This window comes from Azospira inquinata, assembly GCF_018905915.1.
Lineage (GTDB): Bacteria > Pseudomonadota > Gammaproteobacteria > Burkholderiales > Rhodocyclaceae > Azospira > Azospira inquinata.
Window position 1 is genome coordinate 2,953,004 of record NZ_CP064782.1, and the last position, 115,343, is coordinate 3,068,346.

Annotated in this window: 81 protein-coding genes and 1 tRNA gene (2 of these 82 running past the window's edge); 45 read left to right on the top strand and 37 right to left on the bottom strand. The window is 62.4% G+C overall.

Annotated elements, in window-relative coordinates:
- Positions 1 to 219, bottom strand: the 5' portion of a protein-coding gene (locus Azoinq_RS13425) for a response regulator (RefSeq protein WP_216128397.1). Its footprint begins 417 nt before the window's first position; 219 of the gene's 636 nt are visible here — the first part of the coding sequence; its start codon is at positions 217 to 219; the stop codon falls past the left edge of the window.
- Positions 216 to 2,780, bottom strand: a complete 2,565-nt coding sequence (locus Azoinq_RS13430) for a PAS domain S-box protein (RefSeq protein ID WP_216128396.1) — start codon at positions 2,778 to 2,780, stop codon at positions 216 to 218. Before Azoinq_RS13430 ends, Azoinq_RS13425 begins: the two co-directional genes overlap by 4 nt.
- Before the next feature lie 440 nt (positions 2,781 to 3,220).
- Between Azoinq_RS13430 and Azoinq_RS13435 the strand changes: the two genes are divergently transcribed.
- Positions 3,221 to 3,448, top strand: a complete 228-nt coding sequence (locus Azoinq_RS13435; protein ID WP_216128395.1) for a helix-turn-helix domain-containing protein — start codon at positions 3,221 to 3,223, stop codon at positions 3,446 to 3,448.
- Positions 3,449 to 3,494: 46 nt separating this feature from the next.
- Here Azoinq_RS13435 and Azoinq_RS13440 read toward each other — a convergent pair whose 3' ends face one another.
- A complete protein-coding gene (locus Azoinq_RS13440; RefSeq protein WP_216128394.1) occupies positions 3,495 to 3,701 on the bottom strand; it encodes a hypothetical protein in 207 nt (68 codons plus the stop codon).
- 352 nt (positions 3,702 to 4,053) lie between these two features.
- Positions 4,054 to 4,141, bottom strand: a tRNA-Ser gene (locus tag Azoinq_RS13445).
- Positions 4,142 to 4,326: 185 nt separating this feature from the next.
- Here Azoinq_RS13445 and Azoinq_RS13450 point away from each other — a divergent pair.
- Complete coding sequence (locus Azoinq_RS13450) at positions 4,327 to 5,019, top strand: Bax inhibitor-1/YccA family protein (protein ID WP_216128393.1); 693 nt, start codon at positions 4,327 to 4,329, stop codon at positions 5,017 to 5,019.
- 188 nt (positions 5,020 to 5,207) lie between these two features.
- Here the strand turns inward: Azoinq_RS13450 and ppk1 are convergent, their stop codons facing one another.
- Positions 5,208 to 7,310, bottom strand: coding sequence for a polyphosphate kinase 1 (gene ppk1, locus Azoinq_RS13455; protein ID WP_216128392.1), 2,103 nt, complete (start codon positions 7,308 to 7,310; stop codon positions 5,208 to 5,210).
- A gap of 227 nt (positions 7,311 to 7,537) precedes the next feature.
- Here ppk1 and ppx point away from each other — a divergent pair, with 227 nt between their 5' ends.
- Genes ppx through Azoinq_RS13485 form a run of 6 tightly spaced genes read left to right on the top strand, consistent with a single transcriptional unit; the run spans position 7,538 to position 14,194 of the window.
- Complete coding sequence (ppx, locus tag Azoinq_RS13460; RefSeq protein ID WP_216128391.1) at positions 7,538 to 9,079, top strand: exopolyphosphatase; 1,542 nt, start codon at positions 7,538 to 7,540, stop codon at positions 9,077 to 9,079.
- 4 nt (positions 9,080 to 9,083) lie between these two features.
- Positions 9,084 to 10,199 carry an MlaE family ABC transporter permease gene (locus Azoinq_RS13465; RefSeq protein WP_216128390.1) on the top strand — a complete coding sequence of 372 codons (1,116 nt, stop codon included), beginning with the start codon at positions 9,084 to 9,086 and terminating at the stop codon, positions 10,197 to 10,199.
- A complete protein-coding gene (locus Azoinq_RS13470; protein WP_216128389.1) occupies positions 10,196 to 10,957 on the top strand; it encodes an ABC transporter ATP-binding protein in 762 nt (253 codons plus the stop codon). Before Azoinq_RS13465 ends, Azoinq_RS13470 begins: the two co-directional genes overlap by 4 nt.
- Before the next feature lie 13 nt (positions 10,958 to 10,970).
- Positions 10,971 to 11,900 (top strand): MlaD family protein, encoded by a 930-nt coding sequence (locus Azoinq_RS13475; RefSeq protein ID WP_216128388.1) that lies wholly within the window; start codon positions 10,971 to 10,973, stop codon positions 11,898 to 11,900.
- Positions 11,897 to 12,517 (top strand): ABC-type transport auxiliary lipoprotein family protein, encoded by a 621-nt coding sequence (locus tag Azoinq_RS13480; RefSeq protein ID WP_216128387.1) that lies wholly within the window; start codon positions 11,897 to 11,899, stop codon positions 12,515 to 12,517. Before Azoinq_RS13475 ends, Azoinq_RS13480 begins: the two co-directional genes overlap by 4 nt.
- A gap of 27 nt (positions 12,518 to 12,544) precedes the next feature.
- Positions 12,545 to 14,194 carry an acyl-CoA synthetase gene (locus Azoinq_RS13485; protein ID WP_216128386.1) on the top strand — a complete coding sequence of 550 codons (1,650 nt, stop codon included), beginning with the start codon at positions 12,545 to 12,547 and terminating at the stop codon, positions 14,192 to 14,194.
- A 67-nt stretch (positions 14,195 to 14,261) separates the two neighbouring features.
- Here Azoinq_RS13485 and Azoinq_RS13490 read toward each other — a convergent pair whose 3' ends face one another.
- Positions 14,262 to 14,498 (bottom strand): FmdB family zinc ribbon protein, encoded by a 237-nt coding sequence (locus tag Azoinq_RS13490; RefSeq protein ID WP_216128385.1) that lies wholly within the window; start codon positions 14,496 to 14,498, stop codon positions 14,262 to 14,264.
- Positions 14,499 to 14,743: 245 nt separating this feature from the next.
- On the bottom strand, positions 14,744 to 15,547 hold the full coding sequence (locus Azoinq_RS13495; protein ID WP_216128384.1) for an enoyl-ACP reductase FabI: 804 nt from the start codon (positions 15,545 to 15,547) through the stop codon (positions 14,744 to 14,746).
- Between the two features lie 111 nt (positions 15,548 to 15,658).
- Here Azoinq_RS13495 and Azoinq_RS13500 point away from each other — a divergent pair, with 111 nt between their 5' ends.
- From Azoinq_RS13500 to Azoinq_RS13510, 3 genes are all read left to right on the top strand, one after another.
- Positions 15,659 to 17,827 carry an ABC transporter substrate-binding protein gene (locus Azoinq_RS13500; RefSeq protein WP_216128383.1) on the top strand — a complete coding sequence of 723 codons (2,169 nt, stop codon included), beginning with the start codon at positions 15,659 to 15,661 and terminating at the stop codon, positions 17,825 to 17,827.
- 245 nt (positions 17,828 to 18,072) lie between these two features.
- Positions 18,073 to 20,670 carry a bifunctional aconitate hydratase 2/2-methylisocitrate dehydratase gene (gene acnB / locus Azoinq_RS13505; RefSeq protein ID WP_216128382.1) on the top strand — a complete coding sequence of 866 codons (2,598 nt, stop codon included), beginning with the start codon at positions 18,073 to 18,075 and terminating at the stop codon, positions 20,668 to 20,670.
- A gap of 280 nt (positions 20,671 to 20,950) precedes the next feature.
- A complete protein-coding gene (locus Azoinq_RS13510; RefSeq protein ID WP_216128381.1) occupies positions 20,951 to 22,522 on the top strand; it encodes a glycosyltransferase family 39 protein in 1,572 nt (523 codons plus the stop codon).
- Positions 22,523 to 23,027: 505 nt separating this feature from the next.
- On the opposite strand, the gene Azoinq_RS13515 is transcribed toward Azoinq_RS13510, so the two are convergent.
- Positions 23,028 to 24,023, bottom strand: coding sequence for an HpcH/HpaI aldolase/citrate lyase family protein (locus Azoinq_RS13515; RefSeq protein WP_216128380.1), 996 nt, complete (start codon positions 24,021 to 24,023; stop codon positions 23,028 to 23,030).
- Positions 24,024 to 24,150: 127 nt separating this feature from the next.
- On the opposite strand from Azoinq_RS13515, the gene Azoinq_RS13520 reads away from it, so the two are divergent.
- The gene (locus Azoinq_RS13520; protein WP_216128379.1) at positions 24,151 to 24,699 is read left to right on the top strand and encodes a cytochrome b; all 549 of its coding nucleotides are present in this window, start codon (positions 24,151 to 24,153) and stop codon (positions 24,697 to 24,699) included.
- Between the two features lie 65 nt (positions 24,700 to 24,764).
- Here the strand turns inward: Azoinq_RS13520 and Azoinq_RS13525 are convergent, their stop codons facing one another.
- Complete coding sequence (locus Azoinq_RS13525; RefSeq protein ID WP_216128378.1) at positions 24,765 to 25,754, bottom strand: malate dehydrogenase; 990 nt, start codon at positions 25,752 to 25,754, stop codon at positions 24,765 to 24,767.
- Positions 25,755 to 26,097: 343 nt separating this feature from the next.
- Between Azoinq_RS13525 and Azoinq_RS13530 the strand changes: the two genes are divergently transcribed.
- The 15 genes from Azoinq_RS13530 to Azoinq_RS13600 all read left to right on the top strand — a co-directional run bounded on the left by Azoinq_RS13530 (position 26,098) and on the right by Azoinq_RS13600 (position 43,894).
- Entirely contained in the window at positions 26,098 to 26,772 is a 675-nt protein-coding gene (locus Azoinq_RS13530) for a GntR family transcriptional regulator (RefSeq protein WP_408627078.1), read from the top strand.
- Between the two features lie 128 nt (positions 26,773 to 26,900).
- Complete coding sequence (gene sdhC, locus Azoinq_RS13535; RefSeq protein ID WP_216128376.1) at positions 26,901 to 27,293, top strand: succinate dehydrogenase, cytochrome b556 subunit; 393 nt, start codon at positions 26,901 to 26,903, stop codon at positions 27,291 to 27,293.
- Entirely contained in the window at positions 27,287 to 27,634 is a 348-nt protein-coding gene (gene sdhD / locus Azoinq_RS13540; protein ID WP_216128375.1) for a succinate dehydrogenase, hydrophobic membrane anchor protein, read from the top strand. Before sdhC ends, sdhD begins: the two co-directional genes overlap by 7 nt.
- Positions 27,635 to 27,637: 3 nt before the next feature.
- Entirely contained in the window at positions 27,638 to 29,422 is a 1,785-nt protein-coding gene (gene sdhA, locus Azoinq_RS13545) for a succinate dehydrogenase flavoprotein subunit (RefSeq protein WP_216128374.1), read from the top strand.
- Positions 29,423 to 29,440: 18 nt separating this feature from the next.
- Complete coding sequence (locus tag Azoinq_RS13550) at positions 29,441 to 30,151, top strand: succinate dehydrogenase iron-sulfur subunit (RefSeq protein ID WP_216128373.1); 711 nt, start codon at positions 29,441 to 29,443, stop codon at positions 30,149 to 30,151.
- Positions 30,151 to 30,393 carry an FAD assembly factor SdhE gene (locus Azoinq_RS13555; RefSeq protein WP_216128372.1) on the top strand — a complete coding sequence of 81 codons (243 nt, stop codon included), beginning with the start codon at positions 30,151 to 30,153 and terminating at the stop codon, positions 30,391 to 30,393. The genes Azoinq_RS13550 and Azoinq_RS13555 overlap by 1 nt, the downstream gene beginning before the upstream one ends.
- Positions 30,394 to 30,471: 78 nt before the next feature.
- The gene (gltA, locus tag Azoinq_RS13560; RefSeq protein ID WP_216128371.1) at positions 30,472 to 31,767 is read left to right on the top strand and encodes a citrate synthase; all 1,296 of its coding nucleotides are present in this window, start codon (positions 30,472 to 30,474) and stop codon (positions 31,765 to 31,767) included.
- Between the two features lie 119 nt (positions 31,768 to 31,886).
- Positions 31,887 to 34,715, top strand: a complete 2,829-nt coding sequence (locus tag Azoinq_RS13565) for a 2-oxoglutarate dehydrogenase E1 component (RefSeq protein ID WP_216128370.1) — start codon at positions 31,887 to 31,889, stop codon at positions 34,713 to 34,715.
- A 23-nt stretch (positions 34,716 to 34,738) separates the two neighbouring features.
- Complete coding sequence (gene odhB / locus Azoinq_RS13570; RefSeq protein ID WP_216128369.1) at positions 34,739 to 35,941, top strand: 2-oxoglutarate dehydrogenase complex dihydrolipoyllysine-residue succinyltransferase; 1,203 nt, start codon at positions 34,739 to 34,741, stop codon at positions 35,939 to 35,941.
- A gap of 99 nt (positions 35,942 to 36,040) precedes the next feature.
- On the top strand, positions 36,041 to 37,468 hold the full coding sequence (gene lpdA / locus Azoinq_RS13575; protein WP_216128368.1) for a dihydrolipoyl dehydrogenase: 1,428 nt from the start codon (positions 36,041 to 36,043) through the stop codon (positions 37,466 to 37,468).
- Between the two features lie 90 nt (positions 37,469 to 37,558).
- Positions 37,559 to 38,761 carry a cell division protein ZapE gene (zapE, locus tag Azoinq_RS13580; RefSeq protein WP_216128367.1) on the top strand — a complete coding sequence of 401 codons (1,203 nt, stop codon included), beginning with the start codon at positions 37,559 to 37,561 and terminating at the stop codon, positions 38,759 to 38,761.
- A 27-nt stretch (positions 38,762 to 38,788) separates the two neighbouring features.
- Positions 38,789 to 39,688 carry a secretin N-terminal domain-containing protein gene (locus Azoinq_RS13585; RefSeq protein ID WP_216128366.1) on the top strand — a complete coding sequence of 300 codons (900 nt, stop codon included), beginning with the start codon at positions 38,789 to 38,791 and terminating at the stop codon, positions 39,686 to 39,688.
- Between the two features lie 353 nt (positions 39,689 to 40,041).
- Positions 40,042 to 42,567, top strand: coding sequence for a Lon protease family protein (locus Azoinq_RS13590; RefSeq protein WP_216128365.1), 2,526 nt, complete (start codon positions 40,042 to 40,044; stop codon positions 42,565 to 42,567).
- Between the two features lie 99 nt (positions 42,568 to 42,666).
- Entirely contained in the window at positions 42,667 to 43,050 is a 384-nt protein-coding gene (locus Azoinq_RS13595) for a hypothetical protein (protein WP_216128364.1), read from the top strand.
- Between the two features lie 79 nt (positions 43,051 to 43,129).
- The gene (locus Azoinq_RS13600) at positions 43,130 to 43,894 is read left to right on the top strand and encodes a hypothetical protein (protein WP_216128363.1); all 765 of its coding nucleotides are present in this window, start codon (positions 43,130 to 43,132) and stop codon (positions 43,892 to 43,894) included.
- Between the two features lie 210 nt (positions 43,895 to 44,104).
- On the opposite strand, the gene Azoinq_RS13605 is transcribed toward Azoinq_RS13600, so the two are convergent.
- Positions 44,105 to 45,001 carry a LysR substrate-binding domain-containing protein gene (locus Azoinq_RS13605; protein ID WP_216128362.1) on the bottom strand — a complete coding sequence of 299 codons (897 nt, stop codon included), beginning with the start codon at positions 44,999 to 45,001 and terminating at the stop codon, positions 44,105 to 44,107.
- 145 nt (positions 45,002 to 45,146) lie between these two features.
- Between Azoinq_RS13605 and Azoinq_RS13610 the strand changes: the two genes are divergently transcribed.
- On the top strand, positions 45,147 to 46,199 hold the full coding sequence (locus Azoinq_RS13610) for a YeiH family protein (RefSeq protein ID WP_232368497.1): 1,053 nt from the start codon (positions 45,147 to 45,149) through the stop codon (positions 46,197 to 46,199).
- A gap of 15 nt (positions 46,200 to 46,214) precedes the next feature.
- Here the strand turns inward: Azoinq_RS13610 and Azoinq_RS13615 are convergent, their stop codons facing one another.
- The 4 genes from Azoinq_RS13615 to Azoinq_RS13630 all read right to left on the bottom strand — a co-directional run bounded on the left by Azoinq_RS13615 (position 46,215) and on the right by Azoinq_RS13630 (position 51,166).
- The gene (locus tag Azoinq_RS13615) at positions 46,215 to 47,078 is read right to left on the bottom strand and encodes an ABC transporter permease (protein ID WP_216128361.1); all 864 of its coding nucleotides are present in this window, start codon (positions 47,076 to 47,078) and stop codon (positions 46,215 to 46,217) included.
- Entirely contained in the window at positions 47,075 to 48,046 is a 972-nt protein-coding gene (locus Azoinq_RS13620; protein ID WP_216128360.1) for an ABC transporter permease, read from the bottom strand. The genes Azoinq_RS13615 and Azoinq_RS13620 overlap by 4 nt, the downstream gene beginning before the upstream one ends.
- Positions 48,047 to 48,098: 52 nt before the next feature.
- Positions 48,099 to 49,661 (bottom strand): ABC transporter substrate-binding protein, encoded by a 1,563-nt coding sequence (locus Azoinq_RS13625; protein ID WP_216128359.1) that lies wholly within the window; start codon positions 49,659 to 49,661, stop codon positions 48,099 to 48,101.
- Between the two features lie 230 nt (positions 49,662 to 49,891).
- On the bottom strand, positions 49,892 to 51,166 hold the full coding sequence (locus tag Azoinq_RS13630; protein ID WP_216128358.1) for an O-acetylhomoserine aminocarboxypropyltransferase/cysteine synthase family protein: 1,275 nt from the start codon (positions 51,164 to 51,166) through the stop codon (positions 49,892 to 49,894).
- A gap of 384 nt (positions 51,167 to 51,550) precedes the next feature.
- On the opposite strand from Azoinq_RS13630, the gene Azoinq_RS15150 reads away from it, so the two are divergent.
- The 3 genes from Azoinq_RS15150 (at position 51,551) to Azoinq_RS13645 (ending at position 58,074) form a co-directional block, all read left to right on the top strand.
- Positions 51,551 to 56,788, top strand: a complete 5,238-nt coding sequence (locus Azoinq_RS15150) for a PAS domain S-box protein (protein WP_216128357.1) — start codon at positions 51,551 to 51,553, stop codon at positions 56,786 to 56,788.
- Positions 56,789 to 57,048: 260 nt separating this feature from the next.
- Positions 57,049 to 57,738, top strand: coding sequence for a response regulator (locus Azoinq_RS13640; RefSeq protein ID WP_216128356.1), 690 nt, complete (start codon positions 57,049 to 57,051; stop codon positions 57,736 to 57,738).
- 12 nt (positions 57,739 to 57,750) lie between these two features.
- On the top strand, positions 57,751 to 58,074 hold the full coding sequence (locus tag Azoinq_RS13645) for a DUF1294 domain-containing protein (RefSeq protein ID WP_232368498.1): 324 nt from the start codon (positions 57,751 to 57,753) through the stop codon (positions 58,072 to 58,074).
- 80 nt (positions 58,075 to 58,154) lie between these two features.
- On the opposite strand, the gene mnmC is transcribed toward Azoinq_RS13645, so the two are convergent.
- A complete protein-coding gene (gene mnmC / locus Azoinq_RS13650) occupies positions 58,155 to 60,104 on the bottom strand; it encodes a bifunctional tRNA (5-methylaminomethyl-2-thiouridine)(34)-methyltransferase MnmD/FAD-dependent 5-carboxymethylaminomethyl-2-thiouridine(34) oxidoreductase MnmC (protein WP_216128355.1) in 1,950 nt (649 codons plus the stop codon).
- 401 nt (positions 60,105 to 60,505) lie between these two features.
- The gene (locus Azoinq_RS13655; RefSeq protein WP_216128354.1) at positions 60,506 to 61,297 is read right to left on the bottom strand and encodes a glycine zipper 2TM domain-containing protein; all 792 of its coding nucleotides are present in this window, start codon (positions 61,295 to 61,297) and stop codon (positions 60,506 to 60,508) included.
- 308 nt (positions 61,298 to 61,605) lie between these two features.
- On the opposite strand from Azoinq_RS13655, the gene Azoinq_RS13660 reads away from it, so the two are divergent.
- From Azoinq_RS13660 to Azoinq_RS13670, 3 genes are read left to right on the top strand one after another with little or no spacing between them, the layout of a single operon-like run.
- Positions 61,606 to 63,540: a TonB-dependent receptor plug domain-containing protein gene (locus Azoinq_RS13660; RefSeq protein WP_216128353.1), complete on the top strand. Its 1,935-nt coding sequence runs from the start codon at positions 61,606 to 61,608 to the stop codon at positions 63,538 to 63,540.
- A 3-nt stretch (positions 63,541 to 63,543) separates the two neighbouring features.
- Positions 63,544 to 64,071 (top strand): YfiR family protein, encoded by a 528-nt coding sequence (locus tag Azoinq_RS13665; protein ID WP_216128352.1) that lies wholly within the window; start codon positions 63,544 to 63,546, stop codon positions 64,069 to 64,071.
- Between the two features lie 2 nt (positions 64,072 to 64,073).
- A complete protein-coding gene (locus Azoinq_RS13670; protein WP_216128351.1) occupies positions 64,074 to 66,803 on the top strand; it encodes a response regulator in 2,730 nt (909 codons plus the stop codon).
- A 281-nt stretch (positions 66,804 to 67,084) separates the two neighbouring features.
- On the opposite strand, the gene lysS is transcribed toward Azoinq_RS13670, so the two are convergent.
- From lysS to Azoinq_RS13685, 3 genes are all read right to left on the bottom strand, one after another.
- Positions 67,085 to 68,584: a lysine--tRNA ligase gene (lysS, locus tag Azoinq_RS13675; RefSeq protein ID WP_216128350.1), complete on the bottom strand. Its 1,500-nt coding sequence runs from the start codon at positions 68,582 to 68,584 to the stop codon at positions 67,085 to 67,087.
- A gap of 18 nt (positions 68,585 to 68,602) precedes the next feature.
- Positions 68,603 to 69,707, bottom strand: a protein-coding gene (prfB, locus tag Azoinq_RS13680; RefSeq protein ID WP_216128349.1) for a peptide chain release factor 2 whose coding sequence is annotated in 2 segments (ribosomal slippage) — positions 68,603 to 69,625 and positions 69,627 to 69,707 — 1,104 coding nt in all. Because the reading frame shifts where the segments join, the coding sequence is not laid out codon by codon here.
- A 193-nt stretch (positions 69,708 to 69,900) separates the two neighbouring features.
- Positions 69,901 to 71,706: a DEAD/DEAH box helicase gene (locus tag Azoinq_RS13685; protein ID WP_216128348.1), complete on the bottom strand. Its 1,806-nt coding sequence runs from the start codon at positions 71,704 to 71,706 to the stop codon at positions 69,901 to 69,903.
- 227 nt (positions 71,707 to 71,933) lie between these two features.
- Between Azoinq_RS13685 and Azoinq_RS13690 the strand changes: the two genes are divergently transcribed.
- On the top strand, positions 71,934 to 72,836 hold the full coding sequence (locus Azoinq_RS13690) for a DMT family transporter (RefSeq protein ID WP_232368499.1): 903 nt from the start codon (positions 71,934 to 71,936) through the stop codon (positions 72,834 to 72,836).
- Here Azoinq_RS13690 and recJ read toward each other — a convergent pair.
- Together recJ and Azoinq_RS13700 are read right to left on the bottom strand one after the other, a co-directional pair.
- Positions 72,808 to 74,520, bottom strand: a complete 1,713-nt coding sequence (gene recJ, locus Azoinq_RS13695) for a single-stranded-DNA-specific exonuclease RecJ (RefSeq protein ID WP_216128347.1) — start codon at positions 74,518 to 74,520, stop codon at positions 72,808 to 72,810. The genes Azoinq_RS13690 and recJ overlap by 29 nt on opposite strands.
- A 145-nt stretch (positions 74,521 to 74,665) precedes the next feature.
- A complete protein-coding gene (locus tag Azoinq_RS13700; RefSeq protein ID WP_216128346.1) occupies positions 74,666 to 75,895 on the bottom strand; it encodes a hypothetical protein in 1,230 nt (409 codons plus the stop codon).
- Positions 75,896 to 76,277: 382 nt separating this feature from the next.
- On the opposite strand from Azoinq_RS13700, the gene Azoinq_RS13705 reads away from it, so the two are divergent.
- Together Azoinq_RS13705 and lolD are read left to right on the top strand one after the other, a co-directional pair.
- Positions 76,278 to 77,519, top strand: a complete 1,242-nt coding sequence (locus Azoinq_RS13705; protein WP_216132382.1) for a lipoprotein-releasing ABC transporter permease subunit — start codon at positions 76,278 to 76,280, stop codon at positions 77,517 to 77,519.
- Between the two features lie 131 nt (positions 77,520 to 77,650).
- The gene (gene lolD / locus Azoinq_RS13710) at positions 77,651 to 78,370 is read left to right on the top strand and encodes a lipoprotein-releasing ABC transporter ATP-binding protein LolD (protein WP_216128345.1); all 720 of its coding nucleotides are present in this window, start codon (positions 77,651 to 77,653) and stop codon (positions 78,368 to 78,370) included.
- Between the two features lie 224 nt (positions 78,371 to 78,594).
- Here lolD and Azoinq_RS13715 read toward each other — a convergent pair whose 3' ends face one another.
- Both Azoinq_RS13715 and Azoinq_RS13720 read right to left on the bottom strand, forming a co-directional pair.
- On the bottom strand, positions 78,595 to 79,641 hold the full coding sequence (locus Azoinq_RS13715) for a potassium channel family protein (RefSeq protein WP_216128344.1): 1,047 nt from the start codon (positions 79,639 to 79,641) through the stop codon (positions 78,595 to 78,597).
- Positions 79,638 to 80,165 carry a DUF2062 domain-containing protein gene (locus Azoinq_RS13720; protein WP_232368500.1) on the bottom strand — a complete coding sequence of 176 codons (528 nt, stop codon included), beginning with the start codon at positions 80,163 to 80,165 and terminating at the stop codon, positions 79,638 to 79,640. The genes Azoinq_RS13715 and Azoinq_RS13720 overlap by 4 nt, the downstream gene beginning before the upstream one ends.
- A 316-nt stretch (positions 80,166 to 80,481) precedes the next feature.
- Here Azoinq_RS13720 and Azoinq_RS13725 point away from each other — a divergent pair, with 316 nt between their 5' ends.
- The 4 genes from Azoinq_RS13725 to Azoinq_RS13740 all read left to right on the top strand — a co-directional run bounded on the left by Azoinq_RS13725 (position 80,482) and on the right by Azoinq_RS13740 (position 87,144).
- On the top strand, positions 80,482 to 82,110 hold the full coding sequence (locus Azoinq_RS13725; protein ID WP_216128342.1) for a methyl-accepting chemotaxis protein: 1,629 nt from the start codon (positions 80,482 to 80,484) through the stop codon (positions 82,108 to 82,110).
- Between the two features lie 570 nt (positions 82,111 to 82,680).
- Positions 82,681 to 85,368 carry a DNA internalization-related competence protein ComEC/Rec2 gene (locus Azoinq_RS15155; RefSeq protein WP_216128341.1) on the top strand — a complete coding sequence of 896 codons (2,688 nt, stop codon included), beginning with the start codon at positions 82,681 to 82,683 and terminating at the stop codon, positions 85,366 to 85,368.
- Positions 85,369 to 85,405: 37 nt separating this feature from the next.
- On the top strand, positions 85,406 to 86,311 hold the full coding sequence (locus Azoinq_RS13735; RefSeq protein ID WP_408627079.1) for an alpha/beta fold hydrolase: 906 nt from the start codon (positions 85,406 to 85,408) through the stop codon (positions 86,309 to 86,311).
- 56 nt (positions 86,312 to 86,367) lie between these two features.
- Positions 86,368 to 87,144 carry an alpha/beta fold hydrolase gene (locus Azoinq_RS13740; RefSeq protein ID WP_232368501.1) on the top strand — a complete coding sequence of 259 codons (777 nt, stop codon included), beginning with the start codon at positions 86,368 to 86,370 and terminating at the stop codon, positions 87,142 to 87,144.
- A gap of 182 nt (positions 87,145 to 87,326) precedes the next feature.
- Here Azoinq_RS13740 and Azoinq_RS13745 read toward each other — a convergent pair whose 3' ends face one another.
- Positions 87,327 to 88,133, bottom strand: coding sequence for a M90 family metallopeptidase (locus tag Azoinq_RS13745; RefSeq protein WP_216128339.1), 807 nt, complete (start codon positions 88,131 to 88,133; stop codon positions 87,327 to 87,329).
- A gap of 2 nt (positions 88,134 to 88,135) precedes the next feature.
- The gene (locus Azoinq_RS13750; RefSeq protein ID WP_216128338.1) at positions 88,136 to 89,056 is read right to left on the bottom strand and encodes a DMT family transporter; all 921 of its coding nucleotides are present in this window, start codon (positions 89,054 to 89,056) and stop codon (positions 88,136 to 88,138) included.
- Between the two features lie 426 nt (positions 89,057 to 89,482).
- Between Azoinq_RS13750 and Azoinq_RS13755 the strand changes: the two genes are divergently transcribed.
- Positions 89,483 to 91,696 carry a RelA/SpoT family protein gene (locus Azoinq_RS13755; RefSeq protein WP_216128337.1) on the top strand — a complete coding sequence of 738 codons (2,214 nt, stop codon included), beginning with the start codon at positions 89,483 to 89,485 and terminating at the stop codon, positions 91,694 to 91,696.
- Positions 91,697 to 92,027: 331 nt separating this feature from the next.
- Here the strand turns inward: Azoinq_RS13755 and Azoinq_RS13760 are convergent, their stop codons facing one another.
- From Azoinq_RS13760 to Azoinq_RS13770, 3 genes are all read right to left on the bottom strand, one after another.
- Positions 92,028 to 92,345, bottom strand: coding sequence for an integration host factor subunit beta (locus tag Azoinq_RS13760; RefSeq protein WP_216128336.1), 318 nt, complete (start codon positions 92,343 to 92,345; stop codon positions 92,028 to 92,030).
- 65 nt (positions 92,346 to 92,410) lie between these two features.
- A complete protein-coding gene (locus tag Azoinq_RS13765; RefSeq protein ID WP_216128335.1) occupies positions 92,411 to 93,313 on the bottom strand; it encodes a recombination-associated protein RdgC in 903 nt (300 codons plus the stop codon).
- 68 nt (positions 93,314 to 93,381) lie between these two features.
- A complete protein-coding gene (locus Azoinq_RS13770) occupies positions 93,382 to 96,288 on the bottom strand; it encodes a bifunctional diguanylate cyclase/phosphodiesterase (protein ID WP_216128334.1) in 2,907 nt (968 codons plus the stop codon).
- A gap of 266 nt (positions 96,289 to 96,554) precedes the next feature.
- Between Azoinq_RS13770 and Azoinq_RS13775 the strand changes: the two genes are divergently transcribed.
- Positions 96,555 to 98,489 (top strand): ATP-dependent DNA helicase, encoded by a 1,935-nt coding sequence (locus Azoinq_RS13775; RefSeq protein WP_216128333.1) that lies wholly within the window; start codon positions 96,555 to 96,557, stop codon positions 98,487 to 98,489.
- A gap of 32 nt (positions 98,490 to 98,521) precedes the next feature.
- Positions 98,522 to 99,880: a hypothetical protein gene (locus tag Azoinq_RS13780; protein ID WP_216128332.1), complete on the top strand. Its 1,359-nt coding sequence runs from the start codon at positions 98,522 to 98,524 to the stop codon at positions 99,878 to 99,880.
- A 331-nt stretch (positions 99,881 to 100,211) separates the two neighbouring features.
- Here the strand turns inward: Azoinq_RS13780 and Azoinq_RS13785 are convergent, their stop codons facing one another.
- Together Azoinq_RS13785 and Azoinq_RS15160 are read right to left on the bottom strand one after the other, a co-directional pair.
- Positions 100,212 to 101,852 carry a methyl-accepting chemotaxis protein gene (locus tag Azoinq_RS13785; RefSeq protein ID WP_216128331.1) on the bottom strand — a complete coding sequence of 547 codons (1,641 nt, stop codon included), beginning with the start codon at positions 101,850 to 101,852 and terminating at the stop codon, positions 100,212 to 100,214.
- 140 nt (positions 101,853 to 101,992) lie between these two features.
- A complete protein-coding gene (locus Azoinq_RS15160; protein WP_216128330.1) occupies positions 101,993 to 103,615 on the bottom strand; it encodes a methyl-accepting chemotaxis protein in 1,623 nt (540 codons plus the stop codon).
- Positions 103,616 to 103,883: 268 nt separating this feature from the next.
- Here Azoinq_RS15160 and clpB point away from each other — a divergent pair, with 268 nt between their 5' ends.
- Entirely contained in the window at positions 103,884 to 106,466 is a 2,583-nt protein-coding gene (gene clpB, locus Azoinq_RS13795; RefSeq protein ID WP_216128329.1) for an ATP-dependent chaperone ClpB, read from the top strand.
- Between the two features lie 103 nt (positions 106,467 to 106,569).
- On the opposite strand, the gene Azoinq_RS13800 is transcribed toward clpB, so the two are convergent.
- From Azoinq_RS13800 to Azoinq_RS13830, 7 genes are all read right to left on the bottom strand, one after another.
- On the bottom strand, positions 106,570 to 108,132 hold the full coding sequence (locus Azoinq_RS13800) for a hypothetical protein (RefSeq protein WP_216128328.1): 1,563 nt from the start codon (positions 108,130 to 108,132) through the stop codon (positions 106,570 to 106,572).
- 107 nt (positions 108,133 to 108,239) lie between these two features.
- Complete coding sequence (locus Azoinq_RS13805; protein WP_216128327.1) at positions 108,240 to 108,848, bottom strand: FMN-binding negative transcriptional regulator; 609 nt, start codon at positions 108,846 to 108,848, stop codon at positions 108,240 to 108,242.
- An 8-nt stretch (positions 108,849 to 108,856) separates the two neighbouring features.
- On the bottom strand, positions 108,857 to 109,996 hold the full coding sequence (locus tag Azoinq_RS13810; RefSeq protein WP_216128326.1) for a tetratricopeptide repeat protein: 1,140 nt from the start codon (positions 109,994 to 109,996) through the stop codon (positions 108,857 to 108,859).
- 271 nt (positions 109,997 to 110,267) lie between these two features.
- Complete coding sequence (locus Azoinq_RS13815; RefSeq protein WP_216128325.1) at positions 110,268 to 111,917, bottom strand: methyl-accepting chemotaxis protein; 1,650 nt, start codon at positions 111,915 to 111,917, stop codon at positions 110,268 to 110,270.
- Positions 111,918 to 112,085: 168 nt separating this feature from the next.
- A complete protein-coding gene (locus Azoinq_RS13820) occupies positions 112,086 to 114,020 on the bottom strand; it encodes a bifunctional diguanylate cyclase/phosphodiesterase (protein ID WP_216128324.1) in 1,935 nt (644 codons plus the stop codon).
- Positions 114,021 to 114,185: 165 nt separating this feature from the next.
- Entirely contained in the window at positions 114,186 to 114,689 is a 504-nt protein-coding gene (locus Azoinq_RS13825; RefSeq protein WP_216128323.1) for a hypothetical protein, read from the bottom strand.
- A gap of 76 nt (positions 114,690 to 114,765) precedes the next feature.
- Positions 114,766 to 115,343, bottom strand: the 3' portion of a protein-coding gene (locus Azoinq_RS13830) for a WD40/YVTN/BNR-like repeat-containing protein (protein ID WP_216128322.1). The gene runs 619 nt beyond the window's last position; 578 of the gene's 1,197 nt are visible here — the last part of the coding sequence; its start codon lies off the right edge, out of view; its stop codon occupies positions 114,766 to 114,768.

Consider the following 115,343-nt stretch of genomic DNA (forward strand, 5'->3'; position numbering starts at 1 on the left):
ATGGTGGCGGCGAATTTCCTTAATCAGAGCTTCGCCGCACAGGCCGCCCATGGTCATATCCAGGAGCAGTACGTCAATGTCCCCCTGGGCCAGGCGCAGCAAGGTGCTGGCCCCGTCCGGGGCTTCGGCCTGGGTGCGGATGTCGGGGGTGATGGAGAACAGCCGTTTCAGGCCTTCCCGCATGATGGTGTGGTCGTCGGTGATCATTACCCGGATCATGAGGGCCCTCCGTGGGATAGGGGAATGGTGACGGTAATTTGGGTGCCCCCCTGGGGACGGGAGTGGATGGCCAGTTGGCCGTTGAGCATCTGGCAGCGTTCCGTAATGCCCAGCAGGCCGAAGGAGCCCTGCTTTTCCTCCGGATTAAACCCTTTGCCGTTGTCCGAGATGGACAGATGGCAGCATTGGGGCTGGATGTCCAGTTGTAGCCGAGCCTCCGTGGCCTGGGCGTGACGGGTGATGTTGGTGAGGGATTCCTGGGCGATGCGGAAGAGGGGTACGGCGATTTCATCGGCCAGCTTGCCGTAATCCCTGGGCAGTTCCAGATGGAGGTGAATGCCGCTGGCTTTCTGGAATTCCCGGGTCAGCCACTCGAAGGCGGCTCCCACCCCCTTGTCCAGTACGGCGGGGCGGAGCATGGCGGCGATATTGCGGACTTCTTCGATGGACTGGTCGATCAGGGCTACCAGGCTGCTCACTCGTTCTGCAAGAAGCGGGGCCTGGGGGCCGAATTCCAGGCGCAGAGTAGAAAGCCCCATGCGCAGGGCGGTGAGCTGCTGCCCTAATTCGTCGTGGATTTCCCGGGCGATTTTCTTCCGCTCCTCTTCCCGGGCCGATTCCCGCCGGGTGGCCAGGGCCTGCAGGAGGCGTAAGGATTCCTGCAAACGCTGTTCGCTTCTTTTCAGGGGGGTGATATCCCGGCCAATGGAGAGGGCCCCAATGATTCTGCCCGATTCGTCGTGTTCGGCCACGATATGGACCAGATGGACACGGGGCCGTTGTTTGGCGTCCCGAAGGAGGGTGATTTCCCCCTCCCGGGATTGGCCGGTCAGGAGCACCTCCTGCAACAGGATTTGATATTGGGGATTATGGAGGGAGGGAACGGTGCTGAAATGGCGCCCCAGAATATCGGACAGGGAATTGAGGCCCAGGGTGCGGATAAAGGCGGGATTGATATAAGTGCAATGGCCCTGGGTGTCGTATTTGGCAATATTGTCCGGCAAATGGCGGGTCAGGCTGCGGAAGCGTTTTTCGCTTTCCCGCAATTCGTGGATGTCGATGCCGATGGCTAAAACGGAGGTGATTTCCCCCTGGGGATCGAATTCCGGGGCAAAGGTGGAACGGGCCCAGCGGATGCCGCTCTTGGCTCGATAACGATGGTCGAAGGTAATGCTCTGGCCGGTGCTGAATACGGACTGGAGGGCGTTGAGATAATGGGGAATATCCAGGGATAGGGAATCTTCCGTCAGGCGTTTGCCCACAAATCCTTCCCGGCGTTCATCGATATAGAGAAAGGTCATGGGATTGGCGTAGGTGCGGCGGAATTCCCGGTCATAGCGGATCAGGGAGCCGGGGAGATTTTCCACCAGGGAGCGGAAGGATTGTTCCTTGCTTTTCAGCCGGGATTCACTTTCTTTTTTGTCCGTGAGATTACGCACCGTGCTGAGAATAAAACGGGAGCCTTCGTAAGCGAAGACGGAGGAAGTGACTTCCACGGGAACCATCCTCCCATCCTTTGTCCGGTGCCGGGTTTCTACCGTAGGGCTGATGGCTTCGCTGGTAAACATGGCTTGGTGGATGGACTGGATTTTTTCCTTAGGCAGGTTGGCATCAATATCCTGAGGCTTGAATTGCAGTAATTCTTCCCGGCTGTAACCCAATAAATGACAGGCGGTTTGATTAACGTAAATGAACCGGCCTTCGTGTTCATTAATGAGAAATACCGCATCGGAGGACTGGTCGATGGCATGGGTTAACAAGCGGATTTGCTGATCCCGGCTTTTACGCTCGGAAATATCCCGTACCAGAGCCAGAAAAAACTCGTTGCCCTGGTAGCGAAAGCGGCTGGCGGTGACCTCTACGGGGAATAGCTGGCCGGAACGGGTCCGCAGTTCCCGGTCGTAAACGAAGTTTTTGACCGGGTTGGCCGGGTCCCAGAGCTGGTTCCACCATTCAGCGGACCATTCCGCGTCGATTTGGGACAGGGGGGTTTGGAGCAGATATGCCCGGGAATAGCCTAGGGCCCGGCAGGCTTCCTTGCTGGCATAGAAGAAGTGTTGTTGCCCTTCCTTGACCAAATAGGTGGCTTCCTCAATCTGGTCCAGGGCGTGGATCATGAGGCAGGCAGAAGGCTGCCGGGGCTTGAGTGAAAAGACTGGCGGTTTGGCCAGGGCGCAGGCGGGGCCAGTTAGAATTTCCTGGAGCCGGGGAAAGTGGGCGGCGATCCCCGGGCGATGGGCGGCCAGCTTCGCCTGCACTTCTTCCTGTATCAGGGGCAGGGGCAGATAGTCCGCTCCGCCGTTGGCAAAACAGCGTTGGCGAAAGTCAGGGGAGGTGTCCGGGCTGAGCAGAATGCAGGGGGCGGGGCGCCATTCCCGTCTTAGCTGGCGCAGCCGCTTCTGCCATTCCTCCTGGGGCCATCCTTCGATGGGAAATAGCACCAGATCGGGGGGGACGGGGGGCGGGGTGGCATGTACCGTATATCCAGCCCGGCGGAGGCTAAGGGCAATGTCCTCCAGGGGGCGGTGGGGATTGGGGACGAGAAAGAGGTTGAGGGTCATGATGGGGCTTCAGTGAAGGAGGTGGGGCGCTCGATCCGGATAACTCTCATCATGGGGGCATTAATCGGTGACCTTCCGCGACGCCGGGGGCCGTCCTGCCATAAAGAAAGGGCGGGGCGTCTGGAAAGAAGCCCAGGGGCATACGTGGATGGAATGTTCCCAAAACTTGGGATGGCGGACCCGGAGAAGGCCCGGCACAATAGGATATAAAGCCCTTGTTTGCTTACATGAATCTTTCCGCGGAAAGATTTTCATGGAGGCCCGATGGAGAGATGGTCACGGAAGAGATCGCCTCTTCAAGTTAGGGGTGGGAAGGCGTGGATGCCTTGCCTACCTCCCCTTCATCAGAATAACCCGTTATGGGATATTTTGGGGCGGGTCATTAGTCTGGAAGCATGCCGAGTTCTTTGCACAGCCCCCAATATGACATTTTCAGAAGCATGCTTATAAAAGCGCGAGAAGAAGCCGGTATTACCCAATGTGCCCTGGCTCGCCGGTTAGGTAAGCCCCAGAGCTTTGTTTCCAAATTAGAACGGGGGGAGCGGCGTCTGGATGTGCCCGAGTTTGTCCTGTTCGCCCAGGCTCTGGGGATCGATACGGAGAAGTTCCTCAACGACTTTCGTCGGGCTTTGCTGGCGGGGGGGCGCCCGTTTCCCGAAAGCGCCTAGGCGCTGCCGCTGTTGGGCCGGTCGGCACAACTCCTGGTGTTCTGACTTACTTGGTGGAATTGGTCATCCGGGCAAACTGCTCGGCAGCCTCTTCCAGCAATTTATCCAAAGACTGGCCGCTCTTGGCTGCCAGGGCAGCAAAATCCTTTTGCAGATAACCGTTTTCCCGAACTTTTTGCCGTCGGGCCAGTTCTTTTTCGACCTGGACCAATAGGCGTCTTAATTCGGGAAGGGAATATTGATTCAAATCCATATTTTCCGAGTTCGCCCAAATGGGGGGGTAAATTTCTGGGGAAATTATTTCATTAAATGGGAAAGACAAGGGAATAGATGAATCGGCTTATTGTCCATTTGTCCCATTCCCTAACCTAGCCCGCTCCTGATCCTTTTCGGGGTGGAACGATCTTTACCAAAATTTACCCAGGATGGTGGCGCTCTTGATCTATTGTCTTCGGGCGCAGGATTGATGGCGCCCTTGAGCCCCGATTCCCTAGGGGTAAGGGTGAGAAAAGAAGAGCCTGTTAATGGCGGGAAACCGTTCCCCTAAAGCCTTTCCTCCTGGAAAGGTCTTTTGCCTGTCGGCATTTATAACTGATTGTTTCTCTTGGCGGAGGCGGTGAGATTCGAACTCACGAACGGTTGCCCGTTGCCGGTTTTCAAGACCGGTGCAATCGACCACTCTGCCACACCTCCGGAGGAAGATTCGGGGCCCGATTTTAGGGTGGTTCCCGATCTTTGTGGGCAGGGATGATAGCACAAGGGAGCGGGGGCTCCGGTAAAGTCCGGCGGGGATTCCGGGGGGGCCGCTGGTTTGCAACTTTTCTGGGTGGCGGGTAGTCTATCCCTTTAGTTTTCTCACGGTTTTATAGGAGATATCCATGCTTTCCCAATATCAAATGGCCGGTGCGGCCGCACAAGACTTGGCGGTGGCGCGGAACAAGGTATTGCGCAATACCTATCTGCTGCTGGCTCTGTCCATGGTGCCCACGGTGCTGGGCGCGGTGCTGGGGGTGGCTTCCAATTTTGCCTTGCTGCCCGGGAGCCCCATCCTTTCTGTGCTGCTTTTCCTGGGGATTGCCTGGGGCCTGATGTTCGGCATTCAGCGTACCCGTAACAGCGGTATGGGGGTGGTGCTACTCCTGGCTTTCACCTTTTTCATGGGCCTGATGTTGTCCGGCATGCTGCGGGCGGCCCTGGGTTTTGCTAACGGGGGCAGCCTGATTGCCATGGCAGCCGGTGGCACCGGGGTTATTTTCATGGGCATGGCCACCATGGCCACGGTGAGCAAGCGGGATTTCAGCTTCCTCGGTAAATTCCTCTTCATCGGCTTGCTGGTGGTGATCGTAGCCAGTCTGGCCAATATCTTCTTCCAGTTGCCGGCCCTGGCCCTGACCATTTCTGCGGGCGCTGTGCTGCTTTTCTCCGCCTTCATCCTGTTTGATATCAACCGGATTGTTACGGGGGGCGAAGACAATTACATCATGGCCACCCTGTCCGTTTATCTGGACATCTACAACCTGTTTGTTCATCTGCTGAATCTGCTCATGGCCCTAGCGGGCGAGCGGGATTAAAGCTAGCTGGGCGTGTCAGGAGTTGGGGCGGCGTTTGCCGCCCCTTTTGTTTGTATGGGGTGGGAAGCCTGTCTTGGTTCCCATAGCCCCATGAAAAAGGCCGCCCCACGGTTTTGTGGGGCGGCCTTTTTTTGAAGGAGGCTGATGCGGGACGCAGGAAGAAGCACCCTTCAGTGCGGCCCGGCGCTTTATACGCCGCTGGAAAGCCCCTGGACGAGCTCGCTTTGGGCGCAGCGGGGTTTGGCCCGGGGGCTGCGCTTACGCTGGTAGCAGCCTTCCGAATCCATTTCCCAGGCCTGGACGTTGTCTGCCAGATAGGGCTTGAGGCCTTCGGAGAGCACCCGCTTTTTCAGGCGAGGGTCCAGGACCGGGAAGCAGAGTTCGATGCGCCGGAAGAAATTCCGCTCCATCCAGTCCGCGCTGGACAGGTACACCCGGTCTTCCCCTTCCGCGTGGAAGTGGAAAATCCGGTGATGTTCTAGGAAGCGGCCGATGATGGAGCGCACCCGGATGTTTTCCGATAGCCCGGGAATGCCCGGCCGCAGGGCGCAGACGCCCCGGACAATGAGGTCGATCTTGACTCCGGCCTGGGAGGCTTCGTACAGGGTGGAAATGGTTTCCGGCTCCAGCAGGGAGTTCATCTTGGCGACGATGAAGGCCTGACCACCGGCCTTGGCTACTTCCGTTTCCCGGCGGATGGCGGCGATGATGTTGGAGTGGAGGGTGAAAGGGGCCTGCCACAGGTGATGGAGGGCCTGGGCCCGGCCCAGGCCGGTGAGCTGCTTGAAGACTTCGGCCACGTCGGCACCGATCTGCTCATTACAGGTGAGTAGGCCAAAGTCCGTATACAGGCGGGCGGTGCGGGGATGGTAATTGCCTGTGCCCAGGTGTAAATAGCGGCGCAGGCAGCTGGGGGCGCCGTTTTCCCCTTCTTCCCGGCGCACCACCATGAGCATCTTGGCGTGGGTCTTGTGACCCACCACCCCATACACCACATGGGCCCCCACTTCTTCCAGCTTGGTGGCCCAGTTGATGTTGGCCTCCTCGTCAAAGCGGGCCATGAGTTCCACCACCACCGTGACTTCCTTGCCGTTCTGGGCCGCGTCGATGAGGGATTGCATCAGCACCGAGTCCGTCCCCGTGCGATACACAGTCATTTTGATGGCCACCACCTGGGGATCCGCCGCCGCTTCCCGGAGCAGTTCAATAACCGGGCCGAAGCTCTGGTAAGGATGGTGCAGAAGGATGTCGTTCTTGCGCATGCTGGAAAAGATGTCTTTATGCTTTTCCAGGGTCTTGGGCAGGCCGGGGGCGAAGGAGGGGAATTTCAAATCGGGCCGATCCACCCAGTCCGGCACCTGCATGAGGCGCACCAGATTCACCGGCCCGGCCACCCGGAAGAGGTCCGCTTCGGTGAGATTGAACTGGGCCAGGAGAAATTCGGTCATGGCCTGGGAGCAGTTGTCCGCCACTTCCAGGCGTACCGCGTCACCAAAGTGGCGCTGGGGCAGTTCCCCCTGGATTTTGGTGCGCAGGTTTTTGACTTCTTCCTCGTCTACGAACAGGTCCGAATTGCGGGTCACCCGGAACTGGTAGCAGCCCAGCACGTTCATGCCCGCGAACAGTTCCCCCACAAAGGCGTGGAGCACGGAGGAGAGGAAGACGAAGCCGTATTCGTAGCCTGCCAGCTCCTGGGGCAGGCGGATCACCCGGGGCAGTACCCGGGGCGCCTGGACAATGGCCATGCCGGAATTGCGTCCAAACGCGTCCCGGCCTTCCAGTTCCACGGCGAAATTCAGGCTCTTGTTGAGAATTCGGGGGAAGGGGTGGGAGGGGTCCAGGCCGATGGGGGTGAGGACGGGCATGACTTCCCGGAAGAAATAATCCCGAATCCATTCCCGCTGGGCATCGGTCCAGGCGGTACGGCGCAGAAAGTGGATACCGTGGGAATCCAGGGCCGGGAGAATTTCCTCGTTAAAAAGCTTGTACTGTTCCCCCACCAATTCCTGGGACACCTTGTGCACTAGGCGGTAGACCTCCTGGGGTGTCTTGCCGTCCGTACTCCGGGTATTGGAATTGAGCTTGATCTGTTCCCGCAGCCCGGCTACCCGGATTTCGAAAAATTCGTCCATGTTGGACGAGACAATGCAGATAAAGCGCAGGCGCTCCAGCAGGGGGACGGTGGGGTCCTGGGCCTGGGCTAGAACTCGGCGGTTGAAGGCCAGCAGGCCCAATTCCCGGTTGAGGAAGTTTTCCGGGGGATAACGACGATAAATATGGGAGCGATTCATGGGTGTGAAGGGCGGCGCCAGGGGCGCGGCCCGGGAAAAAGGTAAAAAGAAGGGCTAAGGGCAGCCGTTAGTTTGTTACGTACATGTTAAGGGAATGTGACGGCCTTCTGCCAGCCCTAAAAGCCGGGGGCGTACTCCCAAAAAACTCCGGGAAGGCGTGGCAGCGGGGTGGGGCGCCCGGTGTAGAATGGCCCGGTCGCCGCAATGCCGGCCTGCCTTGCTGATCCATGCGCTACGAACAGATTGCCGCCGTTGACCTGGGTTCCAACAGTTTCCGCCTGCAAGTGGGGCGGGTGGTGGAAGACCAGATTTACCCCCTGGATTCCCTGAAGGAGTCGGTGCGCCTAGCCTCCGGCCTGGATCAGGACAAAATGCTGGATGCTGCGGCCCAGCAGCGAGCCCTGGACGCCCTGCGCCGCTTTGGCGAACGCCTGCGGGGTTTCGACCCGGCGACGGTGCGGGTGGTGGCCACCAATACCCTGCGGGTAGCCAAGAATGCCCTGGATTTCCTGCCCCAGGCGGAAGAAGCCCTGGGCTTTCCCATTGAAATCATCGCCGGACGGGAAGAGGCCCGGCTCATCTATATCGGCGCCTCCCATTCCCTGCCAGCGGCGGTACATAAACGGCTGGTGGTGGACATCGGCGGCGGCTCCACGGAATTCATTATTGGCAAGGGCTACGATCCCCTGCAGATGGAATCCCTGTTCATGGGCTGTGTCAGTTACACCCTGAACTTTTTCCCCGGTGGCAAGGTGGATAAAAAGCACCTGCGGGAAGCGGAAGTGGCTGCCGGTCGGGAAATTCAGACCATCGTCCATGATTTCAAGCGCTTGGGCTGGAAGGAGGCCGTGGGTTCTTCCGGCACCGCCCGGGCGATTGCCGACCTTTTGGAAATGAACCGGCTCAATCCGGGCAACACCACCGGGATTACCCGGGAGGGCCTGGAAAAGCTTAAAACCCTGCTGATCAAGGCCGGTTCCGCCGAGGCCCTGGGGCTTGCCGGCCTGCGGGGCGACCGCCTGCCCGTGCTGGCCGGGGGCATTGCCATCATGAGCGCCATTTTCCAGAACCTGGATATTGAGCGCATGACCTATGCGGATGGGGCTCTGCGTCTGGGGGTGCTATATGACCAGTTAGGCCGTTTTCACCATCAGGACATGCGGGACGCCACCGTGGGCCAGTTCATGCGCCGCTACCAGGTGGACGGGGGCCAGGCCCAGCGGGTGGAACGGACCGCCGTGGCCATGTTCCACGATCTGATGCCCGATGCCGGGGACCCGGAGCGGGAACTCCAGTTTTTGCGCTGGGCCGCCAAGCTTCACGAAATCGGCATTTCCATTGCCCACAACGGCTACCACAAGCACGGCGCCTACATTCTCACCTTTGCCGATATGCCCGGCTTTTCCAAAAAGGACCAGGGGCGGCTGGCCCTCCTGGTGCTGGGCCATCGGGGCAAGCTGGACAAGGTGTCCGCCCTGCCTTTGTCCGATAGCAGTTGGCTGTTGATTCTCTGTCTGCGCCTGGCCGTGCTCTTTCACCGTTCCCGCACCGATCTGGCTGATCTGCCCTATCGGCTGCGGCGAGGGCTGAAGGGGGCCATATTCCTGGACCTGCCTTCCGAATGGTTGGCCGCCAACCCCCTGAGCGCCGCCGCCTTCCGGGAAGAAGAAAACGCTTGGCGGGGTATCGGCCTGGATTTGCGGGTGAAATCCCGCAGCAAGTCGGAATGGGGCCAGTTGGTGACCGCTTCCGATTCGGAGTTGTGCTGAGGCCATGGGCGCTGGAGCCGAGCTGGTGGAGGCAGAGGGTGGCCGGGTGGCCTGCCCCTGCGGCGACTGGATACTCACCCAGTTGGCTCCCCAGCGGGAAGCCCTGGAAGCCCGGCTGGCGGCCCAGGTAAAACAAGGCTGCGCCTGGGACTTTTCCCGTCTGGGGCGTTTGGACAGTCTGGGGGCCTTGCTTTTGTGGCGAGCCTGGGGACGGCGCTGGCCGGACGGCCTGGTGCTGGGTAATGCCCATCGCCGGGTGCTGGAGCGGGTGGCCCGGGTGCCTGCCCTGGAAGTGCCCCGCCCCCAGCATGGGCCGGGAGACGGCCTGGTCCAGGTAGGCCGTTACCTTTTTAAGTTTGCCCATGGCCTGCAAGGCCTGATCTGGCTCCTGGGCCAGATGGTGCTGGATTCCCTCTACCTGCTGCGCCATCCGGGGCAACTGCCCCTGCGGGAGTTTTCTGCCACCCTCTATAAAAGCGGGGCCAAGGCCCTGGTGGTGACGGCCCTGGTGGGCTTTCTGATTGGCGTGGTCTTAAGCTATCTGTCTGCCCTCCAGCTCAAGGCGTTCGGGGCGGATGTGTATATCGTCAATCTCCTGGGGATCAGCATTATCCGGGAGCTGGGGCCGGTTTTGGTGGCGGTGCTGGTGGCGGGGCGTTCCGGCTCGGCCATGACCGCCCAGATCGGCGTCATGCGGGTGACGGAGGAACTGGACGCCCTGGCGGCCATGGGCATTTCCCAGACCCTGCGTCTGGTGCTGCCGAAAATCGCCGCCCTCACCGTGGCCATGCCCCTGCTGGTGATCTGGACGTCCGCCGCCGGGGTGCTGGGGGGCATGGTGTCGGCCCACCTGCAACTGGATTTGTCCTACGCCTATTTCCTGGACAATCTGCCCAAGACCGTGCCCCTGGCCAATTTGTGGATCGCCCTCATCAAGGGCTGGGTCTTCGGCTTTCTCATCGCCCTCATTGCCTGCCATTTCGGCCTGCACGTGAAACCCAATACGGAAAGCCTTTCCGCCCGCACCACCGCCTCCGTGGTGACGGCCATTACCACGGTGATCCTGGTGGATGCCATTTTCGCCATTGCCACCCGTGAATTCGGGATGCCCGGCGGATGAGCGAACCGGTTATCCAAGTGCGGGGGCTGACCACCCGGTTTGGCGCCAATGTGGTGCACCGGGACCTGGACCTGACCGTGGCCGCCGGAGAAACCCTGGCCCTGGTGGGGGGCTCAGGGAGCGGCAAGACCACCCTGCTGCGGGAAATTGTCGGCCTGCAAGCCTACTGGAAGGGGGAGGTGCGCCTCTTCGGCCAGCCCCTCCATGGGACCGATCCGGCCCAGGCGCTGGCCCTGCGGCGCCGCTTTGGCCTGCTGTTCCAGCAGGGGGCCCTGTTTTCCGCCCTTTCCGTTTTCGACAACATCGCTTTTCCTCTGCGGGAATTGCAATGTCTGGACGAAGCCCTGATCCGGGACCTAGTGGCCCTCAAGCTGGCCATGGTGGAACTGGAGCCTGCCCACGCCCGGCTCATGCCAGCGGAGCTGTCCGGCGGCATGATCAAGCGGGTGGCCCTGGCCCGGGCCCTGGCTTTGGAGCCTGAACTGCTCCTCCTGGACGAACCCACCGCCGGTCTGGACCCGAACCGGAGCGAAAGCTTTGTGGCCCTGATCCGTCAGTTGCAGCAAGAACTCCAATTTACCGTGGTCATGGTGACCCATGACATGCCCACCCTGTTAGGGCTGGCCCGGCAGATGGCGGTACTGGCGGATCAGCGCATCGTGGCCCGGGGCAGCCTGGAGGAGGTGCGCCGGGTGGATCATCCCTTTATTCAGAATTTTTTTCGCAGCAGCCAGGGCCCGGCTGCCGCTCCAGTCTAGTCGAGGAGTTCCTATGGAAAACCGTGCCTACGCCCTGGCCGCCGGTATTTTTACCCTGGTGCTGGTGGCGGCCGGTGTCTTTTCCCTCTGGTGGTTCAGCGGGCAGCGGGAGAAAACCCGGGATTACCTGCTGGTCAGCACCTATAACGTCACCGGCCTCAATCCCCAGGCCCAGGTTCGCTACCGGGGCATCCGGGTGGGCAAGGTGGTGGAAATCCACCTGGATAAAAGCAATACCCGGAATATCCTCATCCTCATCCGGGTCAATGAGGAAGTGCCCGTGACTGCTGGCACCGTGGCCCGCCTGGGCTACCAGGGGGTGACCGGGATCGCCCATGTGCTGCTGGAAGACAGCGACAAGAATCTGGCCCCCCTGTCGGGCCAGGACGGGGAGCCGCCCCGCATTGCCATGCAGCCCTCCCTGATCCAGGAAGTAAGCGATGTGGGGGCGGATACCCTGCGCCAGGCCCATGATCTCCTGGCCAGCGCCAATGCCCTGCTCAACGAGGAAAACCGGGACCATATCACCCATACCCTGGCTAATCTGGATGGAGCCTCCTCCAATCTGCAACCGGCCCTGAAGGAGTTGCCGGATACCCTGGCCCGGCTGCGCCTGGTCCTGAGCGACGATAATCTACGCAATCTGTCCGCTACTTTGAAAAACAGTCAGCAGGCCGCGGGAGATGCCCGCCAGCTGATGGCCAGCCTGCACCGGCTGAGCGAGCACCTGGATCAGGGCACCGCCGCTGGGGAGGGAAATCTGGGGGTGCTGTCCCCCCGCTGGAAGGATGTGGCCGCCGACGTGTCCACCAGCACCCGCCAGCTGAACCGGGTCTTGCAACAGGTGGAACAATCCCCCCAAAGCCTGATCTTCGGCCATCAGGCGCCCCCGGGGCCCGGGGAACCGGGCTTTGTCGCCCCCGTCCATGGAGATGCCCAATGAGCCGCCTATCCCTTATTCGCTCCGCTTCCCGCCTGGTCTGGCTTACGGCACTGGTGCTGGGGGGCTGCGCCATTGGGCGTCCCACCACGCCCCCTCCAGCCACCTATGATTTTGGCCCCCTGCCAGTGCCCCTGGGCGGGGCGGATCGGTCCAGCCTGGGCCTGGAGGTGCGCATGCCTGCCTGGGTGGATAGCACGGGCATTGCCTATCGGCTGGCCTACGGGGAGGGGGGCCGGCGCTATGAATATGGCCTTAGCCGCTGGTCGGCACCTCCGGCCCAGTTACTGGCCCTGAACTGGCGCCAGCAGCTGGGCTTGAGCCGGGGCGGCGAAGGCTCGGACCGGCGCTGCCGGATTCGGGTGGAAGTGGATGAGTTCATCCAGGTTTTTGATTTCCCCCAATCCAGCCGGGGATTGTTGCAGGGCCGCATGACATTGGTGGGTAAACAGGGCACAGTCCTTGGCGTACAGCCCTTGCAGCAAATCCGCCCGGCTCCGGCGCCCGATGCCCGGGGCGGAACGGTGGCGCTGACGGAGGCGGCCAGCGCAGCTGGTCAGGCCATGGCGGCTTGGCTTCATTCCATGGAGGAGGGGGGCCGTCTTCGGGACTGTCGTTGATTCCAACGTCAATTTTTGAGGACGCCCATGCCCGAGAACACCCAAAACATCTACAAAGTCGGTTTGGACAAGAATGAGGCCAATTATGTGCCTCTCTCCCCCCTGACCTTTATCGCCCGTTCCGCCTACATTTACCCGGAACGTCTGGCGGTGGTGCACGGCAAGCGCCGCTACACTTGGAAGGAAACCTTCACCCGGGCCCGGCGCCTGGCTTCGGCCCTGGAGGGCCGAGGCATCGGGGAGGGGGATACGGTGGCGGTGATGTTGAACAACACCCCGGAAATGTACGAATGCCATTTCGGGGTGCCCGTCACCGGGGCTGTGCTGAATACCCTGAACACCCGTCTGGACAGCGAAACCGTGGCTTTTATGCTGAACCACGGGGAAGCCAAGCTGTTGATCACGGACCGGGAATATTTCCCCATTGTCCAAAAGGCCCTGGATTTGCTGGGGCGCAACATTCCGGTGATCGATGTGGATGATCCGGAATACGCCGGCCCCGGTGATCTGCTCGGGGAAAAGGATTACGAGGCCCTGCTGGCGGAAGGCTCCCCGGATTACCCCTGGAAAGGGCCGGAGGATGAGTGGAACGCCATTTCCCTCAATTACACCTCTGGCACCACGGGCAATCCCAAAGGGGTGGTTTATCACCATCGGGGCGCCTACCTGAATGCCATGTCCAACATCGTTTCCTGGGGCATGCCGCCCCATTCGGTGTATTTGTGGACCCTGCCCATGTTTCACTGCAACGGCTGGTGCTTCCCCTGGACCATGGCGGCCAACGCGGGAACCAACGTCTGCCTGCGCCGGGTGGATCCCAAGCTTATTTTTCAGCTGATCCGGGAGCAGGGCGTCACCCACTACTGCGGCGCTCCCATTGTCCATTCCATGCTGGCCAATGCCCCGGCGGAATGGCGGGAAGGCATTACTCAGGGGGTGTTCGGCCTGATCGCCGCCGCCCCGCCTCCCGCCGCCGTAATCGAGGGCATGGCCAAAATCGGCTTTAAGATCACCCACGTCTATGGCCTGACCGAAAGTTACGGCCCGGCGGCGGTGTGCGCCCAGCATCCGGAGTGGAACGCCTTGCCCGTGGGGGAACAGGTCACCCTGAACGGCCGCCAGGGGGTGCGCTATCACGCCCAGGAAGCCATTACGGTGCTGGACCCTACCACCATGGAAGCGGTGCCCTGGGACGGGGAAACCATGGGGGAAATCATGTTCCGGGGCAACCTGGTCATGAAGGGCTATCTGAAAAATCCCAAGGCCAGCGCCGAGTCTTTCGCCGGGGGCTATTACCACACCGGGGATTTGGCGGTGATGCAGCCCGATGGCTATGTGAAGATCAAGGACCGGTCCAAGGATGTGATCATTTCCGGTGGGGAGAACATTTCCTCCATTGAGGTGGAAGACGTGCTCTACAAACACCCGGCGGTGATGGCAGCGGCGGTGGTGGCGGCTCAGGACCCCAAATGGGGGGAAGTGCCCGCCGCCTTCATCGAACTGCGCACCGGCCAGTCAGTGACGGAAGAGGAGGTGATCGCCTTCTGCCGGGAACACATGGCCCGCTTCAAGGTGCCGAAAAAGGTGGTATTCGGCACCCTGCCCAAGACTTCCACGGGCAAGATTCAGAAGTACGTGCTTCGGGAACAGGCCAAATCCGCCGCTTCCTTTGAATAAGCCGGTGCCCTAGTTTTTGGCACAGACCACCCAGAAACAGGGGAGCGACAGGCTCCCCTGTTTTATTTCAGGTGCTGATCTTGGGGCGTTCCGAGGGGCTGTAGTTGGAAAAATGGCCCTCCCGGGCTGCCTGGGCCCGGGCCTGGGAGAAAATACCGGCGATTTTGCCCTGGGGGGCAGTGAGGGAGACCTGTTTTTCCAGATCCTGGCTGCCGCAGTGGGGACAGGTGGGTACGGTGCTGCTGCGCACCAGCAATTCAAAGGTTTGGGCGCACTGTTTGCAGCGATAGTCGTAAAGGGGCATGGGCTTCTCCTGTGGGATTGTGGACAAAATCCACCCTTAATTCAGAAGAAAGCAAGAAAGGTTCCCCTTCCTCCCATGAAGGCCGGGGATCAAGGAGAATGGGCCTCTCTAAGCCTGTTGCACGGCTAGGGGGCTGGCAGGGGAGGGGGCGAACGGTTCCCCTAGGGTTCCCAAGGCAACAAAAAAGCCCCGATTCGGGGCTTTTTTACTTTTGACCGGGGCGCGCCCGGCCGGAGGAAACAGACTCAGCTGTTGGGCAGAGGGTCCGCGTTACCCAGGGCGGTGGTGTTGAAGCCCCCATCCACGTATAGGATTTCCCCGGTGATGCCGCTGGCCAGATCGGAGAGCAGGAAGGCGGCCGCATTGCCCACTTCTTCGATGGTGATATTGCGGCGCAGGGGCGCGTGGTGGGCGTTGTAGGCCAGCAGCTTGCTGAAGCTGCCGATGCCGGAGGCGGCCAGGGTCTTGATCGGCCCGGCGGACACGATATTGGCCCGAATGCCCTGGGGGCCCAGGCAGCCGGCTAGATAGCGCACGGAGGCTTCCAGGCTGGCCTTGGCCAGACCCATGAGGTTGTAATTGGGCATGGTCCGGTCGGCGCCCAGGTAGGAAAGGGCTACCACCGCACCATGGGTCTTGTTCAGCATGGGCCGGGCGGCTTTCACCAGGGCCGGGAAGCTGTAGGAGGACACGTCGTGGGCGATGCGGAAGGATTCCCGGGAGATGCCGTCGAGGAAGTCCCCTTCTAGGGCTTCCGTGGGGGCGAAGGCGATGGAATGGACCAGACCGTCCAGGCAACCGTCCCATTCTTTGCCCAGGCTGTCGAAGAGCTGGACGATCTGCTCGTCGCTGGAGACGTCGCAGGGCAAAATCAGCTTACTGTCGAATTCGTCGGCAAACTTGGAAACCCGTTCGATGAAGCGTTCGTTCTGGTAGGTAAAGGCCAGTTGGGCCCCTTCCCGATGGCAAGCCTTGGCGATGCCATAAGCGATGGAATGCTTGGACAGCAGTCCGGTAATCAGAATTCTTTTGTCGGCAAGAAAGCCCATGCTACATGCCCCTTGGTAGGAAAGTCGCGGAATTATAGCGGATGTCTCCCACCTTGCCACGCCGGGGCGGCTCTCTATGACGCTGGACGGCCCATCCGTTACACTTGTGCCATGAAGATCAAGTCTTTGTTGCCTTGGCGAATCGCCCTGCTGGCGGTCCTGCTGGCCCTATCCGGCTGCGGTGAACGGCCCTGGAATGACCCCTATCCGGCCTCGGAATGGGGCCAGAATATTCTTTATACGGCCTTCACCGACCGGCCCAAGCACCTGGACCCGGCCCAGTCCTATGCGGAGGACGAGATCAATTTCACGGCCCAAATCTATGAGCCGCCCCTCCAGTACCACTACCTGAAACGGCCCTATACCCTTATTCCGGCCAGTGCCGCCGCCGTACCCCATCCCCGTTATTACGATGCCCAGGGCCACCAGCTGCCCGATGACGCAGACCCGTCCCGGATCGCCCGAAGTGTGTACGACATCGCCATCAAGCCCGGCATCCGCTACCAGCCCCATCCCGCCTTCGCCCGGGATGACCAGGGGCGCCCCCGTTACCTCCATCTCACCCCCAGCCAACTGGCGGGGGTGCGCCAGCTCTCGGATTTCCCCTATACGGGGACCCGGGAGCTGACGGCGGCGGATTTTGTCTACGGTATTAAGCGTCTGGCCAGTCCCCGTTTGAGTTCTCCCATTTTCGGCATGATGGCCGGACACATTGTGGGCTTGGGAGATTTGGCGACCCGTTTGCAGAAAGCCTCCCCGGGAGCTGGTCCCTGGCTTGATCTGGACCGCTTTGATCTCAGTGGGGTGCGGGCTCTGGATCGGTACACCTACCGGGTGGAATTGAACGGCAAATACCCCCAGTTCCTCTATTGGCTGTCCATGGCCTTTTTCGCTCCCATTCCCCGGGAGGTGGATCAGTTCTATAACCAGCCTGGCATGGGGGAAAGAAACCTGTCCCTGGACTGGTATCCGGTGGGCACCGGTCCCTACATGCTCACGGAAAACAATCCCAACAGCCGCATGGTGCTGTCCCGTAACCCCAATTTTCACGGGGAAACCTACCCCTGCGAAGGGGAACCGGGGGACCGGGCAGCGGGCCTGTTGCGGGATTGCGGCAAGGCCATGCCCTTTATCGATAAGGCCGTCTTTACCCGGGAAAAGGAGTCCATCCCCTACTGGAACAAGTTTCTCCAGGGCTATTACGACGCCTCCGGGATTTCCTCCGACAGCTTTGACCAGGCGGTGAAGGTCAATGTGGGGGGCGATGTGGGCCTGACGCCAGAAATGGCGGCCAAAGGCATTCGTCTGCTGGCCAGTGTTAAGACCACGACGGATTACATGGGCTTCAATATGCTGGATCCGGTGGTGGGAGGCTTGGGGGAACGGGGCCGCAAACTGCGCCAGGCCTTATCCATTGCTATCGACCAGGAAGAATTTATTTCTATCTTTCTCAATGGCCGAGGCATCGTGGCCATGGATCCTTTGCCTCCGGGTATTTTCGGCCATCGGGAAGGGGCGGCAGGCCTCAATCCAGTGGTCTATGACTGGGTTAATGGCCAGCCCCAGCGCAAATCCATCGCCCGGGCCCGTCAGCTGCTGGCGGAAGCGGGCTGGCCCCATGGCCGGGACGCCAAGACCGGGGAGCCCTTGGTGCTGTATCTGGATACCACGGCGGGGGGGATGGGGGATAAGTCCCGCATCGACTGGCTGACCCGCCAACTGGCCAAGGTGGATGTCCAGCTGGTGGTGCGGCCCACGGATTGGAACCGTTTCCAGGAAAAATTGCGTAAGGGGACGGTACAGCTCTTCTATCTTGGCTGGAACGCGGATTACCCGGACCCGGAAAACTTTTTCTTTCTCCTGGCAGGCAAGGAAGGCAAGGTGCTCCACGGGGGGGAAAATCAGGTGAATTACGCCAATCCGGATTTCGATCGCCTCTTCGAGCAAATGCGTAATATGGATAACGGGGCGCCCCGGGAAGCCCTGATCCGGCGCATGAACGCTCTGCTGCAACAGGACGCTCCCTGGATCTTTGGCTTCTATCCCAAGGTCTACACCTTGGGACACGCTTGGCTCTTGAACCGCAAGCCCACGGACGTGGGCAACAATATCCTCAAATATCAGCGCCTGGACGTGGGGCTGCGGCAAAAACTGCGCAGCCAATGGAATCCGCCGGTGCGCTGGCCCCTCTGGGGCGGTTTGCTGGTGTTGTTTGTCCTGGCCTTTTGGGCTTGGCAGCGGCGGGGTGCGGAGAAGAGTGGAGATTCTTCAGGCTTATGATTTTTAGTGGTTTTCCACGGATTTTCGGGTACCGCTTTCGTGGAAAGCTGCTATTGTGGCTAATCCGTTTTCCCCCAGGGAAAGAAGCTGGGGCTGGGGAAAAAAGGCCTGCCCCGCTTCCAAAAGCGGATGTGTCTGATATCATATATAAGACTTACGACTTTTGATCCGGAAGTCGTGGGGTTGATGGCCTACCCATAAGAGCCATATTTCAACCGTTATCCACTTGTCGAGAGGAACCCGCCGTGCTTGAAGCCTACCGCCAACACGTCGCCGAGCGTGCTGCACTCGGTATTCCGCCCCTGCCCCTGACGGCCGCCCAGGTCAAGGATCTGGTGGCCTTGTTGCAAAATCCGCCCAAGGGGGAAGAGGCTTTTTTGGTTGATCTCATTACCCACCGGGTTCCGGCCGGGGTGGATGATGCGGCCAAGGTCAAGGCCGAATTCCTGACCCAAGTGGCCGGTGGCAAGCTCTCCTGTGCCCTGATTTCCCGGGCCCAAGCCACGGAACTTCTGGGCACCATGCTGGGCGGTTACAACGTCAAATCCCTGATCGATCTCCTGGGCGATGCCGAAGTGGGCACCGTGGCCGCTGAAGGCCTGAAAAAGACCCTGTTGATGTTCGACGCCTTCCACGATGTGGTGGAACTCTCTAAGGCGGGCAACGCCAATGCCAAGGCGGTGCTTCAATCCTGGGCCGATGGTGAATGGTTTACCTCCCGCCCGGAAGTGCCCAGCTCCCTGAAACTGACCGTTTTCAAGGTTTCCGGCGAAACCAATACGGACGACCTTTCCCCGGCGCCGGATGCCTGGTCCCGTCCCGATATTCCCCTGCACGCCGTCGCCATGCTGAAAAATGCCCGGCCCGGCATTACTCCGGACGAACCCGGGGTGCGGGGCCCCATGAAGCTGCTGGAAAGCCTGAAGCAAAAGGGCAATCTGGTGGCCTATGTGGGCGACGTGGTGGGGACTGGTTCCTCCCGCAAGTCCGCTACCAACTCCGTGCTGTGGTGGACTGGGGAAGACATTCCCTTCGTGCCCAACAAGCGCTTCGGCGGTGTGTGCCTGGGCGGCAAGATTGCCCCCATTTTCTTTAACACCCAGGAAGACGCGGGTGCCTTGCCCATCGAAATCGACGTCAACAAGATGGAAATGGGCGACGAAATCGAATTGCAACTGGATCACGCCACCGCCACGGTGAAGGCCGTGAAAAACGGCGCGGTGATCGCGGAAAGCAAGCTGAAGACCCCGGTGATCCTGGACGAAGTCCGGGCCGGCGGTCGGATTCCCCTGATCATTGGCCGGGGCTTGACCGCCAAGGCTCGGGAAGCCCTGGGCCTACCCGTCTCCACCCTGTTCCGCTTGCCCCAGGCGCCCCAGGATTCTGGCAAGGGCTTCTCCCTGGCCCAGAAGATTGTCGGCCGGGCCTGTGGCCTGCCGGAAGGCAAGGGCATCCGCCCGGGAACCTACTGCGAACCCAAGATGACCACCGTGGGCTCCCAGGACACTACCGGCCCCATGACCCGGGACGAGCTGAAGGATCTGGCCTGCCTGGGCTTCTCCGCCGATCTGGTGATGCAGTCCTTCTGCCACACCGCCGCTTATCCCAAGCTGGTGGACGTGAAGATGCACCGCACCCTGCCGTCCTTCATCACCACCCGGGGCGGGGTTTCCCTGCGTCCGGGGGACGGGGTGATCCACTCCTGGCTGAACCGTCTGCTGCTGCCCGATACGGTGGGCACCGGCGGTGACTCCCACACCCGTTTCCCCATCGGTATTTCCTTCCCGGCCGGTTCCGGCCTGGTGGCCTTTGCCGCCGCCACCGGCGTCATGCCCCTGGATATGCCCGAATCCGTGCTGGTCCGCTTCAAGGGCAAGATGCAGCCTGGCATCACCCTGCGGGATCTGGTCAATGCCATTCCTTACTACGCCATTCAGCAAGGTCTGCTGACGGTGGAAAAGAAGGGCAAGAAGAACATCTTCTCCGGCCGCATCCTGGAAATCGAAGGGCTGCCCGATCTCAAGGTGGAACAGGCCTTTGAACTGACCGATGCCTCCGCCGAACGGTCCGCCGCCGGCTGCACCGTGCGCCTGAACAAAGACCCCATCGTGGAGTACATGCGCTCCAACATCACCTTGATGAAGTGGATGATTGCCAACGGTTACGAAGACAAGCGTACCCTGGCCCGCCGCATCAAGGCCATGGAAAGCTGGATCGAAAACGGCAAGCTGCTGGAGCCGGATAGCGATGCGGAATACGCCGCCGTAATCGAAATCGATCTGGCCGACGTGAAGGAACCCATCCTGGCCTGCCCCAACGATCCGGACGACGTGAAGCTCCTGTCCACCGTGGCTGGGGACAAGATCGACGAAGTGTTCATCGGTTCCTGCATGACCAACATCGGCCACTTCCGGGCGGCCGGCAAGGTGCTGGATGGCAAGTCCGACATTCCGACCCGCCTGTGGATCGCTCCTCCCACCAAGATGGATGCGTTGATCCTCACGGAAGAGGGCTATTACAGCGTGCTTGGCAAGTCTGGTGCCCGTATGGAAATGCCCGGCTGCTCCCTGTGCATGGGCAATCAGGCCCAGGTGCGCAAGGGCAGCACGGCCATGTCCACTTCCACCCGGAACTTCCCCAACCGTCTGGGCCTGGATACCCGGGTTTACCTGGGCTCTGCCGAGCTGGCGGCGATCTGCGCCCTGCTGGGTAAGATCCCCTCCGTCGCCGAATATATGGAAAAAATCAATGTGGTGAATGCCAAGGCGGCGGATATCTATCGTTACATGAATTTCGATCAAATTTCCGAATTTAAGGAAGTGGCGGATACGGTAACGATCTGAAAGCAATAAAAACCAAAGGAGTGTAGGAGGAGCGCAGCCCCGCCAGTGATGGTGGGGCTGTTTTTTTGTGGGGATCAAGGACGCTTGGCGGGCCGAGTGGCCCAGGCTTGCGTAGTGGGATTTATCCGGTCATGCTTGATGGCACTGGCACTGGCACTGGCACTGGCACTGGCACTGGCACTGGCAGCAGTATCAACACCTGCGGCAGTGGTAGTACCCGCGGCTGCCGGTTCGGCTAGCGCTAACGTGACGGCGAATATCCGTTTCTTCCTTATTCTCCATGGCCCCCCAACTTTTCCCCGAGCCTTCCTCTACTTCCTTCGCCCACCGCTTCTGGTGGCCGGGTTTTATCCTAATTCTGCTGTTCGCTGCCGCTCTGCGTTGGCATTACATCGGTTTCCAACCTCTCTGGCTGGATGAGGGCTATTCCTGGTGGGATGCCCGCCAATCCCTCACCGATCTGTGGTCCCTAGTCCCCCAGTGCGACCCCCATCCCCCCCTTTACGCTCTGCTGCTCAAAGCGTGGATGGGGCTGTTCGGGGACAGTGCCCTGGCCATGCGCAGCCTGGGGGCCCTGGCCGGGGTGCTGGCTACTGGCTTTGTCATGCTGGCCGGGCGGGAACTGGCGCCCCGCTTGGGCTCGATTGCCGGCTTGATTTTCGCCAGCATGCCCTTTCAGGTGGAATTCGCCCATGAGGCCCGTCCCTACGGCCTGGTGGCCTTGGGGAGCGCCGTGCTGGCCTTTGGGGTGCTGCGGGTGCTGGGGCAACGGGAGAGGCTTGTCTCCCGATCCGGCTGGTTGGGCGTGGTGGCGGGGCTGGGGTTGCTGCTATGGAGTAACGACACCTCCGTTTTCTACGGCGCTGCCCTGCTGCTGGCCTTGGGTTGGCTGTCCTGGCGCGATCCGGAGGATCGGGCCCTCTGGCGTCCCGCCGCCTGGGCCGCCTTGGCTGTGCTGTTTCTGTGGGCGCCATATCTGCCGAATCTTCTTACCCAGACCCACGAAGTGAGTTCGGATTTCTGGATACCCCGACCTAATCTGTGGCGGGTGGCCAACGAGTTGCGCTTTCTGGTGGGCTTTGGTTCCTTTTTCATCCTTTGGTGGGTACTGGCTCTATGGGGCGTGGGGCTGACCCTGTTGGTCCGCTGGGGCCGGGGGCGTCAGGCCCTGGTGCTGGGGGCTTTGGCGGTGGTGCCACTTGCCTTGAATTTTGTGCTGAGCTGGTTGATTACCCCGATTTTTCTGGCCCGGACCCTGATAGGTACGGCTCCCTTTTTTGCTCTGGCCCTGGCCGCTGCGCCGGCCGCCTTGAGTCGGCCTCGCCTGAGGGGCTTGCTGGTGGCGGCCCTGGTAACGGCCCAGGTCCTGACCCTGGCGCCCCTCTATGTGGATTACCATCGTAAGGAACCCTGGGATGTGATCGGGGCCGAGGCTTCCCGGGATGGCTGGGATTTGACGGCGGGGCATCCGGATCAGGCCTTAGTCCTGTTTATTCCGGATGAGCTGGTGCTGCCTTTTTCTCATGCCATGGAAGCCCTGGGCCAGCGTCTGCCCATGCATGGGGTGCCTAGGGATTACCCCTCCCTGGGGATGCACGCCCGCTATCCCTCGGGCAAATGCGCCCCTGCCGTGGAAGGGCTGGATTTGAGCTTTCTTACCTCCCTTACCGCTGGGCGGCGGGCTGTGCTGCTTTTGACCCGACAATACAATAGCTATGATCCGGGGGATCGGATTCCCGCCTATCTAGCTTCTCACGGCTGGCGTCAGGTAGCCTTGCGGGCCTATGAATTCGGGGATTTGCGGTTGTTTGAGTTTGTGCCGAAAGGGGAAGCGCCCCGCCCGGCGCCTTAGAGAAGAAGGGGAACGGCTATGGAACAGGCTGGAAATTGGGGGATAGGGGAGGTTGATCCTTGGGATATTTGGGTCCGCAGCTGGTGGGCGGGGTGGGCGCTCTGGCAGCGCTGTCTGCTGGGCCCCTGGTGGATGGGGGCCCTTCCTGGTGCCGGGATTGAAGAGGGGGCTGGGGCGTTTTTTCCCTTTGATTTGAAAGGGGCGCCCTTTTCCTTTCCTTTTTCCCTGCCCAACCTGGCCGGGAGCCTGACTCCCTTGCCCGAGGGGGCTTTGCCTGAAGGACTGGCTTCCCCTCAGCGCCTGAGTTTTCGCCTGGCCCTGCCCGGATGGTGGGGCCAGGCACCGGAGACCTATCGGGTGGAAGCGGTGCTGGTGCGGGAGGTGGAGCCGGCGCCCCAGGTTCTGCCTGCTTCTTCGACCAGGCCCTCCCTGCCCAAGCCTTCCCGAAAAGCGCCGGTTGCTCCCAAAAGGGGCAAGAAACCGGTGGCGTGAGCCTGCCGGATTTTTAGCTTTCCGGGAAAAAGCGAGAGGCGCCGTCTCTGGGGAGATTCATGCCCGTGGCCTTAGCCCGTTGCAACAGTTCCCAGTAATAGCGGTAGGAGGCCCGGTCGTGGAGTCGTCCGGCGTGCTGAATGGGACCCCAGTCCTGGTCCTGGGCGGCGGCCAAGATGTCCACCGCAGCTTCCACCTCAGAGAAGTCCGGGCGCATGGCTTCCACGATGGGCATGATCTGGGCCGGGTGGATGCTCCACATGCGCAGATAGCCGAAATTCTGGCGGGCCCGGCGGGCGTCGTCGAAAACCACCCGGGGGTCCTTCAATTCCGTGGTCACGTTGTGGGAGGGCGCCACCCCGTGGGCCAGGGCGGCGGCGGAAATCTCGCACTTGGCCCGGGTTACCAGGGGGTGGGTGAATTGTCCGGGGCTTTTCATGGCGGTGCCCGGGATGGCGCCGTGATGGCCGGAGACAAAGTCCATAAGACCGAAATCCAGGCTTTCCACCCCTTCCAGAGCCGCAATCTGCCATGCGTCCCGCAGGGCGCCGTGGGTTTCGATGAGCACGTGGACGGGCAGGGCTTTGCCGGTAGCGTATTGGGCCTCCGCCCGGCGTAGGGCGGCGATCTGGGTCTGGGCGTCGGCGACGGAACGTACTTTGGGTAGGGTCAGGAAGGCCAGGCGGCGCCCGGCGATGCGGATCAGAATGTCCAGATCCGCCTGCCAGTGGTTGTGGGTGATGTCGTGGATGCGGGCACCCACCCGACCAAAACGGTTGTCCGGACTGACAATGAGATTGGCGGCCATGGTGGCGTGGGCCGTTTCCGTGCCCGCCTTGGCTCCATCCTCGCAATCACAGGTCAGATCAAAAACCGGGCCCAGCTCGTGTTGTAGCTGGAGCGCCTTAAGCATGAGCTTTTCCGAACCGGCGTAATGATCCACCACCGGCAGGATGGGGAAGGGCTTTTCTCCGGCAAACAGGACATCTTGAGGATGGCGTAGGGTCATGGTGTTTGGGTAAGAAAGTAAGACTTGGATTCTACCGTAGTCCAAGCCTGGGGCCGGTTAAGCATCCATTAAGAATTCCTAGTCAGAATGAAGCTTTCCCACTCTATTCCTTAGAGGATATCCGCATATGAACGCACTTCCTGCAGTCCAGCCAGAACGCTTTACCCGGGTGGCCATGATTTGCCATTGGCTGACCCTGGTCCTGGTGTTGGGTGCCCTGGGGACCATTGAGGTTTCCGATTTCTATGAAAAAGGCACCCCTTTGCGTACGGCCCTGCATGGCTGGCATTTTCAGTGGGGCCTGGCCATCCTGGCGCTGACCCTGGTGCGCTTGGTCTGGCGCTTCTTCCATCGTCCCCCGGAAGGTCCGGCCCAGCCGGGAACCTGGGAAGCCTGGGCCGCGCTGGCGATGCATTGGGCTTTGTACGGAGTGCTGCTGCTCCTGCCCTTGCTGGGTATTCTGGGGGTATTGCTTTCCGGTACGACCTTGAGTTTTCTGGGCTGGCCCTTGCCCCTTGCCTTGGAGGTGAATAAAGGCCTGGGCCATGACTTGAAGGAGGTGCATGAAACCCTGGGGAATCTATTCATCGGTCTCATTGGTCTCCACGTAGCAGCCGCTCTCTGGCATCAATGGATACGCAAAGATAACTTGCTGTCCCGCATGTTGCCCTGGTAGGCGGGGTTTAGAGCATAAAAAAGCCGCAGGCAAAAACCTGCGGCTTTTTTGTGGGGAAGGGCAGCTTACTTCAGCAGGTGGGCCACACCAGCGGCTTCTTCCTTCAGTTCGTTCAGGGTGTTGTTGATCTTACCTTGGCTGTATTCGTCGATTTCCAGGCCTTGGATGATCTTGTATTCACCGCCCTTGCATTCGCAGGGGAAGCCGAACACGATGCCTTCGGGGATGCCGTAGGAACCGTCGGAGGGAACACCCATGGTGACCCACTTGTCGGAGCCCAGCACCCAGTCATGGACGTGGTCGATGGCGGCATTGGCGGCAGAAGCGGCGGAGGACAGACCCCGGGCTTCAATAATGGCGGCGCCCCGCTTGCCCACGGTGGGCAGGAACACGTCGTTGTTCCACACCGGATCATTCACCAGCGCCTTGACGCTGTCACCGTTGGAGGTGGCAAAGCGGTAGTCGGCGTACATGGAGGGGGAGTGGTTGCCCCACACCACCATCTTTTCGATGGAAGAAACGGCACGACCGGTCTTGGCGGCCAGTTGGGACAGGGCCCGGTTGTGGTCCAGACGCAGCATACCGTGGTAGTTGCGGGGATCGGTGCGGCCAACCTTGATGGCGGCGGAGCGGGCGATGTAGGCGTTGGTGTTGGCGGGGTTACCGACCACCAGAACCTTCACGTTCTCCTTGGCGTTTTCAGCGATGGCCTTGCCTTGAACGGTGAAGATTTGACCGTTGGCTTCCAGCAGATCCTTCCGTTCCATACCCTTGGAGCGGGGGCGGGCGCCAACCAGCAGACAGACATCAGCATCCTTGAAGGCGACGGCGGGTTCGTCGGTGGCGACCACACCGGCCAGCAGCGGGAACGCGCAGTCTTCCAATTCCATGATTACGCCCTTGACGGCTTGTTGGGCTTGGGGCAGGTCCAGCAACTGGAGGATGACGGGTTGATCTTTTCCAAGCATTTCGCCGGAAGCGATGCGGAAAAGCAGGCTGTAACCAATCTGGCCAGCGGCACCGGTGACGGCGACGCGCATGGGGGCTTTGGACATGTTGCGGCTCCTGAATTTATGCAGTCAATAAGGGGGAATTCGTCCGCCTGGACGACTTTGAATCCTCTGGGCGGGGGCGGCTGCAAGCGGTCCGGAGAAGCCCCGGCTGATAGCGAGGGGATTGGGATTTCCAGCGGCGACGCCGATGGCGGGCAGCTTGAAGCGGAAAAATGATAGGCGGTTCAAATCCCGGTGTCAATGATTCATTATATGTCTTATATAAGATATCAGTATTACAATAGACGAATCAAAACTTTTGTGCTGAAATATGCCTATCATGAATCGAGCAGCTACAACTCCTTCCCCAACCTTTAGTCCGTTGTACCGGCAAATCAAGGACTTAATGGTCCGCAGCCTGGAACTTGGCGAGTGGGGGCCGGGCGATGCCATTCCGAGTGAGTCGGAATTGGCTGCTCGTTTCAGCGTCAGTCAGGGGACCGTGCGCAAAGCCATTGACGAAATGGCCGCGGAAAATCTACTGGTCCGCCGTCAGGGTAAAGGGACATTTGTCTCCACCCACAACGATCCCCGCTCCCTTTTCCGTTTTCTCCGTCTCCAGCCCAACGAAGGCGAAATCGATCAGTCCATCAGTGAGCCGGTGGAATGCTGGCGCGCCAAGGCGGGTCAGGATGTGTCCCGGGTGCTGGGGCTGGCGGTGGGAACGCCAATTACCATTCTACGCCGGTTGTTGAGTTTTGATGGGGAACCGGCTCTGGTGGATGAAATCTATCTGCCGTCCGATCTCTTTCCTGATCTGAGTCTGGATGTCTTGCAACATAACGATATGTCCCTCTACCGGTTATATGAAAACCGCTACGGGGTGCGCATGATCCGGGCGGAAGAACGTATTCGGGCCATTGCCGCTGACAAGGTTAATGGGGAACTGCTTAAGGTGCCGGAAGGCTCCCCCTTGCTGCTAGTGGAGCGGGTGGCCTTTACCTATGGCAATAAGCCGGTGGAATGGCGGCGGGGCTTTTATGCCACCAACCGATATCATTATTTCAATGAATTAAGCTGAAGGAGGTGGCGTGGGGCTGGAGGCGGTTTGCCACATTGGCAAAGTATAAAAATATATAATTCAAAAGTTTCAAAAAGGGCGCGGTGGCTTCGGTTACCGCTTCGCAACAAGCAAGAGGGATGATGTTCATGGCAGAACTAACCATCAAGAAAAAACGTCCGAAGCACTTGGACGTGACAAAGATCCGACTGCCCCTTCCGGGTATTCTCTCCATTCTCCACCGCGTTAGCGGCGCAGGCCTGTTCCTGCTCCTGCCTTTGCTGCTGTGGCTGTTCCAGTGCAGTGTGGATTCCCCCGAATCCTTCGGTACCTTCAAGGCCGTGGTGAGCTTCCCCCTGGTGAAGCTGGTGCTGCTGGGCTTGATCTGGGCCTTCTGCCACCACTTCTGCGCCGGGATTCGCTTCCTGTTCCTGGATATGCACGTGGGCGTGGATCTTCCTTCCGCTCGCCTGACCAGCAAAATCGCGTTTGTGGTTAGCCTGGCGCTGACCGTTCTTCTGGGAGCCAAGCTGCTATGGTAAATCGCATCGTTGTGGGCGCCCATTACGGGCTGCGGGATTGGATCGCTCAACGGGCGACGGCCGTGGTGATGGCGGTGTACTCGGTCATTCTCCTGGTGACGGTCGGGGCCATCGGTCCGGATAGCTTTGAAGCCTGGCGGGGCATTTTTGCCAACGGTTTCATGAAGTTCATCACCTTCCTCTTTTTCCTGAGCCTGTTCTTTCACGCCTGGGTCGGTATTCGGGATATCTGGATGGACTACGTTAAGCCCACCAGTGTGCGGCTGACGCTGCATGTCCTGACTCTTCTCGCCCTGATCGGCTATGCCGGCTGGGCCGCTCAGATTCTGTGGAGACTGTAACTGATGACTATCCCGGTTCATAAATTTGACGTCGTTATCGTGGGCGCCGGCGGCGCCGGTCTGCGGGCCGCTTTGCAGGTTTCCGAAGCGGGTCTGAAGACCGCCGTGCTGACCAAGGTTTTTCCCACCCGCAGCCACACCGTGGCGGCCCAAGGCGGGGTGGCCGCTTCCCTGGGGAATGTGACCGAAGACAACTGGCGCTGGCACATGTACGACACCGTCAAGGGGTCCGATTGGCTGGGTGACCAGGACGCCATCGAATTCATGGTGCGCAAGGCCAATGAAGTGGTGGTGGAGCTGGAACACTACGGCATGCCCTTCGATCGCCTGGATAACGGCAAGATTTATCAACGGCCTTTCGGTGGCCACTCCCAGAACTTTGGCGAAAAGCCGGTGAATCGTTCCTGTGCCGCCGCTGACCGTACCGGTCACGCCATGCTGCATGCCATGTACCAACGGAACGTACGGGCCCATACCCAGTTCTTTGTGGAATGGATGGCTCTGGACCTGATCCGTGACGCCGACGGGGAAGTGCTGGGCGTGGTAGCCCTGGAAATGGAAACGGGCGAAGTCCATATTTTCCATGCCAAGGCCACGATTTTCGCCACCGGCGGTGCCGGTCGGATTTTCTATTCTTCCACCAACGCCTTCATCAATACCGGTGACGGCCTGGGTATGGCGGCGCGGGCCGGTATTCCCCTGGAGGATATGGAATTCTGGCAATTCCACCCCACCGGAGTGGCCGGTGCCGGGGTGCTGATTACGGAAGGGGTGCGGGGCGAGGGCGGTATTCTGCGCAACGCCAACGGCGAACGTTTCATGGAACGTTACGCGCCCAACCTGAAGGATCTGGCTTCCCGTGACGTGGTGTCCCGCGCCATGGTGACGGAAATGAAGGAAGGCCGGGGTTGCGGTGCCAATAAGGACTACGTCCTGTTGGATATCACCCACCTGGCTCCCGAAACCATCATGAAGCGCTTGCCCGGGATTCGGGATATCTCCATCCAGTTTGCTGGTGTTGATCCCATCAAGACCCCGATCCCCGTGGTGCCGACCTGCCACTACCAGATGGGTGGTATTCCTACCAACTATCAAGGTCAGGTAGTGATGCCCCAGGGCGACGATCTGGCCGCTCCGGTCAAGGGCTTCTACGCTGCTGGCGAATGCGCCTGCGCCTCGGTGCACGGGGCCAACCGGCTGGGTACCAACTCCCTGCTTGACCTTCTGGTGTTCGGTAAGTCCGCCGGTGAAACGGTGATTGAGGACCTGAAGAACAACAAGGCCCATAAGCCCCTGCCGGAAAACGCTGCTGACTACGCCCTGTCCCGCCTGAATCGTCTGGAAACCCAGAAGAACGGGGAAGACGTGGCCGAAGTCATGACGGCTATGCAACGGGTCATGCAAGGCCACGCCGGTGTGTTCCGCTTCAAGGAACTGCTCCACGAAGGTGTGGAACAAATCGCCAAGGTGGCGGAACGGGTGCAAAGCACCGAGATCAAGGACAAGTCCAAGGTCTGGAACACCGCCCGCAGCGAAGCCCTGGAACTGGAAAACCTCATCGAAGTGGCTAAGGCCACCATGATTTCCGCTGAAGCTCGGAAGGAATCCCGTGGCGCCCACGTGCGGAACGATGCTCCGGATACGGCGGAACACCCGGATGGGCGGAACGACCAGGAATGGCTGAAGCACACCCTGTGGTTCCGCGATGGCAATCGTCTGCAATACAAGCCGGTTCAGATGAAGCCGCTGACGGCGGAAACTGTCGCTCTGAAGAAGCGGGTCTATTAAGGAGCGGAGATAAAAGATATGAGCAAACGTACCGTTCAATTCAAAGTTTATCGCTACGATCCGGACAAGGACGATGCGCCCTACATGCAGGACATTTCCGTGGAGCTGGAAGAAACGGATAAGAAACTGCTGGCAGCTCTGGTGCGCCTCAAGGCCAAGGACGATACCTTCTCCTTCCGCCGTTCCTGCCGGGAAGGGGTGTGCGGTTCCGACGCCATGAACGTCAATGGCAAGAACCGCCTCTCCTGCTTGACCAATGTGGACGAGTTGGCCCAGCCCATCGTGCTGCGGCCCTTGCCCGGACTGCCCGTCATCCGCGATCTGATCGTGGATATGACCCAGTTCTTCAAGCAATACCATTCCATCAAGCCCTACCTGATCAACAATGATCCGGCTCCCGAACGGGAACGGTATCAGTCTCCTGAAGATCGGGAAGAGCTGAACGGCCTCTACGAGTGCATCCTGTGCGCCTGCTGCTCCACGTCCTGCCCCTCCTTCTGGTGGAATCCGGACAAATTCGTGGGGCCCGCCGGTCTGCTGGCCGCCTATCGGTTCATCGCCGATACCCGGGACCAAGCGACCAACGAGCGTCTGGACAACCTGGAAGACCCGTACCGGTTGTTCCGTTGCCACACCATCATGAACTGCGTTGATGTTTGTCCGAAGGGTTTGAACCCCACCAAAGCCATCGGCAAGATCAAAGAGTTGATGGTTAAGCGCGCGGTCTGATGGAACGAGCAGAATACGAGCGCCTTCGCTGGCGCTGTATCCGTCGGGGCCTCCTCGAGTTGGACCTGAAGCTGACCAAATTCCTCGATGAGGAATTTGCCAAGCTGACGGACGAGGAGGTCCAGGCCTTCAAGGTCTTGGCGGAGATGGAGGATCTGGACCTCTGGTCGTTGATTGCCAGCGACCGGCAGGCCCCGGACCCGCGGCTTACCGGAATATTGGCCAAGCTGCGTAAGTGTTGAGTAAGGATACCGCGGCAACATCGCGGTTCCCTGCTTGTGTAGTAATGACCACCATATAACCATTACAGGGGCTGAAACATGAGCGAACGCAAAGCTACACTCTCAATTGAAGGCACGGATCCGGTCGATTTCCCGATTCTGACGCCCACCCACGGTAACGACTGCATCGACATTCGTACCCTGGGCGCCAAAACCGGTCACTTTACCTACGATTCTGGCTTTCTTTCCACCGCCAGCTGCAAATCCAAGATCACCTTCATTGATGGTGAAAAGGGTGAGTTGCTGTACCGTGGTTACCCCATCGAACAATTGGCCGAACAGTGCAACTTCCTTGAAGTCGCCTACCTGTTGAAAAACGGCGAATTGCCCAACGCCAAAGAGAAACTAGATTTTGAAAGCACCATCAAGTCCCACACGATGGTGCACGAACAGCTGGTGAAGTTCTTCCAAGGCTTCCGCCGGGACGCCCACCCCATGGCAATAATGGTTGGCGTGGTCGGCGCCCTGTCCGCCTTTTATCACGAAGCCCACGATTTCTCCGACGCGGAACATCGCAGCATCAGCTTTAACCGCATTGTGGCCAAGATGCCCACCATCGTGGCCCTGGCTTATAAGTACTCCCGCGGTGAGCCCCTGATGTACCCGCGCAATGACCTGGACTACACCGCCAACTTCATGCAAATGATGTTCGGCACCCCCTGCGAGACCTATGTCCCGAATCCGGTGCTGGTCCACGCCCTGGACGTGATTTTCACTCTTCACGCCGATCACGAGCAAAACGCCTCCACCTCCACGGTGCGCCTGGCCGGCTCCTCCGGTGCCAATCCCTTCGCCTGTATCTCTGCCGGTATCGCCTGTCTGTGGGGCCCGGCTCACGGCGGCGCCAATGAAGCCTGTCTGAAGATGCTGGAAGAAATCGGCGACGTTTCCCGGGTGGGCGAATACATCACCCGCGCCAAGGACAAGAGCGATTCCTTCAAGCTCATGGGCTTCGGTCACCGGGTCTACAAGAACTTCGACCCCCGGGCCAAGCTGATGCGCAAGGTCTGCAACGACGTGCTGACCGAACTGGGCCTGGAAAACAGCCGCCTCTTCAAGCTGGCCATGGCGCTGGAAAAGATCGCCCTGGAAGACGATTACTTCATCGAGAAGAAGCTCTACCCGAACGTGGACTTCTACTCCGGTATCGTCCAAAAGGCCCTGGGCATCCCCACCACCATGTTTACCTGCATCTTCGCCCTGGCGCGGACCGTGGGTTGGATGGCCCAGTGGGAAGAAATGATCTCCGATCCGGAATACAAGATCGGGCGTCCCCGTCAGCTCTACGTCGGTTCCGCCAAGCGGGACGTCGTCCCCCTGGCCGGCCGCAAGTAAGTCGGAAGAGGGGCGGGCGACCGCCCCTTTTTCGCATCGGATCGGCGGTTTTAACCGTCGGCCAGTTGGCTCCGACCACGGGGCCCAGAAAATAACATCACACCACACAGGTGATTGCCATGATGATGCAAAACTTAGGCACCTCCTATCTGTACGGCGGCAACGCGCCGTTCGTCGAGGAGTTGTATGAAAGCTATCTGGAGAATCCTGCCTCCGTTTCTGATGAATGGCGGGCTTACTTCGATAAGCTGTCCCAAATGCCCGGCGCAACCCCCCGGGACGTCCCCCATGCTCCCGTGATTGCTGCCTTCGCCGAACAGGCCAAGCACAACGCGGTGCGCACGGTGGCCGTGGATGGAGACAGCGGGAAAAAGCAGGTTTCCGTCCTGCAACTGATCAACGCCTATCGCTTCCTGGGGAACCGGTGGGCTGACCTGGACCCTCTGAAGCGCCATGAGCGGCCGGTGATCCATGAGCTGGAACCGTCTTTCTACGGGTTCAGCAATGCCGATCTGAACGAGACCTTTAATACGGGCTCCTTCAAAATGGGCCAGGACCGGGCCACGCTGAACCAGATTCTGGATGCCCTGCGGACCACCTATTGCAGCTCCATCGGCGTGGAATACATGCACATGACCGATACGGCGCAAAAGCGCTGGATTCAGGACCGGCTGGAGCCGATCCGGGGCATGGGCAACTACACGCCGGATCAGAAAAAGCACCTGCTGGAGCGTCTCACCGCTGCGGAAACCCTGGAACGTTACCTGCACACCAAGTATGTGGGGCAAAAGCGCTTCTCCCTGGAAGGGGGCGAAGCCCTGATCGTTTCCATGGACGAAGTGGTGCATACCGGCGCCGCCCAGTTCGGCATCCAGGAAGTGGTCATCGGCATGGCCCACCGGGGCCGGCTCAATGTGCTGGTGAATACCCTGGGTAAATCTCCCTCCCTGCTGTTTGCCGAATTTGAAGGCAAAAAGAAGGTGGATTTGTCCTCCGGGGACGTGAAGTACCACATGGGGTATTCCTCCGATGTGGGTACGGAAGGGGGCCCGGTCCATTTGACCCTGGCCTTTAATCCGTCCCACCTGGAAATCGTCAATCCGGTGGTGGAAGGTTCCGTCTTCGCCCGTCAGCGCCGTCGCGGTGGTGACGAAGCTGCCCATGCCCAGGTTCTGCCCGTGCTCATCCACGGGGATGCGGCGGTGGCCGGTCAGGGCGTGAATCAGGAAATGCTGAACTTCTCCCAAACCCGGGGCTATGGCACGGGGGGCACCCTGCACATTGTGGTGAACAACCAGATCGGTTTCACCACCTCCGACCCCCGGGATAGCCGTTCCTCCCTGTACTGCACGGACATCTTCAAGATGGTGGAATTGCCCGTATTCCACGTCAATGGGGACGATCCGGAAGCCGTGTCCCTGGTGACCCGTCTGGCCCTGGAATTCCGTCAGACCTTCAAGAAGGATGTGGTGGTGGACATCGTCTGCTTCCGCAAACTGGGCCATAACGAGCAAGACGAGCCCATGGTCACCCAGCCTTTGATGTACAAGAAGGTGCACGCCCATCCGGGTAGCCGCAAGGTTTACGCGGACAAGCTGGTGGCCCAAGGGGTGCTGTCCGCCGATGGTCCGGACCAAATGGTCAAGGACTACCGGGCCGCTCTGGACCAGGGCAAGCTGTTGGCCGATCCGGTGCTTTCTAACTACAAGCGCCAATTTGCCAACGACTGGTCTCCCTACATCAACAAGAAGTACACCGAACTGGGCAATACCAAGGTTGCCAAGAAGGAACTGCAACGGCTGGCCCAACGCCTGACCGCTGTGCCGGATACCTTCACCCTCCATTCCCGGGTCAAGAAAATCATCGAAGACCGGGCCGCCATGGGTGCAGGCAAGCTGCCGGTGGACTGGGGGATGGCTGAAAACCTGGCCTATGCTTCCCTGCTCACCTCCGGCTACGGCATTCGGATTACCGGTGAAGACGTGGGGCGGGGAACGTTCTTCCACCGCCACGCCATTCTCCACGATCAAAACCGGGAAAAGTGGGATTCGGGCATTTACGTGCCCCTGGCCAATCTGCAAGACAAGCAGGCCACCATTCAGTGCTTCGATTCCGTGCTGTCCGAAAACGCGGTCATGGCTTTTGAATACGGCTATGCCACGGCGGAACCCAATGAACTGGTGATCTGGGAAGGCCAGTTTGGCGACTTCGCCAACGGCGCCCAGGTGGTGATCGACCAGTTCCTCTGCTCCGGGGAAGCCAAATGGGGCCGGGCCTGTGGTCTGACCCTGCTGCTCCCCCACGGCTACGAAGGCCAAGGTCCGGAACACTCCTCCGCCCGCCTGGAACGGTACATGCAGCTTTCCGCCGAGTTCAACTGGGAAGTCTGCTACCCCTCCAACGCGGCCCAGATTTTCCACCTGCTGCGTCGGCAAATGGTGCGCAAGCAACGCAAGCCCTTGATCGTCATGACGCCCAAGTCCTTGCTGCGCAACCCCCTGGCCACCTGCTCCCTGGACGAACTGGCGAACGGCACCTTCCAGACCATCATCGGTGAAACCGAGAAGGTGGATGCCAAGAAGGTGACCCGGGTCGTGGCCTGCGCCGGCAAAATTTATTACGACCTGGTGACCGCCCGCAACGAACGCAAGCTGAACAACATCGTTCTGCTTCGGGTGGAACAACTCTATCCCTTCGACGACCGCCGCTTTGATGAAGAGCTGTCCAAGTACCCCAATGCCAAGGAATTGGTGTGGTGCCAGGAAGAGCCCCTCAATCAGGGCGCCTGGTACGCCAAGACCCACCGGCTGCAAGCGGCCCTGAAGAAGGGGCAAACCCTGCACGTGGTGGCTCGTCCGGCCGCCGCCGCGCCGGCCGTCGGTTACCTGGCCAAGCACGTGGAACAGCAAAAGGCTGTGGTGGATCAAGCCCTGGGCAAACTTAACTAACGAGACACAAGGATACGTAGATCATGATTATCGACGTCAAAGTGCCGCAACTCTCCGAGTCCGTCGCCGAAGCGACCCTGGTTTCCTGGCACAAAAAGGAAGGCGAAGCTGTCGCCCGGGACGAAAACCTGATTGATATTGAAACTGATAAGGTGGTGTTGGAATTGCCGGCTCCCGACGCTGGGGTGATCGTCAAGATCATCAAGGGCGACGGGGAAACCGTGGTGGCGGGCGAAGTGATCGCCCAGCTGGATACGGAAGCCAAGGCGGCTGCCGGTGCCGCTGCTGCGGCTCCCGCTCCGGCACCTGCGGCTGCTCCCGCGCCCGTGGCGGCGGCCCCTGCCGCTGCCGTGGCCGCTGGTACCGCCAGCCCGGCTGCCCGCAAGATCCTGGAAGAAAAGGGTGTGTCCGCCGCCAGCGTGGAAGGCTCCGGCCGGGGTGGTCGGGTCACCAAGGAAGATGCGGTGGCTGCCCAGGCCAAGCCCGCTCCTGTGGCCGCTCCCGCCGTGGAAATCCCCCTGGGCGAACGGTCCGAACAACGGGTGCCCATGAGCCGTCTGCGGGCCCGGATCGCCGAACGGCTGATCCAGTCCAAGAACGAAAATGCCATCCTCACCACGTTCAACGAAGTGAACATGGGGCCCATCATCGCTCTGCGCAAGCAGTACGGTGAAAAGTTCGAAAAGACCCATGGCGTGCGCCTGGGCTTCATGGGCTTCTTCGTCAAGGCGGCCGTGGCTGCCCTGCAAAAGTACCCCATCGTCAATGCCTCCGTGGATGGCACGGACATTATCTACCACGGCTACATCGACATCGGTATTGCCGTGGGTTCCCCCCGGGGCCTGGTGGTGCCCATCATCCGTAACGCGGATCAGCTGTCCATCGCCGAAATCGAAAAGAAGATTGCTGAATTCGGCGCCAAGGCCAAGGACGGCAAGCTGTCCATTGAAGAACTGACCGGCGGCACCTTCTCCATCTCCAACGGTGGGGTGTTCGGTTCCATGCTCTCCACCCCCATCATCAATCCGCCCCAATCCGCCATTCTGGGCATTCACGCCACCAAGGAACGGCCGGTGGTGGAAAACGGCCAAGTGGTGATTCGCCCCATCAATTATCTGGCCATGTCCTACGACCACCGGATCATTGACGGTCGGGAAGCGGTGCTTGCCCTGGTGGCCATGAAGGAAGCCCTGGAAGATCCGACCCGCCTGCTCCTCGGGGTCTAATTCCGCCTTTCCTTAATCCCTAACGCACGGAGATCGCCGGGAGGCGAAGGCCAGAAGCCTTCCCCCTCTCCGCGGTCTCCTCGTCTAAAGAGGTGTTCCATGTCTAACAAGCAATTCGACGTTCTCGTCATCGGCGGCGGCCCCGGCGGTTATGTGGCGGCCATTCGGGCGGCCCAGTTGGGCTTTTCCGTAGCCTGCTGCGAATCCAATCCCTATGCGGACCCCAAGGGGGAACCCCGGCTCGGCGGCACCTGCCTGAACGTGGGCTGCATTCCCTCCAAGGCCCTGCTGCACACTTCCCACCTGTTCGAGGAAGCGGCTCACAGCTTTGCCGGTCAGGGCATCAAAATTGGCAAGCCCAGCATTGACGTGCCCGCCATGGTGGCCCGCAAGGATCAGGTGGTGACCCAGCTGACCTCCGGCATCAAGGGCCTGTTCAAGAAAAACAAGGTGACCCAGCTCAACGGCCACGGCAGCTTCGTGGGCCAGGGCGGTACCGGTTGGCAGGTCAAGGTGGGTGAAGAAGTGGTGGAAGCCAAGCAGGTCATCGTGGCCACCGGCTCCAAGCCTCGCCATCTGCCCAATGTGAAGGTGGACAACAAGGTGGTCATGGACAACGAAGGGGCCCTGGCCCAGCAGTCCGTGCCCAAGACCCTGGCCATCATCGGCGCCGGGGTGATCGGCCTGGAAATGGGCTCCGTGTGGCGCCGTCTGGGTTCCGAAGTCACGGTGCTGGAAATGGCTCCCGATTTCCTGCCCATGGCTGACCAGGACGTGGCCAAGGAAGCCCTGAAGCTGTTCACCAAGCAAGGCATGAACTTCCAGATGGGCGTCAAGATCGGCGACATCAAGGCTGGCAAGAAGGGCGTGGCCATTGCCTACACGGACAAGGACGGCAAGGCCCAGTCCCTGGACGCGGAACGGCTGATCGTTTCCGTGGGCCGTATTCCCAACACGGACGGCCTGGGCGCCGACAAGGTGGGTTTGCAGCTGGACGACCGGGGCCGGGTGGCGGTGGATGCCCATAACCGGACCAATCTGCCCGGTGTGTGGGCCATCGGCGACGTGGTGGCCGGACCCATGCTGGCCCACAAGGCCATGGAAGAAGGGGTTGCCGTGGCGGAAACCATGGCCGGACAAGCCGGTCACGTGGATTTCTCCACCATTCCCTCGGTCATCTACACCAACCCGGAAATTGCCTGGGTGGGCAAGACCGAACAACAGCTCAAGGCGGACGGCGTGGCCTACAAGGTCGGCAAAATCCCCTTCCTGGCCAATGGCCGGGCTTTGGGCATGGGGGAACCCAGCGGTTTCGTAAAAATGCTGGCGGACGCCAAGACGGATCGCATCCTGGGGGTCCATATCATCGGCGCCAATGCTTCCGAGCTGATTTCCGAAGGGGTGCTGTCCCTGGAATTCTCCGCCGCCTCCGAAGACCTGGCCCGCATCTGCCACGCCCACCCGACCCTGTCGGAAGCGGTGCATGAAGCGGCCCTGGCTTGCGACAAGCGCGCCCTGCATTTCTAAGGCGGGCCCAGTCCCGAAAAGGCGAGGTCTTGCACCTCGCCTTTTTCTTGTCCATGCTTCCTGTTCGTACCCCTTAAAAAGAAAAAGCCCATGCCTCCCCATCGCATACTGAACGTCCCCGAAAACGGCATGTTGGATGCCTACCAGGCGGTCCTGGCCGCCCGTGGCTACCAGGCCGACGAGGCCCAACTGGCCGCCGCTCGGCGCTTGCAGGAGCTCTACACCGGGCTCCTGGAATTCAAGGCTGCCCGCCGCTCCCCCCTGCGCAAAATGCTGTCTCGGGCCCAGCCCCCCAAGGGCGTCTATTTCTGGGGCGGGGTGGGGCGGGGCAAGAGCTTTCTCATGGACTGCTTTTTTGATGCCGTGCCTTACCGGCGTAAAAAACGCATCCACTTCCACGCCTTTATGCGCCAGGTCCATGAGCGGCTCCTGGCCCTGAAAGGGGCGGTGGATCCCCTGGCCCAGGTAGCAGACCAGATTGCCAAGGAAACCCGGCTGCTGTGCTTTGACGAATTCCACGTTTCCGACATCGCCGACGCCATGATGCTGGGCCGCCTCCTGGAATCCCTTTTCGAGCGGGGGGTGGTGCTGGTGATGACCTCCAATTACCCGCCGGACGACCTCTATCCCAACGGCCTGCAACGCATGAATTTCCTGCCCACCATTGCCCTCATCAAGGAGCGTCTGGACGTGATCCGGGTGGATGCGGGAGTGGATTACCGGATGCGTACCCTGGAGCAGGTAGAAACCTTCATGCACCCCGCGGATGCGGCAGCGGAAGGCAAGCTAGAAGCTTATTTCCGCCAGCTGGCCGGGGCCGACGGGCGCAAAGGGGGCAAGCTGGACGTGCTCGGCCGTCCCATTCCGGTGATCCGCCAGGCGGGCCATGTGGCCTGGTTCTCCTTTACCGCCCTGTGTGACGGGCCCCGCTCCCAGAACGATTACCTGGAACTGGCCCGGCGTTTCCACACCGTGCTCATTTCCAAAATCCCCAAAATGGGGGCCGCCCAGCGGGATATGGCCCGGCGCTTTACCTGGTTGGTGGATATTTTTTACGACCACAGGGTGAAACTGATCGCCACGGCGGATTGCGTGGCGGAGGACCTGTATACCGAAGGCACCCATGCCACGGAATTTTTCCGCACCGCCAGCCGGCTGACCGAAATGCACTCCAAGGAATACCTGGCCGAACCCCATCTGGGCAGCCTGGAAAAAAGCGGGATGGGTGGGGCGGTCGCCGAAGCGGAGGCTGGGGCTCCGTCTACTTCTGACGCCCCAGACGCTTCGGAATAGGACTGCCCCCGGGGCAGGGAAGGGCTGATGATGAGCGCAAAAAACCAAGAGGGGCGGCCCGGGCGGGGCTGGCTGGGGCTGTGCCTGCTTTGTCTGGGGCTATTCCTGTCCTCTGGCCTTCGGGCCCAGCAGGAGGTGGAAATCCTTCCCCTGGCGCACCGCACGGTGGAGGAGGTGCTCCCCAGCCTGCGCCCCCTGCTGGAACCCGGGGCTGCCCTGTCCGGCATGAATAATCAGCTTATCCTCAAGGCCACGGCCCGTAACCGGGCCCAGATACGGCAGGCCCTGGCAGCCATCGACACTCCGCCCCGGCGGCTGGTGATCCGGGTCAGCCAGAGTCGGGATGACCGCTATAGCCGTCAGGGTGGGGCGATCTCCGGTGAAGTGGCCTCCCCTGGGGGGCGGGTGCGCATCATCCAGCCTTCTGGGGGCTCGGGGGGCGGCACCATTACCCTCCAGGGAGCCCGGGGTCAGGTGAGGGGGGATTTGTCCGACCGCCAGGGGGCCTCTTCCCGTCAGGTAGAGCAGATGGTCCAGGTGGTGGAAGGGGGCCAGGCTTACATTCAGGTGGGCTATTCCCTCCCCGTGCCCCTGCATCAGGTGCGTTGGGGCCCCAACGGCCCGGTGCGGGATACCACGGTGATTTATCGGGACATCGGCCAGGGGTTTTACGCCCAGCCCCGGGTGGTGGGCCATCGGGTAAGCCTGGATATCAGCCCCCGGAACGACACACCGGGCCGCTGGGGGCCGGGTAGTGCGGAAGTTCAGGAACTCAGCACCACGGTTTCCGGGCCCCTGGGAGAATGGCTGCCCCTGGGCAGCAGCGCTCAGTCCGGCACCAGCCAGAGCCGGAGCTGGAACGGGGGGGAAGGGGAGCAGGTGCAGCAGTCGGGCACAGTGTGGATCAAGGTGGAGGAGCTGCCCTAGGCGGCTCGAGGCTTGGGGCACCCCTCGGGGGCAGCGCTCCCTTCTCTCTGTCCGTGGGGCCCAGGCGGCAGGGGCGAGGGGCGGTTGAAGCCACCGGTCTGGGGGCTTGGCGCTAGAAGTGGGGGCCTGATCTAACCGTTTCCCGTTTTGACAGTGCTGGAGGTGCAGATCAAGCCGGAACTTTTCCCCCTTAAGCCGAGGATGGGACCACCGCCATTTTTTCTACCCGCGCTGAGCAGGCATCCGCTTCCCCATCCCGTCCCCTTTCCCTGTAGAAGCCCGTGACGGGGGCGGGGCCGGGGTGCTAACCTCGGAACTCTTGTCTTTTTACAAGCCCAAATAACTCGTCGCCCATGTCCGATCTCACCTCCCCTTCCCTCCGCTTAACCCCCGCCCAGCTGTTTACCCCCTGCAATCCGGATCATTTGCCCTTTGTCTCCAGCGACGAGCTGGAAGACCTGGGAGCGGAATTCGCCCATGACCGGGCTGTGGAGGCCCTGCGCTTTGGCCTGGAATACCGCCGATCCGGCTACAACGTCTTTGTGCTGGGGGAACCGGGCAGTGGCCGTCACGCCCTGGTACGTCGTCTCATCGGGGAAGCGGATGGGGTGGAGCCCCTGTCCGACTGGTGCTACGTCAATAATTTTGCCGATGCCACCCGGCCCCAGCTCATGCGCCTGCCCGCCGGGCGGGGCGCTAAGCTGCGGGACGACATGCAGCATTTCGTCGCCGAGCTGGGCCCGGCTATTGCCGCCGCCTTTGAAAGCGACGAATACCGGTCCACGGTGGATGCCCTCCAGGAGGAATCCAAGCAGAAGGAAGAGGGGGCCCTGCGGGAACTGGGGCGGGAATCCCTGAAACAGGGGGTGGCCCTGCTGCGTACCACGGAAGGCTTTGCCTTCGCCCCGGCCAAGACGGACGAGGAAACCTACTCCCAGGAAGAATTCGATCAGTTGCCGGAGGAGCGCAAGGCCGCCCTGGAAAAGACCATCGCCGCCTTTGAGGAACGCTTGCACAAGCTCCTGGGCCAGTTTCCCCGGTGGCGCCGGGAATTGCAGGGCAAGGTCAAGGAAACCAGCCGGGAAGCCATGCGCCGGGCCGTGGGCCACGCCATTGAGGAACTCAAACCCGCCTACGCCGATCTGCCTCTGGTGATCACTTTCCTGGAAGCGGTGCTCCACGACGTGGTGGAAACGGGGGATACCCTGCGGGATTCCCAGCGCCAGGAAGGGGAAATGGAAAATCTCCTCTTTTCCGGCGCCATTTCCGTCCAGCGTTATCTGGTCAATCTTTTTGTGGATAACGGCCAGACCCAGGGCCAGCCCCTGATCTGCGAAAGCCTGCCCACCTATCAGAATCTGGTGGGCCGGGTGGAGCACATCGCCCACCTGGGTACCCTGGTGGCCAATTTCACCCTGATCAAGGCCGGGGCCTTGCAACGGGCCAATGGGGGCACCCTGGTGCTGGACGCGGCCAAGCTGCTGGCCCAGCCCTACGCCTGGGACGGTCTGAAGCGGGCCTTGCAGGCTGGGGTGGCGCGCATTGAATCCTTAGGGGAAATCTACGGCCTGGCCAGCACCCAGCAACTGGAGCCGGAAGCCATTCCCCTGGACGTGAAGGTGGTGCTCATCGGGGACCGGATGACCTACTATCTGCTGTCCGAAATGGACCCGGAATTCGCCGCCCTTTTCAAAGTGGCGGCGGATATGGAAAGCGAGGTGGAGCGCAGCAGCGACAACACGGTGCTCTACGCCCGCCTGCTGGCTACCCTGGGGCGCCGGGAAAAGCTCCGCCCCCTGACCCGGGAAGCGGTGGCCCGTTGTATCGAATACGCCGCCCGATTGGCGGAAGACCGGCAACGTCTCACCACCCGCACCCGGCTCCTGGCGGACCTGCTGCGGGAGGCGGATTTCCGGGCTGGAAAGGCGGCCAGTCCGGTGCTGGACCGCCTCCATGTGGAACAGGCCATGGCCGCCATGATCCATCGGGCCGACCGGGTCCGGGAAAAGCAGCACGAAGCCATTTTGCGCAATACCCTGATGATCGCCACGGACGGCCAGCAGGTGGGCCAGATCAACGGCCTGGCCGCCATCGAACTGGGGGAATTTACCTTCGCCCACCCGGTACGCATTACCGCCGCCGTGCGCATGGGGGAAGGGGACATGGTGGATATTGAGCGGGAAGTGGAGCTGGGCGGGCCCCTCCACTCCAAGGGCATGATGATCCTTACCTCCTTCCTGGCTTCCCGCTTTGGCCGGAGCACCCCCCTGTCCCTCAACGCCAGCATCGTTTTCGAGCAGTCCTACGGCGAGGTGGATGGGGATAGCGCCTCCCTGGCGGAACTCTGCGCCCTGCTGTCCGGGGTGGCCCTGGTGCCCATTCACCAATCCCTGGCGGTGACCGGCTCGGTGAACCAGTTGGGCCAGGTCCAGCCCATTGGGGCGGTGAATGAAAAAATCGAAGGCTTTTTCGACATCTGCCAGGCCCGTGGCCTGACCGGTAGCCAGGGGGTAATCATCCCCGCCAGCAATGTCCAGCACCTCATGCTGCGCCAGGACGTGGTGGCCGCCGTGGCCGATGGCCGCTTCCACATCTATGGGGTGAATGACGTGGATCAGGCCATAGAACTCCTTACCGGCGTGCCCGCCGGGGAGCCCAATGACCAGGGCGAAGTGCCGGAAGGCACGGTGAATTATCTGGTGGCCATGCAACTCACCCAGATGGCCACCATGCGCAAGGCCCTAAGCGAACCCACGCCCCATAAACGGAAGCCCCGCAAGAAGGCGGCGGAAGGGGAAGGGGAGAAAAAGCCCCAGCCGGAGAAAAAGCCGGAGGGGGATAAAAAGCCTGGTGAGGATAAGGGGGCTGCCAGCCTTTAGGATGGGCCTAGTAAGATGGGCCCTCTCAAATAGATATTATGCGGGGGAGAAAACCTGAAAAATTGAAGTCAACTTTACGTTGGGTCTAGGAAGAGAATCATGACTACACTTCGATCACTTCTGGAAGAAATTAAAATGGGCCGAAAAAGATTTCGGCCAGCAAGCACTAATGAAGCCGATATGTTGGACTTCCAACCCATAGCGAAACTAATTGACTACGCGAATACCGAAGGGTTTCTGGAAAGTTATGTGCCCCATAAGGAAAGCGCAACCGGAAATTGCTGGTATGACTTGGTTGTTGTCAATGGCGGGTTAAGCCATAAAGGCGGATTGTTCTTGGAAAAGCTGAACATTGAAACAGAGGAGAAGATCGAGAGTATCATCCAACTCAAACCAAGTATTTACGGTATCGGAATTGATTTAATTGCCCTTTGGAGAGCACTTTGGAATCGTTGGAAGAATTGGAAGAATCGTAAAAAGTAGGCTAATAAATTAATCAACCGGACGCGAAAAGGGGTGCGCTTTTTGATGCCTAGTTATTTCTAAGGTTAGGCGGCGGAATATGCTTCCCCCTGAATTACCTTCTCCTGTTTCGTTGCCTTGGACCGAGGCGTTGCGGTCAATTGGCGAAGTTGTGGCGCGCGCTATGCAGGCCTTCGGGGCCAACGTACTACCCTCGGTCGTTGCCCTTGCAGAAGGCATAAGGAAGCTCCCGGATGAATTGCGCCCCATGGTTCGCTCCTTGGCTGAACGTGGCTGGTTTATTTCCGGTGAAATGGGCATGTCCGAACTGCGCCAGTTCCAACACTTGTCAGGCTCTTCTACCCCGGAAAAATTGGACGCCATGTTGGCGCAATGGATCGAGAATGAAATTGATCGTATCTATGCAACCGCTGTGCAGTATTTTCCGAAGCGTCAAGCCATATTGGCCGCCGCCTTTAATGCGCATAAAACCGGCGTATATGAACTGTCTATTCCTGTGCTTTTGATACAGGTCGAAGGCATGTGCATCGAGATTCTGGGAAGGAAGTTGTTCGCCACGAAAGATGGAATTCCGAGAACAAAAGAAGCGACAGATGCGCTAATCAACGGGGCGTTCTCTGAGGTCATTTTCCTTCCACTGAGGGAAGCAAACGGCCTTACTGCTAGCGACAATACAAGAAGCAACTGGCCCAATTCTCCCAATCGGCATGAGATTCTGCACGGCATCTCTACAGAATATCCTAGCAAGTTAAATAGCCAGAAAGCCCTTTCCTTGTTGGAGTACTTCGTGACTTTCGTTGCGGCAGAAAAGGCGGAGGCGCCAAGTGGCACATCTGCCGCTTAATCCTTCTGTCAACACGGACCTTGCGTACAAGACTGCGTACGGTCGGTTACCTCCACGCTAGATTTCAAATCTCTCTCCTGCGTTTATTGAGCGCTTCGAGACCACTGCTCCAGAGTTTGACACGAGCGGTGACGCAAAGGCGTTCAAGGACCAATGCCCAACTTCTTCTTCCGCCGGACCTGCCCGATAAAGCCGTGCAGGCTGGTGACTTCAGACCGTGGCTTCCATACCTTCAAAATCCACCCCACACAAAGCCAGCAGAGCCTGAATCCCGGCGCCGGGGAATTTTTCTGGGTGCATGACTATTTGTAGTTCCCGGTCCAGTTTGAGAAACGGGGTTTCCACCGGGGCTAGCCAACCGGCCCGGAAGGGGTCTTCCAGCTCCAGGGCGGAAAGGCAGCCCAGGCCTAGGCCGGCCCGTACCGCCTGGCGGATGGCTTCCGGCTGTTCCAGTTCCAGGGACAGGTTGGGGGTGAGTCCCAGATTGCCCAGGGCCCGCTCGAAAATTTCCCGGGTGCCCGAGCCATTTTCCCGCACCACCCAGGTGGCCCGGGCCAGATCCCCCGGGGTGGCGGTGCCCCCGGCCAGGGGGTGATCCAGGGGGGCAAAAACCACCAGTCGGTCCTGGCGCCAGGGGAAATGGCGCAGCCGGGCGTTGCCCAGGGGGCCTTCGATAAAGCCCAGGTCGATGCGAAAGGCTTCCAGATCGGCCTGAACCTGTTCCGTGTTGTGCAGCTTTAAATCCACCTGGGATTGGGGGTAGCGGCGCAGTAATTCCCCCAGCACGGGGGGGAGAAGATGGTTGCCGATGGTCAGGCTGGCCCCCAGGTGGAGGAGAAAGGCCCCAGGGCCCGGGGCTGGGGCTTCCATGTCCCGCACCCGGTCCAGCACTTCCTGGGCCTGGGGTAGCAGCTGGCGGCCCGCCTCGTTGAGCAGGAGCTGGCGCCCCACTCGGTCGAACAGGCGCCGGTCCAGTTGCCGCTCCAGGTCCCCCAGGGCCATGCTGGCGGCGGCCTGGGTCAGGGCCACGGCCTCGGCGGCCCGGGTGACGTGGCCATGGGCGGCGATGGCGGCGAATACTTCCAATTGGCGCAGGGTGATTTTCATGGGCGGGCGTGCATGGGAAGGGGGGATTGGGGGCGCTGATTCCCCATGGGGGGGCGCCATTTTGGGCGCCGGTCAGAAATTGATAAGAATGCCTGATTAATTTTATAAGAAATATACGTTTTACGGATCATATCAGGACAAGCTAATGTGCGGCCGTCTTGATACGGAAGGATGGTCCATGCAGCGTCTTGCCCATGTGTTTCCCGGTGTTCTGCTGATCGCCGGTCTGAGTCTGGCGGCCTATGTGTTGGCCGTGGGCGGCGGTCTGGCCCGTTATGGGGCCAGTTCCTTAACCCTGGCCATTGTCCTCGGAGCGGTGCTGGGCAATCTGCGGCCCCATTGGGTGACCGGTCGCTGCCACGGGGGCGTCCAGCTGGCCCAGAAAGAATTTCTGCGTACCGGGGTGGCCTTGTACGGCTTTAACCTGAGCCTGCAACAGATTCTCCAGGTGGGCAGTTCGGGCATTGTGGTGGATTTGCTCCTGGTGTCTTCCACCCTGGCCATGGGCTGGTGGATCGGCACCCGCCTGCTCAAGCTGGATAAGGAAACCGTGCTGCTTACCACGGCGGGCAGCGCCATCTGTGGGGCGGCGGCGGTGGTGGCCACGGTGCCTGTGCTGGGGGGGGATGGGGAGCGGGTGGCGGATAAAACCACCACGGCGGTGGCCACGGTGGTGCTGTTCGGCACCCTGGCCATGGTGCTGTATCCCTTGCTCCACGCCTGGACGGGTATCGACGGGCGGGTGTTCGGCGTCTATGTGGGCTCCACGGTCCATGAGGTGGCCCAGGTGGTGGCTATCGGTAGCACCATCGGCGGGGACACGGCCAGCAATGCGGTGATTGTGAAAATGATCCGGGTCATGCTCCTGGTGCCCTTTCTCCTGGGCCTGAGCTTTTTCTTGAGCCGTCGCCGTCAGGCTACCGGGGGTAAGGCCAAGATTGCCGTGCCCTGGTTTGCCGTGGCCTTCGTTGCCCTGGCTGGGGTGAATTCCCTCCACTGGCTGCCTGACGCCTGGGTCCAGGCCCTGCGTCTCCTGGGCGTGCTGCTGCTGACCGCTGCCATGGGGGCTCTGGGTTTGGGCACCACGGTGGCCAAGATGCGCAAGGCGGGCATGGGGCCCCTGTTGCTGGCGTCCGGGCTTTTTGCCCACCTGGTGCTGGTGGGGGGCGCCATTAACTGGCTGGTGGCTCGCTGGTAGGTTTGGGGCCGGTATTCAATCCCCGGCCACCAATTCCCCCAGCCGGTCCGCCGCCAGGGTGACGGCCACCACGGTGAGGGTGAGGACCAGGCCCGGGGTCAGGCTGATCCAGGTCTGGCCGGAAAAGAGGTAGGGAAAGCCGTTGGCCACCAGGCGCCCCAGGGTGGGCTGACCGGGGGGTGTCCCTAGGCCCAGGAAGGATAGGGTGGCCTCCAGGGTAATGGCACCGGCGAATTCCTGGGGCAGGAGCACTAGCAGGGGGGGCAGGCAGTTGGGCAGCAGATGGCGGCGGATCAGGGCCGGGGTGGAGAGGCCCAGGAGCCGGGCGCTATCCACGTAATCCTTGCGGCTTTCCCCCAGGGCCGCGCCCCGGGCGCAACGGGCAAAGTAGGCCCATTGGGAAAGGGCCAGGGCCAGGACGATTTTGTCCAGCCCCGGGCCGGTGAGAGCCAGGAGCACCAGGGCCAGGAGCAGGGCGGGAAAGGAGAGCTGTAAATCCACCAGGCGCATGAGCAGCCCATCCACCCAGCCGCCCCGAAATCCGGCCCAGAGGCCCGCCAGGGTGCCCAGGACGGCGCCCACCAGGGTGGCGCTGCCCGCCACGGCTAGACTGAGGCCCAGGCCGTAGGCTAGGGCGGACACCATATCCCGACCCTGGTCGTCGCTGCCCAGCCAGTAGGTGAAATGGCCCGTGGAGGCCGGGCTGCCCGGGGGCAGGCGGGAATCCAGAATGTCCAGGGCCGCCAGATCATAGGGGTTCTGGGGCACCAGGCTGGGCCCAAAGAGGGCGAAGGCCAGGAGGGGCAGGCCCAGGAGGAGGGCCAGTTGGCCCCGCCGGGTGGCGAGAAAGCGGTGGAGCAAAGGCCAGGCCGCCTTCATTTCCTTTCCCCTTCCCGAACCCGGGGGTCCAGCCAGCCGTGGAGCAGGTCCGCCACCAGATTGAGGCTTACGAAGAGGGCCGCAGCCAGGAGTAGATAGGCCACCACCACGGGACGGTCCAGGGCTGCGATGGCATCGATGAGGAGCTTGCCCATGCCGGGCCAGCCGAATACGGATTCGGTGACCACGGCGAAGGCGATCAGGCTGCCCAGTTCCAGGCCCAGCACGGTAATCAGGCCGGGCCAGAGGTTGGGGAGCAGGTGGCGGAACAGTAGGGTGGGGCCGGAAAGGCCCTTGGCCCGGGCGTAATTCATGTAAGCCTGGGCGGCGATATGGCGGGCGCCGCTCCGGGTCAGGCGGATCACCAGGGCCAGCCGGGCCAGGCCCAGGCTGAAGGCGGGCAGAACCAGGTGGCGCCAGCCGTCCAGGGTGAGAATGGAGAGGGGGATGCCAGCCACCGTCACCGTGGCGCCCCGGCCCCCCGGGGGCAGCCAGCCGCCCTGAACAGCGAAAATCAGGATCAGCAGAATGCCCACCCAGAAGGTGGGCAGGGCAAAGCCCAGGGTGGCCAGGGTGTCGATGAGGGGCACCAGACGGGAGCGGGGCTGCAGTCCGGCCCACAGCCCCAGGGGCAGCCCCAGGCCTAGGGCCAGGAGCAGGGCTGCGAAGGCCAGTTCCAGGGTGGCGGGCAGGCGCTCCAGAATGAGGCCCAGGGCCGATTCCCCGTAGAGGAAGGAATTGCCCAGGTCGCCCCGGCAGGCCCCGGCGAGGAAATGGCCATACTGGCGCCACCAGGGCTGATCCAGGCCCAACTGGTGCAGGATACGGGCCCGGTCGGCCTGGTCCGCCTGGGGATCCACCAGCAAATCCACCGGATTGCCGATGACGTGGATGGCGAGAAAGACCAGGGTGACCACCGCCAGCAGTACCAGCAGGCCATGGCCGAGACGGCGAAGAAAGAAGCTCATGGGCGGGGAAGGTCAGGGAAAGGGGGGCGGGGTGGCCGGGGCAAGGAGGGGCTCATCGGGGGCGGACCTGCCAGGCAAAGGTGAATTCATCCACCCGGGGCGGGTAGTTTAAGGGACGGCGCCAGGCCCAGGTGGCCACCTGATGATAGAGGGGCAGCACGGGCCGGTCTGTCAGGGCCAGGGCCATGGCCGTCTGGGTGGCGGCTTCCCGTTGGGGCGTCTGGACTGCCGTGAGGGCTGCTTCCAGAGCCCGGTCCAGGCGGGGATTGGTGTAAGCCCCCCAGTTCCAGGTGCCCCAGCCCCGGTCCGGGGCGGGGCTGGCCAGAAGGCTCCGCAGGGCGAAATCCCCGGCCAGGGAGCCCCAGCCCAGGAGCCCGGCGCTGAACTGGCTCTGGCGCAGGCGGCCAAAATACAGGCTGTAGGGCAGGGTCTGGGCCTGGGTGGCAACGCCGATGCGGCTGAAGAACTGGGCCAGGGCCAGGAGCACCCGCTCATCCCCGATATAGCGGCCCCGGGGGCCGTGGAGGGTGAGTTGGAAGCCCCGGGGATAGCCAGCCTCCGCCAGCAGGCGGCGGGCCCGGGCCGGATCGTAAGCCTCCATGGGTGCCTCCGGGCGATAGCCGGGAATGCCCGGGGCCACCAGATTGGCGGCGGGCAGGGCCAGATCATCCAGGAGCCGGTGGCACAGGGCCCGCCGGTCTATGGCCAGGGACAGGGCCTGACGTACCCGGGCGTCCCCCAGGGGATTCACCTTGAGGGGCTGGCCCTCCGGCCCTCGGATATCCGGGCTGGGGCGGGGAGCCAGATCCAGCTGCAACATCAGGGTGCGCCAGGAGACCCGCTGGCTGAGGGCAAAGCGGGGATCGATTTTCAGCCGGGGAATGTCCGGGGCGGGCACCGCTTCGATGCCATCCACATCCCCGGCCAGGAGGGCGGCGAGCCGGGCCCCGTCATTGGGGAGAAAGCGCAGGGTTACCCGCTCCCAGGGGGAAGCCGGGCCCCAGTAGCCGTCAAAGCGTTTCAGCTGTACGCCCACCCCCCGCTGGAAGCGCTCCAGGGTATAGGGGCCGCTACCCACCAGGGGGGCATTCCGCTCCCCGTCCCCCCAGGGACGGGCGCCGGCGGGGGCGTGGCGGGCGACGATGAAGATGGAGGCCAGGTCCAGGGGCAGGCCTCCGTAGGGCTGGGCCGTGGTAAGGCGTAGCACCAGGGGGGACAGGGCCCGCTTGGCCACAATGGTCTTGGTGAAGGGGGTAAAGGGCCCCGGGCTGTGGCTGAGAGTGGCGGGCCGGTCCAGGGAATAGAGCACATCCGCCGCTGTCAGGGGCGTGCCGTCATGAAAGCGTACCCCGGGGCGCAGCCGGAATTCCCATACCGTGGGACTCACTGCCCGCCAGGACAGGGCCAGGGCGGGCACCAGCCGCCCCTCCCCATCCACCCCCACCAGGGTGTCGTACAGATGGCTGGACAGGGCGATATTGGGCGCCGCATTGAGATAGTGGGGGTCCAGGGAGGACACCTCCGCCGCCAGCCCCAGGCGCAGTTCCGCTGCCCCGACCGGCAGGGCGATCAGGCAGAGACAGCAATGGAGACAGAGGAACAGCAGTCGGATCATGGTGTCAGGGATGGGGGGAGGCGGTCAGTCTACCTATTCCTGCCTGGAATGGGGGAGGGAAGGGGGCGCCTCTGAAGTCGGGGGAGGCAGGTGTCGAGGCTGGTCTCCCTACTGCCGGAGCCCTTCTTGGTCCAGGGGCGCAGGCGGGCTTTGTCGCCTCCGATGGCTGAATGGCGGGCACAAAAAAAGGCGGGGGAAAATCCCCCGCCTTTGGTTTGCGACCCAGGCCTTTAAACTGCCGCCAGGGCCTGATCCAGATCTTCGATCAAATCGTCGATGTGTTCGATGCCGATGGACAGGCGCACCGTGTCTTCCGTCACCCCGGCCTTGGCCAGTTCTTCCGGGGACAGCTGGCGGTGGGTGGTGGAGGCCGGGTGGGTGGCCAGGGACTTGGCGTCGCCGATATTCACCAGGCGGGTGAAGAGCTTCAGGGCATCCTGGAACTTGGCGCCCCCTTCCCGTCCGCCTTGGACGCCGAAGGTGAGAATGCCGGAGGGACGGCCCCCCATGTATTTTTCCGCCAGAGCGTGGTCCTTGTGATCCTTGAGACCGGCGTAATTGACCCAATTGACCTTCTTGTGGCCATTGAGGAATTCGGCAATTTTCTGGCTGTTGAAGGTGACCCGGTCCATGCGCAGGGGCAGGGTTTCAATGCCTTGCAGAATGAGGAAGGCGTTGAAGGGGGAGAGGGCGGCGCCGGTATTGCGCAGGGGCACGACCCGGGCCCGGCCGATGTAGGCCGCTTCGCCCAGGGCTTCGGTGTAGACCACCCCGTGGTAGGAAACATCCGGCTCATTGAGGCGGCGGAATTTTTCCTTGTGTTCGGCCCAGGGGAATTTGCCGCTATCCACGATGGCGCCACCGATGGAATTGCCATGGCCGCCCAGGTACTTGGTCAGGGAATGGACCACGATGTCGGCGCCGAATTCAAAGGGGCGGCACAGGTAGGGGGAGGGCACGGTGTTATCCACGATCAGGGGAATACCGTGCTTGTGGGCGATCTTGGCCAGCTGTTCGAAGTCGGTGATGTTGCCCAGGGGATTGCCGATGGATTCGGCGTAGATGGCCTTGGTCTTGGCGTCGATGAGCTTTTCGTAGGAAGCCGGGTCCCGGTAATCGGCAAAGCGCACCTGGATGCCGAACTGGGGCAGGGTGTGGGCGAACAGGTTGTAGGTGCCACCGTAGAGGGTGGTGGTGGAGATGATGTTATCCCCGGCCTCGGCGATGGTGAAAATGGAGTAGGTGACGGCGGCGGCACCGGAAGCCAGGGCCAGGGCACCTACGCCCCCTTCCAGGGCGGCGACCCGCTTTTCCAGCACGTCATTGGTGGGATTCATGATCCGGGTGTAGATGTTGCCCGGCACCTTCAGATCGAACAGGTCGGCCCCGTGTTGGGTGTTGTCGAAGGAAAAGGAAGTGGTCTGGTAGATGGGGACGGCCACCGCTTTGGTGGTGGGGTCCGGGGAGTAACCGGCATGGACGGCAAGGGTTTCGATTTTCGGCATCGGTAAACTCGCTTTCTTGGCGTTATGAAGGGCCACCCCGGTCTTGAGGGAAATCGGGGAGGGAGAAGCATGTGGGACCAAATACTAGCACTAAAAAAGACGTTTTCTAGAACGTTTGGGTATAAAGCAAGGTACTCCTGGTTCTTTAGGCCGGTCACTGGGCGCAGGTGACTTTTTTTTTAGGTTTTATTTGAAAAAAAATGATATAAAATGATAAAAATTGAATTTCAAGGAAGGCTCCTGCCCTGACCGGGCATCGGTCTTCTGAACCGAAGTTTTTCCTCCCTCCCCCTCCTTTCTATCTGATGGGATTGCGGGGGGCGACCTGGGGGCTTTCGCACTTCTTTCCCCCTTTTTCCCTAATCCCCCTTTCCAGGAGGCCGCATGACTAAAACTTGGCTGATCTCCGCCGTTCTGACGGGGGGCGTGGGGCTGGTAGGGGGCGCCCTGGTCTGGGACAGCCTGGGCCAGGGGGGGCTGGGAGCGGTTCTGCTGGCCTGGTTCGGCATGGGGCTGGCAGCCTTTGGGGCCACTTTGTGGTGGCGCCGTCATCTGCCCGGGCGTCAGGCCTGGGCAGGCTTGGCCTTAAGCCTGGACGGCGAAGGCCGGATCAAGGCCGTGTCTCCCTTGCTGGCGACCCGTCTGGGGGAAAAAAGCGCCTATTTCCCGGGGCTGGACGCCCAGATCGTGGGGCAGCGTTTCCCCTGGCTGGGACGCCTGCTGGTGGCGGCTTCCTCGGCGGATGGGGTGGTGTTGGTTGAGGGTCGGGACGAGGAGGGGCGGGCCCTGGCCCTGGAAGCCTGGCCCGTGGCCCGGGAAACGGACGGGGGCGTCACCCTGCTGTTGCGGGATGTGAGTGGCCGGGAGGCGGCCCATCGGGCTCTGGTAGAACGGGAACGGCGCTACGGCCAGGCGGTAGAGCAATCCCCCCTGGGGATCGCCCTGCTCACGCCCCAGGGCGTGATTCTGGAAGCCAATCCGGCCCTGGGGCGGCTTTCCGGCTACCCGGCGGGCGCCCTGGTGGGGAAAACCGTGGCCAGCCTGACCCATCCGGAGGACTGGGCGGCCCAGCAGCCCCTGCTGGAACAGTTGCTGTCCGGTTCCCAGGACAGTTACCGCCTGGAAAAGCGCTACCTGCGTCCCGATGGCAAGGTGCTCTGGGCCCAGGTCCGGGCGGCGGCGGTGCGGGATGGCCAGGGTCGGGTGGAATTTCTCCTGGCCCAGGTGGAAGACATTACGGAACGCCATCATCAGGAAACCGCCCTGGGGGAAAGCGAACGGCGCCGCCAGCTGGCGGTGGCGGCCAGCGGCATTGGGATTTGGGACTGGGATCAGGCCACCGGCCTGCTGTTCTGGGATGAGCGCCAACACGCCATTTACGGCCAGCCCCCCAGTGTCGCCCCCACCACCCTGGAAACCTGGTCCACCCAGGTCCATCCGGAGGACCGGGAGGCCCTGCTGACTCGCTGGGAAGGCCTGCTGGCTTCCCAGGAGCGGGATTTCTCCGGGGAATTCCGGATTTTCCGGGGGGACGGGGCCCTGCGTTATATCCGCTTTGCCGCTCGCATTGAGCGGGACGGGACGGGGCGGCCCCTGCGGGTTCAGGGGGCGGATCTGGATATTTCCGACATCCGGGAAGCCCTCCAGGCCTCGGAGCAGGCCAAGCATCTGGCCGATACCTATCTGGACATCGTGGATGTGGTCATCACCATCCTGGACCGGGAGGGCCGCATTCTTCGCCTCAACCGCAAAGGCCTGGAACTGCTGGGCGGGGAAGAGGAACAGGCCCGCCACCAGATCTGGTCTTCCTACTTCTTTCAGCACGGGGAAGATCAGGAAGCGGCGGCGGAACGAATCCGGCGCCTCCTTTCCGGGGAGGTGCGGGAGCTGTCCGGCGCCCTCTCCCGCCTGGAAGACCGGAATGGGGAAGTCCATTGGCTGGAGTGGCGTTGCCGCCGTCTGACGGACAGCCAGGGCCAGGCCCAGGGGGTGGTGGTGGCGGGGACGGACGTGACCAGCCTGATCCTGACCCTGAAAGACCTCCAACTTACCCGCTATTCCATCGATCACGCCCGGGAACTCATGTACTGGGTGGAGCGCTCCGGCCGCATCGTCTACTACAACCAGGCGGCCCGGGAACTGGTGGAGCGGGAAGGCCAGAACCGCCGGGAATACGCCTGGGAGGTGGATGGGGAACTGACGGCGGAAAGCTGGGAAGATTTCTGGCGCCAGGCGGGCAAGGGCGGCGGCATGACCCGGGAAACCCGGCTGTGGCGGCCCGACGGCCAGGCCCTGGCGGTGGAAATGACCGTGGATTATCTGGAATTCGACGAGCGGGCCCTGCTCTTCGTCTATGCCCGGGACATCGGCGAGCGCAAGGCGGCGGAAGGGGCCCTGGCCCGGCATCGGGAGATGCTGGAAGCTACCGTGCGTTCCCGCACCGAGGAACTGGAAGGCAAGAATCAGCTGCTCCAGGCCCAGATCGCCGAACGCCGCCTCATGGAAGAAAGCCTGCGGGAAAACGGCATTTATGTGCGGGCCCTGTTTGACGGGGTCCAGGACGGGGTGATGGTGGTGGACCCGGATTCCCTGGCCATCGGCGAGGCCAATGCGGCCTGCATCGCCCTCCTGGGGTTGGAGCGGGATGCCCTGCCGGAGGCCGATCTGGGCCGGGCCTGGCGCCTGGAGCCGGACAGCCGGGAAAGAATCCCGGCGGCCGACTGGCAGGAATTGTTGCAGCGGGCCCTGGCACCGGAGGCCGGGAAAATCCCCCTGGCGGTGCGGCGCCAGGGGGATGCCCAGCTGCTGCGCCTGGAACTCCGGGCCCGGCGGGTCACCATCCATGGCCGGGAGCGGTGCCTGGTGCTGGTCCAGGACGTGAGCGAAGTCTTCGCCAAGGAAGAGGAGCGGCGCCGTCTGGCCCTGGTGGCCGGCTCCACCCACAACACCCTGATGATCCTCAACCGGGAAGGGGTAATCGAGTGGATCAACCAGGGCTTTACCGCCCTGAGCGGCTATACCCTGGAAGATGTCCAAGGCCGGGAACCGGCCCAGCTCCTGAGCGGGCCGGAAACGGACCGGGCCGCCCAGTCCCGCTTCCACCAATGCCTGGCCGAGGGGCGCCGGACCCGGGAGGAACTGGCGGTGTATTGCAAGAGCGGCCGCCCCGCCTGGCTGGATCTGGAAGTCCAGCCCATCCTGGGGGAAGGGGACCGGGTAGTCCAGTTTGCCGTGCTGGGCACGGATGTGACGGAGCGACGCCTGGCCCAGCAGGCCATGGAAGAGGCCGCCGCCCGCTCCCTGGAACTGGCCCAGGCTAAATCCAATTTCCTGGCCAATATGAGCCATGAAATCCGCACCCCCCTGAATGCCATCCTGGGTCTTTCCCATTTGGCCCTGGGCACCCCCCTCACCCCCAAGCAGCAGGACTATCTGCAAAAGGTCCACGGCGCGGCCAACAATCTCCTGGGCATCGTGAACGATGTGCTGGATTTCTCCAAAATTGAGGCTGGAAAAATGGGCCTGGAACACGGGGAATTTTCCCTTTGGGAATCCCTGGAACGGGTGCTGGGCCTATTCAGTGAAAAAGCCCTGGAAAAGGGCCTGGAACTGGTCTGCAATCTGGCGCCGGAAGTGCCGGAGCGCATGGTGGGGGATGCCCTACGCCTGGAACAGGTCCTTACCAATCTGTTGGGCAACGCCCTGAAATTCACTGCCACGGGCACCGTGGGTCTTACCGTGACGGCGGTACCGGAAGAGGACGGGGAAGACAGCCTGGGGGTGACCCTGGATTTCGCCGTGACGGACACGGGCATCGGCATCGGGGAAGACAAGCTGGCCCGCCTGTTCGAGCCCTTTGAGCAGGCGGATGCCTCCACCACCCGGCGCTTTGGCGGTACGGGCCTGGGCCTGGCCATCTGCCGCCAGCTGGCCCAGCTCATGGGAGGCGGCATTCGGGTCAGCAGCCGGGTAGGGGAGGGTAGCGAGTTCACCTTCCGGGCCCGCTTCGCCTTTCCCGAAGCCCACGTTAAGGCGCCGGAATTGCAGGGCTTGGCGGAATCCACGGCCCTGCTGGTGGAGCCCCTGGCTGCCAGCCGCCACAGTATTGCCCGCCAATTGGGCCAATGGGGCTTGCGGGTGGAAGTGGAAAACACCGGCTTCGCGCTCCTGGCCCGCCTGCGCAGCGGCGCTCGCCAGCCTTTCTGTCTGGTGCTGGACAGCCGTCTGCCCGATCTGGGGGACGGGGCGCTGTTGGCGGCCCTGGGGGCCCTGCCTCCTGGGCGTTGCCCCCCGGTGCTGCTCCTGGGGGGCGGAGCGGATTGTCCCGAAGGCCTGGAAAACATGCCCGCCCACTGGGCCATTCTGAGCCGCCCTGTTACCCCCCTGGGGCTGGAAAAAGCCCTGCTGGCCCTGGTTCAGCGCCGGGACGGGGGCTGGTCCCCCCTGCCGCTCCGGGATCGGCCCCTGCTGGGGGTGAGCCTGCTGGTGGCGGAAGACAATCCGGTGAATCAGATGGTGATCCGGGATTTGCTCCAGGAAGCCGGCGCCCGGGTGGAAGTGGTGGGGGATGGGGAACAGGCCCTGCAACGCCTGGAACAGATGCCGCCGCCCTTTGATGGGGTGCTGATGGACGTGCAGATGCCGGTCATGGACGGCCTGGCTGCCACCCGGGCTATCCGTAGCCGCCCGGCCCTGGCCGGACTGCCCGTGATAGCCCTGACCGCCCACGCCCAGCCGGAGGAAATGGCCCAGTGTCTGGCGGCGGGCATGAATGACCATCTGGCCAAGCCGGTGGACCCGGAACGGCTGTTCGCCTGCCTGGGCCATTGGCTTACCCCGGCTCAGGCCCAGGTACGGGCGCCGGCGCCCCCGGTGGAGCGGCGCCCGGCCCTGGTGCTGGCCACGGTGGATGGGACGGCGGTGACGGGGCCGGAAACCTCCCCCCTGTCCCTGGTGCCGGAGGGGGCCGAGCCGGATTGGTCCGCCTGCCTGCCCGGTCTGGACGGGGCGGAAGCCTGGCGGCGCATGGGCGGCAAAGCCAAGCTTTTCCGCCGGGTGCTGGAGGAAACCCTGAAATGGCGGGACGGCGGCCAGCGCATTGGCGCCGCCCTGGCCCGGGGGGATAGGCAGCAGGCCGGTTTCCTGGCCCATTCCCTGAAGGGTATGGCGGGTACCCTGTCGGCCCGGCCCATCCAATCCCTGGCCCAGACCCTGGAGCGCGCCCTGCGCCAGGAAGGGGAGAGCCCCGCTACCTGGGAAGCCTTGGCCGGGCAATTGGACCTGGCCTTGCAGGGGCTTTGCGACGGCATCCAGGCTTTTCTGACGGCGCCGGAGGCGGTGCAGCCCGGGCCCTCTGGCATCCCGGGAGCCGCCATTGCCGGCTTGCCCCTGTCTGGGGATCTGGTGGCTCGGCTGGAAGCCTTGCTGGAACTCTGTCGGGACAGCCGGGGGGAAGCCCTGGAGTGGGCCGAGGCCTTGGCGCCGGCTTTGCTGGAAGCGGGGCGGGGCGGGGCTTTCCAGCCCATCCTGCGGGAACTGCGGGATTTTGATTTCGAAGCCGTGGTCCCCCTGCTGGAAGCCTTGGTGACCCTGGCCCGGGGGGCGGCCAGCCGGGCCTCCTGAGCCGGGAAAGGGGCGTCTTTGGTGGATTGACAATGTCCTAGCGGGTTCCCCGGGTGTCCTTGAGCGTGGTCAGGAAGGCGGAGAGGCTTTAAAATGGAAAAAATTGATAAAAAACTGACTTTTTCCGGAGACGGAAAAGGCGGGAGGAGCAGGGGGGCATTTCTCCGGAGCGGCGGCCATCCAGGCCGGACTCCGGGGCGGGGCCCGCTTTTCCTCGTGCCGCCCCCCGCTCCCCTTTTTATCCCGACCAGGATTTCTCCATGCCAGCCCATCCCCGCCTCGCCTACCTGACTACCCGGGAGGCGGCCAACCGTCTGGGCGTATCCGTCCGCACCGTTCAGCTCTGGGTGGAAGAAGGCATTCTCCAGGCCTGGAAGACCAGCGGCGGGCATCGGCGCATCGATATGGATTCGGTGGCCAGTCTGATGCGCCAGCGGGCCCAGGAGGGGGCGGGCAGCGCTCCCCGGAAAGGCCAGGGGGCCCAGGCCGCCACCGCCGAAGGCGTGGCAACCCCGTCTCCCGTGCCTCTGCGCCTGGTGGTGGTGGAAGATGACCCTATCTACCTGAAGCTTTACGAGGCCAAATTTGGTCGCTGGCCCTTTCCCGTGGAATTGCATCTGGCGGAAGACGGGTACCAGGGCCTGCTGCTCATTGGCCAGCTGCGGCCCGATCTGGTGGTAACCGATCTGCGCATGCCGGGCATGGACGGTTTTCGCCTGCTCCGGGCCATCAAGGGGGACCCCCTGCTGGCGGATACCCGGGTGGTGGCCATTACGTCCCTGGAGCCGGAGACCTGGGATAGCTACGGGGGCATGCCCCCTGGGGTGGCCGTGTTTAACAAACCGCCCCCCTTCGACCGGCTCCAGGCCATCGGCCTGGAAACCTGGCAGGCCCGGGGGCGGGCACCGGAGGCGGCCGCCGTTCCCGGAGTACCCGTGGGCGCCCTGTAAGGAGCCTCAGCCATGCTTGGGCTGGAAGGGCTGGGGGTTACCTGGGACAGGGCGGGCGCCCTGAACGGACTGGGGGTGGCCGCCTGGTATGGGATGTGGAGTCTGGTGGCCCTGGGGGCCTATGGTGGGGACAAGGGGGCGGCCCGCCGGGGGGACCGGCGTACGGCGGAAACCCGGCTCATTCTTCTGGGCTGGCTGGGGGGATGGCCCGGGGCCTGGCTGGCCCAGCGTTATTTCCATCACAAAACCCGCAAACCGGGCTTTCAGGCCCGTTTCTGGCTGTCCGTGGCGGGCCATGGCCTGGGCTGGGCCGCCTGGTTTCTGTGGCGTCGTTGAGGCCGGGGTTTCCGGCCTACTGTCTTCTGCCCCGCCGAAGTCTTATGAAGTCTTACCGCGCCCTTGGCCTACCTTGGGCCTTATTCCTTATCCACGTCTTCGGGCATGGGGTGGCGCTGCTGGTGGAGCTGAAAGCGGCCCGGGTCCAGGGCTTCCCCCAGTTCCCGTTCAAGGGGCCAGGGGTCCCCGGCCAAGCGGCTGGCGAGAAATTCCCCGGCTAAGGCGGAGAGGACGAAGCCCCGGGCGCCGAAGCCGCTGGCCAGCCACAGGCCGGGGCGGCGGGGCAGGGTCACCAGGCGGGCGTTGGCCGGGGGCGGTCCGTTTTCCGGCAGGGGCCCGAGCATGGGCATACGGTCCAGGGAAATGGGGCGGAAGCCCACCCGGCCCGCCAGCTGGGCGGGGGTCAGGTGGGGGGCGAAGCCGGGCAGAATGGTCTGGAGCTTGTCCAGATTGTCCCGCTGCTCCGTGAGCCGCAGGGCTTCGTCTTCGTCCCCGGCCAGGAAGGAAGCGCCGCAGACCCGCAGGCCTTCGTAGGCCGGAGTGATGTAGCCCTGGCCGCAGACCACCATGTCCAGGGGCGGGGTCTGACCCTCGGGAATCAGGGTGGCCTGGCCCCGGGCTGGGGAAAGGGGTAGCCAGCCATGGGCGCCAGCCAGCCGCTTGGCGTCCGCCGCATTGGCCAGCACCACGGTTTCGCATTCGGCGATGGTCCGCCCGTCCGGGTCCAGGGCCCGCCAGGCGCCGGCGGCGTATTCCAGCCGTTCCACCCGTTGTCCATAGCGGGGGGTGATGGCGCCCTCCCAGCGGGCCAGATTGGCGGCGCACAAGGAGGGGGGGACGCCCCAGCCCCCCAGGGGGAAATACCAGCCCCCGTGGTCCACGGGCCAGCCGATACGGGCACTGGCTGCTTCCCGGTCCAGGTATTGGAGATATTCCTCAGGCGGCTGCTGGTGGGCCACGGTGCGAGCCTGGAGGGCCTCATGGGCCCCATCCCGGGCCAGATGGATGACCCCCGAGGCGCCCCAATGGACCGGCAGGCCTTCCCGGGACAGTTGCTGCAAATGACTACGGGTGTAGAGGAAAGCGGCCCGGGTGAGGCGGCTTAAGCGGTTGTCGTCCAGGCTGGGCTGGTGGCGCAGCACTCCCACCCGGTTGCCCGATGCCCCCTGACCCGGCCCGTCAGCCTGATCCACCAGGGTCACGGCAAAGTTCCGGGCGGCTAGACGTTCCGCCACGGAAGTGCCCGCAAATCCGGCGCCGATGACCAGCACCCGCCGTCCGCTAACGCCCGGGTCCCCCAGGCTGGGGCCCCGGTAGCGGCCCCGGAGCATCTGCCGCTTGGTGCCAAAGCCCGGCACCTTTTCGCTGACAAAGCCCACGGCCTTGAGCCCGTCCCGTACCCCGCCCGCCACGGACCAGGTGGCCAGGGTGGCGTCCTTGGCGGCCAGGCGGGAGAGGGCCCGGAAGAGATAGTCGGACCACAGTTCCGGATTCTTGGCCGGGGAAAAACCGTCCAGGTAAAAGGCGTTGGCCCCCACCCGGAGCTGGGGCAAGAAACTTAAGGCATCCCCCAGATAGAGGGTGAGGGTGACCCGTCCCCCCTCAAAATGCAGGCGCTGGGGGCCGGGCACCAGGAGGGGCCAGGCCCCCTGCAATTGGGCCGCCAGGGGAGCGAATTCGGGAAAGGTCCGGTGCAGTTCGGCCAAATCTTCCCGGCGGAAGGGATGTTTTTCCACGGAAACGAAATGGAGGCGCTGGCAGCGCCGGGGATCGTCCTTCCAGGCGGCCCAGGTGGCGAGGAAATTGAGACCCAGGCCGAATCCGGTTTCCAGGATGACAAAGCGCTCTTCCCCCTGCCACCGCTCCGGTAGGCCATTGCCGTGAAGGAAGACATGCTGGGCCTGACCCACGGCGCCGGAGGCAGAGTGATAAACGTCCCCGTAGGCGGTGGAATAGGGCACCCCCGTATCGGTGCGTTCCAGGCGGGCAGGTTGGAGGGGCGGGAAAGGCAGGGGGGGCAAGTCGCTCATGGGGCTGAATTGTCGCACAACCCGACAGGCCGGGCTCCGGCCCCCCGGGGTAGAGGGGGCATCCCCTATGTCTCCAGGCTTAAACCCTGGTGTTACGCGCTGGGCCTCCCTGCCGCGGGGGCGGTTGCCCGGAGGTCCCCGGGTTTTCCCCTTGTCCTCGCTCCGCCTGCTTTCTAGCCGGGGGAAATGCCCCTGTCTCGCTGATTTTTAGGAAGGCCCCTTTGGGGGACCGAATAGCGCCACCTGCCTAGGGCTTCCCTTGAAAAAAGGCGGGGCGCCGTTGCCGGGCCCCGCCAATACCCCTGGTGCTTTTCTGCCTGCCTGAACCAGTGGGGAGGGGCCGCTGTACCGGCCCTCCACCGTTTCCCCCACCGGTCTATCACCGGCCCACCACCGATCTCCTAATAGGGCTGCAAGCTTCCGTCCACCACCTTGACCCGGTCGCCGATGCGCCAGCCCGGCTGGCTGCTTTGGCTGAAGCTGCGGCTGGAACCGTCCTGGAAGCGGACCGTGATCCGGTATTCCTGGGTGCTGCGGTGGTTGCGCTCCACCTGGTTACCAGCGAAGGCGCCGCCCACGGCTCCCGCCAGGGTGGCCAGATCCCGGCCCGAGCCGTTGCCCACCTGATGGCCCAGAATGCCGCCCAGCACACCGCCGGCCACGGCTCCCAAACCGCTGCCCTGGCCGGGCTTGGTTACCGCTTCAATGTTATCCACCACCCCACATTCGTTGCAGGGAGCGGGCTTGGCCGCCGTAGCGCTGTCCGGAATTTGGGCGATCCGGCCCGGTTCCGTGGCGGGCGGCGGGGTGTTGGCATCCCTGCGATTGCTATGGCTGGACTTGGCAGTCTCCTGGGTGTGGGGTTTGTGCGCCGCCGTTTCCCGATGGACGGGGGCCTGGGCCACGGGCCGGGGAGTGGGGGCGGCGGAAGCAGCGGCCGCTGCCGGAGTGGCCGCACTGGGTAAAGGGGGAAGGGGGGGCTGGGGCGCCGTTTGGGTGGCGGCCTGGGGCGAGGTGCTGGCTGCGGTGCTGGCCGCCGGGGCTGCCACCGGGACCGGGGTACTGACTGCCGGGGCCTGGCCTCCCGGGGTGGGCAGAACGCCGGTGAGTACCCCCACCCCCGCCAGACTGACGGCGGTGACGGAAACGGCGGCGATTTTTACCAACAGGCTGGTGGTGGCACTGCTATCCATGAGCTGTTCTCCAAGGGAAGTCCGTAATCATTGTCTCCCTAACGCTGGGAAGGGGGGCGGGGCGGACGGGGGAAACAAATCCTTACACCTGTATCCCGGCGGGAAGAAAAGGGGCGGCCAGAGGGTAAGGGCGGATTTTTTGCTTAAGCCTATGAAGAATAAGGAAAAGAGTGGGGTAGGGAAATGTAACAGGGAAAAAAATTGGGCCGGACTTCTTTTTGTCATAGCCCGGGGCCGTTACAATCCCTTCCCCATATGAGTCCGGCATTGGGGGCCGGACCGCAATACCAATATTTCAGGGAACGGTTATGACCTTGCGGGGGTACTTGGTCTGGTGCGGGATCTGTCTGCCCATTTTGGCCTGGGGCCAGGAGGGGGGCGGGCTGGAGCAGGATCTGGTGTCCCTGCCCATCGAGCAGTTGCTCACCACGGAAGTCAGTTCCGTACTCAAGCATCCCTCCGAGCTGGCCGATGCGCCGGCGGCCACCACCGTGCTGCGCCGGGAAGACATTGAGCGCATGGCCGCCACTTCCCTGCCGGATCTACTGCGGCTGGTGCCCGGTCTCCATGTGGCCCAGCTGGATGGCAATCGCTGGGCCGTTTCCTCCCGGGGCATGAACGGCTTTTTCGGTAGCAAGCTCCTGGTCATGGTGGATGGGCGCAGCATCTACAACTCGGTCTATTCCGGGGTGTTCTGGGACGCCAATGACATTCCCCTGGACAACATCGCCCGCATCGAAATTATCCGGGGGCCGGGAGCGGCCCTGTGGGGGGTGAATGCGGTGAATGGGGTGATCAATATCGTCACCCGCACCGCCCAGGAAACCACTGGGGGCCTGGCCAGCGTCAGTCTGGGCAATGTGGAACGGGGCAAGCTGGGGCTGCGTTGGGGCCAGACCAATGAGGATGGCAGCGCCTGGCGGGTCTATAGCCAGAGCCACCATCGGGATCAGACTCGTTATCTGACCGGTTCCCTGAACGGCAGTAATCGCCCCGGGGATGAATCCCGTTCCGACCGGGTCGGCTTCCGGGCCGACAGTGCCCCGGGCAGCACCACCTGGATGGTGACGGGGGAGGGCTACAGTGGTTATAGCGGGGGCGCCCCCATGCCCCTGGCCACTTCCGACGATATTCGGGGCCACCATCTCCAGGGCCGGGTGACCCGCCTGCTGGAGGATGGCTCCCTGGTTCAGATGCAGGGCTATCTGGCCTATTCCTGGCGCCAGGAGGCGGCCATTGGCAGCGTTCTGGAAGAAAACGTGGCGGACTTCGATCTGCAACGGAGCCAGGAATTGAACCCGTTCCATCGCCTCACCTGGGGCGGCGGGGTGCGCCAGTATCACTTTGATTCCATCGGTTCCAGCAAGCTGGCCTTCGATCCGGACAGCTCCACCGCCAATGTGATCAATCTATTCCTCCAGGACGAATGGCAGTTCCGCCCCAGTCTGCGGCTCATTGCCGGGGCCAAGGTGGAACATGTGCCCCAGTCCGGCACCCAGTTCCAGCCTAATCTGCGCTTGGTGTGGACCCCGGCCGCCGGGCACACCCTGTGGGCCGGTACGGCCCGGGCGGTGCGGGCCGGCAACCAGGTGGACCGGAATATCCGCTACGGCGGCCAGGGCATCAGCGCCGTGCCGGTCCAGGGCAATCCGGATTTTGGCTCGGAAACCCTGATCAGCCAGGAAGGGGGCTGGCGAGCCCAGTTGTCCCCCACCCTGGCTTCCGACCTGTCCCTTTACCGCAACCGTTATGCGGACCTGGAAACCATCGATTACAACCCGTCCCAGCTCAGCATGTCCTATTACAACCATGCCCGGGGCACTACCCACGGCTTGGAATGGGCCCTGGACTGGCAGGCGGCGGACAACTGGCAGCTGCGCAGCGGTCTGACCCTCTACCATGAAAGCCTGGAATACAGCCAGACGCCCCAGCAGCCTTCCCTGATTTCCTTTAAGGGGGGCTTCCCCACCCGCCAGGCTTTTGTCCGTTCCCTTTGGGATATATCTGCCCGCCAGCGTTTCGATCTGACCTGGCGGGGTGCCGGGCCCATGCCCGCCCGGGGGGTGCCCGGCTATGGCACCTTCGACTTCCGCTGGAGTTATCGGATGGACCGGCGCACCGAAGTGGCCCTGACCGGTCGTAACCTGACCGGGCCGGAACATGAGGAATTTGCCCGTCAGCCCTTCTTCCAGCAGACTGCCATGCGCCGGGAGCTGATGGTTTCCCTGAGCCGGGAATTCTGAACCATGGCCTTTATTCTTCGCGCCCTGGTGCTCTTCGCCTGTTCCATTGCCACCGCCCACGCCTGGAGCGCGCCCTCCGAGGCGGTGGTGAAAGCGGCCCTGGTGGCCAATCTGGCCAATTATGCCCAATGGCAGGACCATAACTGGCCCGCCAACCGCACCCTGATCTGCGTTGCTGGCCGGGGGCCGGTGGCGGATGCCCTCCAGGCCCTGGACGGCCAGGTGCTCTATGGCCGTACCGTGAGCGTCAGCCTGCGGCTCCGTCCCGCCGACGCTCGGGACTGCCAGGTCCTCTATCTGGGGGACGGGGTGGCCCGGAGCAGTGCCGAATGGTTGATGGAACTGGCCGGTTCCTCCGTGCTGACCGTAGGTGACGGAGAAGATTTTCCCCTCAACGGCGGGGTGGTGGGCCTGATCCGGGACGGTAACCGGGTCGGTTTCGACATTAGCCTGAGTGCCTCCCGGCGCGCCAATATCCGCTTTAGCGCCCATTTGCTGCGCCTGGCGCGCAACGTTCTGGGGCCCCGTTAATCATGGCCAATCCTTCCCGCTTCCAACCCCTGGGGCAACGGCTCCAGGCCATGTTGATGGTGGTGGCCCTGGCCGCCTTAAGTATTTACGCTTCCCTGACCCTGATCCACGGGGTTCATGAGGTGGAGACCCTGAATCGGGAAAATCTCTCCGCCCTCATGGACGTGACCGCCCGCAACCTGGAAGCCTCCCTGGTGTTCAACGACGCCCGGGCGGCGGTGGATACCCTGCGGGCCCTGTCCTTCGACCCCGGAGTGCTGGCGGTCAAGGTTACCGATGCGGCGGGTCACCCTTTCGCCAGTTACGACCGTAACGGGGACCAGGGCCGGGGAGGCTGGGAACTGCTGCCTGAATCCTGGAACCGGATTACCCTGCACCAGGAAATCCGCTTCAAAAACCAGGTGGTGGGCCAGGTGGAGCTGCTGGCCAGTCGGGACCGGTACTGGTCCTCCGTGGCCCGGGGCGGAGTGATCTGGGCCCTGGTGACGGCCCTGGCCCTGTTTGCCGCCTCCCTGCTAGGGCGTCGCCTGCAACAGGGCATTACGGGCCCCATCCAGCGCCTGGAGCGGGCCGCCCGGGACATTGCCCGGAGCAAGCGCTTTTCCCTGCGGGTGGAGCCGGAGGCCCGGGAGCGCCACGATGAAATCTCCAACCTGATCGACAGCTTCAACGCCATGCTCTCGGAAATCGAGAACCGGGACCGGACCCTGTCCCGCTACCAGCAGGTGCTGGAGGCGGAAGTGGCGAGCCGGACCGCCGAACTGGTGGCGTCCCGGGACGCGGCCCACGAGGCGAGCCGTATCAAGAGCCGTTTCCTGGCTAACATGAGCCACGAGATCCGCACCCCCCTGAACGGCATGCTGGGCATGCTGCGCCTGCTGCAAACCCAGCCCTTGGGCAAGGAAGCCCAGCGCATGAGCGACATCGCCCTCCAATCGGGGCAAACCCTGCTCAATCTGCTTAACGACATTCTGGATTTGTCCAAGATCGAGGCGGGTAAGCTGGAAATGGAGCACACCCCCTTCGACCTGGGGGCCCTGGCCGACCGCAATCTTTTGACCCTAGTGGAAAACGCCCAGGCCAAGGGCCTGGACCTGACCGTGCGTCTGGGGGCGGAAGTGCCGGCCCTGGTTATGGGTGATCCCAACCGGCTGGGCCAGGTGCTCTGCAACCTACTGGGCAATGCGGTGAAATTCACGGAGCAGGGTTTTGTGGCCCTGGAGGTGGAACGCCGCCCCGGCGGGGAAGGGGGCAAGGCGGAAATTCGCTTCCTGGTGAAGGACAGCGGTATCGGCATTTCCCCGGCGGAGCAGCAGCGCCTGTTCCAGGCCTTTACCCAGGCGGATGCTTCCACTACCCGAAAATTCGGGGGCACGGGCCTGGGCCTGGCCATTTCCCGGGAACTGGTGCGCCTCATGGGGGGAGAACTGACCCTGGTGAGCGCCCCCGGAGAAGGCTCGGAATTCAGCTTCAGCCTTATTCTGCCGGTGGTGCAGGAAGCCTGTCGGCCCGGCCCCAGCGCCTATCGGCGCATGTTGCTGGTGGAACCCCGGGTAGGAACGGCGGAGGTGGTGGCGGAATACGGCGCCCTGGCTAAGGTGGGCTGCCTGCGAGTGGTGGATGGCAATATGGCCGCCGCCAGCCTGCTTCGGGACGAGGTGGATCTGGTGCTGGTGGATACCCAGGCCGAGCCGCCCAAAGGCCGGACCTGGGCCGAACTGGCGGCGGAAGCCGGCCAGGGCAAGGTTTGGGTGAGCCTGGGCCCCCTGGGGGACCGGGACATCCAGGCTCCCTTCCAGCGCCATCTGTCCCGTCCCGTTTCCCGCCAGGAACTTTTGGAACTGCTGGTGGCTTCCCGGGAGGAAGCTCCCACCCCCGTGGTCAGCCGGGAATCCCCGGTGCGGTACTCGGGCCGGGTGCTGCTGGTGGAAGACAATCCGGTGAACCAGGAGGTGACCCGGGGCTTGCTGGAATACTGCGGCTGCGCCGTGGTGGTGGTAGGCGATGGCCAGGAAGCCCTGGATACCTGGGAGCAGGGGGATTTCGACCTGATTCTCATGGATTGCCAGATGCCGGTCATGGACGGCTACACCGCTGCCCGTAGCCTGCGGGAGCGGGAGCGCCAATCCGGCCGGGCTCCCACGGCGGTGATTGCCCTCACCGCCAATTCCTATCCGGAGGATCGGCAGCGCTGCCTGGCGGCGGGCATGAACGGCTTTCTTTGCAAACCCTTTTCCGAGGAGCAGCTACGGGCCCTCTTGGACGGCTGGCTAGCCAGGGAGGAAGGGGGCGAGGGGGCCCCGGCTCCGGCGACCCTAGAAGGGGAGGGGCTGGGGGCCGGCAACGCCGCCACCCCCTACCTGGACAGCCAGGTCTTGCAGGCTATCGGTAGCCGGCAAAGCCGTCCCTGGCGGGATTTTCTCGAGGCCATGGTGCCCCTGTTCCTAGAGCAGGCCCATCGTCATGTGACAGATGTGGGGAGCGAGGAGAACGCCCGGATTGCCCTCCATACCTTGAAATCCGCCGCTGCCAGCGTGGGCGCCCAGCGGCTGGCGGAAGCGGCCCGGATTCTGGATGAACGCCTGAACCGGGAAGGAACCCTGGATTATCCGGAAGCGGCCCGACTCCTGGACGGCCTGCTGGAAGAAACGGAACACGCCATGGAAGGCCTGCTGGCGGCGGCTCGGGAAGCGGATCCCCGGCGTAGCGCCGATTCCTCCTTGGGCATGTGACAGGGCGGCCCCATGGGCGCGGTGGGGGCCGCTGCCCCGGCTTCATTCTTCCGGATGGGGCCGGGGGCGGGTAGTTTTCTTCCTGACCGTCGATTGGGGGTAAGGCCGTCCCACACTCCGTAGTCCTGGCGCCCCGTTCTTCGTGGAGAGAAGCCTCCCCGTTTTTGGGAAAGGGCGCTTGGGGCTGCCGGAGGGAACGGCCATAAAAAAAAACGGGAAGCCTAAGCTTCCCGTTTTGATTTTTCCTGCCCCAGCCTTTGTCCAGGGAGGTTTGCAGCAGCTCAGTCCCGGCGCATCTGGGGAAAGAGGATCACGTCCCGGATATTGGCGCTGTCCGTGAGCAGCATGACCAGCCGGTCGATGCCGATACCGCAGCCGCCCGTGGGGGGCAGACCGTATTCCAGGGCCTTGATGTAGTCCGCGTCGTAATACATGGCTTCTTCGTCCCCGGCGTCCTTGGCCTTGGCCTGGGCCAGGAAGCGGGCGGCCTGGTCTTCCGGATCGTTGAGCTCGGAGAAGCCGTTGGCGATTTCCCGACCGACGATAAAGAGTTCGAAGCGTTCCGTAATGGAGGGGTCCGCGTCGCTCTTGCGGGCCAGGGGAGACACTTCCACCGGGTAGTCGATGATGAAAGTGGGTTCCCACAGCTCGGCTTCCGCCGTTTCTTCAAACATGAGCATTTGCAGGGCACCCACCCCTTGGTCCGGGCGGGTTTCCACCTTCATTTCCGTCAGCTTCTGACGCAGCCAGGCCGGATCATTGAGCTGGGCCAGGGTGAAGCCGGGACGCTTCTGGTGAATGGCTTCCACCATGGTCATGCGGGCGAAGGGCTTGGACAGGTCCAGGGGCTTGCCTTGATATTCGAAGGTCTCCGTGCCCAGGGCTTCCCGGGCCGCATGGCGCAGCAGGCCTTCGGTGAAGTCCATAAGGATGCGGTAGTCCGCGTAGGCGGCGTAGAACTCCATCATGGTGAATTCCGGATTGTGCCGGGGGCTGATGCCCTCGTTACGGAAATTCCGGTTCACTTCAAAGACCCGTTCAAAGCCGCCCACCACCAGGCGCTTCAGATACAGTTCCGGCGCAATGCGCAGGTAGAGGTCCATATCCAGGGCGTTGTGGTGGGTGGTGAAGGGCTTGGCCGAGGCACCGCCGGGGATGGGGTGCATCATGGGCGTTTCCACTTCCAGGAAGTTGTGATCCACCATGTAGCGGCGGATGGACTGGATCATGCGGCTGCGGGCCACGAAGGTGAAGCGGGAGGCTTCATTCATGATCAGGTCCAGGTAGCGCTGGCGATAGCGCTGCTCCACGTCCGTGAGGCCCTTGAATTTTTCCGGCAGGGGCCGCAGGGACTTGGTGAGCAGGCGGATGCTGCTGGCTTGGACGGTCAGTTCCCCGGTCTTGGTCTTGAACAGGGTGCCCTGCACCCCGACGATGTCCCCCAAGTCCCAATGCTTGAAGTCCCCGTAGGTGTCTTCTCCCACCGCGTCCCGCTTGACGTAAATCTGGATGCGGCCGGAGAGATCCTGAATGGTGATGAAAGCCGCCTTGCCCATGATCCGGCGCAGCATCATGCGGCCCGCCACCTTCACTTCCACGGCTTCCGCTTCCAGGGCTTCCGGTTCTTTGCTGCCGTACAGTTCGTCCAGCTTGCCCGCCGTGTTTTCCCGGCGGAAATTGTTCGGGTAGGCTTGGCCGCTTTCCCGCCATTGGGCCAGCTTGGTGCGGCGTTCGGCGATGATGTGGTTTTCGTCCTGGGGATTTTCGATGGGTTCGGTCATGGTGTTCTGCCTGGAAAATTAAACGCCCTGCTTCAGACTGGCCTCGATGAAAGCGTCGAGGTCCCCGTCCAGCACGGCCTGGGTGTTGCCCACTTCGTAATTGGTGCGCAGATCCTTGATGCGGGACTGGTCCAGCACATAGGAGCGGATTTGATGGCCCCAGCCGATGTCCGTCTTGGCATCTTCCATGGCCTGCTTTTCCGCGTTGCGTTTGCGCAGCTCGAACTCGTACAGGCGGGATTTCAACATGGCCATGGCTTCCGCCCGGTTGCGGTGCTGGGAGCGGTCGTTCTGGCACTGGACCACGATATTGGTGGGGATGTGGGTGATCCGCACCGCCGAGTCGGTCTTGTTAATGTGCTGACCGCCGGCGCCGGAGGCCCGGAAGGTATCAATGCGCAAATCCGCCGGATTGATGTCCACCTCGATGGAATCATCCACCTCCGGATAGACGAACACGGAGGCGAAGGAGGTGTGGCGCCGGGCGTTGGAATCGAAGGGGGATTTGCGCACCAGCCGGTGAATGCCCGTTTCCGTGCGCAGCATGCCGTAACAGTATTCCCCGGTGAGCTTGATGGTGGCGCTCTTGAGGCCCGCCACTTCCCCTTCCGATTCTTCCAACACCTCCGCCTTGTAGCCCTTGCGTTCCGCGTAGTGCAGATACATGCGCAGGAGCATGGAGGCCCAGTCCTGGGCTTCCGTACCGCCGGAACCGGCCTGGATGTCGATAAAGCAGGGGTTGGGGTCCTGGGGGTTGTTGAACATGCGGCGGAATTCCAGGCCCGCCACCTTGGTTTCAATGGCCTGGGCATCTTCCGCCACGGCCAGCAGGGTGTCATCGTCCCCTTCGGCCTTGGCCATGTCGAACAAATCCTGGGCGTCCGCCAGGGATTGGGCCACTTCCGTCAGGGTAAGGACCACTCCCTCCAGGGCCTTCTTTTCCCGGCCCAGCTCCTGGGCCCGGTCCGCATCATTCCAAATGTCCGGGCTTTCCAGTTCCCGGGAGACTTCGACTAGACGAATTTCCTTGGTGTCGTAGTCAAAGATACCTCCGAAGTTCCGCCGACCGGGTGTCCAGGTCGGCGATCTTGTTGGCGATGGCGTTGAGCTGTTCCGCTTCCATGATGATCTTGTTCTGCGTGGGGAAACCGGAAATTATACCTGGGGAAGGGGGGAGGGCGTAAGCCGTTCGCCGGGGAATCGGCCCGGGTGGGGCTTGGAGAGCCCGCCGTCGCCCCTTCTTTGGGGGCCATGATCCTCATGGCAGGCAGGTCAGCCAGGGCGGCAGGAAGGGGCACCCCCGAACCTCGCCCGGATCAGACGGTGGCCGTGGCTAGCGTTTCCGTGGTGAGCAGCAATTCCCGGGTGGCCCGGGTCATGGCCACGTAGAGCAGCCGGGCGTCTTCTTCCTGGTGTTCCGGGGTTTCCCCCAGAAGATTCAGGCCGGGAATGGCCACCAGGGGGAATTCCAGCCCCTTGCAACTATGCATGGTGAGGACTTTTACCGTGTCTTCCTGGGTGCCGAAAGTCATTTGCTTGAAATAGGTACAGGGAATCTGGTGCTGGCGCAGGTAGTGGAGTACCGCTTTGCCCACCCGGGGGTAGTCCCGGTAAATGAGGGCCATATCCTTCCAGGCCGTGCCTTGCCGGTGGGCGGCCTGGAAACGTTCTGCGATGTAGCGGGCCTGGGCCTGAATGTCCGGCAGATTCACGATCTGGGGTGCTTCCCCGTGACGGCCGCCGCTGATGGGGGCCAGCACCGGCACCCCGTCCTCGTCGGCCTGGGTGGGGCGCAGCAGGTCGGCGGCGAAGCGGGTGGCCAGCTGGAGAATTTCCCGGGTGTTGCGGTAGTTGATCTTGAGAATGGTGGTGCGCCCCTGGGCCTGGATGCCCAGGCTTTTGAAGCTGAATTTCTGCTTTTTTGAGCGCCCGTAAATGTCCTGGGCGTCGTCGTAGAGCACCAGCAGGGAATTGCTGGCCGGATCCACCATCTGCACCACCAGCTTGAACCAGGCCGGTTCAAAGTCATGGCCCTCGTCGATGAGCACCCCGTCGTACTGCCCCCCGGGCACCTGGCCCTGATCCACGGCCCGGATCAGTTTTTCCACCATGGCCCGGAAAAATTGCTCGTTTTCCTCCGTCCCTTCCTTATGGGGCAGCCCCTGGTGATAAGCCAGGAGCTGGGCCCGGCACCATTGGTGGAAAGAATGGACCAGCACCTTTTCCCCCAGCCCCTTGTCCGCCATGGATTGGGCCAGGCGGGCCGCCAGGGTACGGTTGTAGCAGAGCACCAGAATGGGTTTGCGGCAGACCTGGGCCAGATGCTCGGCCCGGTAGCCCAGAATCAGGGTTTTGCCGCTCCCGGCTACCCCGTGAATGACCCGATGCCCATCCCCCAGGCTGCGGGCCAGCTGTTCCTGTTGCAGGTCCATGACCTGGACAATATCCGGCAGGACCGCCTCGGTGTCGGTGAAAAGCTGTCCCTGGGTGGGGGTGGTGATGCGGATTTCCGGAAACAGGTGCCAGCGGATGCGGTCGATCTGGGGTAGGGACAGGGGAACACTGCGATGGAAGGGAAACATGGCCCAGAGCCGCTCCTGGAACGCCTCCCCATCCACTCCTTCCTCCATTTCATCCTTGCAGAGGACCCGGTGGGGTTCCAGCACCTGATCCAAATCCGTGCTCTCGAACTGTTTGCGGGTGATGTTGGTGAGCACCACCCCGTAGCCCCAGGGAAATACCAAACGGCCCGCCACCTTGCCGCTGGCAAAGGTGAGCTGGGGGTCTTTTTCCATGAGCTGGACCACCGCATGGGCGTATTGCCGGGCCTGCTCCAGGGGATTGGTGACCTGCTTGATGCCGTTGGGGGTGAGGATGGTGGCGCTGGTCCGATCCATGGCCTGAATGGTCTCCAGACGCCAATCCTTTACCTCCAGCACCAGCAGCCCCCGGCGGGGATTGAGAACGAGAAAATCCGGATGGAGATTGGCGCTGCCCACCGGAATGTCGTACCAAAGCAGGTAGTCCGCCTCCAGTTTTTCCTCCAGCCGCCGGGCCAGGCGCTTTTCTCCGGAGGTCATGCGAGGCAGGCAGGTGCTGAGGGCAGGAATCAGGGTGGCCACGAAAAAAATCTCCCAAGGACAAAAGGGGAACCGGCCCTCCCCGGGGGGCGACCGGGCATTTTTTATGCGTCTGAAATTATGCGTCCGGCAAAAGCTCCGCGCCAGGGCATGATTCACGTTTTTCCCTCCGTCAAGCCCTGGAAATGGATAGTTGCCATTGCCGGGAACGGCGGGGTGGGGGAGCGGTCTAGGGTAAACTGAGCCCCCTTTGGCGAAAATTCCCTCCCGTGTCTGCCTCTTCCAACGAACGTCTTTCCCGTACCGGATTACTCCTGCTTCTGGCCATTACCCTGGGCTGGGGGTTTAACTGGCCGATTATGAAAATTGTCCTGCGGGACGTGCCGCCCCTGTATTTCCGGGGCTTCTGCCTGTCCATGGGGGGGCTGGGCATGTTGATCCTGGCCCGGGCCAACGGCCACTCCCTGGCCATTGCCCGGTCCTACTGGGGGGCACTGGCGGGCATGGCCCTGGGCAATATCATTGGCTGGAATGTGCTGGCCACCTATGGGGTCAAGCTCCTGCCTTCGGGCCGGGCGGCCCTACTGGGTTACACCATGCCCCTGTGGGGCATGGTGCTGTCCGTAGTCATTCTCAAGGAAGCCATTACCCGGCGGCGGGTGTTGGGGCTGTTGCTGGGCTTGGCCGGGGTGGGCTTTTTGCTGGAGGAAGGGGCGGGAGCCATGCTGGCTACCCCGGTGGGGGCCCTGTGCATGATCGGCGCCGCCTGGAGCTGGGCCATCGGCATTGTGCTGCTGAAACGTTATCCCCTGCCCGTTTCCACCACCGTGCTGACGGGCTGGATGATGCTGGTGGGGGGGCTCCCCCTGCTGCTGGCCGCCTGGCCCCTGGAAACGGACCAGCTGCACTGGCCCCATTTTTGGCCCGCTTTCGGGCTGGCCTACAACATTGGGGTGGCTTTCATGTTCTGCTACTGGGCCTGGAACCGGATTGTGCTCATGGTGCCCGTGGCCGTTTCTTCCCTCTCCTCCCTGGTTACGCCCCTGGTGGGGGTATTCGGCGGCATGGCCATTCTGGGGGAACGGCCCGGGTGGCAGGAATACGTGGCGGCCGGGCTGATCCTGGCCGCCGTGGCCACGGTGACTATACCGGGGCGCAGTGCTCGACAATGAGCTGGGGGGTCTGCACCCCGTTGTAGTCGTTGATGGCTAGCCGGTAGGCCACCCGGGCCCGGTCCCCGGGGGATTCGGTGGCATTGAACTGGATGGCGTCCAGCCGGGCCTGATCCTTGCGCAGCCGTAGTTTCAGGTGCTTGTCCTTGAGCACCCGCTGGCTTTCCACCTGGAACACGTCGTCGAAGAGGGGGGGCGGGAAACCCTGGCCCCACACTTCCCCGGCCAGCAGCTTGGCCACTTCCAGACTGAAATAGCCCGATTCCAGGCCTCCGTCCGTTTCCAGGGTGCGGGTCATGGCCGCCGGGTCCAGTAATTCCTCTGCGACCTGGGCGAACAGTTCCCGGAAGCGCTCAAAGTCCGTTTCCATAAGGGTTGCCCCCGCGGCCATGGCGTGGCCGCCAAAGCGCAGCAGTAGCCCGGGGGCCCGCTTGGAGACCAGATCCAGGGCGTCCCGCAGGTGCAGACCGGGAATGGAACGGCCCGAGCCTTTGATCTGGCCGTTGTCGCCCCGGGCAAAGGCGAAAATGGGTCGGTGCAGTTTGTCCTTTAGGCGGGAGGCCAGAATGCCCACCACTCCCTGGTGCCATTCCCCGTCGAACAGGGCGATACCCGCCCCCACTTCGCTCTCCAGGCCGTCCAGGGCTTCTAGCCGGGCGTAGGCCTGTTCCTGCATTTCCGCCTCGATTTCCCGCCGTTCCCGGTTGAGCTGATCCAGCTGCTGGGCGATGTTGGCGGCCCGGGCCGGATCGTCCGTAATCAGGCATTCGATGCCCAGGCCCATGTCCGCCAGACGGCCCGCCGCATTGAGCCGGGGGCCAATGGTGAAGCCCAGGTCAAAGGCGGAGGCCTGGCTGGTGTCCCGCCCGGCGGCCCGGAAGAGGGCGGCCAGGCCCGGGCAGAGCCGGCCTTCCCGCATGCGCTTCAAACCCTGGGCCACCAGGATGCGGTTGTTGTGGTCCAGCTTGACCACGTCCGCCACCGTGCCCAGGGCAACCAAATCCAGCAGGGCTCCCAGATTGGGCTCCGGCTTATCCTGAAAAGCGCCCCGGCGGCGCAGTTCGGCCCGCAGGGCAAGCATGACGTAGTACATCACCCCAACCCCGGCCAGATTTTTACTCGGGAAGGTACAGCCCGGCTGATTGGGATTGACGATGCAGTCTGCCTCCGGAAGGCTGTCCCCGGGCAAGTGGTGGTCCGTGACCAGGGTGGCAATGCCCAGGTCCCGGGCGGCGGCCACCCCTTCCAGGCTGGCAATGCCGTTATCCACCGTAATGATCAGGTCCGGCTGCTGCTGGGCCGCCAGGGCCACGATTTCCGGGGACAGGCCGTAGCCGTAGGTGAAGCGGTTGGGCACCAGATAGTCGATATGGGCCTCGGTGCCGGCGCAGAAGGCCTTCATGGCCCGCATACCCACGGCGCAGGCGGTGGCCCCATCGCAGTCGTAGTCAGCGACGATGACCATGCGGGCCCCCGCCTCGATGGCATCCGCTAGCAGTTGGGCTGCTTCCTCGGCTCGGGTCAGGTCTTGGGGGGGGAGCAGCTGATTGAAGCCGTATTCCAGCTCCTGCCGGCTCTGGATGCCCCGGGCGGCGTAAATGCGGGCCAGCAGGGGGTGGAGACCTTGTTGTTCCAGCTGCCATTGCAGCCGGGGCGGAACGGATCGGGGCAGGATGCGGGTCATGGACGGGGTGGGAAAGGGGAAAAGGCCCGGGGAGTGTACCCCGGAACGGGTAACTGGATAAATAAACAGTTGTTGGAAAAACGGGGCTTTGGGGCTCTGTGGCGAGGGGGCGGGAGCGCCGTCAGAGTCCGCTCCTCTCCCTTTTTTAGCGCGGCTCTTCCCGGTCTGCGGCCAGGGTCCGGGCCAGATCCTGGATCGCCGGGGGCTGACGGAAAGCCTGCCAGAAGCGCCAGGGATTCCGGGGCGCGGGCGTCCAGGAGAGGAGGCCGTAGCTGGAAGGGCTCACCAGGGTCAGGCTTTCCAGCTGCCTCCCGTCCAGGGCTGCCAGGAGGGGAGCGAACCAGCGCTGCTCCAGATCCAGCAAGGCCTGGCGCCAGTCTTCTGCTTCCTGGTACTGGGCCGGGGGGAGCAGGTCGGGAATCTGGGCCAGCACGGTTCCGGCGGCGGCAGCCAATCCGGCATAGTCATCCGGCAGGGCTTGCACTGGCACACCGGCGCTTCGGGCCAACCCCCGGCTCAAGGTATCGTCGCTATAAAGAACGTTCCAGGGCCGGGACACGTCTGCTGGCTGGGTCGGGCCGATGGCCGGTTCCCAGGCCGCGCCCCAGAGCCACAGACTGTTTACGGTTGCCTGGCCCCGGGCCTCCCGGGCTTCATTGACCGGGTGGGCGTAGAGGAACATCTGGGCTTCATTGAAGAGCGCCGCCAGATGTCGGGCCAGGGGCGCCCCTCCCGAGCGGGGCAGGAGATTTTCCAGACGCCGCCCGGTGACGGCGGACAGGGGCGGGGCCGGGTAATCCTGGGCCGGGGCGGGGGAAACCCCGTCCGGAGCCTGGCTGGCCTGCCACACCGGGTCCAGCCAGCCCCCCTGGAGGCGCAGATACCAGCGCCGGGGATGGGGGGTGAAGCACTGCACCTCCAGATCCCCTGCCTGGGAAAAGTGTTCTCCCAGAGCAGTGCCCAGGGCCTGGGCTTCTTCCGGGGTCAGGCCCAGATCCCGGCTGTCCGCTAGCACCACCTGTTCCTGGTGCAGGCGCAGGTGGGCCGGGTCGGCGCAGAGCCAGAGAATGGGGCGGCTGGACGGGGCCTGGATGGGATTTTGCTGGGGGACTGTGGTTTTATCCAGTAACCCCCTATCCACCACACCCTCCGCCATCCCTTCCCCCTGCCAACGCCGGTAGGCCAGGGGGGCCCTATCCCCTTCCAGGGCCTGGGCTAGCCAGATTTCCGGCGCCAGGGCCGATTCCCGCCGGGGCGGGCAGCGATCCAGCAGGCGGGAAAGGGCGGGCAGGGTGGCCGGGCCCAACTCCTGGTAAGCCAGACCGTCTTCCGGCTCGGGCCAGAGCAGTTCGGGAATGAGAAGGTGGAGGTGCATGGTGAAAGGCAATCAGGAAGGGACGGTGTATTTTTGCCGAGGGAGCAACGGGCGCTGGGGTGGGCTTTGGGCTGAGCCTAAACGTTGGGGGCTTTGGCGAACTTGCCTCGCCCCTGGTACGGAGGAGGGCTCCGGGACGGGAGCTTGGCGTTTCTTTTCCTGGCCGTCCCGGCTTGTCCGGGGCCGAAAAACCCGCCGGGCACGGGTATGGGACTCCTGTCGGCGCTACCGGTTCCCTCTTTTCCCTATTCCCTGCGTTGGGCGGAAAAGCCCGTCCCCAGGCCCTTTCCGGCCGGGCATGGCGGACATCGGGGGAGGAAGTGTAGCATAGCGCCTTTGCTTCTTTCCGCCCCGCCCGTCGGGGTGCGCCTCCGGCATGAAACTGCCCTACGAATTACGCATCGGCCTGCGCTACACCCGGGCCAAGCGCCGCAATCACTTCATTTCCTTCATTTCCATGATTTCCATGGCGGGCATCGCCCTGGGGGTGGCGGCCCTGATTGTGGTGCTGTCGGTGATGAACGGTTTTCAGACCGAACTGCGGGACCGGATTCTCAGCGTCGCCTCCCATATTGAAATCACCGGTTTTGACGGCAATCTGGAGGACTGGCAGGTGGTGGCCAAGGAGGCCAGCCAGCATCCGGACGTGAAGGCGGCGGCCCCCTATGTGCAGGCCCAGGGCATGTTGTCCCGGGATGATGCAGTCCAGGGGGTGATGGTGCGGGGCATTACCCCGGACCTGGAAGACAAGGTGGCGGGCTTTCGTAGCCACATGAAGTCGGGCAGCCTGGACGCCCTGCGCCCCGGGGAATTCGGCATTGTGCTGGGGGCGGAACTGGCCCGGGGCCTGGGGGTGACCGTGGGGGACAAGGTGACCCTGATCGCGCCCCAGGGCACGGTGACCCCCGCCGGGGTGGTGCCCCGACTGCGGGCTTTCCGGGTGGTGGGTATTTTCGAGGCGGGCATGTATGAGTACGACTCGGGCCTGGCTTTGATCGAACTGTCCGACGCTCAGCTCCTGTACCGCTTGGGCAGCCAGGTGAGCGGCGTGCGGCTTAAGGTGGATGACCTGTTCAAGGCGCCCCAGATTGCCCGGGAAATCGCCCCCACCCTCACCGTGCCCGCCTATCTCAATGACTGGACCAAGAGCCACGCCAATTTCTTCCGGGCGGTGCAGATCGAGAAAAACATGATGTTCATCATCCTGTCCCTGATCGTGGCGGTGGCGGCCTTCAACATTGTCTCCACCCTGGTCATGGCGGTGACGGATAAGCAGGCGGACATTGCCATTCTGCGCACCCTGGGGGCCAGCCCGGGGAGCATCATGGCCGTGTTCGTGGTCCAGGGCGCCCTGATCGGCATTATCGGCCTGGGGGCGGGCATTTTGGGGGGCGTCACCCTGGCCCTCAATATTGACGTGGTGGTGCCCTTTATTGAACGGGTTACCGGGGTCCATTTTCTGGCCAAGGACGTCTATTACATTTCTGAACTGCCCTCCGAGCTCCAGTGGGGGGATGTGACCTGGATTACCCTGATTTCCTTCGTGCTGGCCCTGGTGGCCACCCTTTACCCCAGTTGGCGCGCTTCCCGGGTCAACCCGGCGGAAGCCCTGCGCTACGAATGAGGCTTGGGGACGCCTTCCTGCCCGGCCCCGGGGGGCTTGCCCCGGCGGTGCGGCATGGCGGCGGCCCCCGTGGCTTTTCCTTCTCCCACGGCGTCCCTTGCTGGGGCGCTCTCTAGTTGGTTTTTACGCCCATGTCTGAACAAATTGACGCCGCCTCCGCCCTGCCGGAAGGGGCCCCCATCCTCTCTTGCGAACACCTGGGCCGGGTTTACGGCCAGGGGGACACGGCGGTGCGGGTTTTGCAGGAGGTGAATATGGCCATCCGGGCCGGGGAGCGGGTCGCCATTGTGGGGGCCTCGGGCTCCGGCAAATCCACCCTGCTGCATCTCCTGGGGGGGCTGGATGCCCCTACCAGCGGCCAGATCCACCTCATGGGCCGGGACCCTTTCGCCATGGGGGAAGGGGAGCGGGGCGCCTGGCGTAACCAGCATTTGGGCTTCGTTTACCAGTTTCACCATCTCCTGCCCGAATTCACCGCCCTGGAAAATGTGGCCATGCCCCTCTTTATCCGGCGCCTGCCGGAAGAAGTGGCGGCGGCCCGGGCCAAAGCCATGCTGGAACGGGTGGGCCTGGGCCATCGCCTGGAACATACCCCCAGCGAACTCTCCGGCGGGGAACGGCAGCGGGCGGCCATCGCCCGGGCCCTGGTGACCCACCCGGCCTGCGTTCTGGCGGACGAACCCACGGGCAATCTGGACCGGCAGACGGCGGACCAGGTGTTTGATCTGATGCTGGAAGTGAGCCGGGATCAGGGCACGGGCTTTGTCATCGTCACCCACGACACCAGCCTGGCCGCTCGGGCAGAGCGGGTGCTGACCTTGACGGATGGGGTGCTGGGCGGGGCGAATTAAGGGGCTTGTGGCTTGGGGAGGGCGGAGACGCTTATGCCTCGGACCTGTCCCGGGGGTTAAAAGCTAGATCGCCGATTGACGCCGGTTTCCACGGTTTTTTTGGGACGGGGTCGCAGAATTTTGGCGGGTGTGAGGAAAAAGCCTGAGGGAAAAGTCGTCCTGACCGTCGCGGGAATCTTCCCCGCGCTTCCTACGATCACCACCAGTACTCAGGCCCGTGCGCCTTAGCTGAGCATTTCCACCAGAGCCGCTTCCAGTTCCACCCGGCCTAGAGGGCTGGCCATGGCAATCAGGGTGTAGCCCGGTTTCAGCTCGTAATCCGGGGTGGGGTTGAAAATCCAGTCCCCTTTTTCCCGGATGGCCAGGAGCACATATTCGGAACTGCGCAGCTTTAGATTGCCCAGGGGCGTGGCCCGGAAATTGGCGGGTACCTGAACTTCCTCAATGCGCAGCCGCTTTTCCGACTTGAGCATTTCGTCCAGGAAAGACACCACGTGGGGCCGGACCATGAGGGACGCCAGCCTGTTGCCGCCGGTGAGGTCCGGGGAAAAGATGGCGTCTGCCCCGGCCTTGCGCATTTTTTCCACATTGCGGGGCTCGTGACAGCGGGCCACCACCCGCAGATGGGGATTCAACTGCTTGGCGGTGATGACGATCATCAGATTGCGGGAATCGTCCCCCGTCACGGCGAATACCCCCTTGGCCTGGGTGATTTCCGCCTTCATCAGCATATCGTCGTCGGAAGCGTCCCCGTGGAGGTAGAGAAAGCCCGGGTTTTTCAGCTTCTGGCCTTCCAGGGGCTCCAGATTTTCTTCAATGGCCACGTAGCGGCGGGTGGTAGCGTCCAGTTCCCGGGCCACGTTTTTGCCCACCCGGCCAAAGCCGCAAACGATGTAATGTCCCGTGAGTTTTTTGATGATCTTTTCCATGCGACGTCTCCGCAGGGTTCCATTGAGGTCTGATTCGATCAGGGTCACCGTGACGGTGGAGAAGAGGAAGGACAGGGTGCCCATGCCCAACATGCCGATGGCCACGGTGAACACCCGGGCCGGGGCGTTGTGGCTCATGTCGATGATTTCACCGAAGCCGATGGTGGCCACGGTGATAAAGGTCATGTAGAAGCAGTCGAACCAGGAATAGCGTCCGGCGGTGAGCAGGTGATAGCCCAGGGTGCCCAGCAGCAATACGCCCAGCAGGGTCGCCAGGGCCCCATAGACATAGCTAAGGGCCTGGAGGGGCTGGGCGGAATTGTGGGATGAGCCGGAATTCATGGACGGTGGATCGGGCGTCGTTCTTGTCGTCTTCGGTGCCAGGCGCGGATTAGATAGAGCCGCCACCCGGCCCGGACAATAGCATAACCGGCGCCCGCCAGCAGCAAAGCCAGGGAAATTAGGCCCACCAGCAGGGGCCGGCCCAGGGCCAGGGCCCAGTGCAGGGTGGCGGTGAAACCGTCGCTCCAGGTACTCCAGGCGTTCCAGGCACCCTCCCAGGCTGGAGGCGGCGTCCCCGTCCCGTCCCCCGGTCCCACCAGCCAGCGGCCCAGCCGGTAGGCCAGCCAGTACAGGGGCAGGATAGTGAAGGGATTGGTGTACAGGGTGCAGGCCAGGGCCAGGGGCAGATTGACCCGCAGGACCAGGGCCAGCAGGGCCGCTCCCAGCATCTGCAAGGGCCCGGGAATGAGCCCGCAGAACAGCCCCACGGCCACGCCCCCGGCGGCGGAACGCCGGTTCAAGCGCCAAAGCCCGGGCTGGATCAGCCAACGCCTCAAGGGGGCCAGCCCGGGGCGGCGCGCCAAGCTTTCCGGTCCAGGCAGGCGGGGGCGCAGGGGAGAGGGCATGGGCAGGGGAGAGAAAAATAGAAAGTGTCCCACTATTCCCGGAAAGCGGTGTGGGGGGGAAGGGACGGAGGGCAAGGGGGGACGGGAAGGGAATTTTCCTGGCAAGGGCGCAGGACGAGTCGTCGGGTTTTTACCGTATAAAAATGACAAATTTTTTAGAGAAATTAAGTTTGTAGGATTTTTCCTAATGAATTTAGGGTGGGCCCCATAGGGGGATTGTCATAAAATCTGCCCATGGGGGCTGGGCTCAGTTCCCGAATCTTGGAGAATTGTGATGGGTATATTGCAGCGCCTACGGGTCTCCACCCGGATGCAGTTATTGGTGGGGATAACCCTGCTGGGCTTGATCTGCCTGTGTTTAACCGCCCTCTTTGAGATCCGCTCCACCATGCTGGAGGATCGCAAGGAAAAGGTACGGAATCTCACCGAAGTGGCGGTGGCCACCCTGACCTACTATCAGCAGCAGGCCCAGTCCGGAAAATTAACGGACGAGGAGGCCAAGCAGGCTGCTAAAGGGGCGCTACGGGGCATACGTTTTGGGCAAAATGACTACTACTTCATCTATTACACCAACGGGGTCAATTTCATGCACCCCGCCAAGCCGGAGTTTGAAGGCAAGAATAAGCGGGATGTGAAAGACAGCCAGGGGCGGATGTTTAACAAGGAACTCCTGGAGGCCGCCGAGCAGGGCGGCGGCTACGTGGAATTCCTCTTTCCCCGGGCCGGCCACACCAATCCGGAGCCCAAACTGGGCTATGGGGCCCCCTTTAAACCCTGGAACATGATGGTGGGTACCGGGATTTATATCGACGACATCGACCAGCAGTTTCACCGGGTCGCCTGGGTGCTGGGAGGCATTTCCTTCGTGCTGCTGGCTTTGTTAAGCCTGCTAGGTTGGCGTATTGGGGGGAGCGTGCTGCGCCAGTTGGGGGGGGAACCGGTCCATGCCACGGCCATTATGCAACGCATTGCGGAAGGGGATTTGACGGCGGATGTAGGCCGGGCGGAAGCAGGGAGCCTGCTCCACGCCCTGGGCACCATGACCGCGGCCCTGCGTAGCATGGTGGGAGAAATCAACGGACACGCCAACCAACTGGTGGGCAACGCCTCCCAAATTTCCCAGGCCTCCGACCAGGTGGCCCAGGCGGCGGTGCAACAATCCGACGCCACCTCCGCCATGGCCGCGGCCATTCAGGAACTGACGGTCAGCTCCAACCATATTTCCGACAGCGCCCGGGACAGCTCCCAGGACTCCCGGGACGCGGCCCAGGAAGCCAGCCAGGGCACGGCCCGGGTAGGCCAGGCAGCGGCCGCCATCGGCCAGATCGCCACCACCGTGACCCAGGCCTCCACCCAGATTCGGGCCCTGGAAGAGCGGGCCAACCAGGTGTCCTCCATCGCTAACGTAATCAAGGACATCGCCGGGCAGACCAACCTCCTGGCCCTGAACGCCGCCATTGAGGCCGCCCGGGCCGGGGAACAGGGCCGGGGCTTCGCCGTGGTGGCAGACGAAGTGCGCAAGCTGGCGGAACGGACCGCCAAGGCTACGGCGGAAATCGAAGACATGATCCAGGGCATCCAGGCGGACACCGAATCCGCCGTCACCGCCATGGACATGGCCCTGCCCGAAGTGGAACAGGGGGTACAACTGGCCGAATCCGCCTCCGCCTCCCTCAAAGCCATCGAAGAAGGGGCCAAGCGTACCCTGCAACGGGTCGGCGAAGTGGCGGACTCCACCCAGGAACAAAGCGCCGCCAGCACCTCCATCGCCCAGCGGGTGGAACAGATTGCCAACATGGTGGAAGAAACCACCACCATCATTCGCCAGACCGCGAACAACGCCCACCAGCTAGAAGCCATCGCCAGCGACCTGAAAACCATGGTGGGCCATTTCCGGGTGTGAGGTGCAGGGGAAAGCTGGCTTGAACCTAGGAGACTGCGTCACACCATCCGTAGGCAAGGGTTAGATAAACTGGATGCAGTCACCAGCCCTTTCAATAAAAGGGCTGTTCCTCGGGAGAAGGGAAAAGGTCACGCAGTAAAAACACCCATAAAACTCGCCCTCAGCCCAAGAGGTATCCCTGATGCGTTTCTAGGGAGAGGCCCCCAGGCCGGGGCCGAGGTCTCGCACTAGGCCGGGCGCCTTATCCCGTAAGGCTTGGCCAACAACAAAGCGTATCGGAAGTAAGCCCCTCTCAATTCCGGTTGAGGAGTGGGTAGGAAATAACGAAAGCCCCATTCCCTCAAGGTTTGGGGCTTTTTTCTGCCCCATCGTGCCCGCAACCAAAATTTGGCAATAGGTATCCGTGGAAAGTCTAGCCGCGCCATGGTTGCCCAAGGAAAGCCCCTCGAAAACCAACCATTTTTTCGAGGGGGGCCTTGAAAGGTCCTTTATGTGCCGTTTGGCCCGAAAGGTCGGGCTCGGGCAGCGCTTTCTCTTGGGCGGATAGCGGGCGCTTGTTATGCTATGGGCATGAACTTTCCCGCCCTGGCCTTTGCCCTGGGAGTGGGACTACTCCAGTGGTTGCCCGCTCTGCCAGATTTTTCCTTGCCGCCCCTGCTGGGGCTGGGGGCGCTGGCCTGGGTGGGACTGAGCCGCTCGGGCTTAGGGCCCCCCTGGAATGCCAGGCGGAGAGTGGCCCTCCTGGGGCTGGCTTTCGCTTTGGGCCTGGGCTGGGCCGGCTGGCGCGCCCAATTACGCATGGCCGACCAGTTGGCGCCGGACCTGGAGGGGCGGGATCTGACCCTGACCGGGGTGGTGGCCGCCTTGCCCCAGGCCACGCCCCGGGGCTGGCGTTTCGAGTTTCAGTCCGATGGTCCGGGGATTCTGGCGGGGAAAGGGGCGGCGCCCCGGGTCCTGCCTTCCCGTCTGCTGCTGTCCTGGTATAGGGATAAGGACGGGGCTTTACCCCTTCTGGAGCCGGGCCAGCGCTGGCGCCTGACCCTGCGCCTCAAGCGGCCCCATGGCAATGTGAATGGGGCTGGCTTCGATTACGAAGCCTGGCTTCTGGAGCGGGGACTGGGGGCTGTGGGTTATGTGCGGGGGGATGACGAACGGCTGCTGTTGGCGGACTCTGTCCTCCGGGCTGGTGTTTGGCCCCCGGGGCTGGCGGTGGAGCGGCTGCGCAGCCGCCTCCGGGAACATTTCCAGGCCGCCTTGCCCGCCGCCGATTATCCCTACCAGGGGGTGCTGCTGGCCCTGGCCATCGGGGACCAGCAGGCCATTCCCGGGGAACAGTGGCGGGTTTTCTCCCACACCGGTATTACCCACCTGATTTCCATTTCCGGGCTCCACGTTACCCTGGTGGGGGCCCTGGCCGGGGCTTGGGCGGGATGGCTCTGGCGGCGGCGCCCCGGACTTCTGGAACGCCTGCCCGTACAGCGCCTGCGCATCGGGGTGGCCTGGGGGGCGGCGGGAGCCTATACCCTGCTGGCCGGGGCGGCGGTGCCCGCCCTGCGGACCTGGGCCATGTTGGGTGCCGTTGCCCTGGCCCTGACCCTGGGGCGGGGCACCAAGCCCGGCGGCATTCTGGGCTTTGCCCTGCTAACCGTGCTGCTGTGGGACCCCTGGGCGGTGCTGGCCCCCGGCTTCTGGCTCTCTTTTCTGGCTGTGGCGGCTCTGCTGGTGGTGGGGAGCCAGGGGGGGCGGGAAGGGGGAGAAGGCCCCGGAGCGGCGGCGGTGGCCGGGGGGGATGGTAGCGCGGATGACTCCGGCCCCCAAGCCGCCGCAGGGCCCGGGGAGAGGGAGGCTCCCGTCGCACTTGCTATGGCCCCCGCCGCCCAGGATAGCCCCTGGGGCGATATTCCTTTTCCTGATGCCGTTTCCGGAACCGGGCCCCAGGCCAAGCCGACCCCAGAGGCGGGGCGAACGCTGTCCTTCCCCTCCGCCTGGGCCCAGGCCTGGCGGGAAGGCCGCCAGCGGCTCCGTCCCCCGGCCCTGGGCCGGCTTCTAGGGGACTGGGGCCGAACCCAGGGGGCGGTGACCCTGTTGTCCTTGCCCCTGTTGCTTTTATTTTTTCAGCAGTTTTCCCTCATTTCACCCCTGGCCAACGGGGTGGCTATTCCCCTGGTGAGTCTGGTGATTACTCCCCTGGTGCTGGCCGGGGCCCTGCTGCCCTTTTTTCCCTGGCTGTTGCAGGCCGCCCATGCCCTGTTTACCGGGCTCATGGCCTGGCTCGGCTGGCTAGCGGCCTGGCCCGGGGCGGTCTGGTCCCCCCCGGCGCCGGACTGGGGTGCCCTGGTGCTGGCCGGGGTGGGGGTAGTCTGGATGCTCATGCCCCGGGGCTTTCCCGGCCGTGCTGCCGCCGGGCTCCTGTTGCTGCCCCTCCTGGTGAATCCTCCGCCCCGACCTCCGCCGGGGGAGGCCTGGGTGGAGGTGCTGGACGTGGGCCAGGGGCTGGCGGTGGCGGTGCGCACCGCCGAACACACCCTGCTCTACGATACGGGCCCCTATTTCAGCCAGGAGTCGGATGCGGGTCAGCGCCTGGTGGTGCCCTGGCTGCGGGCCATGGGGGTGACCCGGCTGGATGGCTTGGTGATTACCCACCGGGACCTGGATCACGCGGGGGGCGCGGTTTCCGTGCTGGAAAGCCTGCCCGTGGGCTGGCTCCTGGATTCCCTGCCGGAAGACAGCCAGGAGGGCCGGGGGATTCATCCCCGGGTGGCCCGGCGGGGCCCCTGTCTGGCTGGCGCCGCCTGGGTTTGGGAAGGGGTGGGGTTCCGCATGCTTTACCCGGATGCCCGGGACGATCCCCGCCTAGTGAAAAAGAGCAATCACCGCAGCTGCGTCCTCCAGGTCCGGGCGGCGGGCCATATCCTGCTGCTTACCTCGGATATTGAGGCGGCGGACGAGGCGGCCCTCCTGGCCCGTTATCCCGGCGCCCTGGGGGCGGAGGTGCTGGTGGTCCCCCATCACGGCAGCAAAACTTCCTCCTCCCCGGCCTTTGTGGCGGCGGTGGGGGCCCGGGAAGTGATTTACCCGGTGGGTTATCGCAACCGCTTCGGCCATCCCCGGCCCGAAATTCTGGCCCGCTACCAAGGTGCCCGGGCCTGGCGCACGGACCGGGACGGGGCTATTTCCCTGCGTCTGGGGCCCCAGGTGGCCCTATCCGGCGCCCGGGCCACCTGGCCCCGCTACTGGCGAAAGGTAATGCTAGACTAGGGTCGTTGCCTTAGGGCGCCTCCACGGGAGTGGTTTCATGGGTTTATCCGACTGTATCCACTGCGTTTTCCCCGACCGGGACATGCGCCAGAACACGGTGCTGTGCGCCGCCCTGGACGGTACCGGCCTGTACCGCATGGCCTATACGGAATGGGGCGATCCCACCAATCCCAAGGTGCTGCTGTGCGTCCACGGCCTGACCCGCAATGGCCGGGATTTCGATTATCTGGCCCAGCAGCTGGCCAAGGATTACCGGGTGGTGTGCCCGGACGTGGTGGGGCGGGGGGCCAGCGACTGGCTGCAAAAGCCCGAGGGCTATGGCTTTCCCCAGTACGTGGCGGATATGGTCACCCTCATCGCCCGGCTGGATGTGAAGGAACTCCATTGGCTGGGCACCTCCATGGGGGGACTCATCGGCATGCTCCTGGCCAGCATGGAGCGCAGCCCCATCACCCGCCTGATTCTCAACGACGTGGGGCCGGTGATCAGCAACGACTCCCTACGCCGCATCGGGGACTATGTGGGAGGCCAGCCCAGCTTTTCCTCCCCGGAGGAGGCGGAGGCCTATATCCGCCAGATCAGCGCCCCCTTCGGCCCGTTGAATGACACCCAATGGGCCTTTCTGGCCCGCCACAGCATTACCCGGCGGGAGGATGGCCTGTGGCACATGCATTATGACCCGGCCATCGGCGAGCCCTTCAAGCTGGGCTTCATGATGCACCAGGACGTGATCCTCTGGCCCTATTACGACGCCATTCGCTGCCCCACCCTGGTAATCCGGGGGGCGGAATCCGATCTCCTGTCCCGGGAATCCCTGGAAGAAATGTCCCTGCGGGGCCCTCGGGCCTGGACCCGGGAAATTCCCGGGGTGGGCCATGCCCCCATGTTCCTGGATGACGCCCAGGTGGGGGTGGTACGGGAATTTCTCCTGGGCGGGGCATGAAGGGTGCGGCCCAAGCCGGGCCCGGGCCGGTAAGGTCCCAGCCCGGGCGCCAGAGGGTGCTGGGCCTGGACCTGGAGGTACTGGATCTGGTCCCGGCCTTAGGCCCTACCCCGGAAGCCCCGACCCTGGTGTTTCTCCACGAAGGCCTGGGGGCCGTCTCCTTCTGGCGGGATTTTCCCGCCCGGCTGGTGGCGGCCACAGGCTGCCCGGCCCTGGTTTATTCTCGCCCCGGCTATGGGACGTCGGATCCGGCCGCCCAGCCTCGCGGGCCGGATTACCTGGAGCGGGAGGGAGAGACCGTGCTGCCCGCCCTTCTGGCCGCCCGGCATATCCGGCAACCTCTGCTGATCGGCCACTCCGACGGGGCCTCCATTGCCCTTATTTACGGGAGCGCCTTTCCTGACCATCTGGTGGGGGCGGCGGTCCTGGCTCCCCATCTCTGGGTGGAGGAAGCGGCCCTGGCGGGCATTCGCCAGGCGGGCAGACTCTGGCGGGAGACGGACTGGCCCACCCGCCTGGCCCGGCATCACGGGGACCCGGAGCGGGTATTCCGGGAATGGCACGACACCTGGCTTTCCCCGGCTTTTCGGGGGTGGGATATCCGGGGGCGGCTGGGGACGTTTCGCGCTCCCCTCCTGGCAATCCAGGGAGAAGGGGATGAATACGCTACTCCGGAACAGGTGCGGGCCTTGCCCCGTCTGGTTTCGGGCCCGGTGAGGGTGGCGGAAATACCCCGCTGCGGCCATACCCCCTTCCGGGACCAGCCCGAACAGGTCCTGGCCCTGCTGACGGATTTCGTGAATTCCCGGAAAGGGGCGGTAGGGGCGGGGTAGCAGGGGGGAAGGTATGTGGGGCAACACTGGGCGCGGGGTTACGTCTATGGCTCGAGACAGCGGAAATCGCCTGCTTTTTCCCTTGCGTTGCGGCAAGACTAAGCCCCAAGCCCCAAGCCCCAAGCCCCAAGCCCCAGGACTCAGGACTCAGGACTCAGGACTCAGGACTCAGGCCCCATGACTCAGGACTGGGCGCCCGCCGGATCCTGGCGGTAAAAAGCCGCCAACTCCCGGTACAGAGCCGGGTAGGCCTGGGCCAGGACGGCGGGAGTCTCAAAAAAGCTTTCCGAGGCCACGGCGAAAAATTCCCCCGGATTTTCCGCCCCGTAGGGGTCCAGGGGCAGGGCGTCCCAGGCGGCCTGGGCGGCGCTTTCGGACAGGGCCTCGGCTTGGTCCACCCGGCGGCAGAAATCCTCGTAGGCCTGATCCAGGGCCGCCATCCAGCGGTCCTGAGCTGCCCGGTCGGGCAGGGGAGGAATGCCGTCCGCCGGGCCGTTGATCATGTCCAGCTTGTGGGCGAATTCATGGATCACCACGTTATAACCCTGGCCCGCCATGGCCGCGTCGCTCCAGGAGAGGATCAGGGGGCCGCCCTGCCACGCCTCTCCCGAAGCCACTTCCCGGAATTCGTGGATTACCCCGTTATCGTCCATGACCTGGCGATGGACCAGAAATTCTCCCGGATAGACCAGGATTTCCACCCAGCCTCCGTACCAGTCGAGCCCCAGGTTGAGGATGGGGAGACAGCCCTGGAGGGCGATGCAGAGGCACATGGGGTCGCTCAGGGCCAGCCCTCCGGCGGCGGCAAATTCCTTTTCTCGGAGAAAGCGGGCGCAGAGTTCTCGCAGGCGGGCAAGCTCCTCCGGGGTGAGGCGGGCGAGAAAGGGGAGGGCCCCCACCTCCCGTCGCCACAGGGCTTCCGGGATGTCTGGGGGCAGGCGGCGGCCCGGTAACCGGTCCGCCAAGCGTCGCCACAGGCCCTCGGCCATGGTTAGGGAGCGCCCGCCACCCGGGGGCGGAAGGCGGTGGTGAGGTAAATGCCCGCGAAAATCAGGGCGATGCCCACCCCGTGGTACAGATGGGGCACTTCCCCCAGGAACAGGGCAGAAAGCAGGGTGCCGAAAACGGGCATGAGGTGGATGAAGAGGCTGGCCTTATTGGCCCCTACCTCGGCTACCCCCCGGTTGTAGAAAATAAAACCGATAAAGCTGGGGATGATGCCCACGTACAGCACCCCGGCCAGGGATCCGGCATGGAGGCTCATATGCCGTCCCGGTCCCCCTAGCCAGCCCAACTCCCAGGCGTAGGCCGGGGCCAGGCTGAGGATGCCCACCACGGTCAGGGCCGCCATGAGCAGGGCCGGATGGACCCCCGCCGGGCGCTTGTGCAGGCCCACGGTGTACAGGGCCCAGGTGACCACCGCCAGCAGCAGCCAGAGATCGCCCCGATTCAGGCGCAGCCCGGCCAGCACCCCCATGTCCCCCTGACTCACCACCGTGGCCACCCCGGCCAGGGACACCAGTACCCCCAGGCCTTCCACCCGGTTCAGGTGCTTACCGAGAAAGGCCCAGGAAATGGCGATGGTGACAATGGGAATGAAGGAATTGAGGAGCAGGGCGTTGGTGGCCGTAGTGTATTGGAGCCCCACATAGGCGAAGGTGTTGTAGCCGCCGATGCCCAGCAGCCCCAAGAGCAGCACCGCCAGCCAGCCTTTTCGCAGGGCTGGCCACTGGCGCCGCCAGTGGGGCCAGGCCAGGGGCAGGGTACAGGCCAGGGCGATGACCCAGCGCCAGAAGGCCAGGGCGACCGGGGGCACGTCGGCCCGCAGGCCCCGGCCGACCACGATATTGCCGGACCAGAAAAGGGCGGTGAGGGTGAGGAGCAAATAGGGGTGACGCATCCACTTGGGCATGATGGGGCGGTGATTCCGTGTTGGGGGAAGGCGGTAGGGCCGTCAGATGCTGCCGGATAGCCCGGGCTCCCGGCGCCGCGTCTGGTTTCGGGCCGAGGGGCTAGGGGTAAGGGCCAGGGGGCATTCTAGCCTCCCGGCCCGGGGGCCGGTATGGGGGAATTCCCCGGCGGCTTTTTTGTAACGGGGCGTGACCAGCTTATTCCGACTTGGCCCGGACTAGCCTTTGTTGCCGAGGGGCTAGGCGGGGGCAGGGAAACCCGGATGAGGCCTGTCCTGGGGCGGTGGAGCGCCCATGCCCGGGGAATGGAATAGGCCTGGTTCCGGTAGGGATAAATGGGCCGTTGTGCCTTGCAGCAAGCCATTTTCCGCCGGGCTGGGAAAAGTTTTGTAAAGGCTAAGTCAGCTTCGGGGCGCTATAATTCGCCCATGGTTTCCGTCGTACATTCCATCGCCGCACAGAGCGATTTCGAACAGTCCTTGCAAACCCTTGGGGATGGCCTGGGTGAAGCGGATATGGCCGCTTTGCGTAAGGCCGCCGACTTTGCCCGGGAGGCCTACGGGGATTTGACCCTGGGCAGCGGGGAAGGCTGCTGGCGCCACGCCCTGGGCATGGCCCTGATCATTGCCGGTCTGAAACTGGACGTGGACGCCCGGGTGGCGGCCCTCCTTTTCGCCATTTCCACCTACGATGACGAGGGGCTGGAAAAAATCCGTAGCGGCTTCGGGGAAGGGGTCACCGACCTGGTGGCCGGGGTTTCCCGGCTCAATCGCCTGCGCCCCATTACCCGGGATTTTGTCGCCGACACGGACCAGAATCCTCAGGAAATGAAGGCCCAGGTGGAGGTGCTGCGGAAAATGCTCCTGGCCATGGTGGAGGACATCCGGGTGGTGTTGCTGCGCCTGGCCTCCCGCACCCAGACCCTGCGCTATTACGCCGCCGAGCCGGACGATCTGCGCGTCCAGGTGGCCCGGGAAACCCTGGAAATTTACTCCCCCCTGGCCAATCGCCTGGGAGTCTGGGAATTGAAGTGGGAACTGGAGGATTTGTCCTTCCGTTTCCTGCACCCGGACACCTACAAAAAAATCGCCAAGATGCTGGACGAAAAGCGTCTGGAGCGGGAGCACTTCATTGCCGACGCGGTGGCCCGCTTGCGCCGGGAGCTGGAAGCCACGGGTATCCGCAACGCCAAGGTTTACGGCCGCCCCAAGCACATCTATTCCATCTGGAACAAGATGCGCAAAAAGGGGGTGGATTTTTCCGAGGTGTACGACGTCCGGGCCGTACGGGTCATCGTGGATGAGGTGAAGGAGTGCTACACGGTGCTGGGCATCGTGCACAACATCTGGACCCCCATCCCCAAGGAATTCGACGACTACATTTCCAACCCCAAGGGCAACTACTACCGTTCCCTCCACACCGCCGTGCGCTGTCCGGACGGTCGGGCCCTGGAGGTGCAGATCCGTACCTGGGAAATGCACAAGCACGCCGAACTGGGCATTGCCGCCCACTGGCGCTACAAGGAAGGCACCAAGGGCACCGGGGAAGAGCGCTACGACGAAAAAATCGCCTGGTTGCGCCAGCTGCTGACCTGGAAGGACGAAGTCACCGACTCCTCCGACTGGGTCAATCATTACAAGCAGGCGGCCCTGGACGAGACGGTGTATGTCATGACCCCCCAGGGCAAGGTGGTGGATTTGCCCCGGGGCGCCACTCCGGTGGATTTCGCCTATCGCTTGCATACGGACGTGGGTCATCGTTGCCGGGGGGCCAAGGTGAATGGGGTGCTGGTGCCTCTGGATACGGCCTTGAAGACCGGTCAGCAGGTGGAAATCGTCACCGTCAAGCAGGGCGGCCCTTCCCGGGACTGGCTCAATCCGGCCCTGGGCTATATCGGCACCAAGACCGCCCGGACCAAGGTGCGGGCCTGGTTTGCCACCCAGGCCCTGGAAGAAAGCCTGACGGAAGGGCGCAGCATCATTACCAAGGAACTCCAGCGTCTCAACGCCGGAGGTTCCAACCTGGACGAGCTGGCCACCAAGCTGGGCTATGCCAAGCCGGATGACCTGTTCATCGCCGCCGCCCGGGGCGAGCTGAATCTGCGCCTTTTCCAATCCACCGTCCGGGGCCACGATGCGCCACCGGAAGAGGTGCCGGAAATGGCCCCCATGCGTCCTCCCTCCGAGGACCATGGGGCAGGGGACCGGGGCATTCTCATTGTGGGGGTGGGCAAGCTGCTTACCCAGTTGGCCCGCTGCTGCAAGCCCGCACCGCCAGACCCCATTCAGGGCTTTATCACCCGGGGCAAGGGGGTATCCATTCACCGGGCCGACTGCTCCAATTTCGCCAATCTCATGGCCCTCCATCCGGAGCGGGTGATTGAGGCGGAATGGGGCCAGCAGCCGGAAGGTCAGTTCCCCGTGGATATCGTGGTGGATGCCCAGGATCGTCAGGGCCTGCTGCGGGATATTTCGGATGTCTTCGCCCGGGAAAAGATCAATGTGATCGGGGTCAATACGGTGTCCAAGCAGGGCCAGGCCCACATGGGCTTCACCGTGGAAGTGGCCAGCCTGCATCAGCTGAATCGGGCGCTGAAATTAATCCACGGGGTCCACGGCGTTTCCGGCGCCCGCCGGGGGTGAAGGGAAGGTGCCTGGGGCTCCGGTTCCGCGAGGGTTTTTCCTGGGGCGGTAGGGGGGGGCCGGAAGTCCCGGTTCCTTTCCTTCGAAGGATTTCCAAGGCAGGTTTGAGAGCTCCCTAAGCCCGCGCCCAGGTTTTGATGGGGGTGTTGCTATTCTGCTTTAATAAAAACGGATAGTGAATTGAAAAATAATTATTTTTAAAATTTAAATCCCCATAAAAAAGGCGCCTAGATGGCGCCTTTTTTATGGGGGACTCCCTGAAGGTGGGGGCTGGATAGAACTTAAGCTATTGGTTTAGATTGATAGCGTAAGCAATTGATTGCTAGGCTTATTAAGCGACCCGTCGCTTATCCGTAGCTTCCCGCTCCGCCGTGGCCTGGACCCGATCCCGCAATTCCTTGCCGGCCTTGAAGTGGGGAACGTGCTTGGCGGCCACTTCCACCTGTTCTCCGGTCTTGGGGTTGCGGCCCGTGCGGGAGGGGCGGAAATTCAGGGTGAAACTGCCGAATCCCCGGATTTCCACCCGGTCGCCCCGGACCAGGGCGTCGGAAATTTCGTCCAATACCAGATTGACCGCCAGATCCACGTCCTTGGCGGTCAGGTGGGTCAGTTTGCCTGCCAGAATGGCTACGAGTTCGGATTTGGTCATGGACCTATTTTAACTTATAAATCAATCGAGTGGCGCTGCCTTGTGAGAAAAATCCGGGCTTTTTCTCAGCTCAGGCTGGCTTCGCCCCCCAGGGCGGCGACCAGATCGGGGAGAAAACGGGCCAGTTCCCCGGTCATCAGGGCGAAATCTGCGTCAAATTGCTCCGCCGCTGTCTCCGCCTGGGTTTCCGCCTCTTCCTTGATGATGTCCAGGAAGGCCAGACGCTTGATTTCCAGCTTGTCCGTGAGAACGAAGGAGAGCCGGTCTTTCCAGGTCAGGGCGAGGCGGGTGGGTACCTTACCCGCCACGATGTGTTCCCGGATTTCCGTGCCGTCCAGAGGGTGGCGCACATAACGCACCGTGGCCTTTTCCTCCAGGGGGGAGCGGAGTTCGCAATCCCGGTCCACGGTGAAATCCGCCGGGGCTTCCCCGGATACCAGCCAGTCGGTCATGGCCGCCGTGGGGGAAAGCTGGGTGTGCAGGCGGGTGAGGGGGAATTCGTCCAGGGATTTGCCCAGGAGTTCCAGCACTTCGTCCGCCTTGGCGCCGCTGGAGGCATCCACCGCCAGCCAGCCGTGGGCCGTGTCGAGCCAGACAAAGGTGCTGCGCCGCCGGGTGAAGGCCCGGGGCAGGAGTTCTTCCCGTACCCGTTCCTTGATTTCCCGCAGCTGTTTGCGGCCTACCGGATAATCCTGCTGCTCCTGGATTTCTTCGGCCCGTTCCGCCGCCACCTGGTTGATGACCCCGGCGGGCAGCAACTTGGTCTCGGTGCAGGCGGCCAGCAGGTACTGGCGTTCCAGACCATAGGCTAGGCGTTCATCCCGGCAGGGGGAAGCCCAGCCCCGACTCTGCATGTCCTGGTTGCCGCAGGGTTGGAAGCGGTTGCGCCCCAGCTGGGTTTCCAGGGCTTCGGCACTGATCTGCCAATCGGGGGGCAGACGGTAAATCTGTAGATTCTTGAACCACATGGCGGGACTTGTTGAGGCAAAGGGCGAATTTTACGCCAGGAGCCGGGCCCTTGTCCCGACGCCCGGGGTTAGCGTTCGCTGACCGCCAGAATTTCCCGTTCTGGACCGGCCGCCGGAACCTCGGCCTTGAACAGGTAATCGTATTCGGCGGCGGGGACGGGCCGGGATTTGAGATAGCCCTGCATGGCGGTACAGCCGGCGGCCTGGAGGTAGAGCCACTGGGAGCGGGTTTCCACCCCCTCCGCCAGGGTGTGCAGGCCCAGGTGGCGGGCCAGACTGATAATGGCCCGGGTGATGGCCGCGTCCTCCCCATCCCCGGGCAGGTCGGAAATGAAGGAACGGTCGATTTTCAGCTTGTCCAGGCGCAGGCGCTTCAGGTAGGAGAGGCTGGAATAGCCGGTGCCGAAATCGTCCAGGGCCACGGAAATGCCCATTTCCTTGAGCTTTTCCAGGGTCTGGGCGGTGGCGTCCAGATCGTCCATGAGGACGCTTTCCGTTACTTCCAGTTCCAGATGGCAGGGGTCCAGACCCGAGTCCGCCAGGGCGGCGCTGACCATTTCCACAATATTGACGTGGTGGAACTGGACGGCGGACAGATTCACCGCCATGGTCAGGGGCGGATGGCCCTGATCCTGCCAGGCCTTGGCCTGACGGCAGGCTTCCCGCAGCACCCAGGTGCCGATGGGCAGAATCAGGCCACATTCCTCCGCCACCGGAATGAACTTGGTGGGGGGGATCAGGCCCCAGGTGGGGTGCTGCCAGCGCACCAGGGCCTCGCAGCCGGTCATGCGGCCGTCGATGAGGGAGTACTGGGGCTGGTAGAAGAGCACCAGTTCCTGGCGGGCCAGGGCGTGGCGCAGGCTGTTTTCCAGGGCCAGCCGTTCCGAGACCCGGGCATTCATTTCGGCGGTGAAAAATTTGAAGGTGTTGCGGCCGCACTCCTTGGCGTAATACATGGCCGTATCCGCATTTTTCATGAGCTCGTCCGGGGTGGCCCCGTTTTCCGGGAAGAGGGCGATGCCCACGCTGGTGGTGACGCTCAGTTCGTGGCCGTCCACCTCGCAACTGCCCGCCACCGCTTCGATAAGCTTGGCGGCCACCGTGGCCAGCTGTTCCGGGGATTCGCTGTCCGGCAGCAGAATGACAAATTCGTCGCCCCCGATCCGGCTCACCGTGTCGCTGGGGCGCAGCCGGGCCTGGAGGCGCTGGGCCAGGGCGCAGAGCAGCTTGTCTCCGATCCCGTGACCCAGGGAGTCGTTGATGTTCTTGAACCGGTCCAGATCCAGGAAAAGCACGGCCAGCCGGCCCTGTTCCCGCTGGGCGGTGGCCAGGGCCTGACCGATCCGGTCCATGAGCAGCACCCGGTTGGGCAGGCGGGTGAGGGAATCGTATTGGGCCAGCTGGCGCAACTGGGCTTCCGCCGCCTTCTGGGAGGAAATGTCGGAGAAGGTGGCAATGCGGTACAGGGGCCGGTCCTGGTCGTCCCGGACCAGGCTCAGATTGAGCCATTCCGGGTAGGTTTCCCCGTCCTTGCGCCGGTTCCACACCTCGCCACTCCAAGCCCCGTCCTGGTAAAGGGCTTCTTCCATGGCGGTATAGAACTCGGGGGACTGCTGGCCGGAACTGAGCAGGGTGGGGGTGCGCCCCACCAGTTCTTGGGGCTCATAGCCCGTGATACGGCAGCACATCCGGTTGACCGTCAGAATGCGGTTGTTCCGGTCGGCGATGTAAATGCCTTCATTGCCGTTTTCGAATACCTGGGCGGCCAGGCGCAGTTCCCGGGCCTGACGTTCCAGTTCGTGGCTGCGCCGCTCCCGGTCATGGCGATAATGGCGGAAGAGCTGGCCCAGCCAGCGGGAGAAGAACAGGGAAAACACCAGGCAGACGCTCACCGCCACGGCCAGCACCAGAAACAGGGTATGAAGCTGCTCCTGCAAACTCCGGCGCTGGGCGGCCTGGGCCTGGAGCAGGGCCTGTTGCAGGTCATCCAGATAGACTCCGGCCACCAGAATCCAGTCCCATTGTCCCGCCGGGGCCGCCAGGGAAAGCTTGGGGCTCAGGGCTTTCTGGTCCGGGTGATACCAGTCGTAACGGAGATAGCCCCCGTTGCGGCGCCCCAGTTCCAGGGCCCGGCTGATGATGGCCCGGGCTTCCGGACTTTCGATGCGGCCCACGGGGCGGCCTTCCAGGCCCGGGTTGTAGGGGGTGGAGAGGACCCGGCCATCCCGGTGCAGTACGGCGATATAGCCGCTCTGGCCGAAGCGCAGGGTACGCAGCCGGTCCAGGGCCTGACGTTGCAGGTCATCCTCCACATTGCGCCGGTATTCCCCGGCGCCAATGATCCAGCGGAAGGGGCGGAATTCCCGGGCATAGGCCGTTTTGTCCGCCATCTGGCCGGCCCGGCCCTGGGGATACCAGCGGTAATCCACATAGCCGCCCCCGGGCTGTTGGGCGGCGGCCAGGATGCGGGCCATGATGGGCGCGCCCCGGTCATCCCGGTTGCCTTGCAGGGAGCGGCCCTCCAGCTCGGGGCGGATGGGCAGGAGAATGCAGTTGCCGTCCAGATCATCCACAAAAAAATAGCCCCGTCCGTCAAAAAAACGCAGGGGGCGCAGGGCTTCCACAATCAGCCGTTGAATTTCCCGGTCCGGCCTTTTGCCTTTCTGTTGCCGATAAATGGCATCCGCTATCTGGTAGGCCTGGTCCACCTGGCGGTGCAGGTTGGCCCGCAGCACGGATTCGGTCTGGGAGCGCATGTAGGTCAGATAGCTGCGGGCCGAGTCAATTTCCGACTGGAGCCGGGTTTCCTGGCGACGCAGGGTTTCCTCTTCCAGGCGCTGCTGGGTGAGGGCCGCATCCTGGCGGTAACGAACGATGAAATAGCCGCCCAGGGACAGAGCCAGGGCTAGGACGATGGCCAACATGCCGGCTAGCTGGAGCCGGGGCAGGGCTTTTTCGTCAATGGCGAGGCGCAAGAGGGGAACCGATGGGATAAGAGGCCGTTTGCGCCGCAGGGCAAAGGGGCCTAAAAGATGGAAAAGTTTATTACTTAAGTTGTAGTTCGCGATTGTAAGGCCTTGATGTTTCTGGATCAATCGCTTTAATAATTTTTTTATCACTAGCATTAGCGATGTTTATGGGGACGGAGGTAAAGACCCCACAGCCACCAGGGAAGTTCCCGGCCCGGGACGGGGAGGGGGCTTTCTGGTAGCATTGCTCCCCTGTTTTAAGCCCCACGCCCATGCTTTCCTCCCAAGACATTGCCGACCTGTTTGCCGATGACGGCCCCCTGGCCGTAACCATCCCGGGCTACAGGATGCGGAGTCAGCAGGTGGAGTTGGCCCAGCACATCGGCGGCGCCCTGGCCGCCAATGGCACCCTGGTGGCGGAAGCGGGCACCGGCACCGGCAAAACCTTTGCCTATCTGGTCCCGGCCCTGCTCTCCGGCGGCAAGGTGATTATCTCCACCGGCACCAAAACCCTTCAGGATCAGCTCTTCAATAAGGACATCCCCACGGTGCGGGGGGCCCTGGGGGCGCCGATCAAGGTGGCCCTGCTTAAAGGCCGGGCCAATTACGTCTGCCCCTATCACCTGGACCGGGCCCTGCTGGACGGCCGCTTCCAGACCCGGGAAGACGTTTCCGCCATTCAGCGCATCGCCCGTTTCGCCAAAACCACCCGTACCGGGGACAAGGCGGAATGCCTGGACGTGTCCGAGGATTCCCCGGTCTGGTCCATGGCTACTTCCACCCGGGACAACTGCCTGGGCCAGGAATGCCCCTATCACAAGGACTGCTTTGTTCTCCAGGCCCGCAAGGAAGCCCTGGCGGCGGACGTGGTGGTGGTCAATCACCACCTGTTTTTCGCCGACGTGATGTTGAAGGACGAAGGCTCGGCGGAATTGCTGCCCGCCTGCAATGCGGTGATTTTTGACGAAGCCCACCAGCTGCCCGAGACCGCCAGCCTGTTTTTCGGGGACAGCCTGTCCACCGCCCAGGTACTAGAACTGGCCCGGGATTCCCGTAGCGAAGGCCTGGCCTCGGCCCGAGATTGCCTGGATTTGCAGGACGCTACCCGGCGCCTGGAAAAAGCGGCCAAGGACCTGCGCCTCTCCCTAGGGGTGGAGCCTGGGCGCTACACCTGGGCCCAGCTGGCGGAGCAGGCCACCTTTCTTTCCGCCCTGGAAGGCCTGGACCAGGAACTGGAACAGACCGCCGCCATTTTGGAAAACCAGGCGGAACGGGCGGAAGGCCTGGAAAACTGCTGGCGCCGAGCCAATGAGCTGCGGGCTCGGCTGGCCGCCTGGCAAAAGGAGGAACCGGGAGTGGTGCGCTGGGGGGAAACTTTCAGCCAATCCCTGCAACTCAATTCCACCCCCCTGGATGTGGCCAAGCTGTTCCGCAAACAGATGGAAGGCCATCCCCGGGCCTGGATTTTTACCTCCGCCACCCTGGCGGTGCAGCAGGATTTCAGCCACTACTGCAATCAGATGGGTCTCTGGGGCGCCGAGTCCTCCCGCTGGGAAAGCCCCTTTGAATATGGTCGTCAGGCCATTCTCTACGCCCCCCCGGGTCTGCCCGATCCCAATATGCCCGGTTTTACCGAAGCGGTGGTGGAGGCGGCTTTCCCCGTGCTCAAGGCCTGTGGCGGCGGCGCCTTTTTTCTGTGCACCTCCCTGCGGGCCATGCGCCGCATCCATGAATTGCTGGCCGCTAAACTGGAAGATGCCAAGCTGGACTTTCCCCTGCTGCAACAGGGGGACGGCAGCAAAAACGAACTCCTGGAGCGTTTCCGGCGCCTGGGCAACGCGGTGCTGGTGGGCAGCCAGAGCTTCTGGGAAGGGGTGGATGTGCGGGGAGAGGCCCTCTCCCTGGTAGTCATCGACAAACTGCCCTTTGCCCCTCCGGACGACCCGGTGCTCAAGGCCCGCATCGAGCAGTTGGACAAGGAAGGGCGCAACGCCTTTATGGAATACCAGCTGCCCCGGGCGGTGATTAACGTCAAGCAGGGGGCGGGGCGCCTGATCCGGGATGAAACGGACCGGGGGGTGCTGATGATCTGCGACCCCCGCCTTATTTCCAAGCCCTATGGCCGCCGGGTGTGGCGCAGCCTGCCTCCCATGCGGCGCAGCCGGGACCTGACCGAGGTTCTGGAATTTTTCGACGGGGACCTCTGAAGCACCCCGTCCCGCCCTTTAAAGCTTTGCCCATGTCTATTTCCCTTACTTCCCCGGTGACCGCCGGGGCCGAAAACCCCGCCGCCCGTCTTAACCGGGATTGCCTCGCCGCCGCCCCCGAGGCCGCCGCCCTGTTGCGCCTGCTGGCTGCCGGGGCCGGGCCGGAACGGGCCCGGGAGGCGGAGCAGTTCTGGAGCGCTCTGGCCCAGACCCATCCCCATCTTTTTGCCCGGACCGGGGTATTCGTCAGCGAAACCGACCTCAAGGCCATGGCTGAATTGGTGGAGGTTATGGAAGAGGTGGTGGCCTTGCCCGCCTATCGCCAGCAGGCTCTGGCCCAGGCGCCGGGCATCGCTGCCTTTGAACCAGGTAGCGCCGGGGTGTTCCTGGGCTACGACTTCCATTTGAGCGATCAGGGGCCCCGGCTCATCGAAATTAATACCAATGCGGGGGGCGCCTTGCTCTGCGCCCGGCTGGCCCACAATGCGGACCCCCGGGCCTGGGGGGGCTGTCCTGAAGGTAAGGCGGCCCGGCCCCTGGTGAGCGACGGTGCCGCCCTGGAAGCCAAGCTGGTATCCATGTTCCAGCGGGAGTGGTCTCTCTTCAAAGTGGCGGGTGGCCTCAATCGGCCCCTGCGCACCATTGCCATTGTGGATGATGCCCCCGAGTCCCAGTTCCTGGCCCCGGAATTTCATCTTTTCAAAAACCTTTTCGAGAACTGGGGCTGGCGCGCCCTGGTGGTGGATGGGGCGGCCCTGAGTTGGGATGGGGAAAAGCTCCGGGCCGGGGCACAGGTCATCGATCTGGTCTATAACCGGCTTACCGACTTTTTCCTGGAACAACCGGCCCACGCCGCCCTGCGCCAGGCCTATCTAGCCCGGGCCGTGGCCCTGACGCCCAATCCCCGGGCCTATGCCCTTTATGGGGACAAGCGCCACCTCACCCTGCTCTCCGATGGGGAGCGCTTGGCCGAACTGGGGGTGCCGGAAGCCTGCCGTCAGGTGCTCCTGGCCCGGATTCCCCGTACCGTGGCGGTAACGCCGGAGGCCGGGGAACGTTTCTGGCAGGAGCGGAAGCAATGGTTCTTCAAGCCCGCCACCGGCTTCGGCAGCCGGGCGGCCTACCGGGGGGACAAGCTGACCAAGCGGGTCTTTGGGGAAATCCTGGCGGGCAATTACGTGGCCCAGGCCCTGGTACCGCCGTCGGAACGCCGGATCGGGGCCGGGGAGGAGGGGGCCAGCCTGAAACTGGATGTGCGCAATTACGCCTATAACGGCCAGGTGCAACTGGTGGCCGCCCGGCTCTACCAGGGCCAGACCACCAATTTCCGTACTCCGGGGGGTGGCTTCGGCCCCGTATTCGGGGTGGGAGAGCTTCCGGCGGAAGCTTGAGGTCGCTTGTCCCGGGGGACCGACAGGTCGGGCCTTCGTAAGGCCCTTGGGGAGCCGATGGGCGGGGAAGGGTTGGAAGGTCCTGTCTTTCCCCTTTTTAACCGGAAAGCTTTGGGCCCTGAAAGGTAGAAGGCATAGGCACCTTCCCGATCAAGTATGGCGGCCGGCAAAAGGGGCGCCACAGGGGGTGCCGATATTGCCGCTCCCTGACTCAGGTCCGGCCCATGGGTACCCTGACCCTCTCTCCCTGAACCCTTGATCCTCTCAACCAAAGAAAAAGCCGCGAAATTCGCGGCTTTTTTGTGGCTTCCCGATCTACGGGAGTGGCGCCCTAGTTGGTCTTGAAGCGGCTCACAGCCCCGTGGAGGGATTGGGACAGCTCCTGGAGATGGCGGGCGGCATCCGCCGTGGCGGTGATGGCCTTGGCGCTTTCTTCCGACATCTGGGCGATGTGCTCAATGCTCTTGGCCATTTCGCTGGAGGCCGTGCTTTGTTCCCGAATGGCGCCGGTGATGTCATTCACCACCTCATTCACCCGCTCGGCCCCGGCCTGGATCTGGTTGATGGAAGAGCCGGCCTCGTTGGCCAGTTCCACCCCCCGTTCCACCTGGGTGACCCCCTGTTCCATGCTGCTCACCGCATTGCGGGTGCCGGACTGGATTTTGGTAATGGTTTCCCCGATTTCCTGGGTGGAAACGCTGGTCCGTTCCGCCAGCTTACGTACCTCGTCCGCCACCACGGCGAAGCCCCGGCCCTGTTCCCCGGCCCGGGCGGCTTCAATGGCCGCATTGAGGGCCAGCAGATTGGTCTGGTCGGCGATTTCCTTGATGGTATTGACGATGGAGGTGATCTGGTCGGACTGGTGTCCCAGTTCCTCGATGATGGAGGAGGAGGCCTGGACCGCTTGGGCGATCTGACGCATTTCCTCCGCCGCGTTGTGAATCACCTGGGCCCCCTGTTGGGAGGCGTTGCCCGCGTCCGTGCTGATGCCGTGGGCTTCCTTGGCGTTTTCCGCCACCTGGTCGATGCTCACGGTCATTTCTTCCATGGCGGCGGCCATGGAGGCGGCGGCCTCGCTCTGCTGCTGGGCGGCGGTGGATACTTCCTCCGAGGCCTGCAACAGCTGGGTGGCGGCGCTGGATACCTGTTCTGCGTCACCGATCACCTCGCCGATCATCTGGCGCAGGGTGTCCTGCATACGCTTCATACCCGCCACCAGGCTGGAGTCGTCCCCCGTGGCAAGCCGGATGGGGGTGCTGAGATCGCCAGAGGAAATGCGCTGGGTAATGGCCAGCACTTCCGCCGGTTCTCCCCCCAGGGTGGAGAGCAGATTACGCCGTACGGCAAAGAGGGAACCGGCGATCAGGGCGGCGATGGCCAGGCCCCAGAGCACCAGCTTGGTGGCGTCTTCCCAGAAAATGGCGGTGACGTCATCCACGTAGATGCCGCTGCCCACCACCCAGCCCCAGGGCTGGAACAGGGAAACGTAGGAAATCTTTGCCACCGGGGCGTCGGAACCGGGCTTGGGCCATTGGTAATCCACAAAGCCCGCGCCTTTTTCCTGGGCCGTCTGGGCGAATTCCTTAAAGAGGAATTTGCCGTCCGGGTCCTTGATGCCCCCTAAGTCCTTGCCTTCCAGCTCCGGCTTAATGGGGTGCAGGACCATGCGGGGGGCCAGATCATTGATCCAGAAATATTCCTTGCTGTCGTAACGCAGGCCTCGCAGGGCGGCAATGGCCTGACGCTTGGCGTCGTCCTGGCTCATCTGGCCGCTCTGGGCCAGTTGGTGGAAGTGGGCTACCACCCCGGAGGCGGTTTCCACCAGATTACGGACCTTCTCCTGCCGGTCATGGAGCAGCATGTTCCGTTCGTTGTTCAGGGTAATGGCGAACAGAATGGCCAGGGAGGCCAGGGTCAGGACGATGAGGAGGAGAAACTTGCCCTTTACGGAGGCGGGTTGGGCTGAAGCCATGGCGAATCCCTTATCGGTTATTGTCTTGGTTCATGGGGCACCCTGATTAACGGCAGGCCGCGCCAATACTGAAGCTTAACGTGGTCCCCGACCCTTGCCAACCCGGGGCGGGGTGCCCGGGTCGGATTTTTCCTACCCTTTTATTCCACCTGGAAGTGACTCACCGTCTGATGCAGTTCCTTGGCGATGGTGTCGAAGCGGCGGGCCGCCTCTTCGGTCTGGCGAACGGCGTCCGAATTGGTGTCCGCAATGCGGGCAATGTTCTCCACATTGACCGCAATATCCTCGCTGGCGGTTTTCTGTTCCCGCACCGAATTGCTGATGTCGTCCATGCCCTGGTGGGAGGCTTCCACGGAGGTGGCGCTTTCTTGGAGCACCTGGGCGATGCTGTCCAGGGCGGCCTGGGTGTTACTCAGGGTATCCACGCTGCTATGGACCGTATCCAGCAGGGAGGTGGATTTACCGCTCAGGGACTGGGTGACCCCGTCGATTTCGTTGGCGGACAAGGCAGATTTTTCCGCCAGCTTGCGCACCTCGTCCGCCACCACGGAAAAGCCCCGACCCGCGTCCCCAGCCCGAGCCGCCTCGATGGCCGCGTTGAGGGCCAGCAGATTGGTCTGGTCGGCGATGTCCTTCACCTCTTCCGTGAGCCGGTTAATGGTGTTGGCGCTCTTTAGGTAGTCCTCCACGGAGTGGGACATTTCCTGGATGGATTGCTGGATGCGGGTAATTTCCTCCAGCAACTGGGCCGCGGATTCGCTGCCCTGGTGGGAAAGCTCCCGGCTTTGGGCCGACTTCTGCCGCACCTGATCCGCCGCATCCGCCACCGTGGCGATGCTGGTGGTGAGCTGTTCCACTTCGGCGGCAATGGCGGCGGCGGATTCGCTTTGGTGCTGGGAGGATTCGGAAGCCTGGGCCACGTTGCCCGTGAGGGCGTGGGCGGACTGGGTCATCTGGGTGGCGGCGTTGCGGATATTGCGCACCGTGGCCTGGAGGTCCGCCACAAAGCGGTTGAAGTGTTCCGCCACCCGGCCGATTTCATCCCGGGAATCCACGGGCAGGCGGTGGGTCAGGTCGCCGCTGCCGGAAGCCAGCTGGGCCATGGATTGTTCCAGGTGGGAGAGGGCGGTAATGAGGTGGCGGGAGAGGAGGGTGAGCAATATGGCGCCGATCACCAGGGCCGCGCCCCCCAGGAGCCCGGCCCCCAGGGCCCGGTCATTGGCCTCGTCCTTCACCGCCGTACGGGTGGCGGCTACCGTCTTACCCTGGGCGTCGATCTGATCCACCAGGGCGCCTTTGATCTTGCGCCAGGCCGGGGTTTCTTCCTTGTTCAGGGTGGCGATGGCGCCGCTCTGATCTTCCTTGGCCTGTTCCAGAATGCGCTGGCGCACCGGGGTCAGGGTCTGCCACAGGCCTTTCAGCTCGGTCACGGCCTGGGCCTGATCCGGGGTGCCGGGAATGGTGGCCGCCTTGTCCAGATCGCTCAAGAATTGCTCATCCGCCTTTTTCAGGTTTTTGTAGGCCTGGGGATTCTGGGGGTCCAGGATGATGTTGCGGATGGCCTGGCCGGTTTGCAAACCCTGGGCGTACATGTCCTGATAGATGGAGAGCCGGGCCTGATCCTGGTCGATGAATTCAGCAAAATGATCCCCGAGACGGTCCAGGGCCAGCAGCGCATAAGCCAGGGCGCCCAGAAAAACCAGGGCGACCGCCAGGGAAGTGGCAAGCAGGGGTGTGGCGACGCTGCGGGCGTTACGGAACATGGCGGGAATCTCCTTCAGGCAAATGGGGGCGGGCGGGACGCCAGGGTGGCGCCTTTGCCTTATTTTACAAGGCTCTTTGGTTTATTCTGAGTTTCTAATACTTCCGTAATAGTAACAAATCCTAGGGATATTCTGGCCCTCTTTTGGTCAGTCCCAGGTCAGGCCGGGGCGTGGAACTGGCCATGGCAAAAGGGTAAGTTGCCCATTGAAAAAAACCGGCCCGGCCCCATGTACCGGCCTGAAACGATTTTTCCGAAAGGCGGAACCCATGCGCTTCGACAAATTCACCACCAAATTCCAGCAAGCCCTGTCCGATGCCCAGAGTCTGGCCGTGGGGGGCGACAACCAATTCATCGAGCCCCAGCACCTCTTTCTGGCCCTTTTGAACCAGGAAGAGGGGGGCAGTGCCTCCCTGTTGTCCCGGGCCGGGGTCAATGTGCCGCCCCTCCGGGCCGCCCTGGAACAATCCCTGCAACGGCTGCCCAAGGTGGAAGGCACGGGCGGGGACGTGCAGGTGGGCCGGGATTTGGCCAATCTCCTTAACGTGACGGATAAGGAAGCCCAGAAGGCGGGGGACGAATTCATCGCCTCGGAAATGTTCCTTCTGGCCCTCACCGGGGACAAAGGGGAAGCGGGACGGCTGGCCAAGCAGTACGGTCTGCAACGCAAAGCCCTGGAGGCGGCCATTGGGGCCGTGCGGGGCGGCCAGAACGTGAACAGCCAGGAAGCGGAAAGCCAGCGGGAAGCCCTGAAAAAATACTGTATCGACTTAACCGAACGGGCCGCCCAGGGCAAGCTGGACCCGGTGATTGGCCGGGACGACGAAATCCGCCGGGCCATCCAGATTCTGCAACGGCGCTCCAAAAACAATCCGGTGCTGATCGGGGAACCGGGGGTGGGCAAGACCGCCATTGTGGAAGGGCTGGCCCAGCGCATCATCAATCATGAAGTGCCGGAAACCCTGAAAAACAAGCGGGTGCTGGTGCTGGACATGGCCGGCCTGCTGGCCGGGGCCAAGTACCGGGGCGAGTTCGAGGAACGGCTGAAGGCCGTGTTGAACGACATCGCCAAGGAAGAGGGCCGCATCATCCTCTTCATCGACGAAATCCATACCATGGTGGGGGCCGGCAAGGCGGAAGGGGCCATTGACGCGGGCAATATGCTCAAACCGGCCCTGGCCCGGGGTGAGCTCCACTGCATCGGCGCCACCACCCTGGACGAGTACCGCAAGTACATTGAAAAGGACGCGGCCCTGGAACGGCGCTTCCAGAAGGTGCTGGTGGATGAACCCAGCGTGGAAGCCACCATCGCCATTCTGCGGGGCTTGCAGGAAAAGTATGAACTGCACCACGGGGTGGAAATTACCGACCCGGCCATTGTGGCGGCGGCGGAGCTTTCCAACCGCTACATCACCGATCGTTTCCTGCCGGATAAGGCCATCGACCTGATCGACGAGGCCGCCGCCCGCATCAAGATGGAAATCGACTCCAAGCCCGAATCCATGGATAAGCTGGATCGGCGCCTGATCCAGTTGAAGATCGAGCGGGAGGCCATGAAAAAGGAAACGGACGAGGCCTCCAAAAAGCGTCTGGCCCTGATCGAGGAAGAAATCGGCCAGTTGCAGAAGGAATACTCGGACCTGGAAGAAATCTGGAAGGCGGAAAAGGCCCAGGTGCAAGGCTCCGCCCACATCAAGGAAGAGATCGACAAGCTCCGGGCGGAAATCGCCAAGCTGCAACGGGAAGGCAAGCTGGATAAGGTGGCCGAGCTCCAATACGGCAAGCTGCCCCAGCTGGAAGCCCAGTTGAAGGCGGCGGAAAAGGCCGGAGATGGCCAGGCCAAACCCAACCGGCTGTTGCGCACCCAGGTGGGGGCGGAAGAAATCGCCGAGGTGGTGTCCCGGGCCACGGGCATTCCCGTTGCCAAGATGATGCAGGGGGAACGGGACAAGCTCCTGAAAATGGAAGACCGGCTGCACCAGCGGGTGGTGGGTCAGGACGAGGCCGTGCGCCTGGTCTCCGACGCCATTCGTCGCTCCCGGGCCGGGCTTTCCGACCCCAACCGGCCCTATGGCTCCTTCCTCTTCCTGGGCCCCACCGGGGTGGGTAAGACCGAGCTGTGCAAAGCCCTGGCCGAGTTCATGTTCGATAGCGAGGAACACCTGATCCGCATCGACATGAGCGAGTTCATGGAAAAGCACTCCGTGGCCCGGCTCATCGGCGCGCCTCCGGGATATGTGGGCTACGAAGAAGGGGGCTACCTCACCGAGGCGGTGCGGCGCAAACCCTATAGCGTCATCCTGCTGGATGAGGTGGAAAAGGCCCATCCGGACGTGTTCAACGTGCTGCTCCAGGTGCTGGACGACGGCCGCATGACCGACGGTCAGGGCCGTACCGTGGATTTCAAGAACACGGTGATTGTCATGACCTCCAACCTTGGCAGCCAGATGATCCAGCAGATGTCCGGGGATGATTACGGCGCCGTCAAGGTGGCGGTCATGGCCGAGGTGAAGACCTACTTCCGCCCCGAGTTCATTAACCGGATCGACGAAGTGGTGGTCTTCCACGCCCTGGACGAAAAGAACATCGCCCGGATCGCCAAGATTCAGCTGGGCTACTTGGAAAAACGCCTGGCCCAGATGGAAATGGGCCTGGATGTTCAGGATTCCGCCCTGGCCGAACTGGCCAAGGCCGGTTTCGACCCGGTGTTCGGCGCCCGCCCCCTGAAACGGGCCATCCAGCAGTTCATCGAAAACCCCCTGGCCAAGCAAATCCTGGAAGGCAAATTTGCGCCCAAGGACACCATCCGGGTGAGTTGCGAGAACGGGGTGATCAGCTTCGCCAAAGCCTAGGAGGCTTTGGGAGGCCCTGCCGGGGACGGTGGGGCGTTAAAAACGGCGGGTTCCGAAGTTTCGGGTCCGCCGTTTTTTTAGGAGAAACTGTTGAGTATATGAGCTATTTTGGTGACTTTTCTCCAGTGCTTATAGGGGGCTCCTGAGTTGCGTTTAATGATTCGTTTGCATCTAATCCGCTTTTTACACTGTCTCCCTGTGCTGCCAGTGATTTTTCGTTTTTTTCCGTGAGGGTCTGCGCAATAGAGGAAAAGCCGGGAATTTTTGAGAGTACATCAAGAGATTTTGAGAGTTTTGAACTGTTTTCAAGAACTTCCATTAAGGGGTGGTCTGCTTTGTTGTAATCTGTAATCAGTTTTCCGGGGTTTTCTGAACTTACTTGTAGTACGTTATAAAGTAGTTTGGTCCATAGTTCATTTCTTACTGGACTATCCTTGGGTAAGGACTCGATTTGATGAGATAGCCCGGAAAATGTCTTCCCTAGTACAGCCTTATGCGTGTACTCTTCAATGAGTCTCTTGGATAAGTTAATTTTTTTTGCATATGAGTACGCAAGCCATAGGATGGGAAAATAGAGGGGTAAGATGGATATTATAAGGTGGGGGGTGTCTTTTATGACGCTCGTCAGTTCCTTGTTTTTTAATGCCAGTAAATATATGTCAATTAAGAATGGAATAAGTGAGGCCGCCACAAGGAGTCCAATTGTTGTTTTGAAGGTGCTTTCAAATCGTTTGAGATCTTTCTTTTCTTCGCCTGTTTTGCTCTCATAAGCAGCGCTCAATCCAGCCGCAAGCCCTCCTGGAAGTAGGTTTTTAAGCTCTATGGTGACGGAATCTATCTCCGCTTTTGCAGAGGAAATAATTTCTTTGACGTTTTCTTCCCGCTGGGCTATGGAATTGTTGTGGGCGTCTTCTATTATTTTTGTCTTGTTGTCTATGATGTCTTGAAGGGTTTGTATTTCTAGCGATAAGGCTTTGTATGTATTCTGTAGCTCATCTTTTATGCCGTTTGTGTGACTAATTTTCCCGTCTTCTGTTTTAATGTCTTCCCCGTATATTTTTTTATATAAATCTTCTATATCCTGCTTTCGTTTTGATGATTGAGAAAGTAGTCCATTGATAGATGCGGAGTTTGATTCTGCGTTTTCTAAGAGTTTTTCTAATTTTTGGGTATCTTCGGGAATGTTCTTTGTCTTTTCGAGGTGGTCGAGGATGGTTTGTTTTGACGCCTCAATGCTAACAATGACTTCGCTAATTTTCTTTTGATCGGCAATTGAGTTTGTGTGCAGCTGTATGACTTCTTGTATTTTTTCCCCTAATTTGGTGTTCGTGTCTTTTGTGGTTTGTTGTAGTTCCTTTAGTTTGGATACGTCTTCCTCTACACCTTTTTTAAGCGATTCTTGTAGGGATAGTATTTCATTAATCGTTTTTAACGAGCTTTCTGCGGCAGCTTGATGCTCGGTCGTTTTAAGGGCCGCAGTTCTTGCGGACTCCTCAAGGTCGGATGTCTTTTGCTTTAATAAAACTTCTAGATCGTTTATTCTTGGAATCGTCTCCTCTCTGTTTGCTTTGCCTTTTGTTTCGAGGGAAATGTTTCCTATCTTAGCTGCGATTTCGTTCTTAAATTGCTCGAAGTCATCCTTCTTGAGGTAGCCCAGGAAATCCATAGTCGTCTCGTAGAAAAAATTTTTGAGGAAATTATCAAAAGATAAACGTAGCTATCTATGTATCATTTTTTTAAAGATGCATAAAGTTGCTTGTAGCATAGCTAAAATCACCGAACTAAATTTTTTGCGTTACGCAAATGCCTTCTAACCCCCTCCCGATCCCTCTCATTCCGGTTCTGGCTCATTTTCCATTTGCCCTGTAATTGGGTAACCGCTAATTCAATACCCACTACCGCCTTGATTTGAGCGTTCAAATAGCCTTCTGGGGCGTCTTCCTGTTGCCAGGGGCGGGGCTGGGTGGCTTCCTGCTGGGTGGTGAGAGCGGAGAGTAATTGGCGTAGGGCCTGGGGCTCGGTGATGATGTGGAGGGGGCCCTGGGCTTCCACCACGGCGTAGTTCCAGGTGGGGGCAACCTTGCCGTGTTCCTGTTTGCTGGGATACCAGTTGGGGGTGATATAGGCGTTGGGGCCCGTGAATACGGCCAGGGCTGGGATGTCTGGGTTAAAGCGCTGCCATTGGGGGTTGGCCCGGGCTAGGTGGCCCCGCAGCACCCCCTGGGGCGCGCCTTCCCGGGGCGTGGGGTCATAGAGCAGGGGCACGGGGCTGAAGTCCAGGCCCTCCGGCCCCAGGGTGACCAGACTGGCCAGGGGGTATTGCCCCATCAATTCCGCCAGGGTGGCCGGGTCGCTTTCACGAAAATGGCTGGGGTTGTACATGGGCGGGCCTAAGGGGCGAGGGGGGTGAGATGGGGAAAGCGCCGCTCCAATGGTTGGCGGGCGGTGATTGCCTCCGCGCTTCGCCCCTGGGCCTGGAGCCAGGCGCTGAGCCGTTCTTCATCTTCCGGGGTCTGGTCATCCGCTGCCCTGGCCTGTTCCAGGTGGGTCAAGGCTTCTTCTCGTTGTCCCAATTGCCATTCGGCCTGGGCCAGGAGGGAGAGGGCGGGGTGGTGGTAGGGGTGGAGGGCCAGGGCCTGGCGGGCGGTGGCGGCGGCCTCCGCCGGGGCGCCGTCCTTGAGTAGGGCCTGGGCCTGGGCGGTGAGGGCCTGGATACGGGGCACCAGCTCCCGATCCAGGTGCCAGCGTATGCCCCGCTGGGCGAATTCCCGGGCGTGGTGGGGGTGGGCCTGGTGGTCCGGGCGCAGCTCGTAAAAGCAGGTGTGGGCGTTGTTGCTGGCCCAGGTCATGTTTTTCAGCTCATTGAAGAGCAGCCGGTCTTCTCCCGTGCCGTCGTCAAAGGCGGCCAGGGACCAGAGGGGCAGGTAGAAGAGGGTGGCTTCCCGGTCCAGAAGCAGGTTGCTGGGGCTGACGAAACCGCCGTAGCGTTCTGCGTTAATGCCCTTGCCCGGCCCCAAGGAATCCCATTCGTCCGGGCAGAGGGGCCAGCCGGTGACCTGATCCACCATCCAGCGCAGGGAGAAAGCCCATTGCTTGCCCGCTACAGCGGTGAGCAGGCTGGAAAGGTGGTTGCCGGCGTACCAGTCGTCGTCATCCAGATAGGCCAGATAACGGCTGTTGGCGGCAAAGGAAAGAATGGTGCGCAGGGCGCCGCTGTAATGGTTGCTGAACAGCCCCCCGTGGCGCTTGGAGGTGGAATAGCCCGGGTTGAAAAGATAGAGGCTGACCTTGGCCGGGCATTCCGCCACCAGTGTATCCAGCAGGGATTCCAGACCGGGTTCCGCCTTATCCACCCCGATAAGGAGCTGGATGCGGCCGTCCATATCCTGGTGAAAGACGGAGCGGGCGGCCCGCAGCAGGCTGGGGCGGCCCGTGGTGGGCAGGATGACGGCCACGTCAAAGGGCCGCTGGGCGTCTTCTCCGTGGGTCAGGGGCTGGAGCAGGGAAGTGGGGGCGGGGGCGATGGGCATGGGGTAGCAAAAGAAAGCCCGGCGGGGCCGGGGCGACGGAGCCATTGTACGACAGGGGAATAGGCGGGCAAGGGGCGGGGGCCTTTGCCGGGCGGTGTTAGCCCTTGGGGGAGGGGAAAGCTCCTTGGGCCGGGGAAGGGGGTTGCCGTTTTTCGTTGCGGCGAACGGTGCACAAAAAAGCCGGAGCAAGGCTCCGGCTGGGGCGGGGGGGGCTGTTCCGACCCCCGTCTTTCGGGGGAGGGGACGGGGCGGCCGACTTTTAGCCTGGGCGTTAAGCCACCCGGAAGCCGGAAATGGCCTGGTGCAGCCGTTCCGCCAGGGCGTGGAGCTGGTCACTGGCCTGGCTCACGCTCTGGGTGGCGGCGTGGGATTCCTCCGCCGTGCCGGCGATCCGTTCCATATTCTGGGCGATGTCCGTGGCCGCGTGCTGTTGTTCTGCCACGGAGGCGGAAATTTCATCCACCCCGTGGGCCGAGCCTTCCACCGCCTGGCGGGCGTGGGTGAGCTTGCTTTCCACCGCTTCCGCCAGTTCCCGGCTGGCCGCAATAGCCTGTTCCCCGGCGCTGATGGCGGTTTGAACGGCTTCGGACTGGGCGCCGATGGCATGGGTGACCGCGTCGATTTCCCCGGCGGAGTGGCCGGATTTTTCCGCCAGCTTACGCACCTCGTCCGCCACCACGGCGAAGCCCCGGCCCTGTTCCCCGGCTCGAGCGGCTTCAATGGCCGCATTGAGGGCCAGCAGATTGGTCTGGTCGGCGATTTCCTTCACCTCCTGGGTGAGGCCGGAAATGGAGCGGGTGGAGGCCACGAAGTCCCCCACCTTGTGGGCGATTTCTTCCATGATCCGGGAAATTTCCTGGATTTCGTCCGCCAGCCGGGTGACCGCCGCATTGCCTTCCTGGGATTTGTCCACGCTTTCCCGGGCCTGGCGATGCACGTCCTGGGCCGTGTCCGCCACGGTGGTAATGGCCACGGTGAGTTCTTCCACGGCGGCGGCACTGCTGGCCACCGCATTGTTTTGCTGTTCCGAGACGGTGGAGAGGGAGTCAGTGGATTGGGAAATTTCCCGGGCCGAGGCGGTGACCTGTTCGCTGGACTGGCGTACTTCCCCAATCAGGGTCTGGAGCTGGCCGATCATGGCGTTGAAGGACTGGGCAATGTGGCCGATTTCATCCTGGCGCAGCACCGGCGCCCGCTGGGTCAGGTCGCCGCTACTGGAAATGCGGTCCATGGTCTGGCCCAGGCCGACGAGGGGAGCGGTAATGGAACGGACGATGATTAAGGCGATGACCCCCAGCAACACCAGGGCCGCCAGGGTGGTTAGGAAAAGACCGATGCGCACCGTGCCGTAAACGTCCGCCGCATTGGCGTTTTCTTCCCGGTTAAGGCGTAGGGCCTCGTCTCCCAGGTCGGTCACCAGCTTGTCCACCGCCTGGGTGGGCGCCCGGTCTATGCCTTTGACCTGCTTATCCACTGTACCCGCCGGGTCGGCGCTGCTCCGGTCGTAATGGTTCAGGGCGCTGCGGTAGGCCGGGCCCAGCTTGGCGAAGGTCTCTTCCACCGCAGCCACCTGGATACGGTTTTCCAGGTGCAGGGCGGCCACATTGGCTTGCAGCTTATTTAGCCGATCCGTGACCTGGGCTTCCTGTTCCCCGAATCCCTTCAGGTATTTTTGAAAGGCTTCCGGGTCCTTGCCCCGGAGCAGGATGTTTTTCCACTCCTGAACCTGAATCTTGAAATGGACCTGGGCGGCCCGGGCATTATCCACGGCCTCCAGCAGTTGCTGGCGCTGACGGCCGCTTTGCTGAAAAAGATTGTCCAGGGCGCTGATCTGCCAATAGGCAAACAGGCTGATGGCGGCGAGCAGGACGATGGCGACGAGAGTCAGGCCGTAAAGGCGGTGACGGATGTGGAGCTGCATGTTTTCCCCCGAGATCGAAATTGGAGCAAGCAATCTTCTACAGGTGCGGCGTTCCTGCGGTGTCCGGCCTGGGCCGGTTGATTTTGCTCTTCTTATGCCGTCGGGTTGGTACGGGTGGCGCCGACCGTTCCAACGGGTGCTGTTTGACCCAATTATCCCGGAATTGGTTTAGCTTAGGGCCGGATTTTTTGCCGCCCCCGGGCCAAAAGCCCAGCGATAGCAGCCTTTGCCCGCCCGTTTGGCCTGATACATGGCATCATCCGCCCGCTGGATGCAATGCTCCAGATCCGGGTCATCATCCGGGTAGAGGGCAATGCCGATACTGGCGCCGATGCAGGGGGTTTTGCCCGCCAGGGGAATGGGCTGATGGATGCGCTCAATGAGGCGCTGGGCTTGTTGTTCCAGCCCTTCCCGGGTGGGGACGCCCCCGGGGCTGAGCACCAGAAATTCGTCGCCCCCCAGGCGCACGATCAAATCATCGGCCCGCAGGCAGCTTTTCATGCGTTGGGCGGTTTCCTGCAATACCCGATCTCCGGCGTTGTGGCCCAGGGTGTCGTTGATGCCCTTAAATCCATCCAAGTCCACGTAGAGGATGCCCGTCTTGGCCCGCTGTCGGGCCATGGCGGCGGTAATGGAGGGAATAGCCTCCGCTAGGGAGGCTCGGTTGGGCAGGCCGGTGAGGGTGTCGAACAGGGCCAGGTGGGTGATCCGCTCCTCCAGTTCCTTGCGCTCCGTAATGTCCCGGAACACATTCACCGCCCCCGTAATGCGCCCTTCCTGGCGGATGGCGGCCACGTTGTATTCCACGGGGAAAGGCTGGCCATCTTGGCGCCAATAGACATCGTCCTTGATCTGGCGGCTGAGGCCATCCGCCAGGGTCTGGTGAATAGGGCAGTCTTCCGGGGCGTAGGCCTCGCCCCCCGGATAGTGATGGTGGGTGATGGGATGCAGGAGCCAGCCCAGGCCTTCGTTCTCTCCCCAGCCGAACATGCGCCGGGCCGCCGGATTGACGAAGATGACCCGGCCCTCCCGATCCACGCCGCAAATCCCTTCCCCCGCCGAGGTGAGGATGGATTCTCCCAGTTGTTGGGCGTGGCGGGCTTCCGCCACGGCCTGTTGCAGCTTGGCCGAGTACTCCCGTTCCTGGCGGTGCAGGGCTTCCTGATCCGCCTCCTGGCGCCGCCAGCTGCGGGAGATGACCCCGGCCACGGCCCAGGAGGCCACAACAAAGCCCAGGGCGGTCAGCAGGGTGTTGCGGCTATCCCGCTCCCATTGGCTCAGATAATCGGACTCAGCCAGTCCTACGACGAAATAAAGGGGAAAGCCCCGGATGTGGCGAAAGTGGAAGCTGCGGTAAATACCATCCACCCCGGAACGGGTACGGTAATAGGCCTCTTCCTTACCTGAATGGAGCAGGCCAAATAGCTCCGGGGAGGGGGTGGTCGCCCCGGCACTGGCCCCCCGGGAATCCGCCTTGGTATAGCGGGCGATGAGGGCATCCTGTTCCCACAGGCCGATATTGCCCTTGTCTCCCAGATCCACCTGGGAAAACATGGCGAGAAAATAGTCGATCCCCACCGCCACATGCACATCCCCGGCAAAGCGTCCCTGGGGATCGTTTAAGCGGCGGCTCAGGGTAATCATCCACTTTTGCGCCGCCCGACCCATGACCGGCCGGGAAATCACCAGGCCCGCGCCGGGGTCGGTTTTCATGCGGATAAACTGGGGCCGGTCCCCAATGCTGGCCCGGGCGACTTTTATATCCTTTACCCCATAACGAATAATGCCCTGGGCGTCTGCCACCCGCAGCCCCAGGGCCTCCGGCAGCCGGGCGTCCTGGCGGGCGAGGAAGGCGTCCATCTCCTGTTCCCGGATGCCACCCCGGGCGATCTCCCGCTCTGCCTCATCCCGTACCGTCTGCAATACCAGGTCGATTTTGCCGAACACCCCCCGTAGGCTCTCTTCCAGAATGCGGGAATAGTTGGCGGTCAATACCCGGGCCTCCTGCTCCTCATTGGCCCGCCCCTGCATCACAATCACCACCGCCAGGGCCAGCACAAAAATATCCGCTAATCCCACCCCCAACCAAAGCAGATGGATCACACGACGACGTCGAGGAGAAGGAGCGGCGAGGGACATGGGCGCAAAGGTAAGGAAAATCCTACCCAAGGATAGCGCCCCTGGCTGGTGCTTAGCTGACCTTGGTCAAATGCTGGTGGGGAATGCGAAGCGAGGGAGGACTTGATTCGGCGTTGGGGCTTGGGGGATTTAATAAAGGCCGGCGTCAGTGATGGTGCATCCCTGCTTTGTCAGGGCTTCCACAACCGCAGCCCTTGTTTCCTTGTGAAATTTTATGTGCCTTGAGAGTGCTTCGCTATTTTTACAGTAGTCAAAGCTATTAGGTCTGAGCTTGACGTAAAAATAATGGTTAGAAAATATTCCCCGGATTTCTTCTTCCCTATATTTATACGCCGCATAATTATCGCTGTTCCCTGAGATAATTATTGGTGGATATATTTTTTGACAATTTGAGTAATCTCCGTCGTCATCCTTGCTGAAAATAATGATGTCGAGCCGTTTGTTGTCATTGCTTTCTAGGTGGCGCGAGGGAGTGCTGTGCTTGTCTTGAAAGTAGTGAAGGAACGAAGGTGGAGCAAAGTCTGCGTGGTCAATGATATGATAAATATTCTGATTGTTGCTGTTTGCGTGTAGTGGAGATATGTAAAAAAGAATAATTGTAAAAATAAGAGTTTGCGCTTTTTTGTGGGGCATTTCTCCTCTCTGCTTCTAGTTACTGAGGGCGTTATTTGAATGAGGGGGGGCGACCTCACCCCCCCAATAAAAATATTTATTTTGCGTTTCGCCAATATAGAGAATGACCCTCATATTTCCATATGCGGTTACGTTCCTTCTCGTAATACCAGGCCCAAGCAAACCCATCGCTTTCTTTGTCCCAAGTTTTTCCGTTATCCGTGCTGATTAGCGTAACGGAGTCGCTCATGACTTCCCCCGGCTTACGGCTTTCTCCTGAGAGAATTAGTTGCCCCTCGTTTCCCAGAAACAAAGCCCCTGGGACGACGTCGCTGGAAAATTGATGTTTAAAAACCTCTCTGTTGTTTCTATAAAGGAGGTAGGCGGCTGGGCGGCGCTCAATGTCAGGTTTGTCATCGGGAGGGGCTTTTCCGACAAAACTGATCAAATGAATATTTCCGTCTAAGGAACCTTTAATGTCTGCTAAGGATTGATTGCATAGAACAATATCCGGATATAACCATTTTCGAGGTGGCTCGGTATGGGGAATACCCCAGGGGATACTATAAAGAAGGGTACTTTCTGTGATTTCAGTGGGGGTTTTTGGAAGTTTTATTTTTCTGATATAGAACGATATGTGTAAGGTTCCATTGCTGTCCAGGTCATAGGCACTAA

What these genes read in the sequence shown, in the direction of transcription:
- Azoinq_RS13430 (WP_216128396.1), bottom strand. Translation starts at nt 2,780, where the DNA reads ATGACCCTCAACCTCTTTCTCGTCCCCAATCCCCACCGCCCCCTGGAG.
- Azoinq_RS13435 (WP_216128395.1), top strand. Translation starts at nt 3,221, where the DNA reads ATGCTTATAAAAGCGCGAGAAGAAGCCGGTATTACCCAATGTGCCCTG.
- Azoinq_RS13440 (WP_216128394.1), bottom strand. Translation starts at nt 3,701, where the DNA reads ATGGATTTGAATCAATATTCCCTTCCCGAATTAAGACGCCTATTGGTC.
- Azoinq_RS13450 (WP_216128393.1), top strand. Translation starts at nt 4,327, where the DNA reads ATGCTTTCCCAATATCAAATGGCCGGTGCGGCCGCACAAGACTTGGCG.
- ppk1 (WP_216128392.1), bottom strand. Translation starts at nt 7,310, where the DNA reads ATGAATCGCTCCCATATTTATCGTCGTTATCCCCCGGAAAACTTCCTC.
- ppx (WP_216128391.1), top strand. Translation starts at nt 7,538, where the DNA reads ATGCGCTACGAACAGATTGCCGCCGTTGACCTGGGTTCCAACAGTTTC.
- Azoinq_RS13465 (WP_216128390.1), top strand. Translation starts at nt 9,084, where the DNA reads ATGGGCGCTGGAGCCGAGCTGGTGGAGGCAGAGGGTGGCCGGGTGGCC.
- Azoinq_RS13470 (WP_216128389.1), top strand. Translation starts at nt 10,196, where the DNA reads ATGAGCGAACCGGTTATCCAAGTGCGGGGGCTGACCACCCGGTTTGGC.
- Azoinq_RS13475 (WP_216128388.1), top strand. Translation starts at nt 10,971, where the DNA reads ATGGAAAACCGTGCCTACGCCCTGGCCGCCGGTATTTTTACCCTGGTG.
- Azoinq_RS13480 (WP_216128387.1), top strand. Translation starts at nt 11,897, where the DNA reads ATGAGCCGCCTATCCCTTATTCGCTCCGCTTCCCGCCTGGTCTGGCTT.
- Azoinq_RS13485 (WP_216128386.1), top strand. Translation starts at nt 12,545, where the DNA reads ATGCCCGAGAACACCCAAAACATCTACAAAGTCGGTTTGGACAAGAAT.
- Azoinq_RS13490 (WP_216128385.1), bottom strand. Translation starts at nt 14,498, where the DNA reads ATGCCCCTTTACGACTATCGCTGCAAACAGTGCGCCCAAACCTTTGAA.
- Azoinq_RS13495 (WP_216128384.1), bottom strand. Translation starts at nt 15,547, where the DNA reads ATGGGCTTTCTTGCCGACAAAAGAATTCTGATTACCGGACTGCTGTCC.
- Azoinq_RS13500 (WP_216128383.1), top strand. Translation starts at nt 15,659, where the DNA reads ATGAAGATCAAGTCTTTGTTGCCTTGGCGAATCGCCCTGCTGGCGGTC.
- Azoinq_RS13510 (WP_216128381.1), top strand. Translation starts at nt 20,951, where the DNA reads ATGGCCCCCCAACTTTTCCCCGAGCCTTCCTCTACTTCCTTCGCCCAC.
- Azoinq_RS13515 (WP_216128380.1), bottom strand. Translation starts at nt 24,023, where the DNA reads ATGACCCTACGCCATCCTCAAGATGTCCTGTTTGCCGGAGAAAAGCCC.
- Azoinq_RS13520 (WP_216128379.1), top strand. Translation starts at nt 24,151, where the DNA reads ATGAACGCACTTCCTGCAGTCCAGCCAGAACGCTTTACCCGGGTGGCC.
- Azoinq_RS13525 (WP_216128378.1), bottom strand. Translation starts at nt 25,754, where the DNA reads ATGTCCAAAGCCCCCATGCGCGTCGCCGTCACCGGTGCCGCTGGCCAG.
- Azoinq_RS13530 (WP_408627078.1), top strand. Translation starts at nt 26,098, where the DNA reads ATGGTCCGCAGCCTGGAACTTGGCGAGTGGGGGCCGGGCGATGCCATT.
- sdhC (WP_216128376.1), top strand. Translation starts at nt 26,901, where the DNA reads ATGGCAGAACTAACCATCAAGAAAAAACGTCCGAAGCACTTGGACGTG.
- sdhD (WP_216128375.1), top strand. Translation starts at nt 27,287, where the DNA reads ATGGTAAATCGCATCGTTGTGGGCGCCCATTACGGGCTGCGGGATTGG.
- sdhA (WP_216128374.1), top strand. Translation starts at nt 27,638, where the DNA reads ATGACTATCCCGGTTCATAAATTTGACGTCGTTATCGTGGGCGCCGGC.
- Azoinq_RS13550 (WP_216128373.1), top strand. Translation starts at nt 29,441, where the DNA reads ATGAGCAAACGTACCGTTCAATTCAAAGTTTATCGCTACGATCCGGAC.
- Azoinq_RS13555 (WP_216128372.1), top strand. Translation starts at nt 30,151, where the DNA reads ATGGAACGAGCAGAATACGAGCGCCTTCGCTGGCGCTGTATCCGTCGG.
- gltA (WP_216128371.1), top strand. Translation starts at nt 30,472, where the DNA reads ATGAGCGAACGCAAAGCTACACTCTCAATTGAAGGCACGGATCCGGTC.
- Azoinq_RS13565 (WP_216128370.1), top strand. Translation starts at nt 31,887, where the DNA reads ATGATGATGCAAAACTTAGGCACCTCCTATCTGTACGGCGGCAACGCG.
- odhB (WP_216128369.1), top strand. Translation starts at nt 34,739, where the DNA reads ATGATTATCGACGTCAAAGTGCCGCAACTCTCCGAGTCCGTCGCCGAA.
- lpdA (WP_216128368.1), top strand. Translation starts at nt 36,041, where the DNA reads ATGTCTAACAAGCAATTCGACGTTCTCGTCATCGGCGGCGGCCCCGGC.
- zapE (WP_216128367.1), top strand. Translation starts at nt 37,559, where the DNA reads ATGCCTCCCCATCGCATACTGAACGTCCCCGAAAACGGCATGTTGGAT.
- Azoinq_RS13585 (WP_216128366.1), top strand. Translation starts at nt 38,789, where the DNA reads ATGATGAGCGCAAAAAACCAAGAGGGGCGGCCCGGGCGGGGCTGGCTG.
- Azoinq_RS13590 (WP_216128365.1), top strand. Translation starts at nt 40,042, where the DNA reads ATGTCCGATCTCACCTCCCCTTCCCTCCGCTTAACCCCCGCCCAGCTG.
- Azoinq_RS13595 (WP_216128364.1), top strand. Translation starts at nt 42,667, where the DNA reads ATGACTACACTTCGATCACTTCTGGAAGAAATTAAAATGGGCCGAAAA.
- Azoinq_RS13600 (WP_216128363.1), top strand. Translation starts at nt 43,130, where the DNA reads ATGCTTCCCCCTGAATTACCTTCTCCTGTTTCGTTGCCTTGGACCGAG.
- Azoinq_RS13605 (WP_216128362.1), bottom strand. Translation starts at nt 45,001, where the DNA reads ATGAAAATCACCCTGCGCCAATTGGAAGTATTCGCCGCCATCGCCGCC.
- Azoinq_RS13610 (WP_232368497.1), top strand. Translation starts at nt 45,147, where the DNA reads ATGTGCGGCCGTCTTGATACGGAAGGATGGTCCATGCAGCGTCTTGCC.
- Azoinq_RS13615 (WP_216128361.1), bottom strand. Translation starts at nt 47,078, where the DNA reads ATGAAGGCGGCCTGGCCTTTGCTCCACCGCTTTCTCGCCACCCGGCGG.
- Azoinq_RS13620 (WP_216128360.1), bottom strand. Translation starts at nt 48,046, where the DNA reads ATGAGCTTCTTTCTTCGCCGTCTCGGCCATGGCCTGCTGGTACTGCTG.
- Azoinq_RS13625 (WP_216128359.1), bottom strand. Translation starts at nt 49,661, where the DNA reads ATGATCCGACTGCTGTTCCTCTGTCTCCATTGCTGTCTCTGCCTGATC.
- Azoinq_RS13630 (WP_216128358.1), bottom strand. Translation starts at nt 51,166, where the DNA reads ATGCCGAAAATCGAAACCCTTGCCGTCCATGCCGGTTACTCCCCGGAC.
- Azoinq_RS15150 (WP_216128357.1), top strand. Translation starts at nt 51,551, where the DNA reads ATGACTAAAACTTGGCTGATCTCCGCCGTTCTGACGGGGGGCGTGGGG.
- Azoinq_RS13640 (WP_216128356.1), top strand. Translation starts at nt 57,049, where the DNA reads ATGCCAGCCCATCCCCGCCTCGCCTACCTGACTACCCGGGAGGCGGCC.
- Azoinq_RS13645 (WP_232368498.1), top strand. Translation starts at nt 57,751, where the DNA reads ATGCTTGGGCTGGAAGGGCTGGGGGTTACCTGGGACAGGGCGGGCGCC.
- mnmC (WP_216128355.1), bottom strand. Translation starts at nt 60,104, where the DNA reads ATGAGCGACTTGCCCCCCCTGCCTTTCCCGCCCCTCCAACCTGCCCGC.
- Azoinq_RS13655 (WP_216128354.1), bottom strand. Translation starts at nt 61,297, where the DNA reads ATGGATAGCAGTGCCACCACCAGCCTGTTGGTAAAAATCGCCGCCGTT.
- Azoinq_RS13660 (WP_216128353.1), top strand. Translation starts at nt 61,606, where the DNA reads ATGACCTTGCGGGGGTACTTGGTCTGGTGCGGGATCTGTCTGCCCATT.
- Azoinq_RS13665 (WP_216128352.1), top strand. Translation starts at nt 63,544, where the DNA reads ATGGCCTTTATTCTTCGCGCCCTGGTGCTCTTCGCCTGTTCCATTGCC.
- Azoinq_RS13670 (WP_216128351.1), top strand. Translation starts at nt 64,074, where the DNA reads ATGGCCAATCCTTCCCGCTTCCAACCCCTGGGGCAACGGCTCCAGGCC.
- lysS (WP_216128350.1), bottom strand. Translation starts at nt 68,584, where the DNA reads ATGACCGAACCCATCGAAAATCCCCAGGACGAAAACCACATCATCGCC.
- recJ (WP_216128347.1), bottom strand. Translation starts at nt 74,520, where the DNA reads ATGACCCGCATCCTGCCCCGATCCGTTCCGCCCCGGCTGCAATGGCAG.
- Azoinq_RS13700 (WP_216128346.1), bottom strand. Translation starts at nt 75,895, where the DNA reads ATGCACCTCCACCTTCTCATTCCCGAACTGCTCTGGCCCGAGCCGGAA.
- lolD (WP_216128345.1), top strand. Translation starts at nt 77,651, where the DNA reads ATGTCTGAACAAATTGACGCCGCCTCCGCCCTGCCGGAAGGGGCCCCC.
- Azoinq_RS13715 (WP_216128344.1), bottom strand. Translation starts at nt 79,641, where the DNA reads ATGAATTCCGGCTCATCCCACAATTCCGCCCAGCCCCTCCAGGCCCTT.
- Azoinq_RS13725 (WP_216128342.1), top strand. Translation starts at nt 80,482, where the DNA reads ATGGGTATATTGCAGCGCCTACGGGTCTCCACCCGGATGCAGTTATTG.
- Azoinq_RS15155 (WP_216128341.1), top strand. Translation starts at nt 82,681, where the DNA reads ATGAACTTTCCCGCCCTGGCCTTTGCCCTGGGAGTGGGACTACTCCAG.
- Azoinq_RS13735 (WP_408627079.1), top strand. Translation starts at nt 85,406, where the DNA reads ATGGGTTTATCCGACTGTATCCACTGCGTTTTCCCCGACCGGGACATG.
- Azoinq_RS13745 (WP_216128339.1), bottom strand. Translation starts at nt 88,133, where the DNA reads ATGGCCGAGGGCCTGTGGCGACGCTTGGCGGACCGGTTACCGGGCCGC.
- Azoinq_RS13750 (WP_216128338.1), bottom strand. Translation starts at nt 89,056, where the DNA reads ATGCCCAAGTGGATGCGTCACCCCTATTTGCTCCTCACCCTCACCGCC.
- Azoinq_RS13755 (WP_216128337.1), top strand. Translation starts at nt 89,483, where the DNA reads ATGGTTTCCGTCGTACATTCCATCGCCGCACAGAGCGATTTCGAACAG.
- Azoinq_RS13760 (WP_216128336.1), bottom strand. Translation starts at nt 92,345, where the DNA reads ATGACCAAATCCGAACTCGTAGCCATTCTGGCAGGCAAACTGACCCAC.
- Azoinq_RS13765 (WP_216128335.1), bottom strand. Translation starts at nt 93,313, where the DNA reads ATGTGGTTCAAGAATCTACAGATTTACCGTCTGCCCCCCGATTGGCAG.
- Azoinq_RS13775 (WP_216128333.1), top strand. Translation starts at nt 96,555, where the DNA reads ATGCTTTCCTCCCAAGACATTGCCGACCTGTTTGCCGATGACGGCCCC.
- Azoinq_RS13780 (WP_216128332.1), top strand. Translation starts at nt 98,522, where the DNA reads ATGTCTATTTCCCTTACTTCCCCGGTGACCGCCGGGGCCGAAAACCCC.
- Azoinq_RS13785 (WP_216128331.1), bottom strand. Translation starts at nt 101,852, where the DNA reads ATGGCTTCAGCCCAACCCGCCTCCGTAAAGGGCAAGTTTCTCCTCCTC.
- Azoinq_RS15160 (WP_216128330.1), bottom strand. Translation starts at nt 103,615, where the DNA reads ATGTTCCGTAACGCCCGCAGCGTCGCCACACCCCTGCTTGCCACTTCC.
- clpB (WP_216128329.1), top strand. Translation starts at nt 103,884, where the DNA reads ATGCGCTTCGACAAATTCACCACCAAATTCCAGCAAGCCCTGTCCGAT.
- Azoinq_RS13800 (WP_216128328.1), bottom strand. Translation starts at nt 108,132, where the DNA reads ATGGATTTCCTGGGCTACCTCAAGAAGGATGACTTCGAGCAATTTAAG.
- Azoinq_RS13805 (WP_216128327.1), bottom strand. Translation starts at nt 108,848, where the DNA reads ATGTACAACCCCAGCCATTTTCGTGAAAGCGACCCGGCCACCCTGGCG.
- Azoinq_RS13810 (WP_216128326.1), bottom strand. Translation starts at nt 109,996, where the DNA reads ATGCCCATCGCCCCCGCCCCCACTTCCCTGCTCCAGCCCCTGACCCAC.
- Azoinq_RS13815 (WP_216128325.1), bottom strand. Translation starts at nt 111,917, where the DNA reads ATGCAGCTCCACATCCGTCACCGCCTTTACGGCCTGACTCTCGTCGCC.
- Azoinq_RS13825 (WP_216128323.1), bottom strand. Translation starts at nt 114,689, where the DNA reads ATGCCCCACAAAAAAGCGCAAACTCTTATTTTTACAATTATTCTTTTT.